This window comes from Escherichia sp. KTE114, assembly GCF_000407765.1.
GTDB classification, from domain to species: Bacteria; Pseudomonadota; Gammaproteobacteria; order Enterobacterales; family Enterobacteriaceae; genus Escherichia; species Escherichia ruysiae.
Genome location: NZ_KE136626.1, coordinates 1,861,165 through 1,976,507 on the forward strand (window position 1 = coordinate 1,861,165; position 115,343 = coordinate 1,976,507).

The 115,343-nt window shown below is 52.5% G+C and carries 104 protein-coding genes, 1 tRNA gene, 1 pseudogene, 1 riboswitch and 1 other annotated feature (1 of these 108 running past the window's edge); of the genes and pseudogenes, 60 read left to right on the top strand and 46 right to left on the bottom strand.

From position 1 onward, the window contains the following. Nucleotide 1 precedes the first annotated feature (1 nt). Both WC5_RS11985 and rsmC read right to left on the bottom strand, forming a co-directional pair. Nucleotides 2–88: transfer RNA gene (locus tag WC5_RS11985), tRNA-Leu, on the bottom strand. Between the two features lie 300 nt (nucleotides 89–388). Further along, nucleotides 389–1,420, bottom strand: coding sequence for a 16S rRNA (guanine(1207)-N(2))-methyltransferase RsmC (gene rsmC, locus WC5_RS11980; RefSeq protein ID WP_001272354.1), 1,032 nt, complete (start codon nucleotides 1,418–1,420; stop codon nucleotides 389–391). Nucleotides 1,421–1,522: 102 nt separating this feature from the next. Here rsmC and holD point away from each other — a divergent pair, with 102 nt between their 5' ends. From holD to WC5_RS11940, 8 genes are all read left to right on the top strand, one after another. Further along, nucleotides 1,523–1,936 carry a DNA polymerase III subunit psi gene (gene holD, locus WC5_RS11975; RefSeq protein WP_000204035.1) on the top strand — a complete coding sequence of 138 codons (414 nt, stop codon included), beginning with the start codon at nucleotides 1,523–1,525 and terminating at the stop codon, nucleotides 1,934–1,936. Continuing rightward, entirely contained in the window at nucleotides 1,905–2,351 is a 447-nt protein-coding gene (gene rimI, locus WC5_RS11970; protein WP_001092450.1) for a ribosomal protein S18-alanine N-acetyltransferase, read from the top strand. The genes holD and rimI overlap by 32 nt, the downstream gene beginning before the upstream one ends. Nucleotides 2,352–2,365: 14 nt before the next feature. Next, nucleotides 2,366–3,043: a pyrimidine 5'-nucleotidase gene (gene yjjG, locus WC5_RS11965; protein WP_000870713.1), complete on the top strand. Its 678-nt coding sequence runs from the start codon at nucleotides 2,366–2,368 to the stop codon at nucleotides 3,041–3,043. A gap of 90 nt (nucleotides 3,044–3,133) precedes the next feature. Then, nucleotides 3,134–4,723 (top strand): peptide chain release factor 3, encoded by a 1,590-nt coding sequence (gene prfC / locus WC5_RS11960; protein ID WP_000175939.1) that lies wholly within the window; start codon nucleotides 3,134–3,136, stop codon nucleotides 4,721–4,723. 402 nt (nucleotides 4,724–5,125) lie between these two features. Continuing rightward, nucleotides 5,126–5,731, top strand: coding sequence for a molecular chaperone OsmY (gene osmY / locus WC5_RS11955; RefSeq protein ID WP_010352664.1), 606 nt, complete (start codon nucleotides 5,126–5,128; stop codon nucleotides 5,729–5,731). Between the two features lie 115 nt (nucleotides 5,732–5,846). Then, complete coding sequence (locus WC5_RS11950) at nucleotides 5,847–6,008, top strand: DUF1328 domain-containing protein (protein WP_000490275.1); 162 nt, start codon at nucleotides 5,847–5,849, stop codon at nucleotides 6,006–6,008. 121 nt (nucleotides 6,009–6,129) lie between these two features. After that, nucleotides 6,130–7,203: a patatin-like phospholipase family protein gene (locus tag WC5_RS11945; RefSeq protein ID WP_010352666.1), complete on the top strand. Its 1,074-nt coding sequence runs from the start codon at nucleotides 6,130–6,132 to the stop codon at nucleotides 7,201–7,203. Then, a complete protein-coding gene (locus tag WC5_RS11940; protein ID WP_000563039.1) occupies nucleotides 7,200–7,988 on the top strand; it encodes a metal-dependent hydrolase in 789 nt (262 codons plus the stop codon). The genes WC5_RS11945 and WC5_RS11940 overlap by 4 nt, the downstream gene beginning before the upstream one ends. Nucleotides 7,989–8,102: 114 nt before the next feature. On the opposite strand, the gene WC5_RS11935 is transcribed toward WC5_RS11940, so the two are convergent. Both WC5_RS11935 and WC5_RS11930 read right to left on the bottom strand, forming a co-directional pair. Further along, nucleotides 8,103–8,966, bottom strand: a complete 864-nt coding sequence (locus WC5_RS11935) for a YjjW family glycine radical enzyme activase (protein ID WP_001088360.1) — start codon at nucleotides 8,964–8,966, stop codon at nucleotides 8,103–8,105. Next, complete coding sequence (locus WC5_RS11930) at nucleotides 8,938–10,488, bottom strand: YjjI family glycine radical enzyme (protein ID WP_001143198.1); 1,551 nt, start codon at nucleotides 10,486–10,488, stop codon at nucleotides 8,938–8,940. Before WC5_RS11930 ends, WC5_RS11935 begins: the two co-directional genes overlap by 29 nt. A 257-nt stretch (nucleotides 10,489–10,745) precedes the next feature. Here WC5_RS11930 and deoC point away from each other — a divergent pair, with 257 nt between their 5' ends. From deoC to deoD, 4 genes are all read left to right on the top strand, one after another. Then, nucleotides 10,746–11,525, top strand: a complete 780-nt coding sequence (deoC, locus tag WC5_RS11925) for a deoxyribose-phosphate aldolase (protein WP_001298497.1) — start codon at nucleotides 10,746–10,748, stop codon at nucleotides 11,523–11,525. A 126-nt stretch (nucleotides 11,526–11,651) separates the two neighbouring features. After that, nucleotides 11,652–12,974, top strand: coding sequence for a thymidine phosphorylase (deoA, locus tag WC5_RS11920; RefSeq protein WP_000477829.1), 1,323 nt, complete (start codon nucleotides 11,652–11,654; stop codon nucleotides 12,972–12,974). A gap of 51 nt (nucleotides 12,975–13,025) precedes the next feature. After that, nucleotides 13,026–14,249 (top strand): phosphopentomutase, encoded by a 1,224-nt coding sequence (gene deoB / locus WC5_RS11915; RefSeq protein ID WP_000816471.1) that lies wholly within the window; start codon nucleotides 13,026–13,028, stop codon nucleotides 14,247–14,249. Between the two features lie 79 nt (nucleotides 14,250–14,328). Beyond that, entirely contained in the window at nucleotides 14,329–15,048 is a 720-nt protein-coding gene (deoD, locus tag WC5_RS11910) for a purine-nucleoside phosphorylase (protein ID WP_000224882.1), read from the top strand. Nucleotides 15,049–15,196: 148 nt separating this feature from the next. On the opposite strand, the gene WC5_RS11905 is transcribed toward deoD, so the two are convergent. Genes WC5_RS11905 through WC5_RS25280 form a run of 3 tightly spaced genes read right to left on the bottom strand, consistent with a single transcriptional unit; the run spans nucleotide 15,197 to nucleotide 17,180 of the window. Continuing rightward, nucleotides 15,197–15,460, bottom strand: a complete 264-nt coding sequence (locus tag WC5_RS11905; protein ID WP_000566148.1) for a helix-turn-helix domain-containing protein — start codon at nucleotides 15,458–15,460, stop codon at nucleotides 15,197–15,199. 31 nt (nucleotides 15,461–15,491) lie between these two features. After that, nucleotides 15,492–16,508, bottom strand: coding sequence for a lipoate--protein ligase (gene lplA / locus WC5_RS25275; RefSeq protein ID WP_000105892.1), 1,017 nt, complete (start codon nucleotides 16,506–16,508; stop codon nucleotides 15,492–15,494). A gap of 27 nt (nucleotides 16,509–16,535) precedes the next feature. Next, nucleotides 16,536–17,180, bottom strand: coding sequence for a YtjB family periplasmic protein (locus tag WC5_RS25280; RefSeq protein WP_000124619.1), 645 nt, complete (start codon nucleotides 17,178–17,180; stop codon nucleotides 16,536–16,538). 105 nt (nucleotides 17,181–17,285) lie between these two features. On the opposite strand from WC5_RS25280, the gene serB reads away from it, so the two are divergent. Genes serB through nadR form a run of 3 tightly spaced genes read left to right on the top strand, consistent with a single transcriptional unit; the run spans nucleotide 17,286 to nucleotide 20,938 of the window. Beyond that, nucleotides 17,286–18,254: a phosphoserine phosphatase gene (gene serB / locus WC5_RS11890; RefSeq protein WP_001132951.1), complete on the top strand. Its 969-nt coding sequence runs from the start codon at nucleotides 17,286–17,288 to the stop codon at nucleotides 18,252–18,254. Nucleotides 18,255–18,302: 48 nt separating this feature from the next. Continuing rightward, complete coding sequence (gene radA, locus WC5_RS11885; RefSeq protein ID WP_001029698.1) at nucleotides 18,303–19,685, top strand: DNA repair protein RadA; 1,383 nt, start codon at nucleotides 18,303–18,305, stop codon at nucleotides 19,683–19,685. 20 nt (nucleotides 19,686–19,705) lie between these two features. Further along, nucleotides 19,706–20,938, top strand: coding sequence for a multifunctional transcriptional regulator/nicotinamide-nucleotide adenylyltransferase/ribosylnicotinamide kinase NadR (gene nadR / locus WC5_RS11880; RefSeq protein ID WP_000093822.1), 1,233 nt, complete (start codon nucleotides 19,706–19,708; stop codon nucleotides 20,936–20,938). Nucleotides 20,939–21,172: 234 nt separating this feature from the next. On the opposite strand, the gene ettA is transcribed toward nadR, so the two are convergent. Continuing rightward, on the bottom strand, nucleotides 21,173–22,840 hold the full coding sequence (gene ettA / locus WC5_RS11875; protein ID WP_000046760.1) for an energy-dependent translational throttle protein EttA: 1,668 nt from the start codon (nucleotides 22,838–22,840) through the stop codon (nucleotides 21,173–21,175). A 210-nt stretch (nucleotides 22,841–23,050) separates the two neighbouring features. Between ettA and sltY the strand changes: the two genes are divergently transcribed. Together sltY and trpR are read left to right on the top strand one after the other, a co-directional pair. Further along, the gene (gene sltY, locus WC5_RS11870) at nucleotides 23,051–24,988 is read left to right on the top strand and encodes a murein transglycosylase (protein WP_000409476.1); all 1,938 of its coding nucleotides are present in this window, start codon (nucleotides 23,051–23,053) and stop codon (nucleotides 24,986–24,988) included. An 89-nt stretch (nucleotides 24,989–25,077) separates the two neighbouring features. Beyond that, a complete protein-coding gene (gene trpR, locus WC5_RS11865; RefSeq protein ID WP_000068684.1) occupies nucleotides 25,078–25,404 on the top strand; it encodes a trp operon repressor in 327 nt (108 codons plus the stop codon). Nucleotides 25,405–25,488: 84 nt separating this feature from the next. On the opposite strand, the gene yjjX is transcribed toward trpR, so the two are convergent. After that, nucleotides 25,489–26,010: an inosine/xanthosine triphosphatase gene (gene yjjX, locus WC5_RS11860; protein ID WP_000546620.1), complete on the bottom strand. Its 522-nt coding sequence runs from the start codon at nucleotides 26,008–26,010 to the stop codon at nucleotides 25,489–25,491. A 51-nt stretch (nucleotides 26,011–26,061) separates the two neighbouring features. Here yjjX and gpmB point away from each other — a divergent pair, with 51 nt between their 5' ends. After that, nucleotides 26,062–26,709: a 2,3-diphosphoglycerate-dependent phosphoglycerate mutase GpmB gene (gene gpmB / locus WC5_RS11855; RefSeq protein WP_000942335.1), complete on the top strand. Its 648-nt coding sequence runs from the start codon at nucleotides 26,062–26,064 to the stop codon at nucleotides 26,707–26,709. Here the strand turns inward: gpmB and robA are convergent. Continuing rightward, nucleotides 26,706–27,575 carry an MDR efflux pump AcrAB transcriptional activator RobA gene (robA, locus tag WC5_RS11850; RefSeq protein ID WP_000371672.1) on the bottom strand — a complete coding sequence of 290 codons (870 nt, stop codon included), beginning with the start codon at nucleotides 27,573–27,575 and terminating at the stop codon, nucleotides 26,706–26,708. The genes gpmB and robA overlap by 4 nt on opposite strands. A 211-nt stretch (nucleotides 27,576–27,786) precedes the next feature. On the opposite strand from robA, the gene creA reads away from it, so the two are divergent. Genes creA through creD form a run of 4 tightly spaced genes read left to right on the top strand, consistent with a single transcriptional unit; the run spans nucleotide 27,787 to nucleotide 31,796 of the window. Continuing rightward, on the top strand, nucleotides 27,787–28,260 hold the full coding sequence (creA, locus tag WC5_RS11845) for a protein CreA (protein WP_000875485.1): 474 nt from the start codon (nucleotides 27,787–27,789) through the stop codon (nucleotides 28,258–28,260). A 12-nt stretch (nucleotides 28,261–28,272) separates the two neighbouring features. Then, on the top strand, nucleotides 28,273–28,962 hold the full coding sequence (gene creB / locus WC5_RS11840; RefSeq protein WP_001188653.1) for a two-component system response regulator CreB: 690 nt from the start codon (nucleotides 28,273–28,275) through the stop codon (nucleotides 28,960–28,962). Next, a complete protein-coding gene (gene creC / locus WC5_RS11835) occupies nucleotides 28,962–30,386 on the top strand; it encodes a two-component system sensor histidine kinase CreC (RefSeq protein ID WP_001219557.1) in 1,425 nt (474 codons plus the stop codon). The genes creB and creC overlap by 1 nt, the downstream gene beginning before the upstream one ends. A 57-nt stretch (nucleotides 30,387–30,443) precedes the next feature. Next, nucleotides 30,444–31,796: a cell envelope integrity protein CreD gene (gene creD / locus WC5_RS11830; RefSeq protein WP_000920367.1), complete on the top strand. Its 1,353-nt coding sequence runs from the start codon at nucleotides 30,444–30,446 to the stop codon at nucleotides 31,794–31,796. Between the two features lie 57 nt (nucleotides 31,797–31,853). Here creD and arcA read toward each other — a convergent pair whose 3' ends face one another. Continuing rightward, nucleotides 31,854–32,570 (bottom strand): two-component system response regulator ArcA, encoded by a 717-nt coding sequence (gene arcA, locus WC5_RS11825; RefSeq protein ID WP_001194358.1) that lies wholly within the window; start codon nucleotides 32,568–32,570, stop codon nucleotides 31,854–31,856. Nucleotides 32,571–32,665: 95 nt separating this feature from the next. Between arcA and yjjY the strand changes: the two genes are divergently transcribed. The 7 genes from yjjY (at nucleotide 32,666) to WC5_RS11800 (ending at nucleotide 39,472) form a co-directional block, all read left to right on the top strand. Beyond that, on the top strand, nucleotides 32,666–32,806 hold the full coding sequence (gene yjjY / locus WC5_RS0122200) for a YjjY family protein (protein WP_001303782.1): 141 nt from the start codon (nucleotides 32,666–32,668) through the stop codon (nucleotides 32,804–32,806). Nucleotides 32,807–33,205: 399 nt separating this feature from the next. Continuing rightward, nucleotides 33,206–33,892, top strand: a complete 687-nt coding sequence (locus tag WC5_RS11820) for a tRNA/rRNA methyltransferase (protein WP_001241210.1) — start codon at nucleotides 33,206–33,208, stop codon at nucleotides 33,890–33,892. A gap of 213 nt (nucleotides 33,893–34,105) precedes the next feature. After that, on the top strand, nucleotides 34,106–34,171 hold the full coding sequence (gene thrL / locus WC5_RS0122205) for a thr operon leader peptide (protein ID WP_001386572.1): 66 nt from the start codon (nucleotides 34,106–34,108) through the stop codon (nucleotides 34,169–34,171). After that, nucleotides 34,107–34,226 (top strand) — a sequence feature (Thr leader region). It overlaps the preceding gene by 65 nt. A gap of 25 nt (nucleotides 34,227–34,251) precedes the next feature. Then, entirely contained in the window at nucleotides 34,252–36,714 is a 2,463-nt protein-coding gene (thrA, locus tag WC5_RS11815; protein ID WP_001264717.1) for a bifunctional aspartate kinase/homoserine dehydrogenase I, read from the top strand. A 1-nt stretch (nucleotide 36,715) separates the two neighbouring features. Then, complete coding sequence (gene thrB, locus WC5_RS11810; protein WP_016231571.1) at nucleotides 36,716–37,648, top strand: homoserine kinase; 933 nt, start codon at nucleotides 36,716–36,718, stop codon at nucleotides 37,646–37,648. Next, nucleotides 37,649–38,935: a threonine synthase gene (thrC, locus tag WC5_RS11805; protein WP_000781036.1), complete on the top strand. Its 1,287-nt coding sequence runs from the start codon at nucleotides 37,649–37,651 to the stop codon at nucleotides 38,933–38,935. Nucleotides 38,936–39,157: 222 nt separating this feature from the next. After that, on the top strand, nucleotides 39,158–39,472 hold the full coding sequence (locus tag WC5_RS11800) for a DUF2502 domain-containing protein (RefSeq protein ID WP_194309646.1): 315 nt from the start codon (nucleotides 39,158–39,160) through the stop codon (nucleotides 39,470–39,472). 163 nt (nucleotides 39,473–39,635) lie between these two features. On the opposite strand, the gene yaaA is transcribed toward WC5_RS11800, so the two are convergent. Next, nucleotides 39,636–40,412: a peroxide stress protein YaaA gene (gene yaaA, locus WC5_RS11795; RefSeq protein ID WP_000906165.1), complete on the bottom strand. Its 777-nt coding sequence runs from the start codon at nucleotides 40,410–40,412 to the stop codon at nucleotides 39,636–39,638. Between the two features lie 69 nt (nucleotides 40,413–40,481). Beyond that, nucleotides 40,482–41,912 carry an alanine/glycine:cation symporter family protein gene (locus WC5_RS11790; RefSeq protein ID WP_001112544.1) on the bottom strand — a complete coding sequence of 477 codons (1,431 nt, stop codon included), beginning with the start codon at nucleotides 41,910–41,912 and terminating at the stop codon, nucleotides 40,482–40,484. Nucleotides 41,913–42,191: 279 nt separating this feature from the next. On the opposite strand from WC5_RS11790, the gene tal reads away from it, so the two are divergent. Next, complete coding sequence (gene tal / locus WC5_RS11785) at nucleotides 42,192–43,145, top strand: transaldolase (protein WP_000130187.1); 954 nt, start codon at nucleotides 42,192–42,194, stop codon at nucleotides 43,143–43,145. A 114-nt stretch (nucleotides 43,146–43,259) separates the two neighbouring features. Further along, complete coding sequence (gene mog, locus WC5_RS11780) at nucleotides 43,260–43,847, top strand: molybdopterin adenylyltransferase (protein WP_001094685.1); 588 nt, start codon at nucleotides 43,260–43,262, stop codon at nucleotides 43,845–43,847. A gap of 33 nt (nucleotides 43,848–43,880) precedes the next feature. Here mog and satP read toward each other — a convergent pair whose 3' ends face one another. The 3 genes from satP to WC5_RS11765 all read right to left on the bottom strand — a co-directional run bounded on the left by satP (nucleotide 43,881) and on the right by WC5_RS11765 (nucleotide 45,740). Continuing rightward, nucleotides 43,881–44,447 (bottom strand): acetate uptake transporter, encoded by a 567-nt coding sequence (satP, locus tag WC5_RS11775; protein WP_000528538.1) that lies wholly within the window; start codon nucleotides 44,445–44,447, stop codon nucleotides 43,881–43,883. Between the two features lie 148 nt (nucleotides 44,448–44,595). After that, entirely contained in the window at nucleotides 44,596–45,309 is a 714-nt protein-coding gene (gene msyB / locus WC5_RS11770) for an acidic protein MsyB (RefSeq protein WP_001102346.1), read from the bottom strand. A 26-nt stretch (nucleotides 45,310–45,335) separates the two neighbouring features. After that, a complete protein-coding gene (locus tag WC5_RS11765; protein ID WP_000835565.1) occupies nucleotides 45,336–45,740 on the bottom strand; it encodes a DUF2541 family protein in 405 nt (134 codons plus the stop codon). Between the two features lie 375 nt (nucleotides 45,741–46,115). On the opposite strand from WC5_RS11765, the gene dnaK reads away from it, so the two are divergent. Continuing rightward, nucleotides 46,116–48,032 (top strand): molecular chaperone DnaK, encoded by a 1,917-nt coding sequence (gene dnaK, locus WC5_RS11760; RefSeq protein WP_000516135.1) that lies wholly within the window; start codon nucleotides 46,116–46,118, stop codon nucleotides 48,030–48,032. A gap of 88 nt (nucleotides 48,033–48,120) precedes the next feature. Continuing rightward, entirely contained in the window at nucleotides 48,121–49,251 is a 1,131-nt protein-coding gene (gene dnaJ / locus WC5_RS11755) for a molecular chaperone DnaJ (RefSeq protein WP_001118464.1), read from the top strand. A gap of 104 nt (nucleotides 49,252–49,355) precedes the next feature. Here dnaJ and mokC read toward each other — a convergent pair whose 3' ends face one another. After that, nucleotides 49,356–49,508 (bottom strand): type I toxin-antitoxin system toxin MokC, encoded by a 153-nt coding sequence (gene mokC / locus WC5_RS0122215; protein WP_000809168.1) that lies wholly within the window; start codon nucleotides 49,506–49,508, stop codon nucleotides 49,356–49,358. Nucleotides 49,509–50,092: 584 nt separating this feature from the next. Between mokC and nhaA the strand changes: the two genes are divergently transcribed. Continuing rightward, entirely contained in the window at nucleotides 50,093–51,259 is a 1,167-nt protein-coding gene (nhaA, locus tag WC5_RS11750) for a Na+/H+ antiporter NhaA (RefSeq protein WP_000681376.1), read from the top strand. Nucleotides 51,260–51,318: 59 nt separating this feature from the next. Beyond that, nucleotides 51,319–52,224 carry a transcriptional activator NhaR gene (nhaR, locus tag WC5_RS11745; protein WP_000062880.1) on the top strand — a complete coding sequence of 302 codons (906 nt, stop codon included), beginning with the start codon at nucleotides 51,319–51,321 and terminating at the stop codon, nucleotides 52,222–52,224. Between the two features lie 95 nt (nucleotides 52,225–52,319). Here the strand turns inward: nhaR and rpsT are convergent, their stop codons facing one another. Beyond that, nucleotides 52,320–52,583, bottom strand: a complete 264-nt coding sequence (gene rpsT, locus WC5_RS11740; protein WP_001274019.1) for a 30S ribosomal protein S20 — start codon at nucleotides 52,581–52,583, stop codon at nucleotides 52,320–52,322. A 102-nt stretch (nucleotides 52,584–52,685) separates the two neighbouring features. Here rpsT and WC5_RS25285 point away from each other — a divergent pair. From WC5_RS25285 to caiF, 11 genes and pseudogenes are all read left to right on the top strand, one after another. Continuing rightward, nucleotides 52,686–52,903 (top strand): annotated as a pseudogene (locus WC5_RS25285) (DUF2575 domain-containing protein). A 7-nt stretch (nucleotides 52,904–52,910) separates the two neighbouring features. Further along, on the top strand, nucleotides 52,911–53,852 hold the full coding sequence (gene ribF / locus WC5_RS11735; RefSeq protein ID WP_000767340.1) for a bifunctional riboflavin kinase/FAD synthetase: 942 nt from the start codon (nucleotides 52,911–52,913) through the stop codon (nucleotides 53,850–53,852). Nucleotides 53,853–53,894: 42 nt separating this feature from the next. Then, nucleotides 53,895–56,711 carry an isoleucine--tRNA ligase gene (gene ileS, locus WC5_RS11730; RefSeq protein WP_001286817.1) on the top strand — a complete coding sequence of 939 codons (2,817 nt, stop codon included), beginning with the start codon at nucleotides 53,895–53,897 and terminating at the stop codon, nucleotides 56,709–56,711. Beyond that, nucleotides 56,711–57,205, top strand: coding sequence for a signal peptidase II (gene lspA / locus WC5_RS11725; RefSeq protein WP_000083369.1), 495 nt, complete (start codon nucleotides 56,711–56,713; stop codon nucleotides 57,203–57,205). Before ileS ends, lspA begins: the two co-directional genes overlap by 1 nt. A gap of 86 nt (nucleotides 57,206–57,291) precedes the next feature. Then, complete coding sequence (gene fkpB, locus WC5_RS11720) at nucleotides 57,292–57,741, top strand: FKBP-type peptidyl-prolyl cis-trans isomerase (RefSeq protein ID WP_000004655.1); 450 nt, start codon at nucleotides 57,292–57,294, stop codon at nucleotides 57,739–57,741. Nucleotide 57,742: 1 nt separating this feature from the next. Next, nucleotides 57,743–58,693 (top strand): 4-hydroxy-3-methylbut-2-enyl diphosphate reductase, encoded by a 951-nt coding sequence (gene ispH, locus WC5_RS11715; protein ID WP_001166391.1) that lies wholly within the window; start codon nucleotides 57,743–57,745, stop codon nucleotides 58,691–58,693. Between the two features lie 65 nt (nucleotides 58,694–58,758). Further along, complete coding sequence (gene rihC, locus WC5_RS11710) at nucleotides 58,759–59,673, top strand: ribonucleoside hydrolase RihC (RefSeq protein WP_001239106.1); 915 nt, start codon at nucleotides 58,759–58,761, stop codon at nucleotides 59,671–59,673. A gap of 166 nt (nucleotides 59,674–59,839) precedes the next feature. Next, nucleotides 59,840–60,661 carry a 4-hydroxy-tetrahydrodipicolinate reductase gene (dapB, locus tag WC5_RS11705; RefSeq protein ID WP_000543576.1) on the top strand — a complete coding sequence of 274 codons (822 nt, stop codon included), beginning with the start codon at nucleotides 59,840–59,842 and terminating at the stop codon, nucleotides 60,659–60,661. A gap of 456 nt (nucleotides 60,662–61,117) precedes the next feature. Further along, nucleotides 61,118–62,266 (top strand): glutamine-hydrolyzing carbamoyl-phosphate synthase small subunit, encoded by a 1,149-nt coding sequence (gene carA, locus WC5_RS11700; RefSeq protein ID WP_010352392.1) that lies wholly within the window; start codon nucleotides 61,118–61,120, stop codon nucleotides 62,264–62,266. A gap of 17 nt (nucleotides 62,267–62,283) precedes the next feature. Next, nucleotides 62,284–65,505, top strand: a complete 3,222-nt coding sequence (carB, locus tag WC5_RS11695; protein ID WP_001126396.1) for a carbamoyl-phosphate synthase large subunit — start codon at nucleotides 62,284–62,286, stop codon at nucleotides 65,503–65,505. Between the two features lie 261 nt (nucleotides 65,506–65,766). Then, complete coding sequence (gene caiF / locus WC5_RS11690) at nucleotides 65,767–66,162, top strand: carnitine metabolism transcriptional regulator CaiF (protein ID WP_000333116.1); 396 nt, start codon at nucleotides 65,767–65,769, stop codon at nucleotides 66,160–66,162. 118 nt (nucleotides 66,163–66,280) lie between these two features. Here caiF and caiE read toward each other — a convergent pair whose 3' ends face one another. From caiE to caiT, 6 genes are all read right to left on the bottom strand, one after another. Next, nucleotides 66,281–66,871 (bottom strand): carnitine operon protein CaiE, encoded by a 591-nt coding sequence (gene caiE / locus WC5_RS11685; RefSeq protein ID WP_000122891.1) that lies wholly within the window; start codon nucleotides 66,869–66,871, stop codon nucleotides 66,281–66,283. A gap of 5 nt (nucleotides 66,872–66,876) precedes the next feature. After that, nucleotides 66,877–67,662: a crotonobetainyl-CoA hydratase gene (caiD, locus tag WC5_RS11680; protein WP_000004402.1), complete on the bottom strand. Its 786-nt coding sequence runs from the start codon at nucleotides 67,660–67,662 to the stop codon at nucleotides 66,877–66,879. Nucleotides 67,663–67,771: 109 nt separating this feature from the next. Then, nucleotides 67,772–69,325, bottom strand: coding sequence for a crotonobetaine/carnitine-CoA ligase (gene caiC, locus WC5_RS11675; RefSeq protein ID WP_016231572.1), 1,554 nt, complete (start codon nucleotides 69,323–69,325; stop codon nucleotides 67,772–67,774). Between the two features lie 73 nt (nucleotides 69,326–69,398). Further along, complete coding sequence (caiB, locus tag WC5_RS11670) at nucleotides 69,399–70,616, bottom strand: L-carnitine CoA-transferase (RefSeq protein ID WP_000349920.1); 1,218 nt, start codon at nucleotides 70,614–70,616, stop codon at nucleotides 69,399–69,401. A gap of 129 nt (nucleotides 70,617–70,745) precedes the next feature. Continuing rightward, nucleotides 70,746–71,888 carry a crotonobetainyl-CoA dehydrogenase gene (gene caiA, locus WC5_RS11665; RefSeq protein WP_000347117.1) on the bottom strand — a complete coding sequence of 381 codons (1,143 nt, stop codon included), beginning with the start codon at nucleotides 71,886–71,888 and terminating at the stop codon, nucleotides 70,746–70,748. Nucleotides 71,889–71,918: 30 nt separating this feature from the next. Beyond that, nucleotides 71,919–73,433 (bottom strand): L-carnitine/gamma-butyrobetaine antiporter, encoded by a 1,515-nt coding sequence (gene caiT / locus WC5_RS11660; protein ID WP_000650972.1) that lies wholly within the window; start codon nucleotides 73,431–73,433, stop codon nucleotides 71,919–71,921. Between the two features lie 472 nt (nucleotides 73,434–73,905). Between caiT and WC5_RS11655 the strand changes: the two genes are divergently transcribed. The 9 genes from WC5_RS11655 (at nucleotide 73,906) to WC5_RS11620 (ending at nucleotide 82,465) form a co-directional block, all read left to right on the top strand. Further along, entirely contained in the window at nucleotides 73,906–74,676 is a 771-nt protein-coding gene (locus WC5_RS11655) for an electron transfer flavoprotein (protein ID WP_000692177.1), read from the top strand. A gap of 14 nt (nucleotides 74,677–74,690) precedes the next feature. After that, nucleotides 74,691–75,632, top strand: coding sequence for an electron transfer flavoprotein subunit alpha/FixB family protein (locus tag WC5_RS11650; RefSeq protein WP_001091502.1), 942 nt, complete (start codon nucleotides 74,691–74,693; stop codon nucleotides 75,630–75,632). A gap of 50 nt (nucleotides 75,633–75,682) precedes the next feature. Further along, nucleotides 75,683–76,969, top strand: a complete 1,287-nt coding sequence (locus WC5_RS11645; protein WP_001287713.1) for an FAD-dependent oxidoreductase — start codon at nucleotides 75,683–75,685, stop codon at nucleotides 76,967–76,969. Then, complete coding sequence (fixX, locus tag WC5_RS11640; RefSeq protein WP_000203741.1) at nucleotides 76,966–77,253, top strand: ferredoxin-like protein FixX; 288 nt, start codon at nucleotides 76,966–76,968, stop codon at nucleotides 77,251–77,253. The genes WC5_RS11645 and fixX overlap by 4 nt, the downstream gene beginning before the upstream one ends. A 58-nt stretch (nucleotides 77,254–77,311) precedes the next feature. Then, entirely contained in the window at nucleotides 77,312–78,643 is a 1,332-nt protein-coding gene (locus WC5_RS11635) for an MFS transporter (protein WP_001183199.1), read from the top strand. Between the two features lie 107 nt (nucleotides 78,644–78,750). Continuing rightward, nucleotides 78,751–79,281 carry a glutathione-regulated potassium-efflux system oxidoreductase KefF gene (gene kefF, locus WC5_RS11630; RefSeq protein WP_000600737.1) on the top strand — a complete coding sequence of 177 codons (531 nt, stop codon included), beginning with the start codon at nucleotides 78,751–78,753 and terminating at the stop codon, nucleotides 79,279–79,281. Then, nucleotides 79,274–81,133 (top strand): glutathione-regulated potassium-efflux system protein KefC, encoded by a 1,860-nt coding sequence (gene kefC / locus WC5_RS11625; protein ID WP_000377118.1) that lies wholly within the window; start codon nucleotides 79,274–79,276, stop codon nucleotides 81,131–81,133. The genes kefF and kefC overlap by 8 nt, the downstream gene beginning before the upstream one ends. A gap of 194 nt (nucleotides 81,134–81,327) precedes the next feature. Next, on the top strand, nucleotides 81,328–81,807 hold the full coding sequence (folA, locus tag WC5_RS0122235) for a type 3 dihydrofolate reductase (protein WP_024192202.1): 480 nt from the start codon (nucleotides 81,328–81,330) through the stop codon (nucleotides 81,805–81,807). A gap of 43 nt (nucleotides 81,808–81,850) precedes the next feature. Beyond that, nucleotides 81,851–82,465, top strand: coding sequence for a plasmid pRiA4b ORF-3 family protein (locus tag WC5_RS11620; protein ID WP_001058975.1), 615 nt, complete (start codon nucleotides 81,851–81,853; stop codon nucleotides 82,463–82,465). On the opposite strand, the gene WC5_RS25880 is transcribed toward WC5_RS11620, so the two are convergent. From WC5_RS25880 to lptD, 7 genes are read right to left on the bottom strand one after another with little or no spacing between them, the layout of a single operon-like run. Further along, nucleotides 82,442–82,570: a hypothetical protein gene (locus WC5_RS25880; protein WP_016231573.1), complete on the bottom strand. Its 129-nt coding sequence runs from the start codon at nucleotides 82,568–82,570 to the stop codon at nucleotides 82,442–82,444. The two genes, WC5_RS11620 and WC5_RS25880, sit on opposite strands and share 24 nt — an antisense overlap. Before the next feature lie 30 nt (nucleotides 82,571–82,600). Further along, nucleotides 82,601–83,443: a bis(5'-nucleosyl)-tetraphosphatase (symmetrical) ApaH gene (apaH, locus tag WC5_RS11615; RefSeq protein WP_000257177.1), complete on the bottom strand. Its 843-nt coding sequence runs from the start codon at nucleotides 83,441–83,443 to the stop codon at nucleotides 82,601–82,603. Between the two features lie 6 nt (nucleotides 83,444–83,449). Continuing rightward, the gene (gene apaG / locus WC5_RS11610; protein WP_000610905.1) at nucleotides 83,450–83,827 is read right to left on the bottom strand and encodes a Co2+/Mg2+ efflux facilitator ApaG/CorD; all 378 of its coding nucleotides are present in this window, start codon (nucleotides 83,825–83,827) and stop codon (nucleotides 83,450–83,452) included. 2 nt (nucleotides 83,828–83,829) lie between these two features. Next, nucleotides 83,830–84,651: a 16S rRNA (adenine(1518)-N(6)/adenine(1519)-N(6))-dimethyltransferase RsmA gene (gene rsmA, locus WC5_RS11605; protein ID WP_001042780.1), complete on the bottom strand. Its 822-nt coding sequence runs from the start codon at nucleotides 84,649–84,651 to the stop codon at nucleotides 83,830–83,832. Beyond that, on the bottom strand, nucleotides 84,648–85,637 hold the full coding sequence (gene pdxA / locus WC5_RS11600; RefSeq protein WP_000241275.1) for a 4-hydroxythreonine-4-phosphate dehydrogenase PdxA: 990 nt from the start codon (nucleotides 85,635–85,637) through the stop codon (nucleotides 84,648–84,650). The genes rsmA and pdxA overlap by 4 nt, the downstream gene beginning before the upstream one ends. After that, entirely contained in the window at nucleotides 85,637–86,923 is a 1,287-nt protein-coding gene (gene surA / locus WC5_RS11595; RefSeq protein ID WP_000800488.1) for a peptidylprolyl isomerase SurA, read from the bottom strand. The genes pdxA and surA overlap by 1 nt, the downstream gene beginning before the upstream one ends. Nucleotides 86,924–86,975: 52 nt before the next feature. Next, entirely contained in the window at nucleotides 86,976–89,333 is a 2,358-nt protein-coding gene (gene lptD, locus WC5_RS11590) for an LPS assembly protein LptD (protein WP_000746179.1), read from the bottom strand. 254 nt (nucleotides 89,334–89,587) lie between these two features. Between lptD and djlA the strand changes: the two genes are divergently transcribed. Then, the gene (djlA, locus tag WC5_RS11585; protein WP_001200584.1) at nucleotides 89,588–90,403 is read left to right on the top strand and encodes a co-chaperone DjlA; all 816 of its coding nucleotides are present in this window, start codon (nucleotides 89,588–89,590) and stop codon (nucleotides 90,401–90,403) included. An 81-nt stretch (nucleotides 90,404–90,484) separates the two neighbouring features. Here the strand turns inward: djlA and rluA are convergent, their stop codons facing one another. The 6 genes from rluA to araB all read right to left on the bottom strand — a co-directional run bounded on the left by rluA (nucleotide 90,485) and on the right by araB (nucleotide 100,730). Further along, a complete protein-coding gene (rluA, locus tag WC5_RS11580; protein WP_000525168.1) occupies nucleotides 90,485–91,144 on the bottom strand; it encodes a bifunctional tRNA pseudouridine(32) synthase/23S rRNA pseudouridine(746) synthase RluA in 660 nt (219 codons plus the stop codon). An 11-nt stretch (nucleotides 91,145–91,155) separates the two neighbouring features. Then, nucleotides 91,156–94,062 (bottom strand): RNA polymerase-associated protein RapA, encoded by a 2,907-nt coding sequence (gene rapA / locus WC5_RS11575; RefSeq protein WP_001116984.1) that lies wholly within the window; start codon nucleotides 94,060–94,062, stop codon nucleotides 91,156–91,158. Nucleotides 94,063–94,226: 164 nt separating this feature from the next. Further along, complete coding sequence (gene polB / locus WC5_RS11570; RefSeq protein WP_016231574.1) at nucleotides 94,227–96,578, bottom strand: DNA polymerase II; 2,352 nt, start codon at nucleotides 96,576–96,578, stop codon at nucleotides 94,227–94,229. A 74-nt stretch (nucleotides 96,579–96,652) separates the two neighbouring features. Beyond that, nucleotides 96,653–97,348: an L-ribulose-5-phosphate 4-epimerase gene (gene araD / locus WC5_RS11565; RefSeq protein WP_000888660.1), complete on the bottom strand. Its 696-nt coding sequence runs from the start codon at nucleotides 97,346–97,348 to the stop codon at nucleotides 96,653–96,655. Between the two features lie 168 nt (nucleotides 97,349–97,516). Continuing rightward, on the bottom strand, nucleotides 97,517–99,019 hold the full coding sequence (araA, locus tag WC5_RS11560; protein ID WP_000151753.1) for an L-arabinose isomerase: 1,503 nt from the start codon (nucleotides 99,017–99,019) through the stop codon (nucleotides 97,517–97,519). 10 nt (nucleotides 99,020–99,029) lie between these two features. Then, nucleotides 99,030–100,730, bottom strand: a complete 1,701-nt coding sequence (gene araB, locus WC5_RS11555; RefSeq protein WP_000951879.1) for a ribulokinase — start codon at nucleotides 100,728–100,730, stop codon at nucleotides 99,030–99,032. Nucleotides 100,731–101,068: 338 nt separating this feature from the next. On the opposite strand from araB, the gene araC reads away from it, so the two are divergent. After that, nucleotides 101,069–101,947 (top strand): arabinose operon transcriptional regulator AraC, encoded by an 879-nt coding sequence (gene araC, locus WC5_RS11550; protein ID WP_016159393.1) that lies wholly within the window; start codon nucleotides 101,069–101,071, stop codon nucleotides 101,945–101,947. Between the two features lie 85 nt (nucleotides 101,948–102,032). Continuing rightward, a complete protein-coding gene (locus WC5_RS11545) occupies nucleotides 102,033–102,797 on the top strand; it encodes a DedA family protein (protein ID WP_001148380.1) in 765 nt (254 codons plus the stop codon). 80 nt (nucleotides 102,798–102,877) lie between these two features. Here the strand turns inward: WC5_RS11545 and thiQ are convergent, their stop codons facing one another. The 9 genes from thiQ to leuL form a co-directional block, all read right to left on the bottom strand. Continuing rightward, the gene (gene thiQ, locus WC5_RS11540; RefSeq protein ID WP_000916314.1) at nucleotides 102,878–103,576 is read right to left on the bottom strand and encodes a thiamine ABC transporter ATP-binding protein ThiQ; all 699 of its coding nucleotides are present in this window, start codon (nucleotides 103,574–103,576) and stop codon (nucleotides 102,878–102,880) included. After that, nucleotides 103,560–105,170 carry a thiamine/thiamine pyrophosphate ABC transporter permease ThiP gene (gene thiP / locus WC5_RS11535; RefSeq protein WP_000235649.1) on the bottom strand — a complete coding sequence of 537 codons (1,611 nt, stop codon included), beginning with the start codon at nucleotides 105,168–105,170 and terminating at the stop codon, nucleotides 103,560–103,562. Before thiP ends, thiQ begins: the two co-directional genes overlap by 17 nt. Then, nucleotides 105,146–106,129 (bottom strand): thiamine ABC transporter substrate binding subunit, encoded by a 984-nt coding sequence (gene thiB / locus WC5_RS11530; RefSeq protein ID WP_010350060.1) that lies wholly within the window; start codon nucleotides 106,127–106,129, stop codon nucleotides 105,146–105,148. Before thiB ends, thiP begins: the two co-directional genes overlap by 25 nt. 30 nt (nucleotides 106,130–106,159) lie before the next feature. Next, a riboswitch (TPP riboswitch) is annotated at nucleotides 106,160–106,259 on the bottom strand. A gap of 33 nt (nucleotides 106,260–106,292) precedes the next feature. After that, on the bottom strand, nucleotides 106,293–107,948 hold the full coding sequence (gene sgrR / locus WC5_RS11525; protein WP_010350058.1) for a DNA-binding transcriptional regulator SgrR: 1,656 nt from the start codon (nucleotides 107,946–107,948) through the stop codon (nucleotides 106,293–106,295). A 326-nt stretch (nucleotides 107,949–108,274) separates the two neighbouring features. Continuing rightward, nucleotides 108,275–108,880, bottom strand: a complete 606-nt coding sequence (leuD, locus tag WC5_RS11515) for a 3-isopropylmalate dehydratase small subunit (protein ID WP_000818245.1) — start codon at nucleotides 108,878–108,880, stop codon at nucleotides 108,275–108,277. A 10-nt stretch (nucleotides 108,881–108,890) separates the two neighbouring features. Next, nucleotides 108,891–110,291, bottom strand: a complete 1,401-nt coding sequence (gene leuC / locus WC5_RS11510; RefSeq protein ID WP_001140671.1) for a 3-isopropylmalate dehydratase large subunit — start codon at nucleotides 110,289–110,291, stop codon at nucleotides 108,891–108,893. A gap of 2 nt (nucleotides 110,292–110,293) precedes the next feature. Further along, on the bottom strand, nucleotides 110,294–111,385 hold the full coding sequence (gene leuB / locus WC5_RS11505; RefSeq protein ID WP_000042350.1) for a 3-isopropylmalate dehydrogenase: 1,092 nt from the start codon (nucleotides 111,383–111,385) through the stop codon (nucleotides 110,294–110,296). After that, nucleotides 111,385–112,956 carry a 2-isopropylmalate synthase gene (gene leuA / locus WC5_RS11500; RefSeq protein WP_000082870.1) on the bottom strand — a complete coding sequence of 524 codons (1,572 nt, stop codon included), beginning with the start codon at nucleotides 112,954–112,956 and terminating at the stop codon, nucleotides 111,385–111,387. The genes leuB and leuA overlap by 1 nt, the downstream gene beginning before the upstream one ends. Nucleotides 112,957–113,048: 92 nt before the next feature. Beyond that, nucleotides 113,049–113,135 carry a leu operon leader peptide gene (gene leuL / locus WC5_RS0122240; RefSeq protein WP_001300467.1) on the bottom strand — a complete coding sequence of 29 codons (87 nt, stop codon included), beginning with the start codon at nucleotides 113,133–113,135 and terminating at the stop codon, nucleotides 113,049–113,051. 657 nt (nucleotides 113,136–113,792) lie between these two features. Here leuL and leuO point away from each other — a divergent pair. Together leuO and ilvI are read left to right on the top strand one after the other, a co-directional pair. Continuing rightward, on the top strand, nucleotides 113,793–114,737 hold the full coding sequence (leuO, locus tag WC5_RS11495) for a transcriptional regulator LeuO (protein ID WP_010345415.1): 945 nt from the start codon (nucleotides 113,793–113,795) through the stop codon (nucleotides 114,735–114,737). A gap of 317 nt (nucleotides 114,738–115,054) precedes the next feature. Then, nucleotides 115,055–115,343, top strand: the 5' end (the start) of a protein-coding gene (ilvI, locus tag WC5_RS11490; protein ID WP_000425627.1) for an acetolactate synthase 3 large subunit. The gene runs 1,436 nt beyond the window's last position; the window shows 289 of its 1,725 coding nt (coding positions 1–289); the start codon lies at nucleotides 115,055–115,057; the stop codon falls past the right edge of the window.

Genomic DNA, 115,343 nt, shown 5'->3' on the forward strand with positions numbered 1-115,343 from the left:
TTGGTGCGAGGGGGGGGACTTGAACCCCCACGTCCGTAAGGACACTAACACCTGAAGCTAGCGCGTCTACCAATTCCGCCACCTTCGCATACCATCAATTCTTAAAAAGAATTGCTACCACGGAGGCGCATTCTAGTGGTTTTCAGCTTTTCGTCAATAGTTAATTATCGCCTGATGCGTAATTGTTGGAAAAATGGTCATCAGGAGGCTAACGTGCAGGTTTTGTATGTCGGATAAGGCGTTCACGCCGCATCCGACATGGCATGTGGCAATGGATGCCAGATGCGACGCTGGTGCGTCTTATCTGGCCTACAAAGGGCTAACGAGCAGGTTTGGTAGGTTGGATAAGGCGTTCACGCCGCATCCAACAAGGCTTGCGGCGAGAGACTTAACCTTTCTTCGCCTGGCGGGTCATAATGGCGCGATACACCTTGAAGCGTCCGGTTTGCGCGATCACTTCGTGGAAGCCAAATGTCTCATCCAGCACGTCCGGATAAGGCAGGAAGGCGTTCGCTACAATTCGCAACTCGCCGCCGCTATTAAGATGACGCACCGCACCGCGAATCAGCGTTTGTGCTGCATCCAGGCTGGTTTGCATCCCATCGTGGAACGGTGGGTTGGAGATGATCATATCAAAACGACCTTTCACCTCGGAAAAGACGTTGCTGGCAAAGACTTCACCTTCAACACCGTTAGCAGCAAGCGTCGCGCGGCTGGCTTCTACCGCCGGTGCAGAGACATCGCACAAGGTGAGACGAATCTTCGGCGAATGGCGTGCAAAGGCAACTGAAAGCACACCCGCACCGCAGCCGACATCCAGCACTTTGCCTTTTGTGTGCGGGGTTAACGTCGAGAGCAGCAACTGGCTGCCGACATCCAGACCGTCGCGGCTAAACACACCAGGCAGCGTTTTGACCGTCAGGCCATCGACGCTGTATTCGCCCCAGAATTTATCCGCATCAAACACCGGCTGTTTTTCCAGACGACCAAAATAGAGGCCACAGCGACGGGCGCTGTCTACCTTATTCAACGGCGCATAATCTGCCAGCATCTGCTCGGCGCTGCGCACGCCGCTGCGGTTCTCGCCAACGACGAAAATATCTGTCCCCACCGGCAGCAGAGAAAGTAAATTCATCAACTGGAACTGGGCTTCCGGTTTGTTCTTCGGCCAGTAGTAAATCAGCGTATCGCAATCTGCGACGTCATCTGCCGTGGCGACCAGACTAAAACGGGCATTATCTCCCATCTGGCGGCTTAATACCTGCCAGTGGTGGAATTGCTGGGTATGAGCACGACTGGTCGCGGTATCTAAACGCGCGGGCAGGTCATCCTGTAAGTCACCGGCAAACAGAATACGGCTTTGTTCGAAATCATCACTGTGGCGCAGCAAGACTTCACTTGCCGGGGTAAATGCAGACATGGAATGCTCCTCAATTGATACTGGCGGCGATTATAGCCATATGTTGGCGCGGTATCGACGAATTTGCTATATTTGCGCCCCTGACAACAGGAGCGATTCGCTATGACATCCCGACGAGACTGGCAGTTACAGCAGCTGGGCATTACCCAGTGGTCGCTGCGTCGCCCTGGCGCGTTGCAGGGAGAGGTCGCCATTGCGATCCCCGCACACGTTCGTCTGGTGATGGTGGCAAACGATCTTCCCGCCCTGACTGATCCTTTAGTGAGCGATGTTCTGCGCGCATTAACCGTCAGCCCCGATCAAGTGCTGCAACTGACGCCAGAAAAAATCGCGATGCTGCCGCAAGGCAGTCGCTGCAACAGCTGGCGGTTGGGTACTGACGAACCGCTGTCACTGGAAGGCGCTCAGGTGGCATCACCGGCGCTCACCGAATTACGGGCAAACCCAACGGCACGCGCCGCGTTATGGCAACAAATTTGCACATATGAACACGATTTCTTCCCTCGAAACGACTGATTTACCAGCGGCTTTCCACATTGAACAACGCGCCCACGCCTTTCCGTGGAGTGAGAAAACCTTTGCCAGCAACCAGGGCGAGCGTTATCTCAACTTTCAGTTAACGCAAAACGGCAAAATGGCGGCGTTTGCGATTACGCAAGTGGTGCTGGATGAAGCTACATTGTTCAATATTGCGGTCGATCCTGACTATCAGCGTCAGGGACTGGGAAGGGCGCTGCTTGAACATCTGATCGACGAACTGGAAAAACGCGGCGTGGCGACGCTATGGCTGGAAGTCCGTGCTTCAAATGCTGCCGCCATTGCCCTGTACGAAAGTTTAGGCTTTAACGAGGCGACTATTCGCCGCAATTACTACCCCACCACGGACGGTCGCGAAGACGCCATCATCATGGCGTTGCCAATCAGTATGTAAGACAAGGTGGAATAATGAAGTGGGACTGGATTTTCTTTGATGCCGATGAAACGCTGTTTACTTTTGACTCGTTCACCGGCCTGCAGCGGATGTTTCTTGATTACAGCGTCACCTTTACCGCTGAAGATTTTCAGGACTATCAGGCCGTTAACAAGCCACTGTGGGTGGATTATCAAAACGGCGCGATCACTTCATTACAGCTCCAGCACGGGCGTTTTGAGAGCTGGGCCGAACGGCTGAACGTCGAGCCGGGTAAACTCAACGAGGCCTTCATTAATGCGATGGCGGAAATCTGTACGCCGCTGCCGGGGGCGGTTTCCCTGCTTAACGCCATTCGTGGCAACGCCAAAATCGGCATCATCACCAACGGCTTTAGCGCCTTGCAACAGGTGCGTCTGGAACGCACGGGGCTGCGTGATTATTTCGATTTGCTGGTGATTTCCGAAGAAGTTGGCGTTGCCAAACCGAATAAGAAAATTTTCGATTATGCGCTGGAACAGGCGGGCAATCCTGACCGTTCACGTGTGCTGATGGTTGGTGACACCGCTGAGTCCGATATTCTCGGTGGCATCAATGCCGGGCTTGCGACCTGCTGGCTGAATGCGCACAATCGCGAGCAACCAGAAGGCATCGTGCCCACCTGGACCGTTTCTTCGTTGCACGAACTGGAGCAGCTCCTGTGTAAACACTGATTGCCTCCCCCCCGTTGATGGGTAAAATAGCCGCAATTTTTCGTTTTCAACAAGCGCGGCGCGATGCCGCTTACTCAAGAAGAAAGAATTATGACGTTGTCTCCTTATTTGCAAGAGGTGGCGAAGCGCCGCACTTTTGCCATTATTTCTCACCCGGACGCCGGTAAAACTACCATCACCGAGAAGGTGCTGCTGTTCGGACAGGCTATTCAGACCGCCGGTACAGTAAAAGGCCGTGGTTCCAACCAGCACGCTAAGTCGGACTGGATGGAGATGGAAAAGCAGCGTGGGATCTCCATTACTACGTCTGTGATGCAGTTTCCGTATCACGACTGCCTGGTTAACTTGCTCGACACCCCGGGGCACGAAGACTTCTCGGAAGATACCTACCGTACCCTGACGGCGGTGGACTGCTGCCTGATGGTTATCGACGCCGCAAAAGGTGTAGAAGATCGTACCCGTAAGCTGATGGAAGTTACCCGTCTGCGCGATACGCCGATCCTCACCTTTATGAACAAACTTGACCGTGATATCCGCGACCCGATGGAACTGCTCGATGAAGTTGAAAACGAGCTGAAAATCGGTTGTGCGCCGATTACCTGGCCGATTGGCTGCGGCAAGCTGTTTAAAGGCGTTTACCACCTATATAAAGATGAAACCTATCTCTATCAGAGCGGTAAAGGCCACACCATTCAGGAAGTACGCATTGTTAAAGGGCTGAACAACCCGGATCTCGACGCTGCGGTCGGTGAAGATCTGGCACAGCAGCTGCGTGACGAACTGGAACTGGTGAAAGGCGCGTCTAACGAGTTCGACAAAGAGCTGTTCCTTGCAGGTGAAATCACCCCGGTATTCTTCGGTACTGCGTTGGGTAACTTCGGTGTTGATCATATGCTGGATGGTCTGGTGGAGTGGGCGCCTGCGCCGATGCCGCGTCAGACCGATACCCGTACCGTAGAGGCGAGCGAAGATAAATTTACCGGCTTCGTATTTAAAATTCAGGCCAACATGGACCCGAAACACCGCGACCGCGTGGCGTTTATGCGTGTGGTATCCGGTAAATATGAAAAAGGCATGAAGCTGCGCCAGGTGCGTACCGCGAAAGATGTGGTGATCTCCGACGCGCTGACCTTTATGGCGGGCGACCGTTCGCACGTTGAGGAAGCGTATCCGGGCGACATCCTTGGTCTGCACAACCATGGCACTATTCAGATCGGCGACACCTTTACCCAGGGTGAGATGATGAAGTTTACCGGTATTCCGAACTTCGCACCAGAACTGTTCCGTCGTATCCGCCTGAAAGATCCGCTGAAGCAAAAACAGCTGCTCAAAGGGCTGGTACAGCTTTCCGAAGAGGGCGCGGTGCAGGTGTTCCGTCCCATCTCCAACAACGATTTGATCGTCGGTGCGGTTGGTATACTGCAGTTTGATGTGGTGGTGTCGCGCCTGAAGAGCGAATACAACGTCGAAGCGGTGTATGAGTCAGTCAACGTCACCACCGCCCGCTGGGTAGAATGCGCGGACGCGAAGAAATTCGAAGAGTTCAAGCGTAAGAACGAAAGCCAACTGGCGCTCGATGGCGGCGATAACCTTGCTTACATCGCCACCAGCATGGTTAACCTGCGCTTAGCGCAAGAGCGTTATCCGGACGTTCAATTCCACCAGACCCGCGAGCATTAATTCTTGCCTCCAGGGCGCGGCAGCCGCTGCGCCCTGTCAATTTCCCTTCCTTATTAGCCGCTTGCGGAATGTTCTTAAAACATTCGCTTTCGCTTATGTTTGCTCGCTTTTTAGCCGATACGGCGAGCGGTTTCAAAATTGTGATCTATATTTAACAAAGCAATGACATTTGTGTCGGCGTTAAATACCGTTATGTACGTAGGTAACAGTATTTAAAACCGTTAACTGTCATTCGATTGATATTAATAACTGATTCAGAAGCTGTAACGGTCGTTATTCATCACCCATCGCTTTTGTGATGGCGACCATTGACTTCTGTCGAGGGTGAAGTCTCTCCCTATTCAGCAATGCAACCTCGTGTTGCCTGGCTCAAATTACGAGCAAACATACAGGAATAAATCGATGACTATGACAAGACTGAAGATTTCGAAAACTCTGCTGGCTGTGATGTTGACCTCTGCCGTCGCGACCGGTTCTGCCTATGCGGAAAACAACGCGCAGACCACCAATGAAAGCGCAGGGCAAAAAGTCGATAGCTCTATGAATAAAGTCGGTAATTTCATGGATGACAGCGCCATCACTGCGAAAGTGAAGGCAGCTTTGGTGGATCATGAAAATATCAAGAGCACTGATATCTCTGTCAAAACCGATCAAAAAGTCGTGACGTTAAGCGGATTTGTTGAAAGCCAGGCACAGGCCGAAGAGGCAGTGAAAGTGGCGAAAGGCGTTGAAGGCGTGACCTCCGTCAGCGACAAACTGCACGTTCGCGACGCTAAAGAAGGCTCTGTGAAGGGCTACGCGGGTGACACCGCCACCACCAGTGAAATCAAAGCCAAACTGCTGGCGGATGACATTGTTCCTTCACGTAAAGTGAAAGTTGAAACCACCGATGGCGTGGTTCAGCTCTCCGGAACCGTAGATTCTCAGGCACAAAGCGACCGTGCTGAAAGTATCGCCAAAGCGGTAGATGGTGTGAAAAGCGTTAAAAATGATCTGAAAACTAAGTAATTCGTCGTAATTCGTCCTCCCGAACTTTGTCGGGAGGCGCGATGTGCACCACACTAAAAATATCGCATTGAGTGAATATCAAGCGGTGACATTAACTATGGTAAAGGAGAGGCTTATGTTTCGTTGGGGCATCATATTTCTGGTTATCGCGTTAATCGCCGCCGCACTTGGGTTTGGTGGTCTGGCCGGTACTGCAGCGGGTGCTGCGAAAATTGTCTTTGTCGTCGGGATTATTCTGTTCCTGGTGAGTTTGTTCATGGGCCGAAAACGACCCTAGATTTCAGACGATTAAGAAAATTTTATCCAAAGCCAGTCCAGCGGACTGGCTTTTGCGGTTTTAGCGAATAATAAATTGCGTTACTTTGTCATTCTTTCACTACAAAAACAGGAAGGCAGAGGTGGGGCAGCGAATACCTGTAACGCTTGGTAATATTGCGCCGTTGTCGCTAAGGCCGTTCCAGCCTGGACGAATTGCGCTGGTGTGTGAAGGCGGCGGGCAGCGTGGAATTTTCACGGCTGGTGTGCTGGATGAGTTTATGCGCGCGCAGTTTAATCCTTTCGATCTCTATTTTGGCACGTCCGCCGGGGCGCAAAATCTTTCGGCCTATATCTGCAACCAGCCTGGTTACGCGCGTAAAGTCATCATGCGCTACACCACAAAACGTGAATTTTTCGATCCAGTGCGTTTTGTCCGTGGAGGAAATCTTATCGATCTCGACTGGCTGGTGGAGGCGACTGCAAGCCAGATGCCGTTGCAGATGGATACCGCCGCGCGGTTGTTTGATAGCGGCAAATCGTTTTATATGTGCGCCTGCCGCCAGGACGATTACACGCCGAACTACTTTTTGCCAACCAAACAAAACTGGCTGGATTTGATTCGCGCCTCCAGTGCTATTCCCGGTTTTTATCGCACCGGAGTTTCACTTGATGGGATTAACTATTTTGATGGTGGCGTCAGCGATGCGATCCCGGTTAAAGAAGCGGCAAGACAGGGGGCGAAAACGCTGGTGGTGATCCGCACCGTGCCGTCGCAAATGTACTATACGCCGCAGTGGTTTAAACGTATGGAACGTTGGCTGGGTGACAGTAGCCTACAGCCGCTGGTCAATCTGGTGCAGCATCATGAAACCAGTTATCGCGCCATCCAACAATTTATTGAGAAACCGCCCGGCAAGTTACGCATTTTCGAAATTTATCCGCCGAAACCGTTGCATAGCATCGCGCTTGGCAGCCGGCTTCCGGCGCTACGCGATGACTATAAACTTGGGCGTTTATGCGGTCGCTATTTCCTGGCCACAGTCGGTAAAATGCTAACCGAAAAAGCACCGTTCACTCGCCATCTGGTGCCTGTGGCGACGCCGGAACCAATCGTCATTCCGCCTGCGCCAGTCGCCAACGATACGCTGGTTACCGAGGTGATAGACGCCCCGCAGGCGAATGACCCGACATTTAACAATGAGGATCTGGCTTGATTTGCCGTTTTATCGACACCCACTGCCATTTTGATTTTCCGCCGTTTAGCGGTGATGAAGAGGCCAGCCTGCAACGCGCGGCACAAGCGGGCGTAGGCAAGATCATTGTTCCGGCAACCGAGGCGGCAAATTTTGCCCGCGTGCAGGCGTTAGCGGAAAATTATCAGCCGCTGTATGCCGCATTGGGCTTGCATCCTGGTATGTTGGAAAAACATAGCGATGCGTCGCTGGAGCAGTTACAGCAGGCACTGGAAAGGCGCCCGCCGAAGGTGGTGGCAGTAGGGGAGGTAGGCCTGGATCTCTTTGGCGACGATCCACAATTTGATCGCCAACAGCGGTTGCTCGACGAACAACTGAAGCTGGCGAAACGCTACGATCTGCCGGTGATCCTTCATTCACGGCGCACGCATGACAAACTGGCGATGCATCTTAAACGCCACGATTTGCCGCGTGCTGGCGTGGTTCACGGATTTTCTGGCAGCCTGCAACAGGCCGAACGGTTTGTGCAACTGGGCTACAAAATCGGCGTAGGCGGCACTATCACTTATCCGCGAGCCAGTAAAACCCGCGATGTCATCGCAAAATTACCGCTGGTGTCATTGCTGCTGGAAACCGATGCGCCGGATATGCCGCTAAATGGTTTTCAGGGTCAGCCTAACCGCCCGGAGCAGGTCGCCCGTGTGTTTGCCGTGCTTTGTGAGTTACGCCCGGAACCAGCGGATGAAATTGCCGACGTGTTGCTTAATAACACGTATGCGGTGTTTAACGTGCCCGATGGCTGGTAAGGCCGTCCGTAAGTGAACACTGGTGCTGCTTGTTCCCCTCACCCTAACCCTCTCCCCAGAGGGGGTAGGGGACTGATTGTGCTTGATGTTGAGTTTTGCGACATCTCTGGCTTATCACAAATACAGCGCCGGAAATATCAATCGACTTACCCCGCGCTCCTTTAACGCGCCAGCCAACTGCTCAACATCTTCCGGCGTGGCGCTCGGCCAGCTTTGCGCCTCGCCATACACGCCGTGGGCATGAAACGCGTTCAGGCGTACCGGAACATCGCCAAGTCCCTTGATAAACGCCGCCAGCTCATCGATGTGTTGCAAATAATCCACCTGATTGGGGATTACCAATAAACGCAGTTCCGCCAGCTTGCCGCGCTCTGCAAGCAAACTGATGCTGCGCTTAATCTGTTGATTATCTCGTCCGGTTAACTGTTGATGACACGCGCTACCCCACGCTTTGAGATCGAGCATTGCGCCGTCGCATACCGGAAGCAATTTTTCCCAGCCGGTTTCGCTCAACATGCCGTTACTGTCCACAAGACAGGTGAGATGGCGCAATTGTGGATCATTTTTGATAGCAGTAAACAGCGCCACCACAAACGGCAGCTGCGTCGTGGCTTCACCACCGCTCACCGTTATCCCTTCAATAAACAACACCGCTTTGCGGATATGACTAAGCACCTCGTCCACGCCCATGGTTTGTGCCATCGGCGTGGCATTCTGCGGGCACATCTTCAGGCAGGTGTCGCACTGCTCGCAGACTGCAACGTTCCACATTACTTTGCCGTCGGCAATCTGCAACGCCTGATGTGGACACTGCGGCACACATTCCCCGCAATCATTGCAGCGTCCCATCGTCCACGGATTGTGACAATTTTTGCAGCGCAGATTGCAGCCCTGCAAAAACAGAGCCAGACGACTGCCTGGCCCGTCAACGCAGGAGAAGGGGATGATCTTACTGACTAAAGCGCATCTGCTGTTCATGGCTTATCACGCGCGGCTGGCGTTCCAGAATACGAGTGTTACGTGCAGCTTCTTCGCCCAGCCAGGTGGTATTGGTACGTGAACCTTCGGCACGATATTTTTCTAAATCCGACAAACGCACCATATAACCGGTAACGCGAACCAGATCGTTACCGCTGACGTTGGCGGTAAATTCGCGCATTCCGGCTTTAAAGGCACCGAGGCAAAGCTGTACCAGCGCCTGCGGATTACGTTTGATGGTTTCGTCGAGCGTCAAAATGTCGCTGATCCCGGAGTAATAATATGCATGATGCGGGGCGACGGTTTGCAGATGGGTGATTGGATCTGGCTCATCGCCATACGGCAGGCGCGCCCCCGGCGTGGTGCCGATATCGGAACTGATCCCCGACTGTGCGTGTAACATGGCGCGTTTTTGCCAGCCATATTTCACTGGCGTGCTGGCGACAAACTCCGCCAGTTGCGCGCTGATGCGATAACCCACTTCATTTGCGGCAGCTTCTTTACCGTAGCGCGCGGCAATCCCTTCTTTCTCGCACAGCAAGTTAACCGCTTCCGCCAGCCCGTACATGCCAAACATCGGCACAAAACGTTCAGGATCAATCAACCCTTCTTTGACCAGGAAGCTATTCTCAAAGAAGTGTGATTGTTGATAGAGAAATTCACATCGCGCATCGATGATGGCGATCTGCTGCTGGCAGTAGTGCGGTAGAGTGCGCGTAAAGAAGTCATCCAGCGATTCACTGCGCTCGGCAATGGCTTTCAGGTTAAGGCGTACCAGCGTACTGCCACCGCCAGCCAGCGGCAGCGAGTTGTAACAGCTTACGATCCCGTAACCCCCTTTTGTGAAAATTTTATCATGTACCGGACCGTTGGCGATGTGCGGTTTGCTACATTCACAAATGTTTTTTGCCACTTCCAGCAGCAGATCATCAGGAGTGATCTCAGGATCGTAGATAAAGGTCAGATTTGGTGAAACCTGCTTCAGCTCTGCATCTGCGCGTAAAATTGCACGGGTGATGGGGGAATCGGACGGGCCGATATTGGCATGCATAAAAGCGTCTGGCAGGGTTCTGTCGAGATAACGCCAGAAACGTTTTATTCGAATATCGATTTCGTATTGTGTTAGAATTTTAACATACGGTTGCAACAACGCATCCAGTTGCCCCAGGTAGACCGGCATTGATGTGACTGATGGGACATGGTGATAAATAATGGTCAGCAGGGAGAGCGCATCATCAAGATCTTTCGCGCCTTCCAGCTCCAGCCATTCAGAACCGTTCGCCAGAAAACGGGCGTAATCGGGTAAGACATAGCGCGGTTTATACGGCGCATGACCTTCAAACATATCGCAGATTACGCCTTCATCCAGCGCGCGGCGGGCTTCGGCAGGAAGCTGTGGGTAAGGCAGATTGTTTTCTGCTTCCAGCGCCAGAAAATGGCGCTTCTGCTCTGGGCTAAGTACCGGACTGGTGACAATTTGCTGGCAACGTTGTTGCAGCGCAATTTCATGAGAAGTGGGCATCTTCTTTTCCTTTTATGCCGAAGGTGATGCGCCATTGTAAGAAGTTTCGTGATGTTCACTTTGATCCTGATGCGTTTGCCACCACTGGCGCATTCATTTGAAAGTGAATTATTTGAACCAGATCGCATTACCGTAATGCAAATTTGTAAGTAGATTTTCTTAATTGTGATGTATATCGAAGTGTGTTGCGGAGTCGATGTTAGAATACTAACAAACTCGCAAGGTGAATTTTATTGGCGACAAGCCAGGAGAATGAAATGACTGATCTGAAAGCAAGCAGCCTGCGTGCACTGAAATTGATGGACCTGACCACTCTGAATGACGACGACACCGACGAGAAAGTGATCGCCCTGTGTCATCAGGCTAAAACTCCGGTCGGCAATACCGCCGCTATCTGTATCTATCCTCGCTTTATCCCGATTGCTCGCAAGACTCTGAAAGAGCAGGGCACCCCGGAAATCCGTATTGCTACGGTAACTAACTTCCCACATGGTAACGACGACATCGACATCGCGCTGGCAGAAACCCGTGCGGCAATCGCCTACGGTGCCGATGAAGTTGACGTGGTGTTCCCGTACCGTGCGCTGATGGCGGGCAACGAGCAGGTTGGTTTTGACCTTGTGAAAGCCTGTAAAGAGGCTTGCGCGGCAGCGAATGTACTGCTGAAAGTGATCATCGAAACCGGCGAACTGAAAGACGAAGCGCTGATCCGTAAAGCGTCTGAAATCTCCATCAAAGCGGGCGCTGACTTTATCAAAACCTCCACCGGTAAAGTCGCGGTGAATGCGACGCCTGAAAGCGCGCGCATCATGATGGAAGTCATCCGCGACATGGGCGTAGAAAAAACCGTTGGTTTCAAACCGGCGGGTGGCGTGCGTACTGCGGAAGATGCACAGAAATATCTCGCGATTGCAGATGAACTGTTCGGTGCTGACTGGGCAGATGCACGTCACTATCGCTTTGGCGCTTCCAGCCTGCTGGCAAGCCTGCTGAAAGCTCTGGGCCACGGCGACGGTAAGAGCGCCAGCAGCTACTAAGTAAGATGCTTTACGCCTGATGCGCTGCGCTTATCAGGCCTACGAGACGTATCTACCCGTAGGCCGGATAAGGCGTAGACGCATCCGGCAAAAGCCGCCTCATACTCTTTTCCACGGGAGGTTACCTTGTTTCTCGCACAAGAAATTATTCGTAAAAAACGTGATGGTCATGCGCTGAGCGATGAAGAAATTCGTTTCTTTATCAACGGCATTCGCGACAACACTATCTCCGAAGGGCAAATTGCCGCCCTCGCGATGACCATTTTCTTCCACGATATGACAATGCCGGAGCGTGTCTCGCTGACGATGGCGATGCGAGATTCAGGAACCGTTCTCGACTGGAAAAGCCTGCATCTGAATGGCCCGATTGTTGATAAACACTCCACCGGCGGCGTCGGCGATGTGACTTCGCTGATGTTGGGGCCAATGGTCGCGGCCTGCGGCGGCTATATTCCGATGATCTCTGGTCGTGGCCTCGGCCATACTGGCGGTACGCTCGACAAACTGGAATCAATCCCTGGCTTCGATATCTTCCCGGATGACAACCGTTTCCGCGAAATCATTAAAGATGTTGGCGTGGCAATTATCGGCCAGACCAGCTCACTGGCTCCGGCGGATAAACGTTTCTACGCAACCCGCGATATTACCGCAACCGTGGACTCCATTCCGCTGATCACCGCCTCTATTCTGGCGAAGAAACTTGCGGAAGGTCTGGACGCGCTGGTGATGGACGTGAAAGTGGGTAGCGGCGCGTTTATGCCGACCTACGAACTCTCTGAAGCCCTCGCCGAAGCGATTGTTGGCGTGGCTAACGGCGCTGGCGTGCGCACCACTGCGCTGCTCACCGATATGAATCAGGTCTTGGCATCCAGTGCCGGTAACGCGGTTGAAGTGCGTGAAGCGGTGCAGTTCTTGACGGGTGAGTATCGTAACCCGCGTCTGTTTGATGTCACGATGGCGCTGTGCGTGGAGATGCTTACCTCCGGCAAACTGGCGAAAGATGACGCCGAAGCGCGCGCGAAATTGCAGGCGGTGCTGGACAACGGTAAAGCGGCAGAAGTCTTTGGTCGTATGGTCGCGGCACAAAAAGGCCCGACTGACTTCGTTGAGAACTACGCGAAGTATCTGCCGACAGCCATGCTGACGAAAGCAGTCTATGCTGATACCGAAGGTTTTGTCAGTGAAATGGATACCCGCGCGCTGGGGATGGCAGTGGTTGCAATGGGCGGCGGTCGCCGTCAGGCATCTGACACCATCGATTATAGCGTCGGCTTTACTGATATGGCGCGTCTGGGCGACCAGGTAGACGGTCAGCGTCCGCTGGCGGTTATCCACGCGAAAGACGAAAACAGCTGGCAGGAAGCGGCGAAAGCGGTGAAAGCGGCAATTAAACTTGCCGATAAAGCCCCAGAAAGCACACCAACTGTCTATCGTCGTATCAGTGAATAATTGTATACTGATCTGATCATTTAAATTTGAAGCACTGAGTACGGAGAACATATGAAACGTGCATTTATTATGGTGCTGGACTCATTCGGCATCGGCGCTACAGAAGATGCAGAACGCTTTGGTGACGTCGGGGCTGACACCCTGGGTCATATCGCAGAAGCTTGTGCTAAAGGCGAAGCTGATAATGGTCGTAAAGGGCCACTGAATCTGCCAAATCTGACCCGTCTGGGGCTGGCGAAAGCACACGAAGGTTCTACCGGTTTCATTCCGGCAGGAATGGACGGCAACGCTGAAGTTATCGGCGCGTACGCATGGGCGCACGAAATGTCATCCGGTAAAGATACCCCGTCTGGTCACTGGGAAATCGCCGGTGTACCGGTTCTGTTTGAGTGGGGATACTTCTCCGATCACGAAAACAGCTTCCCGCAAGAATTGCTGGATAAACTGGTCGAACGCGCTAATCTGCCGGGTTACCTTGGTAACTGCCACTCTTCCGGTACGGTCATCCTGGATCAACTGGGCGAAGAGCACATGAAAACCGGCAAGCCGATTTTCTATACCTCCGCTGACTCAGTGTTCCAGATTGCCTGCCATGAAGAAACCTTTGGCCTGGATAAACTCTACGAACTGTGCGAAATCGCCCGTGAAGAGCTGACCAACGGCGGCTACAACATCGGTCGCGTTATCGCCCGTCCGTTTATCGGCGACAAAGCCGGTAACTTCCAGCGTACTGGTAACCGTCACGACCTGGCTGTTGAACCGCCAGCACCGACCGTGCTGCAAAAACTGGTTGATGAAAAACACGGCCAGGTGGTTTCTGTCGGTAAAATTGCGGACATCTACGCTAACTGCGGTATCACCAAAAAAGTGAAAGCGACCGGTCTGGACGCGCTGTTTGACGCCACCATTAAAGAGATGAAGGAAGCGGGTGATAACACCATCGTCTTCACCAACTTCGTTGACTTCGACTCTTCCTGGGGCCACCGTCGCGACGTCGCGGGTTATGCTGCGGGTCTGGAACTGTTTGACCGCCGTCTGCCGGAGCTGATGTCACTGCTGCGCGATGACGATATCCTGATCCTCACCGCTGACCACGGTTGTGACCCGACCTGGACTGGTACTGACCACACCCGTGAACACATTCCGGTACTGGTGTATGGCCCGAAAGTAAAACCGGGTTCGCTGGGTCACCGTGAAACCTTCGCGGATATCGGTCAGACTCTGGCAAAATATTTTGGTACTTCTGATATGGAATATGGCAAAGCCATGTTCTGATAATGGGTGCGGCTTGATGCCCTCACCCCGGCCCTCTCCCACAGGGAGAGGGTGAAAACATGTTGATAAGGATAAAACAATGGCTACCCCACACATTAATGCAGAAATGGGCGATTTCGCTGACGTAGTTTTGATGCCAGGCGACCCGCTGCGTGCGAAGTATATTGCTGAAACTTTCCTTGAAGATGTCCGTGAAGTGAACAACGTTCGCGGTATGCTGGGCTTCACCGGTACTTACAAAGGCCGCAAAATTTCCGTAATGGGTCACGGTATGGGTATCCCGTCCTGCTCCATCTACACCAAAGAGCTGATCACCGATTTCGGCGTGAAGAAAATCATCCGCGTGGGTTCCTGTGGTGCTGTTCTGCCGCACGTAAAACTGCGTGACGTGGTGATTGGTATGGGTGCCTGCACCGACTCCAAAGTTAACCGCATCCGTTTTAAAGACCATGACTTTGCCGCTATCGCTGACTTTGACATGGTGCGTAACGCGGTAGACGCGGCTAAAGCTCTGGGCGTTGATGCTCGCGTTGGTAACCTGTTCTCCGCTGACCTGTTCTACTCTCCGGACGGCGAAATGTTCGACGTGATGGAAAAATACGGCATCCTTGGCGTGGAAATGGAAGCCGCTGGCATTTACGGCGTAGCAGCAGAATTTGGTGCGAAAGCCCTGGCTATCTGCACCGTATCTGACCACATCCGCACTCACGAGCAGACCACTGCTGAAGAGCGTCAGACCACCTTCAACGACATGATCAAAATCGCACTGGAATCCGTTCTGCTGGGCGATAAAGAGTAATTGTTTTTCGCTGAAAGGCGATTGTCGTGTTCAGCCGGAGCGGGAGACTGCTCCGGCTTTTTAGTATCTATTCATCAATAGCAACTGATTTATAGATTTACTATTATTTTTCATGTGGATAGAAAATAAAATCCATTCAAGTATCTATTCATGTATGTTCAGCCGTCATCCAGGAAGGGCATATCAGCAACTCTGGCGGACAACCATAAATTCCTGCCATTTTGCTTTTGATGTTTGAGCTAAGCCGCTCCGTCTTTTCGATCCGTTTTAGAGAATTAATCGAGATACCTAACATTTTACTTAATTCAGCAAGCGATAATTTATGCCTGATACGCACAGCGGCTAGCCAGGAAATACGCTGGCTGAACATTAAGTTGATAATCTCCCGCTCCTGGTTTTCCAGATCGATCATATTTCCTTCCTTTGGTATTTTAATCAGCGAGTTACCGCACTGCCCCAGCCATCCACGCCGACAATTCCCGTAGCTCTTTTTCCTGTTCCGGGAAGTCAACCAACAGAGCTTCGCACTCTTGTTGCAGCATATCCGCGCGGTACAGACAGCCTTGCAGTCGCCCGGCGAGAGCTTCCAGCGGTGCGGGGTTGAGGCTATCGGTAAACACCTGAGCGCGGGTGATATGGCCTTTTTCAACGTCGAAGTGCAGTTCCACGCCGCCCCATGTGAAGCGTTCATCCAGCAGATGCGAAAATGCCGGAGCCTGACCGAAGTTCCACTCCCAGCTACTCTGGCGGGCAAAGGTTTCGGCGAAGTTTGGCAGGTCTGGCGTTTTGTCCGGGGAGATAATTTCCGCTTCTGTGCGTTCGCCATAATGGGCGAAAAAAGCCTCGGTTATGGCCTCGCAAATTTGCTCATGGGTAATTCCCGGTAGCAATTCGGTCAGATTGGTCACGCGGGAACGTACCGAGGTAATGCCTTTCGCCGCCAGTTTCTTTTTATCCGGATTGAGATAGTTTGCCAGGCGGCTAAGGTCGGCATTGAGCAGTAAAGTACCGTGGTGGAAGCCACGATCTTTGGTTTCGCGATAGGCCGAGCCTGAGACTTTGCGGTCGCCTTCGGCGGTTTTCACCACCAGATCGTTGCGCCCGGAGGCTTCGGCGGTGACGCCGAGTGCGTTCAGTGCATTGAGCACAATCGACGTGGAGATGGTTTTATCGTACTCCGGCTTGCCAGCCATAAAGGTAAAGCAGGTATTGCCGAGATCGTGGAACACCGCGCCACCGCCGCTACTGCGCCGCGCCAGTCGGACGTTATCTTCTTCCATCCGCCGGGTATTACACTCTTTCCACGGGTTCTGCGCGCGACCAATCACTACGGTGTCGGCATTGCGCCAGAGAAACAGAACGCGCTGCGTGGCGGGCATCTGGCGAAAAATACATTCCTCAACCGCCAGGTTAAACCACGGGTCGTAAGAGTCAGAAATAAGCAGGCGTAATGTGGACATAACGATTTCCTTTCTTGTAGTAATGGGTCACTCTTTTTTCTCGCTTTCTTCCTCTTCCGGCACCGGTTTGCTGGCGGTTAACAGGAAGGGGGATTGCTGCCAGCGGGTGCGCTTACCCTGCAACAACGTGCGGGTAAGCACCACACCGATTGCCAGCGAGAGCAGCAACATCAGGCGTAAAATGTTAGTGGTGTTATCCACCTGTTTGGCTTCGGTGGCGAGCGTATGGGTGTCGAGCGTCAGGCGCAGGTAGCCGAGCGGACCATTTCTCCCGGCAATCGGTTCGACAATCTGCTGGTTAAAATAGCCGCCCGCTTTTTTACCGTCGAGCGCCAGCCGATCGCGCACTTCGACGCTTTCGCCTGCGCGGGCGATAAGATCTCCTTGTTCGTCATACACGCCCGCGTCGAGGATGCGGCTTTCGTCTGTTAACTGGCTGAGGATTGCCTGAATGCGTTTTTCATCCGGAGAGTCGGTACGCATTAGCGGCGCAACGTTCAGCGTCACCTGACGCGCCAGGGTGCGGGCCAGTTCTTCAAGTTGCGGATTACGCTGTCGCTGGTGGTTTTGACTAAACCATGACGCCCCCTGCATCAGCGCCACTAACAAGGCGAGGCAGAACAGGACAATCACTGCCCGATGCAGCCGGAATTTCAGTTTTGTGCGAGCCATCTTCCACCCTTTGAAAATTTGAGACTTAATGTTGCCAGAAGCAATGGATACAAGGTAGCCTCATGCGTTATTTTCCCTGCTTCGAACGATTTTACAGGAGCCTTAATGCCTAACATTACCTGGTGCGACCTGCCTGAAGATGTCTCTTTATGGCCTGGTCTGCCTCTTTCATTAAGTGGTGATGAAGTGATGCCACTGGATTACCACGCAGGTCGTAGCGGCTGGCTGCTGTATGGTCGTGGGCTGGATAAACAACGTCTGACCCAGTACCAGAGCAAACTGGGCGCGGCGATGGTGATTGTTGCCGCCTGGTGCGTGGAAGATTATCAGGTGATTCGTCTGGCTGGTTCGCTCACCGCGCGGGCTACGCGCCTGGCTCATGAAGCACAGCTGGATGTCGCGCCGTTGGGGAAAATTCCGCATCTGCGCACCCCTGGTTTGCTGGTGATGGACATGGACTCCACCGCCATCCAGATTGAATGTATTGATGAAATTGCCAAACTGGCCGGAACGGGCGAGATGGTGGCGGAAGTAACCGAACGGGCGATGCGCGGCGAACTTGATTTTACCGCCAGCCTGCGCAGCCGCGTGGCGACGCTGAAAGGCGCTGATGCGAACATTTTGCTTCAGGTACGTGAAAATCTGCCGCTGATGCCAGGCTTAACGCAGCTGGTACTCAAGCTGGAAACGCTGGGCTGGAAAGTGGCGATTGCCTCCGGCGGCTTTACCTTCTTTGCTGAATACCTGCGCGACAAGCTGCGCCTGACCGCCGTAGTAGCCAATGAACTGGAGATCATGGACGGTAAATTTACCGGCAATGTGATCGGCGACATCGTTGACGCGCAATATAAAGCGAAAACCCTGACCCGCCTCGCGCAGGAGTATGAAATCCCGCAGGCGCAGACCGTGGCGATTGGCGATGGTGCCAACGACCTGCCGATGATCAAAGCAGCAGGGCTGGGGATTGCCTACCATGCCAAGCCAAAAGTGAATGAAAAGACGGAAGTCACCATCCGTCACGCTGACCTGATGGGCGTGTTCTGCATCCTCTCCGGCAGCCTGAATCAGAAGTAATTGCACGCCCGCCATCCTGCGGGCAGCACAGCATTAACGAGGTACACCGTGGCAAAAGCTCCAAAACGCGCCTTTGTTTGTAATGAATGCGGGGCAGATTATCCGCGCTGGCAGGGGCAGTGCAGCGCCTGCCATGCCTGGAACACCATCACCGAGGTGCGTCTTGCTGCGTCGCCAACGGTGGCGCGTAACGAGCGTCTCAGTGGCTATGCCGGTAGTGCCGGAGTGGCAAAAGTCCAGAAACTCTCCGATATCAGCCTTGAAGAGCTGCCGCGTTTTTCCACCGGATTTAAAGAGTTCGACCGCGTATTAGGCGGCGGGGTAGTGCCGGGAAGCGCCATTCTGATTGGCGGTAACCCAGGTGCGGGGAAATCCACGCTGCTACTGCAAACGCTGTGCAAACTGGCCCAGCAGATGAAAACGCTGTATGTCACTGGCGAAGAGTCGCTGCAACAGGTGGCAATGCGCGCTCATCGTCTCGGCCTACCGACTGACAATCTCAATATGTTGTCGGAAACCAGCATTGAGCAGATCTGCCTGATTGCCGAAGAAGAGCAACCGAAGCTGATGGTAATTGACTCCATCCAGGTGATGCATATGGCGGATGTTCAGTCTTCGCCTGGCAGCGTGGCGCAGGTGCGTGAAACAGCGGCTTATCTGACACGATTCGCTAAAACGCGCGGCGTGGCGATTGTCATGGTCGGGCACGTAACCAAAGATGGCTCGCTGGCTGGTCCGAAAGTGCTGGAACACTGTATCGATTGTTCGGTGCTGCTGGACGGCGACGCCGACTCCCGTTTCCGCACCTTACGCAGCCATAAAAACCGCTTCGGCGCGGTGAATGAGCTGGGCGTCTTCGCGATGACCGAACAGGGGCTGCGTGAAGTCAGCAATCCTTCGGCAATCTTCTTAAGCCGTGGCGATGAAGTGACCTCTGGCAGTTCAGTGATGGTGGTATGGGAAGGGACGCGCCCGCTGCTGGTGGAGATTCAGGCGCTGGTCGATCATTCGATGATGGCGAACCCACGCCGCGTGGCGGTCGGGCTGGAACAAAACCGTCTGGCGATCCTGCTGGCGGTGCTGCACCGTCACGGCGGTCTGCAAATGGCTGATCAGGATGTCTTTGTGAACGTGGTCGGCGGCGTGAAGGTAACGGAAACCAGCGCCGACTTAGCGTTACTGCTGGCGATGGTTTCCAGCCTGCGCGACAGGCCGCTGCCGCAGGATCTGGTGGTGTTTGGCGAAGTGGGGCTGGCAGGGGAGATCCGCCCGGTGCCCAGCGGTCAGGAACGAATCTCTGAAGCGGCGAAACACGGTTTTCGCCGGGCGATTGTTCCTGCGGCCAACGTGCCGAAAAAAGCGCCGGAAGGGATGCAGATTTTTGGCGTTAAGAAACTCTCCGACGCGCTTAGCGTGTTCGACGACTTATAATGAGAGATACGGAGGGAGATATGTCGTCATTTGATTACCTGAAAACCGCTATTAAGCAACAAGGCTGCACGTTACAGCAGGTTGCTGATGCCAGCGGTATGACCAAAGGGTATTTAAGCCAGTTACTGAATGCCAAAATCAAAAGCCCCAGCGCACAAAAGCTGGAGGCGTTGCACCGTTTTTTGGGGCTTGAATTTCCCCGGCAGAAGAAAACCATTGGTGTCGTATTCGGTAAGTTCTACCCGCTGCATACCGGACATATCTACCTTATCCAGCGCGCCTGTAGCCAGGTTGACGAGCTGCATATCATTATGGGCTTTGACGATACTCGCGACCGCGCGTTGTTTGAAGACAGCGCCATGTCGCAGCAGCCCACGGTGCCGGATCGTCTGCGCTGGTTATTGCAAACCTTTAAATATCAGAAAAATATCCGCATTCATGCTTTCAACGAAGAGGGCATGGAGCCGTATCCGCACGGCTGGGACGTGTGGAGCAACGGCATCAAAAATTTTATGGCCGAAAAAGGCATTCAGCCGGATTTGATCTACACCTCGGAAGAGACCGACGCACCACAGTACCTGGAACATCTGGGGATCGAAACGGTGCTTGTCGATCCGAAACGCACCTTTATGAGTATCAGCGGAGCGCAGATCCGTGAAAACCCGTTCCGCTACTGGGAATATATTCCTACGGAAGTGAAACCGTTCTTTGTGCGTACCGTGGCGATCCTCGGCGGCGAGTCGAGCGGTAAATCCACCCTGGTAAACAAACTCGCCAATATCTTCAACACCACCAGTGCGTGGGAGTTTGGTCGTGATTATGTCTTTTCGCACCTCGGTGGCGATGAGATTGCGTTGCAGTATTCCGACTACGATAAAATTGCGCTGGGTCACGCGCAATATATTGATTTTGCGGTGAAATATGCCAATAAAGTGGCGTTTATCGACACTGATTTTGTGACAACTCAGGCGTTCTGCAAAAAGTACGAAGGGCGTGAGCATCCGTTCGTGCAGGCGCTGATCGATGAATACCGTTTTGATCTGGTGATCTTGCTGGAGAACAACACGCCGTGGGTGGCAGATGGTTTACGCAGCCTCGGCAGTTCGGTGGATCGTAAAGAGTTCCAGAATTTGCTGGTGGAGATGCTGGAAGAGAACAATATCGAATTTGTGCGGGTTGAAGAAGACGATTACGACAGCCGTTTCCTGCGCTGCGTGGAGTTGGTGCGGGAGATGATGGGGGAGCAGGGTTAAGACCCAATGCCTGATGCGACGCTGACGCGTCTTATCAGGCCTGCTGTTTTGCAACCTATTGAAATAACTGGGCTTGTAGGCCGGATAAGGCGTTCACGCCGCATCCGGCATTCGGAGTCCAATGCCTGATGCGACGCTGACGCGTCTTATCAGGCCTACTGTTTCGCAACGTATTGAAATCGCTGAGCTTGTAGGCCGGATAAGGCGTTCACGCCGCATCCGGCATCTTACAAATTACTTCGCAATACGCTTGTACTTGATACGCTTCGGCTCCAGCGCGTCTGCGCCCAGCGTGCGTTTCTTATACTCTTCGTACTCGGTAAAGTTACCTTCGAAGAACTCAACTTTACCTTCATCCTGATAATCCAGAATGTGCGTCGCGATACGGTCGAGGAACCAACGGTCGTGCGAGATAACCATCGCGCAGCCCGGGAACTCCAGCAGGGCGTTTTCCAGCGCGCGCAGGGTTTCGATATCCAGGTCGTTGGTCGGTTCGTCGAGCAGCAGCATGTTGCCGCCAACCTGCAGCAGCTTCGCCAGATGCAGACGACCGCGCTCACCACCGGAAAGTTCGCCAACGCGTTTACCTTGATCAACCCCTTTAAAGTTAAAGCGGCCTACGTAGGCACGGCTCGGCATCTCGGTGTTACCGATCTTCATGATATCCAGTCCGCCGGAAACTTCTTCCCAAACGGTTTTGCTGTTATCCATTGAGTCACGGAACTGATCAACAGATGCCAGTTTCACCGTTTCACCTAAAGTGATGGTGCCGCTGTCCGGCTGTTCCTGACCAGAGATCATACGGAACAGGGTCGATTTACCCGCACCGTTCGGCCCGATGATCCCGACGATTGCCCCTTTCGGGATCGAGAAGCTCAGGGAGTCAATCAGCAGGCGATCGCCGTAGGATTTACGCAGGTTGCTGACTTCCAACACTTTATCGCCCAGACGCGGTCCAGGTGGAATAAACAGTTCGTTGGTTTCGTTACGTTTCTGGTATTCGGTGTTGTTCAGCTCTTCAAAGCGCGCCAGACGTGCTTTACCTTTCGACTGACGGCCTTTAGTCCCCTGACGTACCCACTCCAGCTCTTTTTCAATCGACTTACGACGTGCTGCTTCTTGCGAAGCTTCCTGCGCCAGACGCTGATCTTTCTGCTCCAGCCAGGAGGAGTAGTTACCTTCCCACGGAATACCTTCGCCACGGTCAAGTTCGAGGATCCAGCCCGCAACGTTATCGAGGAAGTAACGGTCGTGGGTAATCGCCACAACGGTGCCTTCGAAGTCGTGCAGGAAGCGTTCCAGCCACGCTACGGATTCGGCATCCAGGTGGTTAGTTGGTTCGTCGAGCAGCAGCATGTCTGGTTTTTCCAGCAGCAGGCGGCACAACGCCACGCGACGACGCTCACCACCGGAGAGGTTAGCGATTTTCGCCTCCCAGTCCGGCAGACGCAGCGCATCTGCTGCACGTTCCAGTTGCACGTTCAGGTTATGACCGTCGTGAGCCTGAATGATCTCTTCCAGACGGCCTTGTTCAGCGGCCAGCTTGTCGAAATCGGCATCCGGATCGGCGTATAACGCATACACTTCATCCAGACGTTTCAGGGCGTTAACCACTTCAGAGACCGCTTCTTCAATGGACTCACGCACGGTGTGTTCCGGGTTCAGCTGCGGTTCCTGCGGCAGATAACCAATCTTGATATCCGGCTGCGGACGCGCTTCACCTTCGATATCTTTATCGATGCCCGCCATAATGCGCAGCAGGGTGGACTTACCGGCGCCGTTCAGACCCAGGACGCCGATTTTTGCCCCAGGGAAGAAACTCAGAGAGATGTTTTTCAAAATATGACGTTTCGGCGGAACAACTTTGCCGACACGATGCATGGTATAAACGAATTGAGCCACGTTGGACTTCGCCTCTATGTTTATCGTGATGATGAGTTTTCAAAGGCGAAGTGTAGCCTGTTTCCTTATCTAATCCCAGCCGGTCGATCACCCTCCCGATAAAAGTAAAAAAGTGTCCATAACGTGGCGCAAACGGCAATGACTGGTTAGCATAAATCTATTAGGCGGCATGACGCTGCATTGATGTATTTACACTTAGAGGATGCGCTTGTGGAAAAAGCCAAACAAGTTACCTGGCGGCTGTTGGCTGCCGGTGTCTGTCTGCTGACGGTCAGCAGCGTGGCGCGAGCCGACTCACTGGATGAGCAGCGTAGCCGTTACGCGCAAATCAAGCAGGCCTGGGATAATCGACAAATGGACGTGGTCGAACAAATGATGCCATCCCTGAAGGATTATCCACTTTACCCCTACCTGGAATACCGCCAGATCACCGATGATCTGATGAATCAACCGGCGGTCACGGTCACTAACTTTGTTCGTGCTAACCCAACGCTTCCTCCGGCTCGCGCACTACAATCTCGTTTCGTCAATGAACTGGCGCGGCGTGAAGACTGGCGTGGCTTGTTAGCTTTTAGCCCGGAAAAACCAGGGACTACCGAAGCGCAATGTAATTACTACTATGCAAAATGGAACACCGGGCAGAGTGAAGAAACCTGGCAAGGGGCGAAAGAGCTGTGGCTAACCGGCAAGAGCCAGCCTAACGCTTGCGATAAGTTGTTTAGCGTCTGGCGCGCGTCCGGTAAGCAAGAGCCACTGGCTTATTTAGAGCGCATCCGCCTGGCGATGAAAGCGGGCAATACCGGGTTGGTGACGGTACTCGCAGGTCAGATGCCTGCCGATTATCAAACTATCGCCTCGGCGATTATTTCACTGGCGAACAACCCTAATACGGTACTGACCTTCGCGCGTACTACCGGAGCGACTGATTTTACCCGCCAGATGGCAGCGGTGGCGTTTGCCAGCGTGGCGCGCCAGGATGCAGAAAACGCACGGCTGCTGATCCCGTCGCTTGCTCAGGCGCAGCAGCTTAATGAAGATCAGATTCAGGAGCTACGCGATATCGTCGCCTGGCGTCTGATGGGCAATGACGTCACCGACGAGCAGGCGAAATGGCGCGATGACGCAATTATGCGTTCGCAATCCACGTCGTTAATTGAACGACGCGTGCGGATGGCGCTTGGCACTGGCGACCGTTCTGGCCTGAATACCTGGCTGGCACGCTTGCCGATGGAAGCGAAAGAAAAAGATGAATGGCGCTACTGGCAAGCGGATTTACTGCTGGAACGCGGTCGTGAAGCGGAAGCAAAAGAGATTTTGCATCAACTCATGCAACAGCGTGGTTTCTACCCGATGGTTGCTGCACAGCGCATCGGCGAAGAGTATGAGCTGAAGATTGATAAAGCGCCGCAGAATGTCGACACTGCCCTGACTCAGGGGCCGGAGATGGCGCGCGTGCGCGAGTTGATGTACTGGAATCTCGATAATACCGCGCGTAGCGAGTGGGCCAATCTGGTGAAGAGCAAGTCAAAAACAGAGCAGGCACAGTTGGCGCGGTATGCTTTCAACAACCAATGGTGGGATCTTAGCGTTCAGGCGACGATCGCCGGGAAACTGTGGGATCATCTGGAAGAGCGATTCCCGCTGGCCTACAACGATCTTTTCAAACGCTACACCAGTGGCAAAGATATCCCGCAAAGCTATGCAATGGCGATTGCTCGCCAGGAGAGCGCCTGGAATCCGAAAGTGAAGTCGCCGGTAGGCGCCAGCGGTCTGATGCAGATTATGCCGGGCACAGCGACCCATACGGTGAAAATGTTCTCAATTCCAGGTTACAGCAGCCCAGGACAATTGCTGGATCCGGAAACGAACATCAACATTGGCACCAGTTACCTGCAATATGTTTATCAGCAGTTTGGTAATAACCGCATTTTCTCATCGGCAGCCTATAACGCTGGACCAGGACGGGTACGCACCTGGCTTGGCAACAGCGCCGGACGTATCGACGCTGTGGCGTTTGTCGAGAGTATCCCGTTCTCCGAGACGCGCGGTTATGTGAAGAACGTGCTGGCTTATGACGCGTATTATCGCTATTTCATGGGCGATAAACCGACGCTTTTAAGCGCCACAGAATGGGGGCGTCGTTACTGAAGCGCCCGTTTATGATATGCTATCGTACTCTTTTGCGAGTACAACCGGGGGAGGCATTTTGTTTCCCCCGCTAACAATGGCGACACACTATGGCTCAACAATCACCCTATTCAGCAGCGATGGCAGAACAGCGTCACCAGGAGTGGTTACGTTTTGTTGACCTGCTTAAGAGTGCCTACGAAAACGATCTCCATTTACCGCTGTTAAACCTGATGCTGACGCCGGATGAGCGCGAAGCGTTGGGGACTCGCGTGCGTATCGTAGAAGAGTTGTTGCGCGGTGAAATGAGCCAGCGTGAGTTAAAAAACGAACTCGGCGCGGGCATTGCGACCATTACTCGTGGATCGAACAGCCTGAAAGCCGCACCCGTCGAGTTGCGCCAGTGGCTGGAAGAAGTGCTGCTGAAAAGCGATTGATTTTGTAGGCCTGATAAGACGCGCCAGCGTCTTATCAGGCATCGTGCACCGAATGCCGGATGCGGCGTGAACGCCTTCTCCGTCCTACAATGGCTGATACACCGCATTATGAAACGGACTCAGCGCCAGGATCACCGCCTGGTGATAGACGCTGGTGCGGGTGAGTTTCCCGGCGGTAAACACGCCGATTGCTCCTTCTTTACGACCAATCTCATCAATGCCGGTATAGCGCGACATCACGGGGCCAAGCGCCTCACCTTCACGCACTTTCTCCAGAATCACCGCAGGCAACGGCAAAGTTGCTGAACGCGCTTCACCACGCTGGCTGGCGTTTTCAATCACCACCCAACTGAAGGTGCTGTCACCATCAATACCCGCTTCAATCGCTACCCAAAAATCAGCCTCTGGGCGTAAATGACGGGAATTTGCTACCCGATTTCGTGCGCCAGCGCGCGTTTCCTCACTGCCAAAGGGCTGTTCCGGTACGCCGCTCTCGACGGCAACGGACTCAATGTGGCAGGATCCTTCGCCGAAGATCTCGTGAAATGCCTGCAGAATGGCCTGAATTTTAGCGGGATTGGTGGTCGCACAGACAACATGGTGCATAATCAGGATTACTCACAAAATTAACGTTAAAGCAGTATACGGAAAAAAAGCATGTTACAGGTATACCTTGTCCGCCACGGTGAAACCCAGTGGAACGCCGAGCGACGTATTCAGGGCCAGTCTGACAGCCCGCTGACTGCAAAAGGTGAGCAACAGGCAATGCAGGTGGCGAACCGTGCCAAAGAGCTTGGCATTACGCATATCATCAGTAGTGATTTAGGCCGCACCCGGCGTACGGCGGAAATCATCGCCCAGGCTTGTGGTTGTGACATCATCTTTGATTCCCGCTTGCGTGAGTTAAATATGGGCGTGCTGGAGAAAAGACACATTGACTCTCTGACTGAAGAAGAAGAGAACTGGCGTCGTCAGCTCGTCAATGGCACCGTTGACGGGCGTATTCCTGAAGGCGAGTCGATGCAGGAACTTAGCGATCGCGTTAACGCAGCACTGGAATCTTGTCGGGATTTACCACCGGGAAGTCGACCGCTGCTGGTGAGCCACGGTATTGCGCTGGGATGCCTGGTGAGTACCATTCTGGGCTTACCGGCATGGGCAGAACGACGCTTACGTCTGCGTAACTGTTCTATTTCGCGCGTGGATTATCAGGAAAGCCTGTGGCTGGCATCTGGCTGGGTAGTTGAAACTGCAGGGGACATCTCTCATCTGGACGCCCCTGCATTAGACGAACTACAGCGTTAACGACGTATCGGAATAAGCAGCTCGCAGCGCAGATTAATTGGGCGATCTCCCGCTTTGGCATCTTCTGCCGGGTAGTATCGCTCAATATCCTGACCTTTACGGCGAGTCAGGTTGAGCATCGGCATACAGGTTCCGTATACCGTCAGAATAAACTCCTGCACGCCGGTTCCCAGACCTTCGTAGGTAAACATCACATAGTCGCCGCCCTGCAACAGCACCGGATGCCCGGTCAGTACATAGCCGTCGGCTTGATCCCGAGCCAGAGCCGTGGTGTAAAACACTTCTTGCTCGTCGTCTTTATCCTGGCTTGGACGCGTTTCGTTCAAACCGTAAAGCACTGGCGGAATGGTTGGCGAGTTACCGAGAAAATCGTGCCAGAACTGGTAGCGCATTTCGTGGCGGAAATCAGAGATTTGCTCCAGCGAGCAGGAGTAGCTCTGGGTAACACCAATCAGCGGCGTATCTTCCAGGGTGACAAATTTGTGCTCTGGCATGGTAAATTCACCCAGACGTAGCGGCGGGCGAATACCAAAGGCGCTCCATTCAGGAGAACGGCGGTAAAGTGCGGGAGTCTGGGCAAACTGCTTCTTGAATGCGCGGGTAAATGTCTGTTGAGAGTCGAAGCGGTATTGCAGCGCGATATCCAGAATCGGACGCGCAGTCAGGCGTAGTGCGACCGCCGATTTCGACAAACGACGAGCACGAATATACGCGCCAATAGCATGGCCAGTGACATCTTTAAACATTCTCTGTAAGTGCCACTTGGAATAACCTGCTTTCGCCGCTACATTGTCGAGCGACAGGGGCTGATCCAGATGACCTTCCAGCCAGATTAAAAGGTCGCGAATAATGCCGGCCTGATCCATAAAATATCCTCATCCTTTCAACAACGAGCACCTGACATCAGGTAATTGGATAATAGCATTTTTTGCTGTTTTAGCATTCAGTGTTTTTTTCTTAGCAGAGTATGTTTTAGGTCTTGACGGAGATAAAAGAATTGAGATTTTGTTCTTAATCAATATGTTATTTATCGTGACGAACTAATTGCTCAGTGTAACTTATAAAAATGGTAACAATATGAAATACAAGCATTTGATCTTGTCCTTAAGCCTGATAATGCTGGGGCCATTGGCTCATGCGGAAGAAATTGGTTCGGTCGACACCGTATTTAAAATGATCGGCCCGGATCACAAAATTGTCGTAGAAGCCTTTGACGATCCCGATGTGAAAAACGTCACCTGTTATGTGAGTCGGGCGAAAACCGGCGGTATTAAAGGAGGATTAGGTCTGGCGGAAGATACTTCCGATGCGGCCATTTCCTGCCAGCAGGTAGGGCCGATTGAACTGTCGGATCGCATTAAAAACGGCAAAGCTCAGGGTGAAGTCGTGTTCAAAAAACGGACTTCTCTGGTCTTTAAGTCGTTACAGGTCGTGCGTTTCTATGACGCCAAACGCAACGCGCTCGCTTACCTGGCTTACTCCGACAAAGTTGTTGATGGTTCACCGAAAAATGCCATCAGCGCCGTTCCTGTCATGCCGTGGCGACAATAACAGAGGCGATTTATGCAACGGGAAACGGTCTGGTTAGTGGAAGACGAGCAAGGGATAGCCGACACGCTGGTCTACATGTTGCAGCAGGAAGGTTTTGCCGTCGAGTTCTTTGAACGGGGCTTACCGGCGCTGGATAAAGCGCGCCTGCAGGTTCCTGACGTTATCATTCTCGATGTCGGCCTGCCCGATATTAGCGGTTTCGAACTGTGTCGCCAGTTGCTGGCGCTGCATCCTGCGTTGCCCGTACTATTTCTGACCGCCCGTAGTGAAGAGGTGGATCGCCTGCTTGGGCTGGAGATTGGCGCTGACGACTACGTGGCTAAACCATTTTCACCCCGCGAAGTGTGCGCCAGAGTGCGCACCTTACTGCGTCGGGTGAAGAAGTTTTCTACGCCGTCTCCCGTCATCCGTATTGGTCATTTTGAACTGAATGAACCTGCGGCGCAGATAAGCTGGTTTGACACGCCATTAACGCTGACGCGGTACGAATTTTTGTTGTTGAAAACGTTACTCAAGTCGCCAGGCCGTGTCTGGTCACGCCAGCAATTGATGGATAGCGTCTGGGAAGATGCACAGGACACTTACGATCGCACCGTCGATACTCACATCAAAACGCTGCGCGCCAAACTGCGCGCTATAAATCCCGACCTTTCGCCGATTAATACTCATCGCGGAATGGGATACAGTCTGAGGAGCCTGTAATGCGCATCGGGATGCGCCTGTTGCTGGGCTATTTTTTACTGGTGGCGGTGGCGGCCTGGTTCGTACTGGCAATTTTTGTCAAAGAAGTTAAACCGGGCGTGCGAAGGGCGACGGAAGGGACGCTGATCGACACCGCAACGTTGCTGGCGGAGCTGGCGCGTCCCGATTTGCTCTCTGGTGACCCCGAGCATGGACAACTGGCACAGGCGTTTAACCAGCTACAAAATCGCCCGTTTCGCGCCAATATCGGCGGCATTAACAAAGTGCGCAATGAATACCATGTCTATATGACCGATGCGCAGGGCAAAGTATTGTTCGATTCGGCAAATAAAGCCGTGGGGCAGGATTATTCCCGCTGGAATGATGTCTGGTTAACGTTGCGTGGTCAGTATGGCGCGCGTAGCACGTTGCAAAATCCTGCCGATCCCGAAAGTTCTGTAATGTATGTTGCCGCGCCGATTATGGACGGTTCGCGGCTAATTGGTGTTTTGAGCGTAGGCAAACCGAACGCAGCGATGGCGCCGGTCATTAAACGCAGTGAGCGGCGAATTTTATGGGCGAGTACCATTTTGTTGGGGATTGCGCTGGTGATTGGCGCGGGAATGGTTTGGTGGATCAACCGCTCCATTGCCCGGCTCACCCGCTATGCTGATTCCGTTACCGACAATAAGCCCGTTCCTCTCCCTGAACTCGGCAGTAGCGAGCTGCGTAAGTTAGCGCAGGCGCTGGAAAGTATGCGCGTGAAGCTGGAAGGGAAAAACTATATAGAGCAGTATGTTTACGCATTAACCCATGAGCTAAAAAGCCCACTGGCGGCGATTCGTGGCGCGGCGGAAATTTTACGTGAAGGCCCACCACCGGAAGTAGTGGCTCGCTTTACCGATAATATTTTGACGCAAAATGCGCGAATGCAGGCGCTGGTTGAAACGTTATTACGCCAGGCAAGACTGGAGAATCGCCAGGAAGTGGTTCTTTCTGCGGTTGATGTAGCGGCATTATTTAACCGCATCAGCGAAGCGCGCACCGTGCAGCTGGCAGAAAAAAATATCACTCTGCATGTTATGCCCATTGAGGTTAACGTTGCTGCTGAACCTGCGTTACTGGAGCAGGCGCTGGGGAATTTACTGGATAACGCCATCGATTTCACTCCCGATCATGGCTGCATAACGCTTAGTGCGGTGGTAGATCAGGAGCAAGTCACGCTTAAGGTGCAGGATACCGGCAGTGGCATTCCTGACTACGCGCTGCCGCGCATTTTTGAACGCTTTTACTCTTTGCCGCGTGCAAATGGGCAAAAAAGTAGTGGGCTGGGGCTGGCGTTTGTCAGCGAAGTTGCCCGTTTGCTCAATGGCGAAGTCACGCTGCACAACATGCCGGAAGGCGGTGTGCTGGCCTCGCTTCGGCTTCACCGTCACTTCACATAACTTCAAATTCTTCCCACATAGCCTTCATACACTGCCGCCATTGCAAAGGAGAAGACTATGTTGAAATCCCCCCTGTTCTGGAAAATGACCACTTTGTTTGGCGCGGTGTTGCTGTTGTTAATTCCATTAATGTTGATTCGGCAGGTGATTGTCGAACGTGCCGATTACCGTAGCGATGTTGAAGATGCAATTCGTCAAAGCACCAGCGGGCCACAAAAGTTGGTTGGGCCGCTTATCGCTATTCCTGTGACCGAGCTTTATACGGTGCAGGAAGAGGATAAAACTGTGGAGCGCAAGCGGAGTTTTATCCGTTTCTGGTTACCGGAGTCGTTGATGGTTGATGGCAATCAGAATGTGGAAGAACGGAAGATCGGTATTTATTCCGGCCAGGTCTGGCACAGTGATTTAACGCTGAAAGCCGATTTTGACGTTTCGCGTCTTAGCGAACTTAATGCGCCAAATATCACCTTAGGCAAGCCGTTTATCGTGATTAGCGTTGGTGACGCGCGTGGCATTGGCGTGGTGAAAGCGCCTGAACTTAACGGAACGGCGTTGGCTATTGAACCCGGCACCGGGTTAGAGCGAGGCGGGCAGGGCGTGCATATCCCTTTACCCGAAGGAGACTGGCTGAAGCAGAACCTGAAGCTGAATATGGCGCTGAATTTAAGCGGTACTGGTGATTTTTCTGTGGTTCCGACGGGACGTAATAGCGAGATGACCTTAACCAGCAACTGGCCGCACCCCAGTTTTTTAGGCGATTTTTTGCCAGCGAAACGGGAAATAAGTGCATCCGGTTTTCAGGCGCAATGGCAAAGTAGCTGGTTTGCTAATAATCTCGGTGAGCGTTTTGCTTCAGGCAATGATAGCGGCTGGGAAAATTTCCCGGCGTTTAGCGTCGCAGTCACTACGCCAGCCGATCAGTATCAATTAACGGATCGGGCGACCAAGTACGCTATTTTGCTGATCTCACTAACTTTTATGGCCTTCTTTGTCTTTGAAACATTAACGGCAAAGCGTTTACACCCGATGCAATATTTGCTGGTAGGGCTGTCATTGGTGATGTTTTATTTGCTCCTGCTGGCGCTTTCTGAACATACCGGTTTTACCGTGGCCTGGATAATCGCCAGTCTGATTGGGGCGTTAATGAACGGTATTTACTTGCAGGCAGTATTAAAAGGCTGGCGCAACAGCATGTTGTTTACCTTCGCGCTGTTGTTGCTGGATGGCGTGATGTGGGGACTGCTGAATTCTGCCGATAGCGCGCTGTTGTTGGGAACCAGTGTGCTGGTGGTGGCGCTGGCAGGCATGATGTTTGTGACACGTAATATCGACTGGTATGCGTTTTCACTGCCGAAAATGAAAACCAGCAAAGAAGCCACAATGGACGATGAGTTACGTATCTGGAAATAATGTTGAAAAATAAAAACGGCGCTAAAAAGCGCCGTTTTTTTGACGGTGGTAAGCCGATTAATCTTCCAGATCACCGCAGAAGCGATAACCTTCACCGTGAATGGTGGCGATGATTTCCGGCGTATCCGGCGTAGATTCGAAATGCTTACGAATACGACGGATTGTCACGTCTACAGTACGGTCGTGCGGCTTCAGCTCACGGCCGGTCATTTTCTTCAGCAGTTCAGCACGAGACTGAATTTTGCCTGGGTTTTCACAGAAGTGAAGCATGGCGCGGAACTCGCTGCGCGGCAGTTTGTACTGCTCGCCATCAGGGCCGATCAACGAACGGCTGTTGATGTCCAGTTCCCAACCATTGAACTTGTAGCTTTCAACGCTACGACGTTCTTCGCTGACAGTACCCAGATTCATGGTACGAGACAGCAAGTTGCGTGCACGGATAGTCAGTTCACGCGGGTTGAACGGTTTGGTGATGTAATCGTCTGCACCGATTTCGAGGCCGAGAATTTTATCGACTTCGTTGTCACGGCCAGTCAGGAACATCAACGCAACATTCGCCTGCTCGCGCAGTTCACGCGCTAACAGAAGACCGTTCTTACCCGGCAGATTGATATCCATGATCACCAGGTTGATGTCATATTCAGAGAGGATCTGATGCATTTCCGCGCCATCTGTCGCTTCGAAAACATCATAGCCTTCCGCTTCGAAAATACTTTTCAACGTGTTGCGTGTTACCAACTCGTCTTCAACGATAAGAATGTGCGGGGTCTGCATGTTTGCTACCTAAATTGCCAACTAAATCGAAACAGGAAGTACAAAAGTCCCTGACCTGCCTGATACATGCTGCAAATTAACATGATCGGCGTAACATGACTAAAGTACGTAATTGCGTTCTTGATGCACTTTCCATCAACGTCAACAACATCATTAGCTTGGTCGTGGGTACTTTCCCTCAGGACCCGACAGTGTCAAAAACGGCTGTCATCCTAACCATTTTAACAGCGACATAACAGGCTAAGACGTGCCGGACACCCAATAAAACTACGCTTCGTTGACATATATCAAGTTCAATTGTAGCACGTTAACAGTTTGATGAAATCATCGTATCTAAATGCTAGCTTTCGTCACATTATTTTAATAATCCAACTAGTTGCATCCTACAACTAATAAACGTGGTGAATCCAATTGTCGAGATTTATTTTTTATAAAATTATCCTAAGTAAACAGAAAGATATGTAGCGTTTTTTAACAATTGAACGGTTAGTACAGTCAAGAAATAGTTTAGCTTTTTTTAAGTTAAGTAAAGGGCTTTTTCTGCGACTTGCGTTAATATTTTGTAAATTCTCTCCGCGCAGTAAGTTGACATTCATCACTCTATTCGCGGTTATTTGGTCAAGAAGAGTAGCAACATGCGTTTGACGATTATTCTGGTCGCACCCGCCAGAGCAGAAAATATTGGGGCAGCAGCGCGGGCAATGAAAACGATGGGTTTTAGCGAACTGAGGATTGTCGATAGTCAGGCACACCTGGAGCCAGCCACCCGATGGGTTGCACATGGCTCCGGTGATATTATTGATAATATTAAAGTTTTTCCGACGCTGGCTGAATCGTTACATGACGTTGATTTCACTGTTGCCACCACAGCGCGTAGTCGGGCGAAATATCATTACTACGCGACACCGGTGGAACTGGTGCCATTGTTGGAAGAAAAATCGGCGTGGATGAATCACGTGGCGCTGGTCTTTGGTCGTGAAGATTCCGGGCTGACCAACGAGGAACTGGCACTGGCTGATATTCTTACCGGTGTGCCAATGGTGGCAGATTACCCTTCGCTCAATCTGGGGCAGGCGGTGATGGTCTATTGCTATCAATTAGCAACATTAATACAACAACCGACGAAAAGTAACGCAACGGCAGACCAACATCAACTGCGCGCTTTACGCGAACGTGCCATGTCGTTGTTAACGACGTTAGCGGTGGCAGATGACACAAAACTGGTCAACTGGTTACAGCAACGTCTGGGGCTTTTAGAGCAACGGGATACCGCAATGTTGCATCGTTTGTTGCATGATATTGAAAAAAATATCACCAAATAAAAAACGCCACGTCATGTTGTTTTTAGGTTTTCATTCTGACTGCAACGGGAAATCTGTCTCTGAATGGATTAAAAAAAGAGCACCTGCCAGCAGCTTATGAACTGGTTGCCTTCCGTGAGTAAATTAAAATTTTATTGACTTAGGTCACTAAATACTTTAACCAATATAGGCATAGCGCACAGACAGATAAAAATTACAGAGTACACAACATCCATGAAACGCATCAGCACCACCATTACCACCACCATCACCATTACCACAGGTAACGGTGCGGGCTGACGCGTACAGGAAACACAGAAAAAAGCCCGCACCTGACAGTGCGGGCTTTTTTTTCGACCAAAGGTAACGAGGTAACAACCATGCGAGTGTTGAAGTTCGGCGGTACATCAGTGGCAAATGCAGAACGTTTTCTGCGGGTTGCCGATATTCTGGAAAGCAATGCCAGGCAGGGGCAGGTGGCTACAGTCCTCTCTGCTCCCGCCAAAATAACCAACCATCTGGTGGCGATGATTGAAAAAACGATTAGCGGCCAGGATGCTTTGCCTAATATCAGCGATGCCGAACGTATTTTTGCCGAACTTCTGACGGGACTCGCCGCCGCCCAGCCGGGTTTTCCGCTGGCGCAACTGAAAACTTTCGTCGATCAAGAATTTGCCCAAATCAAACATGTTCTGCATGGTATCAGCCTGTTGGGACAGTGCCCGGACAGCATCAACGCTGCGTTGATCTGCCGTGGTGAAAAAATGTCGATCGCCATTATGGCCGGTGTACTGGAAGCGCGCGGTCACAACGTTACCGTTATCGATCCAGTCGAAAAACTGCTGGCTGTCGGTCACTACCTCGAATCTACCGTCGATATTGCTGAATCCACCCGCCGTATTGCTGCAAGCCGCATTCCGGCTGACCACATGGTGCTGATGGCAGGCTTCACCGCCGGTAATGAAAAAGGCGAACTGGTGGTGCTGGGACGCAATGGTTCCGACTACTCCGCTGCGGTGCTGGCTGCCTGTTTACGTGCCGATTGTTGCGAAATCTGGACGGACGTCGATGGGGTCTATACCTGCGACCCGCGTCAGGTGCCCGATGCGAGGTTGTTAAAGTCGATGTCCTATCAGGAAGCGATGGAGCTTTCCTATTTCGGCGCTAAAGTTCTTCACCCCCGCACCATTACCCCCATCGCTCAGTTCCAGATCCCTTGCCTGATTAAAAACACCGGAAATCCACAAGCGCCAGGGACGCTCATTGGTGCCAGCCGTGATGAAGATGAATTACCGGTCAAGGGTATTTCCAATCTGAATAACATGGCGATGTTCAGCGTTTCTGGTCCCGGAATGAAAGGGATGGTCGGCATGGCGGCGCGCGTCTTTGCAGCAATGTCACGCGCCCGCATTTCAGTGGTGCTGATTACGCAATCGTCTTCCGAATACAGCATCAGTTTCTGCGTTCCACAAAGCGACTGTGTGCGAGCTGAACGGGCAATGCAGGAAGAGTTCTATCTTGAACTGAAAGAAGGCTTACTGGAGCCGCTGGCAGTGACAGAACGGCTGGCTATTATCTCGGTGGTGGGCGATGGTATGCGCACGCTGCGTGGGATCTCGGCGAAATTCTTTGCCGCGCTGGCTCGCGCTAATATCAACATTGTCGCCATTGCCCAAGGGTCTTCTGAACGTTCAATCTCCGTGGTGGTAAATAACGATGATGCGACCACTGGTGTGCGCGTTACCCACCAGATGCTGTTCAATACCGATCAGGTTATCGAAGTGTTTGTGATTGGTGTCGGTGGCGTTGGAGGTGCGCTGCTGGAGCAACTGAAGCGTCAGCAAAGCTGGCTGAAGAGTAAACATATTGATTTACGAGTCTGTGGCGTTGCCAACTCGAAGGCGTTGCTGACCAATGTGCATGGTCTTAACCTGGAAAACTGGCAGGAAGAACTGGCGCAAGCTAAAGAGCCGTTCAACCTTGGGCGCTTAATTCGCCTGGTGAAAGAATATCATCTGCTGAATCCGGTTATTGTTGACTGCACCTCCAGCCAGGCGGTGGCGGATCAATATGCCGACTTCCTCCGCGAAGGTTTCCACGTGGTGACTCCGAACAAAAAGGCCAACACCTCGTCGATGGATTATTACCACCAGTTGCGTTACGCGGCGGAAAAGTCGCGGCGTAAATTCCTCTATGACACCAACGTCGGTGCGGGATTACCGGTCATTGAGAATCTGCAAAACCTGCTCAACGCAGGTGATGAGTTGATGAAGTTCTCCGGCATTCTTTCAGGTTCGCTTTCTTATATCTTCGGCAAGTTAGACGAAGGCATGAGTTTCTCCGAGGCGACCACGCTGGCGCGGGAAATGGGCTATACCGAGCCGGATCCGCGTGATGATCTTTCTGGTATGGATGTGGCGCGCAAACTGTTGATTCTCGCCCGTGAAACTGGACGTGAACTGGAATTAGCGGATATTGAGATCGAACCTGTGCTGCCCGCAGAGTTTAACGCAGAGGGTGATGTTGCAGCTTTTATGGCGAATCTGTCACAGCTCGACGATCTCTTTGCCGCACGCGTGGCGAAGGCTCGTGATGAGGGCAAAGTTTTGCGTTATGTTGGCAATATTGATGACGATGGCGTCTGCCGCGTGAAAATTGCTGAAGTGGATGGTAACGATCCGCTGTTCAAAGTGAAAAATGGCGAAAATGCCCTGGCCTTCTATAGCCACTATTATCAGCCGCTGCCGTTGGTTCTGCGCGGATATGGGGCGGGCAATGACGTTACGGCTGCCGGTGTCTTTGCCGATTTGCTACGCACCCTCTCATGGAAGTTAGGAGTCTGACATGGTTAAAGTTTATGCTCCGGCTTCCAGTGCCAATATGAGCGTTGGGTTTGATGTGCTCGGCGCGGCGGTAACGCCTGTTGATGGCGAGTTGCTTGGGGATGTGGTGACGGTTGATGCGGCAGAGACATTCAGTCTCAACAACCTTGGGCGGTTTGCCGACAAGCTACCGTCAGAGCCACGAGAAAATATCGTTTATCAGTGCTGGGAGCGTTTTTGCCAGGAATTGGGCAAGCAAATTCCAGTGGCGATGACCCTGGAAAAGAATATGCCGATCGGTTCTGGCTTAGGTTCCAGCGCCTGTTCGGTGGTCGCGGCACTGGTAGCGATGAATGAACACTGCGGCAAGCCGCTCAATGATACCCGCTTACTGGCCTTGATGGGCGAGCTGGAAGGGCGTATCTCTGGCAGCATTCATTACGACAACGTGGCACCATGCTTTCTTGGTGGTATGCAGTTGATGATCGAAGAAAACGGCATCATCAGTCAGCAGGTGCCGGGGTTTGATGAATGGCTGTGGGTGCTGGCATATCCGGGGATTAAAGTCTCGACAGCAGAAGCACGAGCGATATTACCGGCGCAGTATCGCCGCCAGGATTGCATTGCGCACGGGCGACATCTGGCAGGCTTCATTCACGCCTGCTATTCCCGTCAGCCTGAGCTTGCCGCGAAGCTGATGAAAGATGTTATCGCTGAACCCTACCGTGAACGGTTACTGCCTGGCTTCCGGCAGGCGCGGCAGGCGGTTGCGGAAATCGGCGCGGTAGCGAGCGGTATCTCTGGCTCCGGTCCGACCTTGTTCGCTTTGTGTGACAAGCCGGATACCGCCCAGCGCGTTGCCGACTGGTTGGGTAAGAACTATCTGCAAAATCAGGAAGGTTTTGTTCATATTTGCCGGCTGGATACGGCGGGCGCACGAGTACTGGAAAAATAAATGAAACTCTACAATCTGAAAGATCACAACGAGCAGGTCAGCTTTGCGCAAGCCGTAACGCAGGGGTTGGGCAAAAATCAGGGGCTGTTTTTTCCGCACGACCTACCGGAATTTAGTCTGACCGAAATTGATGAGATGCTGAAGCTGGATTTTGTCACTCGCAGCGCGAAGATCCTCTCAGCGTTTATTGGTGATGAGATCCCGCAGGACGTACTGGAAGAGCGCGTGCGCGCGGCGTTTGCCTTTCCGGCTCCGGTTGCCAAAGTTGAAAGCGATGTCGGTTGTCTGGAACTGTTCCACGGGCCAACGCTGGCATTTAAAGATTTCGGCGGTCGCTTTATGGCGCAAATGCTGACCCACATAGCGGGCGATAAGCCAGTGACCATTCTGACTGCAACCTCCGGCGATACCGGGGCGGCAGTGGCTCACGCTTTCTACGGTTTACCGAATGTAAAAGTGGTTATCCTCTATCCACGCGGCAAAATCAGTCCCCTGCAAGAAAAGCTGTTCTGTACGCTGGGTGGCAATATTGAAACCGTTGCCATCGACGGCGATTTCGATGCCTGTCAGGCTCTGGTGAAGCAGGCGTTTGATGATGAAGAACTGAAAGTGGCGCTGGGGTTAAACTCCGCTAACTCCATTAACATCAGCCGATTGCTGGCACAAATTTGCTACTACTTTGAAGCTGTGGCGCAGTTGCCGCAGGAAGCGCGCAACCAGCTGGTTGTCTCGGTGCCGAGCGGTAACTTCGGCGATTTGACGGCAGGCCTGCTGGCGAAATCTCTCGGTCTGCCGGTGAAGCGTTTTATCGCTGCCACTAACGTGAACGATACAGTGCCGCGTTTCCTGCACGACGGGCAGTGGTCGCCAAAAGCCACCCAGGCGACGTTATCCAATGCGATGGATGTTAGCCAGCCGAATAACTGGCCGCGTGTGGAAGAGTTGTTCCGCCGGAAAGTCTGGCAACTGAAAGAGCTGGGTTATGCAGCGGTGGATGATGAAACCACGCAACAGACGATGCGCGAGTTAAAAGAGCTGGGCTATACCTCAGAACCGCACGCTGCTGTGGCTTACCGTGCGCTGCGTGACCAGTTGCATCCAGGCGAATATGGTCTGTTCCTCGGCACCGCACATCCGGCGAAGTTTAAAGAGAGTGTGGAAGCGATTCTCGGTGAATCGCTGGCGCTGCCAAAAGAGCTGGCAGAACGAGCTGAATTACCGCTGCTTTCTCATAATCTGCCCGCCGATTTCGCCGCGTTGCGCAAGCTGATGATGAATCATAAGTAGTATCCATTAATTTCCTGAAAATGGCCGGACTTGCGTTTATGCAGTTCGGCTTTTTTATGGAGAAAACATGAGAAAAATCGACAGAAAAAAAGGAGAAATTTTCAATAAATGCGGTAACTTAGCTCTTTCAATTGTAGAGAATGACAACGGGGATTCTTTTACCGTAAGCTCCTGATATCGGCCCATAACTGGCAATGATAAAAGGAGTCACCTGTGAAAAAGATGCAACCTATCCTACTCGCACTTTCCCTGATTCTGGTCGCTCCTATGGCAGCGCAGGCTGGGGAAATAATGCTAGTACCATCAGTGACATTACAGATTGGCGATCGCGACCACCGTGGTTACTACTGGGATGGCGGTTACTGGCGTGACCGTGACTGGTGGTATCGAAATTATGAATGGCGAGACAATCGCTGGCACCCACACGGATCGCCGCGTCATAATTGGTATAATGATCATCGAAATGATCACCGTGGAGATCATCGACACGATCACGGCGGCGATCATCGTCCAGGTCCGGACAGTCACCATCGGTAAATATAAATGCCGGATGACCTCCGGCATTTGAGACTGATGACAAACGCCAAATTGCCTGATGCGCTACGCTTATCAGGCCTACGTGATCTCTACAATATATTGAATCTACATGTTTTGTAGACCGGATAAGGCGTTTACGCCGCATCCGGCATTTACCACAAACTTAACGCAGTTCGTAGCGTTTAAACACCAGTTCGCCATTGCTGGAGCTGGCTTCATCGAAGAAGTAACCTTCACTATTAAAACCAGTCAGTTGCTCTGGTTTGGTCAGGCGATTTTCAATAATAAAACGACTCATCAGGCCACGCGCTTTCTTAGCGTAGAAGCTAATAACCTTAAACTTACCGTTCTTCTCATCGAGGAACACCGGCTTGATAATCTCAGCATTCAGTTTCTTCGGTTTCACTGATTTAAAATACTCATCTGACGCCAGATTAATCACTACCTGATCGCCTTGCGCTTCGAGCGCCTCGTTCAGCTTGTTGGTGATCACATCACCCCAGAATTGGTACAGATCTTTGCCTCGGGCGTTTTCAAGACGGATACCCATCTCCAGACGATATGGCTGCATTAAATCGAGCGGGCGCAATACGCCATACAAACCGGAAAGCATACGCAAATGCTGCTGGGCAAAAGCGAAATCGTCTTCACTGAAGGTTTCGGCCTGTAAACCGGTGTAGACATCGCCTTTGAACGCCAGAATCGCCTGTCGGGCATTTTCTGGCGTGAAATCTGGCTGCCAGTCATGAAAGCGAGCGGCGTTGATACCCGCCAGTTTGTCGCTGATGCGCATCAGCGTGCTAATCTGCGGGGGCGTCAGCTTCCGCGCTTCGTGAATAAGCTGCTGTGATTGATCTAACAGCTCCGGCAACGTATAGCGCGTGGTAGCCAACGGGCTTTGATAATCAAGCGTTTTCGCAGGTGAAATCAGAATCAGCATATCCAGTCCTTGCAGGAAATTTACAGCGACTGTAGCAAAAAAAGCGGATGAATTGATCGATAGTTGTGATTAGTCCCGCGAAACATCATCCCACGTATCAGGCGCGAGTTGCTGGTCGATATCCGGGTAGCGCAGTGGATCAAACACCGGACGCACACCAAGTTTACGCTGGCGAAGATAATCACTGGCAATGGTATGCACTACCGGAGAGAGCAGCAAAATAGCGGTCAGATTAGTGATCGCCATACATGCCATAATAATATCAGCCAGTTGCCACATCATGGGTAGGCTAAGTAGCGTGCCACCAATCACGGTGGTAAAGATGCAGATACGCAGGCACCAGATCGCTTTGGGGCTGTTCAGGCGTAAAAAGAAAAGATTATTTTCTGCATAAATGTAATTGGCGACGATGGAGCTGAAGGCAAACAGAATTACCACTATTGTGACAAACTCTGCCCCCCAGGAACCCATTAGTGCTCGCATCGCTTTCTGGAGAAGTTGTATACCCTCCAGCGGCATATAGGTTGTACCGTTTCCGGCCAGTAATATCAGCATGGCGCTCGCCGTGCAGATGACCAGGGTGTCGATGAAAATGCCAATCATCTGGACAATGCCTTGCGCAGCCGGATGCGGCGGCCAGGATGCCGCTGCCGCCGCTGCGTTTGGTGTCGAACCCATTCCCGCCTCATTAGAAAACATACTGCGCTGAAAGCCGTTTGTAACCGCCTGACTCAGGGTGTAGCCCGCCGCGCCGCCTGCCGCTTCCTGCCAGCCAAAGGCGCTTTCAAAAATAGACCAAATGACGTGAGGAAGTTGCTCGATATTCATCGCACAAATGACCAGACTGGCGAGTACCCAGATTAATGCCATCGCGGGGACAAACCATTGCATCAGTCGGGCTACGCCATGAATACCGTGGGTTATCGCCAACAGGGTAAAGACGGCGAGAATGATGCCAGTTACTAATGGTGGAACATCAAACGCAAAATTCATCGCGCGGGCAACGGCGTTTGCCTGAACACCGCTGAAAATCAATCCGTAGGCAATGAGCAAAAAGATAGCGAATAGCACGCCCATCCAGCGCATCCCCAATCCACGCGCCATATACCATGCTGGACCACCGCGAAACTGCCCATTAGCGTCACGTTCTTTATAAAGCTGGGCAAGGGAACATTCTGCAAAAGAGGTCGCCATGCCGATAAACGCGGCAATCCACATCCAGAAGATGGCACCTGGCCCTCCGGCAGTAATGGCCAACGCAACGCCTGCGAGGTTACCGCTGCCGACGCGCGCGGCAAGACTGGTGCACAGTGACTGAAAAGAGGTTAAGCCACCCGGTTGGGGATGAACGCTATTTTTGAGACTTTTGCCAAACTGGCGAATATAGCGAAACTGAACGAATCCGGTGCGAAAAGTGAACCAGCAACCTGCGCCGAAGAGCAGGTAAATCATCACTGATCCCCATAGAACATTGTTAATAAAAGAGAAAAAATCAGGCATTCGTATCCCTCTTGTCGCCGGCACGCGGTTACATTCCTGTGTAAACGTTACCAATTGATTAAGAATTATATACGATGTGCATTGGTAGATAACGCTTGGGTAGCATACTCGAGTTTTTGTTTAAAAATGGCGAGCGATATCAACGCAGTGTCAGAAAACCTAAACAGTCTCGCCTGGCTATAACCCTCTCGTCTGCGGTTGCGCTGTCGTTGCGTCGTGATATCATCAGGGCAGACCGGTTACATCCCCCTAACAAGCTGTTTAAAGAGAAATACTATCATGACGGACAAATTGACCTCCCTTCGTCAGTACACCACTGTAGTGGCCGACACTGGGGACATCGCGGCAATGAAGCTGTATCAACCGCAGGATGCCACAACCAACCCTTCTCTCATTCTTAATGCAGCGCAGATTCCGGAATACCGCAAGTTGATTGATGATGCTGTCGCATGGGCGAAACAGCAGAGCAACGATCGCGCACAGCAAATCGTGGACGCGACTGACAAACTGGCCGTAAACATTGGTCTGGAAATCCTGAAACTGGTTCCTGGCCGTATCTCCACTGAAGTTGATGCGCGTCTTTCTTATGACACTGAAGCGTCAATTGCGAAAGCAAAACGCCTGATCAAACTCTACAACGATGCGGGCATCAGCAACGATCGTATTCTGATCAAACTGGCGTCTACCTGGCAGGGTATCCGTGCTGCTGAACAGCTGGAAAAAGAAGGTATCAACTGTAACCTGACTCTGCTGTTCTCCTTCGCTCAGGCGCGTGCTTGTGCGGAAGCGGGTGTGTTCCTGATCTCTCCGTTCGTTGGTCGTATTCTGGATTGGTACAAAGCCAATACCGATAAGAAAGAGTACGCTCCGGCAGAAGATCCGGGCGTGGTATCTGTATCGGAAATCTACCAGTACTACAAAGAGCACGGTTATGAAACCGTGGTTATGGGCGCAAGCTTCCGTAACATCGGCGAAATTCTGGAACTGGCAGGCTGCGACCGTCTGACCATTGCACCGGCACTGCTGAAAGAGCTGGCTGAGAGCGAAGGGGCTATCGAACGTAAACTGTCTTACACCGGCGAAGTGAAAGCGCGTCCGGCGCGTATCACCGAGTCCGAGTTCCTGTGGCAGCACAACCAGGATCCAATGGCAGTAGATAAACTGGCGGAAGGTATCCGTAAGTTTGCTGTTGACCAGGAAAAACTGGAAAAAATGATCGGCGATCTGCTGTAATCATTCTTAGCGTGACCGGGAAGTCGGTCACGCTACCTCTTCTGAAGCCTGTCTGTCACTCCCTTCGCAGTGTATCATTCTGTTTAACGAGACTGTTTAAACGGAAAAATCTTGATGAATACTTTACGTATCGGCTTAGTTTCCATCTCTGATCGCGCGTCCAGCGGCGTTTATCAGGATAAAGGCATCCCTGCACTGGAAGAATGGCTGACATCAGCACTGACAACGCCATTTGAGCTGGAAACCCGCTTAATCCCTGATGAGCAGGCGATCATTGAACAAACCCTGTGTGAGCTGGTGGATGAAATGAGTTGCCATCTGGTACTCACTACGGGAGGGACTGGGCCGGCGCGCCGTGACGTGACGCCTGATGCAACGCTGGCAGTAGCTGACCGCGAGATGCCGGGCTTTGGTGAACAGATGCGCCAGATTAGCCTGCATTTTGTGCCGACGGCGATCCTTTCGCGCCAGGTGGGCGTGATTCGTAAACAGGCACTGATCCTTAACTTACCCGGTCAGCCGAAGTCTATTAAAGAGACGCTGGAAGGTGTGAAGGACGCTGAGGGTAACGTTGTGGTGCACGGTATTTTTGCCAGCGTACCGTACTGCATTCAGTTGCTGGAAGGGCCATACGTTGAAACGGCACCAGAAGTGGTTGCTGCATTCAGACCGAAGAGTGCAAGACGCGAAGTGAGCGAATAAAAAAATCCCCCCGAACGGGGGGATCTCAAACAATTAGTGGGATTCACCAATCGGCAGAACGGTGCGACCAAACTGCTCGTTCAGCACTTCACCCATCGCCAGATAGATTGCGCTGGCACCGCAAATCAGGCCAATCCAGCCTGCGAAATGGATGATTGCAGCGTTACCGGCAATATTACCGATAGCCAGCAGGGCAAACAGCACGGTCAGGCTGAAGAAAACGAATTGCAGAACGCGTGCGCCTTTCAGCGTGCCGAAGAACATAAACAGCGTAAACACGCCCCACAGACCCAGGTAGACACCAAGGAACTGCGCATTTGGCGCATCGGTCAGACCCAGTTTCGGCATCAGCAGAATCGCAACCAGCGTCAGCCAGAAAGAACCGTAAGAGGTAAAGGCGGTTAAACCGAAAGTATTGCCTTTTTTGTACTCCAGCAGACCGGCAAAAATTTGCGCGATGCCGCCGTAGAAGATGCCCATAGCAAGAATAATACCGTCCAGGGCGAAATAACCCACGTTGTGCAGGTTAAGCAGAATGGTGGTCATGCCGAAGCCCATCAGGCCCAGCGGTGCCGGATTAGCCAACTTAGTGTTGCCCATAATTCCTCAAAAATCATCATCGAATGAATGGTGAAATAATTTCCCTGAATAACTGTAGTGTTTTCAGGGCGCGGCATAATAATCAGCCAGTGGGGCAGTGTCTATGATCTTTTGAGGGGAAAATGAAAATTTTCCCCTGTGTCACGTATCAGACCTGAGTGGCGCTAACCATTCGCCGCAGACAGGCGATTTGTAACACTGCTGGAATTGTCACCCGAAAGGCAGTGCCGCTAACGGCTTTAACCCCATTTAATGCTGCACCCACCGGCCCTCCCAGACCCGCGCCGCGTAGCAGACCATGCCCAAGCACGCTCATCGCAGCGTGGGTACGCAAAATGCGGGTCAGCTGGCTGGAAAGCAGATGCGACACGCCTTTGGCCAGTTGTTTGTCTTTCATCAATAACGGCAGCAGCTCTTCCAGTTCGTTAACCTTTGCGTTGACGGCCTGCAAAAACTCCTTTTTATGCGTCTCGTCCATTTTCTTCCAGGTATTGCGCAGAAAATGTTCGAGTAACTGTTGCTCAATTGCAAAGGTAGACATCTCTTTATCGGCTTTCAGTTTCAGCCGTTTGGAGACATCGAGTAAAATAGCGCGATACCGTTTGCCGTGTCCGCGCAGTTTGTTAGCGATGCTATCGCCGCCAAAATGTTGTAATTCCCCAGCAATTAGCTGCCAGTTGCGGCGATGCTGCTCGGGATGCCCTTCCATCGATTTAAACAGTTCGTTGCGCATTAATACGCTGGACAGGCGGGTTTTGCCTTTTTCATTATGAGTGAGTAAGCGGGTAAAGTTTGCCAGCTGTTCTTCGCTGCAATGCTGTAGAAAATCTAAGTCTGAATCATGTAGATAGTTGACGTTCATGTCATTGTGGCTTCTGTATTAAAAGGTTAGTCGTCGCCGATAATTTTCAGCGTGGCCATATCCGATGAGTTCACCGTATGACCGGAAAAGGTGATTTTTGACACGCAGCGTTTGTTGTCGTTATCGCTGTTAATGTTGATCCAGCCGGTGGTTTGCCCTTCTTTGATTTCAGCCGGAATGTTCAGGCTTTGGCTGGCGCTACGGGCTGCTTTGAAATAAACCGACGCGGCACTTAACTGTAAATCGCCATGATCGGCAGTGAGTTGTATGCGTTTTACAATGCGGCAAACGGGGAGTTTCAACGTCAGATCGTTGGTCTCGTTACGCGGCATGGCAATGACGCCGAGGATTTTATGGTCGTTGGCCTGCGCGGTGCAGCACAGCATCAGGCCGAGCACGAGGCTGGCGGAAATCATAAAAATGGATTTCATTAAGATTCTCTTAGCGGGAAGAGGTAGGGGGATGAATACCCACTAGTTTACTGCTGATAAAGAGAAGATTCAGGCACGTAATATTTTCTTTTTATTACAATTTTTTGATGAATGTCTTGGCTGCGATTCATTCTTTATATGAATAAATTGCTGTCAGTTTCACGTCTTGTCCTGCCATATCGCGAAATTTCTGCGCAAAAGCACAAAAAATTTTTGCATCTCCCCCTTGATGACGTGGGTTACGACCCCATTTAGTAGTCAACCGCAGTGAGTGAGTCTGCAAAAAAATGAAATTGGGCAGTTGAAACCAGACGTTTCGCCCCTATTACAGACTCACAACCACATGATGACCGAATATATAGTGGAGACGTTTAGATGGGTAAAATAATTGGTATCGACCTGGGTACTACCAACTCTTGTGTAGCGATTATGGATGGCACCACTCCTCGCGTGCTGGAGAACGCCGAAGGCGATCGCACCACGCCTTCTATCATTGCCTATACCCAGGATGGTGAAACTCTGGTTGGTCAGCCGGCTAAACGTCAGGCAGTGACGAACCCGCAAAACACCCTGTTTGCGATTAAACGCCTGATTGGCCGCCGCTTCCAGGACGAAGAAGTACAGCGTGATGTTTCCATCATGCCGTTCAAAATTATTGCTGCTGATAACGGCGACGCATGGGTCGAAGTTAAAGGCCAGAAAATGGCACCGCCGCAGATTTCTGCTGAAGTGCTGAAAAAAATGAAGAAAACCGCTGAAGATTACCTGGGTGAACCGGTAACTGAAGCTGTTATCACCGTACCGGCATACTTTAACGATGCTCAGCGTCAGGCAACCAAAGACGCGGGCCGTATCGCTGGTCTGGAAGTAAAACGTATCATCAACGAACCGACCGCAGCTGCGCTGGCTTACGGTCTGGACAAAGGTACTGGCAACCGTACTATCGCGGTTTATGACCTGGGTGGTGGTACTTTCGATATTTCCATTATCGAAATCGACGAAGTTGACGGCGAAAAAACCTTCGAAGTTCTGGCAACCAACGGTGATACTCACCTGGGTGGTGAAGACTTCGACAGCCGTCTGATCAACTACCTGGTTGAAGAATTCAAGAAAGATCAGGGCATTGACCTGCGCAACGATCCGCTGGCAATGCAGCGCCTGAAAGAAGCGGCAGAAAAAGCGAAAATCGAACTGTCTTCCGCTCAGCAGACCGACGTTAACCTGCCGTACATCACTGCAGACGCGACCGGTCCGAAACACATGAACATCAAAGTGACTCGTGCGAAACTGGAAAGCCTGGTCGAAGACCTGGTGAACCGTTCCATTGAGCCGCTGAAAGTTGCTCTGCAGGACGCTGGCCTGTCCGTATCTGATATCGACGATGTTATCCTCGTTGGTGGTCAGACTCGTATGCCAATGGTTCAGAAGAAAGTTGCTGAGTTCTTTGGTAAAGAGCCGCGTAAAGACGTTAACCCGGACGAAGCTGTGGCAATCGGTGCTGCCGTTCAGGGTGGTGTACTGACTGGCGACGTGAAAGACGTACTGCTGCTGGACGTTACCCCGCTGTCTCTGGGTATCGAAACCATGGGTGGTGTGATGACGACGCTGATCGCGAAAAACACCACTATCCCGACCAAGCACAGTCAGGTGTTCTCTACCGCTGAAGACAACCAGTCTGCGGTAACCATCCACGTGCTGCAGGGTGAACGTAAACGTGCGGCTGATAACAAATCTCTGGGTCAGTTCAACCTGGATGGTATCAACCCGGCTCCGCGCGGTATGCCGCAGATCGAAGTTACCTTCGATATCGATGCTGACGGTATCCTGCACGTTTCCGCAAAAGACAAAAACAGCGGTAAAGAGCAGAAGATCACCATCAAGGCTTCTTCTGGTCTGAACGAAGATGAAATCCAGAAAATGGTACGCGACGCGGAAGCTAACGCCGAAGCAGACCGTAAGTTTGAAGAGCTGGTACAGACTCGCAACCAGGGCGACCATCTGCTGCACAGCACCCGTAAGCAGGTTGAAGAAGCTGGCGACAAACTGCCGGCTGACGACAAAACTGCTATCGAGTCTGCGCTGACTGCACTGGAAACTGCTCTGAAAGGTGAAGACAAAGCCGCTATCGAAGCGAAAATGCAGGAACTGGCACAGGTTTCCCAGAAACTGATGGAAATCGCCCAGCAGCAACATGCACAGCAGCAGACTGCCGGTGCTGATGCTTCTGCAAACAACGCGAAAGATGACGATGTTGTCGACGCCGAGTTTGAAGAAGTCAAAGACAAAAAATAATCGCCCTATAAACGGGTAATTATACTGACACGGGCGAAGGGGATTTTCCTCTCCGCCCGTGCATTCATCTAGGGGCAAATCAAAAAAAATGGCTAAGCAAGATTATTACGAGATTTTAGGCGTTTCCAAAACAGCGGAAGAGCGTGAAATCAAAAAGGCCTATAAACGCCTGGCCATGAAATATCACCCGGACCGTAACCAGGGTGACAAAGAGGCCGAGGCGAAATTTAAAGAGATCAAGGAAGCTTATGAAGTTCTGACCGACTCGCAAAAACGCGCGGCATATGATCAGTACGGTCATGCGGCGTTTGAGCAAGGCGGCATGGGCGGCGGCGGTTTTGGCGGCGGCGCAGACTTCAGCGATATTTTTGGTGACGTTTTCGGCGATATTTTTGGCGGCGGACGTGGTCGTCAACGTGCGGCGCGTGGTGCTGATTTACGCTATAACATGGAGCTCACCCTCGAAGAAGCTGTACGTGGCGTGACCAAAGAGATCCGCATTCCGACTCTGGAAGAGTGTGACGTTTGCCACGGTAGCGGTGCAAAACCAGGTACGCAGCCGCAGACCTGTCCGACCTGTCATGGTTCTGGTCAGGTGCAGATGCGCCAGGGCTTCTTCGCTGTACAGCAGACCTGTCCGCACTGTCAGGGGCGCGGTACGCTTATCAAAGATCCGTGCAACAAATGCCATGGTCATGGTCGTGTTGAGCGTAGCAAAACGCTGTCCGTTAAAATCCCGGCAGGGGTGGATACTGGAGACCGCATCCGTCTTGCGGGCGAAGGTGAAGCAGGCGAACATGGCGCACCGGCAGGCGATCTGTACGTTCAGGTTCAGGTTAAACAGCACCCGATTTTCGAACGTGAAGGCAACAACCTGTATTGCGAAGTACCGATCAACTTCGCAATGGCGGCGTTGGGCGGTGAAATCGAAGTGCCGACCCTTGATGGTCGCGTAAAACTGAAAGTGCCAGGCGAAACGCAGACCGGTAAGTTGTTCCGTATGCGCGGTAAAGGCGTCAAGTCTGTTCGCGGCGGTGCACAGGGCGATTTGCTGTGCCGTGTTGTCGTCGAAACACCGGTAGGTCTGAACGAGAAGCAGAAACAGCTGCTGCAAGAGCTGCAAGAAAGCTTCGGTGGCCCAACCGGCGAACACAATAGCCCGCGCTCAAAGAGCTTCTTTGATGGCGTGAAGAAGTTTTTTGACGACCTGACTCGCTAATTTACCCTGGCCTGCCCGTGGGCAGGCCAGGGTAAAAAAAATAGGGTGCGTTGAAGATATGCGGGCACCTGTAAAGTAGCGGGGATCGCTCCCCGCCGTTGCTCTTACTCGGATTCGTAAGCCGTGAAAACAGCAACCTCCGTCTGGCCAGTTCGGATGTGAACCTCACAGAGGTCTTTTCTCGTTACCAGCGCCGCCACTACGGCGGTGATACAGATGACGATCAGGGCGACTATCATCGCCTTATGCTGCTTCATTGCTCTCTTCTCCTTGACCTTACGGTCAGTAAGAGGCACTCTACATGTGTTCTGCATATAGGGGGCCTCGGGTTGATGGTAAAATATCACTCGGGGCTTTTCTCTATCTGCCATCTAGCTAATGCCTGAGACAGACAGCCTCAAGCACCCGCCGCTATTATACTGCTCTCTTTAATCCATTCTGTTTTATCGATTCTAATCCTGAAGACGCCTCGCATTTTTATGGCGTAATTTTTAAATGATTCAATTATTTAACGTTGATTTAGCTTTTTATTGCGATTATTGACGATAAATTGGAGATATTTGAAATATCGCCTTAACAAACAGCTCCGGTTTATTGCAAATTAATTATTACTTATTCCGAATAAACCCCTCAGAAATCTTGACATTAAGCTATGATTATCAGGGCTTGAGGTCATCAGCCACCGCTTTCGGGCGCCAAAAACACTCCCTCTGCTGGTGATGCAATCTTCTTTATAGATCGTTAAAAGCGAATTATTCCTACACTATAATCTGATTTTAACGATGATTCGTGCAGAGTAAAATAGTAAAAACGATCTATTCACCTGAAAGAGAAATAAAAAGTGAAACATCTGCATCGATTCTTTAGCAGTGATGCCTCGGGAGGCATTATTCTCATCATTGCCGCTGTTCTGGCGATGATTATGGCCAACAGCGGTGCAACCAGTGGATGGTATCACGACTTTCTTGAGACGCCGGTTCAGCTGCGGGTAGGTTCTCTTGAAATCAATAAAAACATGCTGTTATGGATAAATGACGCGCTAATGGCGATATTTTTCCTGTTAGTTGGTCTGGAAGTTAAACGCGAGCTGATGCAAGGATCGCTGGCCAGTTTACGCCAGGCTGCGTTTCCGGTTATTGCCGCAATCGGCGGGATGATTGTCCCGGCATTGCTCTATTTGGCCTTTAACTACGCCGATCCTATCACTCGTGAAGGGTGGGCAATCCCGGCGGCGACTGATATTGCCTTTGCCCTCGGTGTCCTGGCGTTATTGGGAAGCCGTGTACCGTTAGCACTGAAGATCTTTTTGATGGCACTGGCTATTATCGACGATCTTGGAGCCATCATTATCATCGCCTTGTTTTACACTAATGACTTGTCGATGGCCTCTCTTGGCGTTGCAGCGGTAGCAATTGCGGTGCTCGCGGTGCTGAACATTTGTGGTGTTCGCCGCACGGGCGTTTATATTCTGGTCGGCGTGGTGTTGTGGACTGCAGTGTTGAAATCAGGCGTCCACGCAACGCTGGCAGGCGTCATTGTCGGTTTCTTTATTCCATTGAAAGAGAAGCATGGACGTTCTCCGGCGAAGCGCCTGGAGCATGTATTGCATCCGTGGGTGGCTTATCTGATTTTGCCGCTGTTTGCTTTTGCCAATGCCGGCGTTTCTCTGCAAGGCGTGACGCTGGATGGCCTGACCTCCATCCTGCCATTAGGGATCATCGCCGGTTTGCTGATTGGCAAGCCGTTGGGTATTAGTTTGTTCTGCTGGCTGGCGCTGCGTTTGAAACTGGCGCATTTGCCGGAGGGAACCACTTATCAGCAAATTATGGCGGTTGGTATCCTGTGTGGTATCGGTTTTACTATGTCTATCTTTATCGCCAGCCTGGCCTTTGGTAGCGTAGATCCAGAACTGATTAACTGGGCGAAATTGGGCATTCTGGTTGGCTCAATCTCTTCGGCGGTAATTGGATATAGCTGGTTACGCATTCGCTTACGTCCATCAGTTTGACTGGACGATGTTCCGGGGAGCCATAAATGGCTCCCTTTTCATTCTTATCAGGGAGAGAAATGAGCATGTCTCATATCAATTACAACCACTTGTATTACTTCTGGCATGTCTACAAAGAAGGCTCTGTGGTTGGCGCAGCGGAGGCGCTTTATTTAACACCACAAACCATTACCGGACAGATCCGGGCGCTGGAAGAGCGCCTGCAAGGGAAATTATTTAAGCGTAAAGGACGCGGTCTGGAACCCAGTGAACTGGGGGAACTGGTCTATCGCTATGCCGATAAAATGTTCACGCTAAGCCAGGAAATGCTGGATATCGTCAACTATCGCAAAGAGTCCAACTTATTGTTTGATGTTGGTGTGGCAGATGCCCTTTCCAAACGCCTGGTCAGCAGTGTTCTGGATGCCGCAGTCGTAGAAGACGAGCAGATCCATCTACGCTGTTTCGAATCGACGCACGAGATGCTGTTAGAGCAGTTGAGTCAGCATAAGCTGGATATGATCATCTCTGACTGTCCGATCGACTCCACCCAACAAGAAGGGCTGTTTTCCATGAAAATTGGCGAGTGTGGCGTCAGTTTCTGGTGCACTAACCCGCTGCCGGAAAAGCCGTTTCCTGCCTGTCTGGAAGAGCGTCGTTTACTTATTCCGGGGCGTCGCTCAATGTTGGGACGCAAGCTATTAAACTGGTTTAACTCTCAGGGCTTAAACGTGGAAATTCTGGGGGAGTTTGATGATGCGGCGTTGATGAAAGCCTTTGGGGCGACGCATAACGCTATTTTCGTTGCGCCTTCGCTGTATGCCAATGATTTTTATAATGATAATTCGGTTGTGGAGATAGGGCGAGTTGAGAACGTCATGGAAGAATACCATGCGATTTTTGCCGAAAGGATGATTCAACACCCTGCGGTACAGCGTATTTGCAATGCTGATTACTCTGCGCTGTTTACGCCAGCCGCGAAATAACCATTCGTACTTTGCAGGCTGCAGTTTTGGCCTGCTGGAGACATAAAAAAACCCGCTTACGCGGGTTTTTTTACAAAGCTGACAACAAAAGGCGATTAAGCCAGTTTGTTGATCTGCGCAGTCAGGTTAGCCTTATGACGTGCAGCTTTGTTTTTGTGGATCAGACCTTTAGCAGCCTGACGGTCCACGATCGGTTGCATTTCGTTAAATGCTTTCAGTGCAGCAGCTTTGTCGCCAGCTTCGATAGCTGCGTATACTTTCTTGATGAAAGTACGCATCATAGAGCGACGGCTTGCGTTGTGCTTACGAGCCTTTTCAGACTGAATGGCGCGCTTCTTAGCTGATTTGATATTAGCCAAGGTCCAACTCCCAAATGTGTTCTATATGGACAATTCAAAGGCCGAGGAATATGCCCTTTTAGCCTTCTTTTGTCAATGGATTTGTGCAAATAAGCGCCGTTAATATGGCGGCGCTCGTTACGTAGTGATGGCGCAGGATTCTACCAGCTTGCGTGGTGTGAATACAGCTTTTCCGCGATAAAATTGCAGCAGGTCGTTAGTTTCTTACCGTGATTTGCGCCATGGCAATGAAAAGCCACTTCTTTCTGATTTCAGTACTCAATCGCCGGTTAACCTTGACCGCTGTACAAGGTATACTCGGACGATTTTCACTGTTTTGAGCCAGACATGAAGCTGATACGCGGCATACATAATCTCAGCCAGGCCCCGCAAGAAGGGTGTGTGCTGACTATTGGTAATTTCGACGGCGTGCATCGCGGTCATCGCGCGCTGTTGCAGGGGTTGCAGGAAGAAGGGCGCAAGCGCAACTTACCGGTGATGGTGATGCTTTTTGAGCCTCAACCGCTGGAACTGTTTGCTACCGATAAAGCCCCGGCACGTCTGACCCGACTGCGGGAAAAACTGCGTTACCTCGCAGAGTGCGGCGTGGAGTATGTGCTGTGCGTGCGTTTCGACAGGCGTTTTGCGGCGCTGACGGCGCAAAACTTTATCAGCGATCTACTGGTAAAGCATTTGCGGGTAAAATTTCTGGCTGTTGGTGATGATTTCCGCTTTGGCGCTGGTCGTGAAGGTGATTTCTTGTTATTACAGAAAGCTGGCGCGGAATACGGCTTCGACATCACCAGTACGCAAACTTTTTGCGAAGGCGGCGTGCGTATCAGCAGTACCGCTGTGCGTCAGGCATTGGCAGATGACAACCTTGCTCTGGCGGAAAGTTTATTGGGGCACCCGTTTGCCATCTCCGGGCGCGTTGTCCACGGTGATGAGTTAGGGCGCACCATTGGTTTCCCGACGGCGAATGTACCGCTACGCCGTCAGGTCTCCCCGGTGAAAGGGGTTTATGCGGTGGAAGTGCTGGGCCTCGGTGAAAAGCCGTTACCCGGCGTTGCAAACATCGGCACGCGCCCAACGGTTGCAGGTATCCGCCAGCAGCTGGAAGTGCATTTGTTAGATGTTGTAATGGACCTGTACGGTCGCCATATACAAGTAGTGCTGCGTAAAAAAATACGCAGTGAGCAGCGATTTGCGTCGCTGGACGAACTGAAGGCGCAGATTGCGCGTGATGAATTAACCGCCCGCGAATTTTTTGGGCTAACAAAACCGGCTTAAGCCTGTTATGTAATCAAACCGAAATACGGAACCGAGAATCTGATGAGTGACTATAAATCAACCCTGAATTTGCCGGAAACAGGGTTCCCGATGCGTGGCGATCTCGCCAAGCGCGAACCGGGAATGCTGGCGCGTTGGACTGATGATGATCTGTACGGCATCATTCGTGCGGCTAAAAAAGGCAAAAAAACCTTCATTCTGCATGATGGCCCTCCATATGCGAATGGCAGCATTCATATTGGTCACTCGGTTAACAAGATTCTGAAAGACATAATCATCAAGTCCAAAGGGCTTTCCGGTTATGACTCGCCATATGTGCCTGGCTGGGACTGTCACGGTCTGCCGATCGAGCTGAAAGTAGAGCAAGAATACGGTAAGCCGGGTGAGAAATTCACCGCCGCCGAGTTCCGCGCCAAGTGCCGCGAATACGCTGCGACCCAGGTTGACGGTCAGCGCAAAGACTTTATCCGTCTGGGCGTGCTGGGCGACTGGTCGCACCCGTACCTGACCATGGACTTCAAAACTGAAGCCAATATCATCCGCGCGCTGGGCAAAATCATCGGCAACGGTCACCTGCACAAAGGTGCGAAGCCGGTACACTGGTGCGTTGACTGCCGTTCTGCGCTGGCTGAAGCGGAAGTTGAGTATTACGACAAAACCTCTCCGTCCATCGACGTTGCTTTCCAGGCAGTCGATCAGGATGCGCTGAAAGCGAAATTTGCCGTCAGCAACGTTAACGGCCCAATCTCGCTGGTTATCTGGACTACTACGCCGTGGACTCTGCCTGCAAACCGCGCAATCTCCATTGCACCTGATTTCGACTATGCGCTGGTGCAGATCGACGGTCAGGCCGTGATTCTGGCGAAAGATCTGGTTGAAAGCGTAATGCAGCGTATCGGCGTGACCGATTACACCATTCTCGGCACGGTAAAAGGTGCGGAGCTGGAACTGCTGCGCTTTACCCATCCGTTTATGGGCTTCGACGTTCCGGCAATCCTCGGCGATCACGTTACGCTGGATGCCGGTACGGGGGCTGTTCACACCGCGCCTGGCCACGGCCCGGACGACTATGTGATTGGGCAGAAATATGGCCTGGAAACCGCTAACCCGGTTGGCCCGGACGGCACTTATCTGCCGGGTACTTACCCGACTCTGGATGGTGTGAACGTCTTTAAAGCGAACGATATCGTCGTTGCGCTGCTACAGGAAAAAGGCGCGCTGCTGCACGTTGAGAAAATGCAGCACAGCTATCCGTGCTGCTGGCGTCACAAAACGCCGATCATCTTCCGCGCAACCCCGCAGTGGTTCGTCAGCATGGATCAGAAAGGTCTGCGTGCACAGTCACTGAAAGAGATCAAAGGCGTGCAGTGGATCCCGGACTGGGGCCAGGCGCGTATCGAGTCGATGGTTGCTAACCGTCCTGACTGGTGTATCTCCCGTCAGCGTACCTGGGGCGTACCGATGTCGCTGTTCGTGCACAAAGACACTGAAGAGCTGCATCCGCGTACCCTCGAACTGATGGAAGAAGTCGCTAAACGCGTTGAAGTTGACGGCATCCAGGCGTGGTGGGATCTCGATGCGAAAGAGATCCTCGGCGACGAAGCTGACCAGTACGTGAAAGTGCCGGATACGCTGGACGTGTGGTTTGACTCCGGATCTACCCACTCTTCCGTTGTTGACGTGCGTCCGGAATTTGCCGGTCACGCAGCGGATATGTATCTGGAAGGTTCAGACCAGCACCGTGGCTGGTTCATGTCTTCCCTGATGATCTCCACCGCGATGAAGGGCAAAGCGCCGTATCGTCAGGTACTGACTCACGGCTTTACCGTGGATGGTCAGGGTCGCAAGATGTCTAAATCCATCGGCAACACCGTTTCGCCGCAGGATGTGATGAACAAACTGGGCGCGGATATTCTGCGTCTGTGGGTGGCATCAACCGACTACACCGGCGAAATGGCCGTTTCTGACGAGATCCTGAAACGTGCTGCTGACAGCTATCGTCGTATCCGTAACACCGCACGCTTCCTGCTGGCAAACCTCAATGGTTTCGATCCGGCAAAAGATATGGTGAAACCGGAAGAGATGGTGGTACTGGACAGATGGGCCGTGGGTTGTGCGAAAGCGGCTCAGGAAGACATCATCAAGGCGTACGAAGCATACGATTTCCACGAAGTGGTACAACGTTTGATGCGCTTCTGTTCCGTTGAGATGGGGTCCTTCTACCTCGACATCATCAAAGACCGTCAGTACACCGCGAAAGCGGATAGCGTTGCGCGTCGTAGCTGCCAGACTGCGCTGTATCACATCGCAGAAGCGCTGGTTCGCTGGATGGCGCCGATCCTCTCCTTCACCGCTGATGAAGTGTGGGGCTACCTGCCGGGCGAACGTGAAAAATACGTCTTCACCGGTGAGTGGTACGAAGGCCTGTTTGGTCTGGCAGACAGTGAAGCGATGAACGATGCGTTCTGGGACGAGCTGTTGAAAGTGCGTGGCGAAGTGAACAAAGTCATTGAGCAAGCGCGTGCCGACAAGAAAGTGGGTGGCTCGCTGGAAGCGGCAGTAACCTTGTATGCAGAACCGGAACTGGCGGCGAAACTGACCGCGCTGGGCGATGAATTACGATTTGTCCTGTTGACCTCCGGCGCTACCGTTGCAGACTATAACGACGCACCTGCTGATGCTCAGCAGAGCGAAGTACTCAAAGGGCTGAAAGTCGCGTTGAGTAAAGCCGAAGGTGAGAAGTGCCCACGCTGCTGGCACTACACCCAGGATGTCGGCAAGGTGGCGGAACACGCAGAAATCTGCGGCCGCTGTGTCAGCAACGTCGCCGGTGACGGTGAAAAACGTAAGTTTGCCTGATGAGTCAATCGATCTGTTCAACAGGGCTGCGCTGGCTGTGGCTGGTGGTAGTCGTGCTGATTATCGATCTGGGCAGCAAATACCTGATCCTCCAGAACTTTGCTCTGGGGGATACGGTCCCGCTGTTCCCGTCGCTTAATCTGCATTATGCGCGTAACTATGGCGCGGCGTTTAGTTTCCTTGCCGATAGCGGCGGCTGGCAGCGTTGGTTCTTTGCCGGTATTGCGATTGGTATTAGCGTGATCCTTGCAGTGATGATGTATCGCTCGAAGGCCACGCAGAAGCTAAACAATATCGCTTACGCGCTGATTATTGGCGGCGCGCTGGGCAACCTGTTCGACCGCCTGTGGCACGGCTTTGTGGTCGATATGATCGACTTCTACGTCGGCGACTGGCATTTCGCCACCTTCAACCTCGCCGATACTGCAATCTGTGTCGGTGCGGCATTGATTGTGCTGGAAGGTTTTTTGCCTTCGAAAGCGAAAAAACAATAATAAAACCTGCCGGATGCAGCCTACCGATTGCTGCGAAATCGTAGGCCGCATCCGGCAAAAATCCTCAAATACAAGAGCAAACCTGCATGTCTGAATCTGTACAGAGCAATAGCGCCGTCCTGGTGCACTTCACGCTAAAACTCGACGATGGCACCACCGCCGAGTCTACCCGCAACAACGGTAAACCGGCGCTGTTCCGCCTGGGTGATGCTTCTCTTTCTGAAGGGCTGGAGCAACATCTGCTGGGGCTGAAAGTGGGCGATAAAACCACCTTCTCGCTGGAGCCAGATGCGGCGTTTGGCGTGCCGTCACCGGACCTGATTCAGTACTTCTCCCGCCGTGAGTTTATGGATGCAGGCGAGCCAGAAATTGGCGCAATTATGCTTTTTACCGCAATGGATGGCAGTGAGATGCCTGGTGTGATCCGCGAAATTAACGGCGACTCCATTACCGTTGATTTCAACCATCCGCTGGCCGGGCAGACCGTTCATTTTGATATTGAAGTGCTGGAAATCGATCCGGCACTGGAGGCGTAACATGCAGATCCTGTTGGCCAACCCGCGTGGTTTTTGTGCCGGGGTAGACCGCGCTATCAGCATTGTTGAAAACGCGCTGGCCATTTACGGCGCACCGATTTATGTCCGTCACGAAGTGGTACACAACCGCTACGTGGTTGATAGCCTGCGCGAGCGTGGGGCTATTTTTATTGAGCAGATTAGCGAAGTACCGGACGGCGCGATCCTGATTTTCTCTGCGCATGGCGTTTCCCAGGCCGTACGTAACGAAGCGAAAAGCCGTGATTTGACGGTATTCGACGCCACCTGTCCGCTGGTGACCAAAGTGCATATGGAAGTCGCCCGCGCCAGCCGCCGTGGCGAAGAATCTATTCTCATCGGTCACGCAGGGCACCCGGAAGTGGAAGGGACGATGGGCCAGTACAGTAACCCGGAAGGGGGGATGTATCTGGTTGAATCGCCGGACGATGTGTGGAAACTGACGGTCAAAAACGAAGAGAAGCTCTCCTTTATGACCCAAACCACGCTGTCGGTGGATGACACGTCTGATGTGATCGACGCGCTGCGTAAACGCTTCCCGAAAATTGTCGGTCCCCGCAAAGATGACATCTGCTACGCCACTACTAACCGTCAGGAAGCGGTACGCGCCCTGGCAGAGCAGGCGGAAGTTGTGTTGGTGGTCGGTTCGAAAAACTCCTCTAACTCCAACCGTCTGGCGGAGCTGGCACAGCGTATGGGCAAACGCGCGTTTTTAATTGACGATGCGGCAGATATCCAGGAAGAGTGGGTGAAAGAAGCGAAATGCGTCGGTGTGACCGCTGGCGCATCAGCTCCGGATATTCTGGTACAGAACGTAGTCGCACGTTTACAGCAGCTTGGCGGTGGCGAAGCCATCCCGCTGGAAGGCCGTGAAGAAAACATTGTTTTCGAAGTACCGAAAGAGCTGCGTGTCGATATTCGTGAAGTTGATTAAGTCATTAGCAGCCTAAGTTATGCGAAAATGCCGGTCTCGTTACCGGCATTTTTTATGGAGAAAACATGCGCTTGCCGATTTTTTTGGATACCGATCCAGGTATCGACGATGCCGCAGCGATTGCTGCCGCGATCTTTGCTCCACAACTCGATCTCCAACTGATGACGACTGTCGGAGGCAATGTCTCGGTGCATAAAACTACCCGAAATGCGCTGCAATTGCTGCATTTCTGGAATGCGGATATCCCACTCGCCCAGGGGGCGGCAACACCGCTGGTTCGCGCACCGCGTGATGCGTCTTATGTTCATGGCGAATCCGGCATGGAAGGTTATGACTTCGTTGAGCACAATCGGAAACCACTGGAGAAACCGGCGTTTCTGGCGATTCGTGATGCGCTAATGTGCGCGCCAGAACCGATTACGTTGGTGGCGATCGGCCCGTTGACGAATATCGCGCTATTGCTTTCACAGTGCCCGGAATGCAAACCACATATTCGTCGTCTGGTCATCATGGGTGGTTCTGCCGGTCGTGGAAATTTCACGCCAAATGCCGAGTTTAATATTGCTATTGATCCCGAAGCGGCAGCCCAGGTCTTCCAGAGCGGGCTGGAGATTGTGATGTGTGGCCTGGACGTTACCAATCAGGCGATGCTAACTCCCGAATACCTCACCACACTGCCGGAATTGAATCGCACCGGAAAAATGCTTCATGCACTGTTTAGCCACTACCGCAGCGGCAGTATGCAAAGTGGCTTGCGAATGCACGATCTCTGTGCCATCGCGTGGCTGGTGCGCCCGGACTTGTTCACTCTCAAGCCGTGTTTTGTGGCGGTAGAAACGCAGGGTGAATTTACTGCGGGTACGACAGTCGTCGATATTGACGGTCGGCTGGATAAACCGGCAAATGTTCAGGTTGCGCTGGATCTGGATGTGAAAGGTTTCCAGCAGTGGGTGGCGGAGGTGCTGGCGCTGGCGCCGTAACCTGTCACATGTTATCGGCATGTAGTCATTCACTGACTCATGCCTTTCACTGATATCCCTCCCTGTTTATCATTAATTTCTAATTATCAGCGTTTTTGGCTGGCGGCGTAGCGATGCGCTGGTTACTCTGAAAACGGTCTATACAAATTAACAAAAGAGAATAGCTATGCATGATGCAAACATCCGCGTTGCCATCGCGGGAGCCGGGGGGCGAATGGGCCGCCAGTTGATTCAGGCGGCGTTGGCATTAGAGGGCGTGCAGCTTGGCGCGGCGCTGGAACGCGAAGGATCTTCTTTACTGGGCAGCGATGCTGGCGAACTGGCCGGTGCCGGGAAAACCGGCGTTATCGTACAAAGCAGCCTTGATGCTGTAAAAGATGATTTTGATGTATTTATCGATTTTACTCGTCCGGAAGGCACGCTGAATCATCTGGCCTTTTGTCGCCAACACGGCAAAGGAATGGTGATCGGCACTACGGGTTTTGACGAAGCAGGCAAACAGGCGATTCGTAATGCCGCCGAAGATATTGCGATTGTCTTTGCCGCCAACTTTAGCGTCGGTGTCAACGTCATGCTTAAGTTGCTGGAGAAAGCGACTCAGGTAATGGGTGACTACACTGATATCGAAATTATCGAGGCACATCATCGACATAAAGTCGATGCGCCGTCAGGCACCGCGCTGGCGATGGGGGAAGCGATTGCCCATGCGTTGGATAAAGATCTGAAAGATTGTGCCGTTTACAGCCGCGAAGGGCATACCGGTGAACGCGTTCCCGGAACGATAGGTTTTGCCACCGTCCGCGCCGGAGACATTGTGGGCGAGCATACTGCGATGTTTGCCGATATTGGTGAGCGTCTGGAGATTACCCATAAGGCTTCCAGCCGTATGACTTTTGCCAACGGTGCGGTAAGATCGGCTTTGTGGCTTAATAGCAAGAAAAATGGTCTTTTTGATATGCGAGATGTGCTTAATCTCAACAGTTTATAGTTATAAAATACTGTCGATGATGAAAAAATAACTTATTTAATCTTATGATTTTACAGGTCTTTATTTTTAAGGCCTGTTATTTTTGTTGTTTTGTGATGGTTTTTTACTAATGAAGGAAAAATTAAGTGTTTTGTGGCTGATAATTGTTGTTTTAATGTAAATTTTGACCGTCTGGTCTACTTTTCTTCTCCGGTTTTTGCATTTACATATTCTTCTCGCTGCGCAAGCGTTTTCCAGACCTTGTTAGATGGTGTTTTTGTCGGTTAGTGCCCGTAAAACAGGCATGAGGCATAAAATTATATAATAAATCCCGCTGTTGAGTTGACTTTTAGCTCCCATATCTCCAGAATGCCGCCGTTTGCCAGAAATTCGTCGGTAAGCAGATTTGCATTGATTCATCGCATCATTGTGAATTAATATGCAAATAAAGTGAGTGAATATTCTCTGGAGGGTGTTTTGATTAAGTCAGCGCTATTGGTTCTGGAAGACGGAACCCAGTTTCACGGTCGGGCCATAGGGGCAACAGGTTCGGCGGTTGGGGAAGTCGTTTTCAATACTTCAATGACCGGTTATCAAGAAATCCTCACTGATCCTTCCTATTCTCGTCAAATCGTTACTCTTACTTATCCCCATATTGGCAATGTCGGCACTAATGACGCCGATGAAGAATCTTCTCAGGTACATGCTCAAGGTCTGGTGATTCGTGACCTGCCGCTGATTGCCAGCAACTTCCGTAATACCGAAGACCTCTCTTCTTACCTGAAGCGCCATAACATCGTAGCGATTGCCGATATCGATACCCGTAAGCTGACGCGTTTACTGCGCGAGAAAGGCGCACAGAACGGCTGCATCATCGCGGGCGACAACCCGGATGCGGCGCTGGCGTTAGAAAAAGCCCGCGCGTTCCCAGGCCTCAATGGTATGGATCTGGCAAAAGAAGTGACTACCGCAGAAGCCTATAGCTGGACACAAGGGAGCTGGACGCTGACCGGCGGCCTGCCAGAAGCGAAAAAAGAAAACGAGCTGCCGTTCCACGTCGTGGCTTACGATTTTGGTGCCAAGCGCAACATCCTGCGGATGCTGGTGGACAGAGGCTGCCGCCTGACCATCGTTCCGGCGCAAACTTCTGCGGAAGATGTGCTGAAAATGAATCCAGACGGCATCTTCCTCTCCAACGGTCCTGGCGACCCGGCCCCGTGCGATTACGCCATTACCGCCATCCAGAAATTCCTCGAAACAGATATTCCGGTATTCGGCATCTGCCTCGGTCATCAGCTGCTGGCGCTGGCGAGCGGAGCGAAGACCATCAAAATGAAATTTGGTCACCACGGCGGCAACCATCCGGTTAAAGATGTGGAGAAAAACGTGGTGATGATCACCGCCCAGAACCACGGTTTTGCGGTGGATGAAGCAACATTACCTGCAAACCTGCGTGTCACGCATAAATCCCTGTTCGACGGTACGTTACAAGGGATTCATCGCACCGATAAACCGGCGTTCAGCTTCCAGGGACACCCTGAAGCCAGTCCTGGGCCGCACGACGCAGCGCCGTTGTTCGACCACTTTATCGAGTTAATTGAGCAGTACCGTAAAACCGCTAAGTAATCAGGAGTAAAAGAGCCATGCCAAAACGTACAGATATAAAAAGTATCCTGATTCTGGGTGCGGGCCCGATTGTTATCGGTCAGGCGTGTGAGTTTGATTACTCTGGCGCGCAAGCATGTAAAGCCCTGCGTGAAGAGGGTTATCGCGTCATTCTGGTGAACTCCAACCCGGCGACCATCATGACCGACCCGGAAATGGCTGATGCGACCTACATCGAGCCGATTCACTGGGAAGTGGTACGCAAGATTATTGAAAAAGAGCGCCCGGACGCGGTGCTGCCAACGATGGGCGGTCAGACGGCGCTGAACTGCGCGCTGGAGCTTGAGCGTCAGGGCGTGCTGGAAGAGTTCGGTGTGACCATGATTGGTGCTACCGCCGACGCGATTGATAAAGCAGAAGACCGCCGCCGTTTCGACGTGGCGATGAAGAAAATCGGCCTCGAAACCGCGCGTTCTGGTATCGCACATACTATGGAAGAGGCGCTGGCGGTTGCCGCTGAAGTTGGCTTCCCGTGCATCATTCGACCTAGCTTTACTATGGGCGGCAGCGGTGGCGGTATCGCCTATAACCGCGAAGAGTTTGAAGAGATTTGCGCCCGTGGTCTGGATCTCTCCCCGACCAAAGAGCTGCTGATTGATGAGTCGCTGATCGGCTGGAAAGAGTACGAGATGGAAGTGGTGCGTGATAAAAACGACAACTGCATCATCGTCTGCTCTATCGAAAACTTCGATGCGATGGGCATCCACACCGGTGACTCCATTACCGTGGCGCCAGCCCAGACGCTGACCGACAAAGAATATCAAATCATGCGTAACGCCTCGATGGCGGTACTGCGTGAAATTGGCGTTGAAACTGGCGGTTCCAACGTTCAGTTTGCGGTTAACCCGAAAAACGGTCGCCTGATTGTTATCGAAATGAACCCGCGTGTGTCGCGTTCTTCGGCGCTGGCATCGAAAGCCACCGGCTTCCCGATTGCCAAAGTGGCGGCGAAGCTGGCGGTGGGTTACACCCTTGACGAGCTGATGAACGACATCACCGGCGGGCGTACACCGGCCTCCTTCGAACCGTCCATCGACTACGTGGTCACCAAAATTCCTCGCTTTAACTTCGAGAAATTCGCTGGCGCTAACGACCGTCTGACCACTCAGATGAAATCGGTTGGCGAAGTGATGGCGATTGGTCGCACGCAGCAGGAGTCTTTGCAAAAAGCCCTGCGCGGCCTGGAAGTGGGCGCGACTGGCTTCGACCCGAAAGTGAGCCTCGACGACCCGGAAGCCCTGACCAAAATCCGTCGCGAACTGAAAGATGCAGGCGCTGAGCGTATCTGGTACATCGCCGATGCTTTCCGCGCGGGTCTGTCTGTAGACGGCGTTTTCAACCTGACCAACATTGACCGCTGGTTCCTGGTGCAAATCGAAGAGCTGGTGCGTCTGGAAGAGAAAGTGGCGGAAGTGGGCATCACTGGCCTGAACGCTGACTTCCTGCGCCAGTTGAAACGCAAAGGCTTTGCCGATGCGCGTCTGGCAAAACTGGCGGGTGTGCGCGAAGCGGAAATCCGTAAGCTGCGCGACCAGTATGACCTGCATCCGGTCTACAAACGTGTGGATACCTGTGCGGCAGAGTTCGCCACCGACACCGCTTACATGTACTCCACTTATGAAGAAGAGTGCGAAGCGAATCCGTCTACTGACCGTGAAAAAATCATGGTGCTCGGCGGCGGCCCGAACCGTATCGGCCAGGGTATCGAATTCGACTACTGCTGCGTACACGCCTCGCTGGCGCTGCGCGAAGACGGTTACGAAACCATTATGGTTAACTGTAACCCGGAAACCGTCTCCACCGACTACGACACTTCCGACCGCCTCTACTTCGAGCCGGTAACCCTGGAAGATGTGCTGGAAATCGTGCGTATTGAGAAGCCGAAAGGCGTTATTGTCCAGTATGGCGGTCAGACCCCGCTGAAACTGGCGCGTGCACTGGAAGCCGCTGGCGTGCCGGTTATCGGCACCAGCCCGGATGCCATCGACCGCGCGGAAGACCGTGAACGCTTCCAGCACGCGGTTGACCGTCTGAAACTGAAACAACCGGCTAACGCCACCGTTACGGCTATTGAAATGGCGGTTGAGAAGGCGAAAGAGATTGGCTACCCGCTGGTGGTGCGCCCATCTTACGTTCTCGGCGGTCGGGCGATGGAAATCGTCTACGATGAAGCCGACCTGCGCCGTTACTTCCAGACGGCGGTGAGTGTCTCTAACGATGCGCCGGTGCTGCTGGATCACTTCCTCGACGACGCGGTAGAAGTGGATGTTGACGCCATCTGCGACGGCGAAATGGTGCTGATTGGCGGCATCATGGAGCACATCGAGCAGGCGGGCGTGCACTCCGGCGACTCCGCATGTTCGCTGCCGGCGTACACCTTAAGTCAGGAAATTCAGGATGTAATGCGCCAGCAGGTGCAGAAACTGGCCTTCGAATTGCAGGTGCGCGGTCTGATGAACGTGCAGTTTGCAGTGAAAAACAACGAAGTTTACCTGATTGAAGTTAACCCGCGTGCGGCGCGTACCGTTCCGTTCGTCTCCAAAGCCACCGGTGTTCCGCTGGCGAAAGTGGCGGCGCGTGTGATGGCTGGCAAATCGCTGGCTGAGCAGGGCGTAACCAAAGAGGTTATTCCGCCGTACTACTCGGTAAAAGAAGTGGTGCTGCCGTTCAACAAATTCCCCGGCGTTGACCCGCTGTTAGGGCCAGAAATGCGCTCCACCGGGGAAGTGATGGGCGTCGGTCGCACCTTCGCTGAAGCGTTTGCTAAAGCGCAACTGGGCAGTAACTCCACCATGAAGAAACAGGGCCGTGCGCTGCTCTCCGTGCGTGAAGGCGATAAAGAACGCGTGGTTGATCTGGCGGCAAAACTGCTGAAACAGGGCTTCGAGCTGGATGCGACCCACGGCACGGCGATTGTGCTGGGTGAAGCGGGTATTAATCCGCGTCTAGTGAACAAGGTGCATGAAGGTCGTCCGCACATTCAGGATCGTATCAAGAATGGCGAATATACCTACATCATCAACACCACGTCAGGTCGTCGCGCGATTGAAGACTCCCGCGTGATCCGTCGCAGCGCGCTGCAATATAAAGTGCATTACGACACCACCCTGAACGGCGGTTTTGCTACTGCGATGGCACTGAATGCCGATGCGACCGAAAAAGTTATTTCGGTACAGGAAATGCACGCGCAGATCAAATAATAGCGTGTCATGGCAGATATTTTTTATCCGCCAATTTGATCGAATAACTAATACGGTTCTCTGATGAGAACCGTTTTTTTTTACCAGTAAGGACAATCTTTCCTGGAAACTCTATTTTTGATGATGTAAGCAGGATTTAGCTCACACTTATTGCCAAGGAAGTTGCATACTATCGATATATCCACAATTTTAATATGGCCTTGTTTGATTGCTTCAAAACGAGTCATAGCCAGACTTTTAATTTGTGAAACTGGAGTTCGTATGTGTGAAGGATATGTTGAAAAACCACTCTATTTGTTAATCGCCGAATGGATGATGGCTGAAAATCGTTGGGTGATAGCAAGAGAGATCTCTATTCATTTCGATATTGAACACAGCAAGGCGATTAATACCCTGACTTATATTCTGTCGGAAGTCGCAGAAATAAGCTGCGAAGTTAAGATGATCCCTAATAAGCTGGAAGGGCGGGGATGTCAGTGTCAGCGACTGGTTAAAGTGGTCGATATCGATGAGCAAATTTACGCGCGCCTGCGTAATAACAGTCGGGAAAAATTAGTCGGCGTAAGAAAGACGCCACGTATTCCTGCCGTTCCGCTCACGGAACTTAACCGAGAGCAGAAGTGGCAGATGATGTTGTCGAAGAGTATGCGTCGTTAATTTAATTTCGTTGATACCGCGCGGCCTGGTTGCCGGATGCGATGCTGGCGCATCTTATCCGGCCTACGGTTGCTCTCCAGCCAGGTCGGATAAGGCGTTTACGCCGCATCCGACGATGTTACCGTTTTGGCGTCACATCCGTCGTCCCCTGCAAACGGGGACGATTTTCCTCCATTTGCCTCAACGGTTGCGTTTCATGTAACGCTGCATGGCAACGCCCGACAAGATCCTGATACTCTTTGGTATTCAATTGCTTCCAGTGCAACTCGTCATCGCTGACGCTGCGCACCGCACGGGCTGGCGTGCCCATCAACAACTGGCGTTTCTCGCCGCAAAAACCTGCTTTGACAAAGCTCATGGCGGCAACAATGCTCTCATCGCCAATGACCGCACCATCCATGATCACGCTGTTCATCCCGACCAATGCATCACGACCGATCACACAGCCATGCAGGATAGCGCCATGACCGATATGACCGTTTTCCCCGACAATGGTGTCAGTATCGCTGTAGCCGTGCATGATGCAGCCATCCTGAATATTGGCTCCCGCTTGCACAATCAGTCGTCCGTAATCACCGCGCAGCGAGGCGAGGGGGCCGATGTAGACACCGGCTCCCACAATCACATCGCCAATCAGTACTGCACTGGGATGGACAAACGCCGTCGGGTGAACCACCGGAATTAATCCCTCAAAGGCGTAATAGCTCACGGTTGTTAACGCCCTTTCCACACCGGATCGCGCTTCTCGGCAAACGCCAGCGGCCCTTCAATGGCATCTTCCGAATGCAGAACTGATGGATAGTGTTTCAACACGCCGCTGCGAATATAGCGATATGCCTCTTCTACTGGCATTTCGCTGGTGGTGCGGTAGATCTCTTTCAGCGCCGCAATCGCCAGCGGGGCGCTGTCAACCAGTTGCTGCGCCAGTTCGCGGGCGTTATCCATCAGTTCCGCCTGGCTAACCACGCGGTTGACTACTCCCCAACGCTGCGCCTCTTCTGCGCCCATTCTTCTGCCAGTCATTACCATTTCATTGACGATGGCAGGCGGCAGGATCTTCGGCAGACGCAGCACGCCGCCGCTGTCCGGGACAATACCCAGTTTGGCTTCCGGCAGGGCGAAGCTGGCGTTATCGGCACAAACAATAAAATCTGCCGCCAGCGCCAGTTCAAAGCCGCCGCCAAAGGCGTAGCCGTTCACGGCTGCGATAACCGGTTTATCGAGATTGAAAATTTCGGTTAACCCAGCAAATCCGCCTGGCCCGAAATCAGCATCCGGTGCTTCGCCTTCTGCTGCCGCTTTTAAATCCCAGCCAGCAGAGAAGAATTTCTCTCCGGCTCCGGTAATAATAGCGACGCGCAATTGCGGATCGTCACGGAAATTAAGAAATACTTCGCCCATCTCAAAGCTGGTTTTTGCATCAATAGCATTTGCTTTTGGACGATCAAGGGTAATTTCCAGAATTGATCCATTGCGGGTCAGATGTAATGATTCACTCATTCCTTTTCTCCATTTTTATTTTTTTCAGGGACGACAACATCCCTGCAAAGAATGCATTTATTTTTAGAACGTGATTATTAGCTGGCAGGATAATTCCCTGCCATTATGTTTATTTCAGATTCTTTCTGATTATTTTCCCCGAGCAATTACGCGGCAGATCTTTTCTGATCTCCAGATAAGAGGGCACTTTAAATTTCGCCATATTTTGTTCGCAGAAGCGGAAAAATTCCTCTTCGCTCAATGTTTCACCTTCATTCAGTACCACGAACGCTTTAATGGCTTCATCGCGAATAGAATCTTTAATACCAACAACCACGATATCCTGAATTTTCGGATGGGCGGAGATAATATTTTCCAGCTCCACGCAGGAGACATTTTCTCCGCCGCGTTTGATCATGTTGCAGCGACGATCGACGAAATAAAAAAAGCCCTCTTCGTCGCGGTATCCGGTATCGCCAGTATGCAGCCAGCCGTCGGCTTCCAGCACTTTCGCAGTGGCTTTCGGGTTGAGAAAATACTCTTTGAAGATGGTTTTCCCTGGTACGCCTTTAATACAGATTTCACCGATCTCACCTGCCGGGAGCGGACGATTGTGATCGTCGCGGATTTCCGCTTCGTAGCAAAACCCCGCCCGACCAATCGACGGCCAGCGCCGTTTATCGCCGGGGCGATCGCCGATAATGCCGACGATGGTTTCCGTCATCCCATAAGACGTCAGCAAGCGAACGCCGAAGCGTTCACAAAAAGCGTCTTTTTCCTGCTCCGACAGGTTGAGATAAAACATCACTTCCCGCAGGCAGTGTTGTCGATCGTTCGCAGAAGGCGGTTGCACCATCAAGGTGCGGATCATCATCGGAATACATTCGGTGACGGTGGCACGATACTTCTGTACCTGTCCCCAGAAGGCGCGGGCGCTGTATTTCTCGACCAGCACAAAGGTGGCTCCGGCAGAAAACGCCGCCATCGCCGCAGTACACTGGCAATCGATATGAAACGCAGGCATCACCGTCAGGTAGACGTCATCGTCACGCAGGGCGCACTGCCAGGCGGAGTAATATCCGGCGAAGCGCAGATTGTAATGGGTAATCACCACCCCTTTCGGTCGGGAAGTGGTGCCGGAGGTAAAGAGAATTTCCGCCGTATCGTCGGTCGATAGCGGCGGCACATAGCACAAGGTGGCAGGTTGTTGATTTTTCAGTTGAGTAAACGAGCTCACGCCATCATCAGCGGGAAGTGCCACATCTGTCAGGCAAATGTGCCGCAATTGAGTGGCATCTTCCTGCTGAATCTGTTGATACATAGGATAAAATTGCGCACTGGTCACCAGCAGGCACGCCTGGCTGTTTTGCAGGATCCACGCACTCTCTTCGCGTAGCAGGCGGGCGTTAATCGGCACCATAATCGCGCCAATTTTTGCCAGCCCGAACCAGCAAAAGATAAATTCCGGGCAGTTGTCCAGATGCAGCGCGACCTTATCGCCTTTGCGGATCCCCTGCGTATAAAACAGGTTTGCCGTGCGGTTAATCTCCTGATTTAACTCAAGATAACTATACCGGTTAACGACTCCGCCGCTGGACTCACAAATCAGCGCCGTTTTATGACCGTAAACGTCCGCCAGATCGTCCCACATTTGACGTAGATGTTGTCCGCCAATGATATCCATTGCACCTCTATCCATTTTTGTTCGTTTGTTATTGGGCGGGCGCTAGTCAGGCAAGCCGACTGACGCCACGCGTTTAGTCCTCAACTTTGGCCAGACCTTTGCTGACCAACTCCTGAATGTCGTTTTCGCTGTAGCCGATATTTTTCAAAATGGCAGCCGTGTCCATGCCATGTGAGGGCATTCCGCGCCAGATTTGTCCGGGGTTATTTTTGAATTTCGGCATGATGTTCGGCCCTTTGCAGGTGCGACCATCCATCGTTTGCCACTGAGTGATTGATTCACGAGCCACATACTGTGGATTGCTTTCCAGTTCCGGTACGGTCAGTACTTTGGCACAGGCGATATTCAGTTCGGCAAAGCGTTCTTTAACTTCTGCGATGGTATGTGCTGCCAGCCAGGCATCGAGTTTCTCTTCTACCAGTGGTCCGTAAGGGCATTCGATACGGTGGATAAGCTGAGTGCCTTCCGGGATTTCCGGCGTACCGAGTAGATGTGCGAGGCCAATATCTTTAAAGCACTCTTCAATTTGGGTAATGCCCACCAGTTCCATCACGATGTAGCCGTCGGCGCATTTATACAGACCGCAACCGGCGTAGTAGGGATCTTTACCTTTGCTCATGCGCGGGCACATTTCGCCGCCGTTGAAGTAATCCATCATGAAGTACTGACCCATGCGCAGCATCACTTCATACATGGCGATGTCGATACTTTCGCCTTTACCGGTTTCACGCACTTTGTGCAGTGCCGCCAGCGCCGCCGTGGTGGCGGTCAGGCCGGAGAAGTAATCGGCGGTATACGGGAAGGCAGGCATTGGCTGGTCAAGATCACCGTTCTGAATCAGGTAACCACTGAAGGCCTGGGCGATGGTGTTATAGGCCGGAAGATTGGTGTACTCCTCGGTGCCGTACTGCCCAAAACCGGACAAGTGAGCGATAACCAGTTTCGGGTTGTGCTGCCACAGGACTTCATCAGTAATACCACGGCGGGCAAAGGCCGGGCCTTTACTGGCTTCGATGAAGATATCGGTGGTTTCCATTAATTTCAGAAACGCTTCGCGGCCTTCATCTTTGAAAATATTTAACGACAGCGCGTGCAAATTGCGGCGGGAGAGCTGCGGGTAGTTCGGTTGAACGCGAATGGTGTCGGCCCAGGCGACGTTCTCGATCCAGATAACTTCCGCACCCCATTCTGCGAACATTTGCCCGGCAAACGGTCCGGCGATTTCGATACCGGAGAAGACAACGCGCAATCCGGCCAGCGGTCCGAATTTCGGCATGGGTAGATGATCCATTATTTGCTCCTGAAAAATTTATGTAGCGCATGACTGCCGGATGCGGCGTAAACGCTTTATCCGGCCTACATTCGTGCTCCCGTAGGTCTGATAAGACGCGGCAAGCGTCGCATCAGGCAGCGCACGGACTTAGCGGTATTGCTTCAGCACCGCGCGACCCAGCGTCAGGATCTGCATTTCGTCAGATCCCCCGGAAACGCGGTCTACACGCAGGTCACGCCAGAAGCGGCTGATGCGGTGGTTGCCCGCAATCCCGACACCGCCCAGCACCTGCATTGCGCTATCCACCACTTCAAACGCTGCATTGGCGCAGAAGTATTTACACATCGCCGCATCGCCAGAGGTGATGGTGCCGTTGTCTGCTTTCCATGCTGCTTCATACAGCATGTTTTTCATGGAGTTTAATTTGATCGCCATGTGGGCGAATTTTTCCTGAATCAACTGGAAACGACCAATTGCCTCGCCAAACTGCACGCGCTGATTGGCGTAGCGCGCTGCATCTTCAAAGGCGCACATTGCCGTACCGTAGTTGGTCAGGGCTACCAAGAAACGTTCGTGGTCGAACTCTTCTTTGACGCGGTTAAAGCCGTTACCTTCCCGACCGAACATGTCTTTCTCGTCCAGTTCTACATCGTCAAAGGTGATTTCACAGCAGCTATCCATACGCAGACCGAGCTTCTCAAGTTTGGTCACTTTGATGCCCGGTTTGCTCATATCAACAAACCATTCGGTGTAGACAGGTTTGTCCGGAGAAGCCCCGTCGCGCGCCATCACCACGATGTACGGGGTGTAGGCGCTGCTGGTAATAAAACACTTACTACCATTAAGATAAATCTTACCATTTCTACGGGTATAAGTCGTTTTCAGGCTACCCACGTCGGAGCCAGCGCCCGGTTCAGTAATCGCCGAGTTCCACATCTGCTTACCCGTGCCACGGAACGCCATAATCTTGTCGATCTGCTCTTGTGTGCCTTCGCGCAGGAAGGTGTTAAACCCGCCCGGCAACTGGTACAGCACGTAGGTTGGCGCCCCCAGACGCCCCAGTTCCATCCACACAGCGGCAAGCGTGACGAATCCCGCGTCCAGACCACCGTGCTCTTCCGGGATCAGCAGGCTATCGATACCCATATCCGCCAGTGCTTTGACAAAACGTTCCGGGTAGACGCTGTCACGGTCACACTCGGCAAAATAGGCCTCCCAGTTTTCGCTGGCCATCAGTTCACGTATACCGGCGACAAACAGTTCCTGCTCATCATTTAAATTAAAATCCATCTTTCAACCTCTTGATATTTTGGGGGTTAATTAATCTTTCCAGTTCTGTTTCGCGTCTTTAATAAAGGAGAGCGTCACCATAATGTTGACGAAGAACAGCGGGCATCCTCCGGCGATAATGGCGGTTTGAATCGGTTTCAGGCCGCCGAGCGCCAACAGAACGATGCCGATAATGCCAACCAGGATTGACCAGCCGATACGTACCAGCAGTGGCGGTTCTTCGCCGTCGCGTACTTCGCGGCAGGTGGACATCGCCAGGGTATAAGAGCAGGCGTTAACCAGCGTAACGGTGGCAATAAAGCAGAGAATGAAGAAGCCCCACATGGTGGCGGTGCTGAGCGGCAGAGCGGCCCAGGTTTCGATGATGGCGCGCGCCACACCGTACTGTTCGATCAGGTTCGGAATGTTGATGATGTTTTTATCCATCAACAGCAGAGTGTTACTGCCGAGTACGGTCCACAGGATCCAGGTGGACGCTGTTAGTCCCAGCACCATGCCGAAGCACAGTTCACGCACGGTACGACCACGGGAGATACGGGCGAGGAAGATACTCATCTGGATGGCGTAAATCACCCACCATGCCCAGTAGAACACGGTCCAGCCCTGCGGAAAGCCGCCTTTGGCGATAGGGTCGGTATAGAACAACATGCGCGGCAGATACATCAGCAACATCCCCACCGAGTCGGTGAAGTAGTTCATGATGAAGCTGGCACCGCTGACAATGAACACCCAACCCAGCATCAGGAAGCTCAGGTAACTACGCACGTCACTGGCGATACGTACCCCTTTTTGCAGACCGCAGGCGACGCAAATGGCGTTGAGGATAATCCAGCAGGTAATGATGATAGCGTCCAGTTGCAGGGTATGCGGAATGCCAAACAACCATTGCATACACTCGGTCACCAGCGGCGTGGCAAGGCCCAGACTGGTGCCCATCGCGAAGATCAAGGCGACGAGATAGAAGTTATCGACAATAGTACCGAACAGCCCTTTGGCGTGTTTTTCACCTACCAGCGGCACCAGGGTGGAGCTGGGGCGAATCACTTCCATTTTGCGGACAAAGAAGAAGTAAGCGAAGGCGACGGAAAGGAAGCTGTAAGTGGCCCACGGCAACGGCCCCCAGTGGAACAAGCTGTAGGCCAGTCCCAGCTCTTTCGCGCCGGTTGAGTTCGGTTCTAAGCCAAACGGCGGGGTAGAGATGTAGTAGTAGATCTCAATAGAGCCCCAGAACAGTACGGCAGCAGACGTACAGGAGGCGAACATCATAAAGATCCAACTGGCGGTGCTAAATTCCGGTGGTTCGTTACCTAAACGCTTTTTGGCATATGGGCCAAACACCAGCCAGAACCAACCGAAAAGCATCACCACCATATACCATTCAAATGCCCATCCCCATACATTGGTGACGTAACTGAATACAGCATTAATAACGACATTCGCCGCATCCAGATCTCTGACTGTAAGCCAACAAAGTATGCCGACGATTATTAACGGCGGAAAGAAAACCTTCGGTTCTATTCCCGTTTTTCTCTTTTCATCTTTCATGAGTTAATTCCACTGTGAAAACGAATATTTATTTTGCGTTCCCGTTTGTTTTATTTTTGTTAACATTTAATATAATTATTATTAACCTCGTGAACGCGTTGATGGCTAACTCATAATGGGTATTCAGTTAGCCGTATTCTGTGATGGTAGTCACGTTTTTCTATCGGGTGAAAGCAGGGTGTTTTGATGTAAATATTCCTTGTTAATCAATTTATTATGTTTGATTATGAGTAAAAAAATAGCATCTGACTTTCAATATTGGTGATCCATAAAACAATATTGAAAATTTCTTTTTTCTACGCCGTGTTTTCAATATTGGTGAGGAACTTAACAATATTGAAAGTTGGATTTATCTGCGTGTGACATTTTCAATATTGGTGATTAAAGTTTTATTCCGGAATTAAATGGCGTGATATCTGTAATTAACACCACCGATATGAACGACGTTTCCTTCATGATTTCTGGAGATGCAATGAAGATTATTACTTGCTATAAGTGCGTGCCTGATGAACAGGATATTGCGATCAATAATGCTGATGGTTCATTAGACTTCAGTAAAGCCGATGCCAAAATAAGCCAATACGATCTGAACGCTATTGAAGCGGCTTGCCAGCTAAAGCAACAGGCAGCAGAGGCGCAGGTGACGGCCTTAAGTGTGGGCGGTAAAGCCCTGACCAACGCCAAAGGGCGTAAAGATGTGCTATCGCGCGGCCCGGATGAACTGATTGTGGTGATTGATGACCAGTTCGAGCAGGCACTGCCGCAACAAACGGCGAGCGCACTGGCTGCCGCCGCCCAGAAAGTAGGCTTTGATTTGATCCTCTGTGGCGATGGTTCTTCCGACCTTTATGCCCAGCAGGTTGGTTTGCTGGTAGGCGAAATCCTCAATATTCCTGCAGTTAACGGCGTCAGCAAAATTATCTCCCTGACGGCAGATACCCTCACCGTTGAGCGCGAACTGGAAGATGAAACCGAAACCTTAAGCATTCCGCTGCCTGCGGTTGTTGCTGTTTCCACTGATATCAACTCCCCACAAATTCCTTCGATGAAAGCCATTCTCGGCGCGGCGAAAAAGCCAGTCCAGGTATGGTCGGCGGCGGATATCGGTTTTAACGCAGAGGCAGCCTGGTCAGAACAACAGGTTGCCGCGCCGAAACAGCGCGAGCGTCAGCGCATCGTGATTGAAGGCGACGGCGAAGAACAGATCGCCGCATTTGCTGAAAATCTTCGCAAAGTCATTTAATTACAGGGGATGCTATGAACACGTTTTCTCAAGTCTGGGTATTCAGCGATACCCCTTCTCGTCTGCCGGAACTGATGAACGGTGCGCAGGCTTTAGCTAATCAAATCAACACCTTTGTCCTCAATGATGCCGACGGCGCACAGGCAATCCAGCTCGGCGCTAATCATGTCTGGAAATTAAACGGCAAACCGGACGATCGGATGATCGAAGATTACGCCGGTGTCATGGCTGACACTATTCGCCAGCACGGCGCAGACGGTCTGGTGCTGTTGCCAAACACCCGTCGCGGCAAATTACTGGCGGCAAAACTGGGTTATCGCCTTAAAGCGGCGGTGTCTAACGATGCTAGCACCGTCAGCGTACAGGACGGTAAAGCGACAGTGAAACACATGGTTTACGGTGGTCTGGCGATTGGCGAAGAACGCATTGTCACGCCGTATGCGGTACTGACCATCAGCAGCGGCACGTTCGATGCGGCTCAGCCAGACGCGTCACGTACTGGCGAAACGCACACCGTGGAGTGGCAGGCTCCGGCTGTGGCGATTACCCGCACGGCAACCCAGGCGCGCCAGAGCAACAACGTCGATCTCGACAAAGCCCGCCTGGTGGTCAGCGTCGGTCGCGGTATTGGCAGCAAAGAGAACATTGCGCTGGCAGAACAGCTTTGCAAGGCGATAGGTGCGGAGTTGGCTTGTTCTCGTCCGGTGGCAGAAAACGAAAAATGGATGGAGCACGAACGCTATGTCGGTATCTCCAACCTGATGCTGAAACCTGAACTGTACCTGGCTGTGGGGATCTCCGGGCAGATCCAGCACATGGTTGGCGCTAACGCGTCGCAAACCATTTTCGCCATCAATAAAGATAAAAATGCGCCGATCTTCCAGTACGCGGATTACGGCATTGTTGGCGACGCCGTGAAGATCCTTCCGGCGCTGACCGCAGCTTTAGCGCGTTGATCCACTCAGGCAGGGCTGTATTTCGGCTCTGCCGCTGACAGGGAGTTCTTATGTCCGAAGATATCTTTGACGCCATCATCGTCGGTGCAGGGCTTGCCGGTTCGGTTGCCGCACTGGTGCTCGCCCGCGAAGGGGCGCAAGTGTTAGTTATCGAGCGTGGCAATTCCGCAGGTGCCAAGAACGTCACCGGTGGGCGTCTCTATGCCCACAGTCTGGAACACATTATTCCTGGTTTCGCCGACTCCGCCCCCGTAGAACGCCTGATCACCCATGAAAAACTCGCGTTTATGACGGAAAAGTCAGCGATGACCATGGACTACTGCAATGGCGACGAAACCTCGCCATCCCAGCGTTCTTACTCCGTTTTGCGCAGTAAATTTGATGCCTGGCTGATGGAGCAGGCTGAAGAAGCGGGCGCGCAGTTAATTACCGGGATCCGCGTCGATAACCTCGTACAGCGCGATGGCAAAGTTGTCGGCGTAGAAGCCGATGGTGATGTGATTGAAGCGAAAACGGTGATCCTTGCTGATGGGGTGAACTCCATCCTTGCCGAAAAGCTGGGGATGGCAAAACGCGTTAAACCGACGGATGTGGCGGTTGGCGTGAAGGAACTGATCGAGTTACCGAAGTCGGTTATCGAAGACCGTTTTCAGTTGCAGGGTAATCAGGGCGCGGCTTGCCTGTTTGCGGGTTCCCCCACTGATGGCCTGATGGGCGGCGGCTTCCTTTATACCAATGAAAACACCCTGTCGCTGGGGCTGGTTTGTGGTCTGCATCATCTGCATGACGCGAAAAAATCGGTGCCGCAAATGCTGGAAGATTTCAAACAGCATCCGGCAGTTGCACCGCTGATTGCGGGCGGCAAGCTGGTGGAATATTCCGCTCACGTAGTGCCGGAAGCAGGCATCAACATGCTGCCGGAGTTGGTTGGTGACGGCGTATTGATTGCGGGTGATGCCGCCGGAATGTGTATGAACCTCGGTTTTACCATTCGCGGTATGGATCTGGCGATTGCCGCCGGGGAAGCCGCAGCAAAAACCGTGCTTTCAGCGATGAAAAGCGACGATTTCAGTAAGCAGAAACTGGCGGAATATCGTCAACATCTTGAGAGTGGCCCGCTGCGCGATATGCGCATGTACCAAAAACTACCGGCGTTCCTTGATAACCCACGCATGTTTAGCTGCTACCCGGAACTGGCGGTGGGCGTGGCGCGTGACCTGTTCACCATTGACGGCAGCGCGCCGGAACTGATGCGCAAGAAAATCCTCCGCCACGGTAAGAAAGTGGGCTTCATCAATCTAATCAAGGATGGCATGAAAGGAGTGACCGTTTTATGACTTCTCCCGTCAATGTGGACGTCAAACTGGGCGTCAATAAATTCAATGTCGATGAAGAGCATCCGCACATTGTTGTGAAGGCCGATGCTGATAAACAGGCGCTGGAGCTGCTGGTGAAAGCGTGCCCCGCAGGTCTGTACAAGAAGCAGGATGACGGCAGTGTGCGCTTCGATTACGCCGGATGTCTGGAGTGCGGCACCTGTCGCATTCTGGGGCTGGGGTCGGCGCTGGAACAGTGGGAATACCCGCGCGGCACCTTTGGTGTGGAGTTCCGTTACGGCTGATGTTGGTTTGATACGTAACGCCGTACTGACTCTCATTGCAAAAAAACAGGAATAACCCATGCAACCGTCCAGAAACTTTGACGATCTCAAATTCTCCTCTATTCACCGCCGCATTTTGCTGTGGGGAAGCGGTGGTCCGTTTCTGGATGGTTACGTACTGGTAATGATTGGCGTGGCGTTGGAGCAACTGACTCCGGCACTGAAACTGGACGCCGACTGGATTGGCTTGCTGGGCGCGGGAACGCTCGCCGGGCTGTTTGTCGGTACATCGCTGTTTGGCTATATCTCCGATAAAGTCGGACGGCGCAAAATGTTCCTCATTGATATCATCGCCATCGGCGTGATATCGGTGGCGACGATGTTTGTCTCATCCCCCGTAGAACTGCTGGTGATGCGGGTACTCATCGGCATTGTCATTGGCGCGGATTATCCCATCGCCACCTCAATGATCACCGAGTTCTCCAGCACCCGTCAGCGGGCGTTCTCCATCAGCTTTATCGCCGCCATGTGGTATGTCGGCGCGACCTGCGCCGATCTGGTCGGTTACTGGCTTTATGATGTGGAAGGTGGTTGGCGCTGGATGTTGGGTAGCGCGGCGATCCCGTGTTTGTTGATTTTGATTGGTCGATTCGAACTGCCTGAATCTCCCCGCTGGCTGCTACGCAAAGGGCGAGTAAAAGAGTGCGAAGAGATGATGATCAAACTGTTTGGCGAACCGGTGGCTTTCGATGAAGAGCAGCCACAGCAAACCCGTTTTCGCGATCTGTTTAACCGTCGCCATTTTCCGTTTGTTCTGTTTGTTGCTGCCATCTGGACTTGCCAGGTGATCCCAATGTTCGCCATTTACACCTTTGGTCCGCAAATCGTTGGTCTTTTGGGGCTGGGCGTCGGCAAAAATGCGGCGCTGGGAAATGTGGTGATTAGCCTGTTCTTTATGCTCGGCTGTATTCCGCCGATGCTGTGGCTAAACACTGCCGGACGGCGTCCATTGTTGATTGGCAGCTTTGCCATGATGACGCTGGCGCTGGCGGTTTTGGGGCTGATCCCGGATATGGGGATTTGGCTGGTGGTGATGGCGTTCGCGGTGTATGCCTTTTTCTCTGGCGGGCCGGGTAATTTGCAGTGGCTTTATCCTAATGAACTCTTCCCGACGGATATCCGCGCTTCTGCCGTGGGGGTGATTATGTCCTTAAGCCGGATTGGCACCATTGTTTCGACCTGGGCGCTGCCGATCTTTATCAATAATTACGGTATCAGTAACACGATGCTAATGGGGGCGGGTATCTCGCTGTTTGGCTTGTTGATTTCCGTAGCGTTTGCCCCGGAAACCCGTGGGATGTCACTGGCGCAGACCAGCAATATGACGATCCGCAGGCAGCGAGCGGGGTAATTTATTCAGAATTCTCTCTTTTCTGAATCAATATTATTGACTATAAGCCGCGTGAATATGTGACTACACTTTGTGGGAAAACAAAGGCGTAACCGCGCAGGCTAACTATGATTCTCATAATTTATGCGCATCCTTATCCGCATCATTCCCATGCGAATAAACGGATGCTTGAACAGGCAAGGACGCTGGAAGGCGTCGAAATTCGCTCTCTTTATCAACTCTATCCTGACTTCAATATCGATATTGCCGCCGAGCAAGAGGCGCTGTCTCGCGCCGATCTGATCGTCTGGCAGCACCCGATGCAGTGGTACAGCATTCCACCGCTCCTTAAACTTTGGATCGATAAAGTCCTCTCGCACGGCTGGGCTTACGGTCACGGCGGTACGGCGCTGCATGGCAAACATTTGCTGTGGGCGGTGACGACCGGCGGCGGGGAAAGCCATTTTGAGATTGGCGCGCATCCGGGCTTTGATGTGCTGTCGCAGCCGCTACAGGCGACGGCGATCTACTGTGGGCTGAACTGGCTGCCGCCGTTTGCCATGCACTGCACCTTTATTTGTGACGACGAAACCCTCGAAGGGCAGGCGCGTCACTATAAGCAACGTCTGCTGGAATGGCAGGAGGCACATCATGGATAGTCATACGCTGATTCAGGCGCTGATCTACCTCGGTTCGGCGGCGCTGATTGTACCCATTGCAGTACGCCTCGGTCTGGGATCGGTACTTGGCTACCTGATCGCAGGCTGCATTATTGGCCCGTGGGGGCTGCGGCTGGTGACCGATGCCGAATCTATCCTGCACTTTGCTGAAATCGGCGTGGTGCTGATGCTGTTTATCATTGGCCTCGAACTCGACCCACAAAGGCTGTGGAAGCTGCGTGCGGCGGTGTTCGGTGGTGGCGCGTTGCAGATGGTGATTTGTGGCGGCCTGCTGGGGCTATTCTGCATGTTACTTGGGCTGCGCTGGCAGGTAGCGGAACTGATCGGCATGACGCTGGCGCTCTCCTCTACGGCGATTGCCATGCAGGCGATGAATGAGCGTAACCTAATGGTGACGCAGATGGGACGCAGCGCCTTTGCGGTACTGCTGTTCCAGGATATTGCCGCAATCCCGCTGGTAGCGATGATCCCGCTACTGGCGGCGAGCAGCGCCTCGACGACGATGGGCGCATTTGCTCTCTCGGCATTAAAAGTGGCGGGCGCACTGGTGCTGGTAGTATTGCTGGGGCGCTATGTCACGCGTCCGGCGCTGCGTTTTGTTGCCCGCTCTGGCTTGCGGGAAGTATTCAGTGCCGTGGCGTTATTCCTCGTGTTTGGCTTTGGTTTGCTGCTGGAAGAGGTTGGCTTGTCGATGGCGATGGGCGCGTTTCTGGCGGGCGTACTGCTGGCAAGCTCGGAATATCGTCATGCGCTGGAAAGCGATATCGAACCGTTCAAAGGTTTGCTGCTGGGGCTGTTTTTCATTGGCGTTGGCATGTCGATAGACTTTGGCACGCTGCTTGAAAATCCATTACGCATTGTCATTTTGCTGCTTGGTTTCCTCATCATCAAAATCGCCATGCTGTGGCTAATTGCCCGGCCGTTACAGGTGCCGAATAAGCAGCGTCGCTGGTTTGCGGTGCTGTTAGGGCAGGGTAGTGAGTTTGCCTTTGTGGTGTTTGGTGCAGCGCAAATGGCAAATGTGCTGGAGCCGGAGTGGGCGAAATCGCTGACCCTGGCGGTGGCGCTGTCGATGGCGGCAACGCCGATTCTGCTGGTGATCCTCAATCGCCTTGAGCAATCTTCTACTGAAGAAGCGCGTGAAGCCGATGAGATTGACGAAGAACAGCCACGGGTCATTGTTGCTGGATTTGGACGTTTTGGGCAGATCACCGGACGTTTACTGCTCTCCAGCGGGGTAAAAATGGTGGTGCTCGATCACGATCCTGACCATATCGAAACGTTGCGCAAATTCGGCATGAAAGTGTTTTACGGCGATGCCACGCGGATGGATTTACTGGAATCTGCCGGAGCGGCGAAAGCAGAAGTGCTGATTAACGCCATCGACGATCCGCAAACCAATCTGCAACTGACGGAGATGGTGAAGGAGCATTTCCCACATTTGCAGATTATTGCCCGTGCCCGCGATGTTGATCACTATATCCGCCTGCGCCAGGCAGGCGTTGAAAAGCCGGAGCGTGAAACTTTCGAAGGCGCGTTGAAAACCGGGCGGCTGGCGCTGGAAAGTTTAGGTCTTGGGCCATATGAAGCGCGAGAACGCGCGGATGTGTTCCGCCGCTTTAATATTCAGATGGTGGAAGAGATGGCAATGGGCGAAAACGACACCAAAGCCCGCGCGGCAGTCTATAAACGCACCAGCGCGATGTTAAGCGAGATTATTACTGAGGATCGCGAACATCTGTCATTAATTCAACGGCATGGCTGGCAGGGAACCGAAGAAGGCAAACATACCGGCAACATGGCGGATGAGCCAGAAACTAAGCCATCGTAATCAGAAAGTGTGATGTAGCACACGCTTTACAACTAACTGTTTGTTTTTGCGCAACTGTAATGAGGCGAGTCCAGGGGCATAGCGTGGACTCGCCAGCAGAATATAAAATTTTCCTCAACATCATCCTCACGCCAGTCGACGAAGGTTTACGCTTTACGTATAGTGGCGACAATTTTTTTTATCGGGAAATCTCAATGATCAGTCTGATTGCGGCGTTAGCGGTAGATCGCGTTATCGGCATGGAAAACGCCATGCCGTGGAACCTGCCTGCCGATCTCGCCTGGTTTAAACGTAACACCTTAAATAAACCCGTGATTATGGGGCGCCATACCTGGGAATCCATCGGTCGCCCGCTGCCTGGGCGCAAGAATATTATCCTCAGCAGCAAGCCAGGTACGGACGATCGCGTAACGTGGGTTAAATCGTTGGATGAAGCCATCGCCGCGTGTGGTGACGTACCGGAGATTATGGTGATTGGCGGTGGACGCGTTTATGAGCAGTTCCTGCCCAAAGCGCAAAAACTGTATCTGACGCATATCGACGCAGAAGTGGAAGGCGACACCCATTTCCCGGATTACGAGCCGGATGACTGGGAATCGGTATTCAGCGAATTCCACGACGCCGATGCGCAGAACTCTCACAGCTATTGCTTTGAGATTCTGGAGCGGCGGTAATTTTTCTCCAGATAAAGGGTTTACATGGCATAAGGAGACCGATGTGAATAACTTTTATCAGCTTAAAATTACGCTTAAAGATGTCGAACCGGCAGTCTGGCGCCGGTTTGTTGTTCCCGCCAATCTGACGCTTGATCGATTACACGATGTTGTGCAGATCGTCATGGGTTGGGATGACTGTCATTTGCATAATTTTAAATTTAAAAAGCAAATTTATACGGAATTCCCCGAAGCGGTAAATGAGGCTGATGAAGCTGAAATTCGGCTTAACGAACTGCTTAAGAGTAAGGGGAATAAATTAACCTACACCTATGATTTTGGTGATGGCTGGGAGCATGAAATCGTCCTTGAAGATAAAAACTACTTTTGGGATGAAATGCAGACTCCCTTTGAGTGCGTGGAAGGCTTGATGATGTGCCCTCCTGAAGATAGCGGTGGGCCTGAAAGTTATATGCATTTTCTGAAGGTGATTTTTGATCCGCAGAATAACGAAGAAGAGTATGAAGAGTATCTTGAGATACTGGGCCTGCAAGAAGAGAGTGAAATTGATATTAAGGAATTCATTTTCAGCTATGACTGTGATGGCGTGAATGCCGCCCTGCGATTATATGCCCGCTGGTCGCGAGATCGCGCGTTACCCTTCGATGACGATTATTAAGCCATACAAAGAAGCGCGGCGTTTTTTTGCCGCGCTGCGTTGTTTGAAAATACCGATGCCATTTGTTATTTCATGGACTTGCAGAATATCAAAATAGTCAGCCATTATTCCTCCCTGAATGGTAACGGTATTGTATTAAGACGCCGCCGCTTCGCCCATATCTTTGTGCCGGTTCGACGGCTGGACGAAATACTGCTTATCTTCCCAGCGCAGGCAGGTTAATGTCCCGCCCCAGCAGCATCCTGTATCCAGCGCGTAAATACCTTCTGGCGTACCTTTGCCCTCCAGCGATGCCCAGTGACCAAAGGCGATGCTGTATTCTTCAGCGACAGGGCCAGGAATCGCAAACCACGGTTTCAGTGGGGCAGGGGCCTCTTCCGGCGATTCTTTGCTGTACATATCCAGTTGACCGTTCGGGAAGCAAAAACGCATACGGGTAAAGGCGTTGGTGATAAAACGCAGTCTTCCCAGCCCCCGCAATTCCGGTGACCAGTTATTTGGCATATCGCCGTACATAGCGTCGAGAAAGAAGGGATAGGAGTCACTCGACAATACTGCTTCTACGTCGTGAGCACACTCTTTGGCTGTCTCTAAGTCCCACTGCGGCGTGATCCCCGCGTGAGCCATCACCAGTTTTTTCTCTTCGTCGATTTGCAGCAGAGGCTGGCGACGCAGCCAGTTAAGCAGCTCGTCGGCGTCCGGCGCTTCCAGCAGCGGTGTCAGGCGATCTTTGGGTTTATTACGGCTGATCCCGGCGAATACCGCCAGCAGATGCAGATCGTGATTACCCAGAACCAGACGCACGCTGTCGCCTAAGGATTTTACATAGCGCAGAACATCAAGCGAACCAGGCCCGCGCGCGACCAGGTCGCCCGTCAGCCAGAGGGTATCTTTCCCAGGGGTAAATTCCACTTTATGCAGCAATGCGATCAGTTCATCGTAACAACCATGAACGTCGCCAATAAGGTATGTCGCCATATTATTTTAATGAATGAGTATTGGAACGGAGAGTCGGAATACAGGAATGTCGATGCTGAATGGAACGCCATTTTCATCGATCATTTCGTAGTGACCCTGCATGGTGCCCATCGGTGTTTCAATAATCGCACCGCTGGTGTACTGGTACTCTTCGCCAGGGGCGATATGCGGCTGAACGCCCACCACACCTTCGCCCTGGACTTCGGTTTCACGGCCATTGCCGTTGGTGATCAGCCAGTAACGCCCCAACAACTGCACTGGCGCTCGCCCCAGGTTGCGTATGGTTACGGTATAAGAAAAAACGTAACGTTCATTATCAGGTGAAGATTGCGCTTCAATGTAAACACTTTGAACCTGAATACACACTCGGGGCGAATTGATCATCGTTAACTCTCCTGCAAAGACGCGTTCTCCGCCAGATAGTTCGCCATCTGGCAATATTGCGCGACAGAGATATTTTCCGCTCGCATCGCCGGGTCGATGCCCATTCCCGTTAACACCTCGACGCTAAACAGGTTGCCGAGGCTGTTACGAATGGTTTTACGACGCTGGTTAAAGGCTTCGGTGGTGATACGGCTTAACACGCGAACATCTTTAACCGGGTAAGGCATCGTTGCATGAGGAACCAGGCGCACGACGGCGGAATCCACTTTTGGTGGTGGTGTAAAGGCTGATGGCGGTACTTCCAGCACCGGGATCACGTTGCAATAATATTGCGCCATGACGCTTAATCGACCATACGCTTTGCTGTTCGGTCCTGCAACCAGACGATTCACCACCTCTTTTTGCAACATAAAGTGCATGTCGGCAATGGCATCAGTATAGCTAAACAGATGGAACATCAACGGCGTGGAGATGTTATACGGCAGGTTACCGAAAACTCGTAGCGGCTGCCCCATTTTCTCGGACAGCTCACCGAAGTTAAAGGTCATCGCATCCTGCTGATAAATCGTCAGTTTCGGGCCTAAGAACGGATGCGTTTGCAGACGTGCCGCCAGATCGCGGTCAAGTTCGATGACCGTCAGCTGGTCCAGACGTTCGCCGACCGGTTCGGTCAATGCCGCCAGACCGGGGCCGATTTCGACCATCGCCTGACCCTTCTGCGGGTTAATGGCAGAAACAATGCTGTCGATCACGAACTGATCGTTGAGAAAGTTTTGCCCGAAGCGTTTACGGGCTAAGTGGCCCTGGTGGACTCGTTTATTCATTGGGTATTAACAATCATTTTGATGGCGAGATTAAGCGCCGTAATAAAACTGCCGACATCGGCTTTGCCACGTCCCGCCAGTTCCAGCGCGGTGCCGTGGTCAACCGATGTGCGAATAAAGGGCAGGCCCAGCGTAATGTTCACACCGCGCCCGAAGCCCTGGTATTTTAGCACGGGAAGACCCTGATCGTGGTACATCGCCAGCACCGCGTCGGCGTTGTCGAGATATTTAGGCTGAAACAGGGTATCGGCAGGCAAAGGCCCGTTGAGTTTCATCCCCTGCGCCCGTAACTCGTCGAGCACCGGAATGATGGTGTCTATCTCTTCCGTGCCCATATGACCGCCTTCACCTGCGTGCGGATTCAGTCCACAGACCAGAATGCGCGGCTCAGCAATACCAAATTTGGTTTGCAAATCGTGATGCAAAATAGAAATGACTTCATGCAGCAGTGGTGGGGTGATGGCGTCAGCGATATCACGTAGCGGTAAATGCGTCGTTGCCAGCGCCACGCGAAGTTCTTCGGTTGCCAGCATCATCACGACTTTTTTTGCCTGCGAGCGTTCTTCGAAAAACTCGGTATGACCGGTAAACGGAATACCAGCGTCGTTAATGACGCCTTTATGCACGGGGCCGGTAATCAGTGCGGCAAATTCACCGTTCAGACAGCCATCACACGCTCGCGCCAGCGTCTCTACCACGTAATGCCCATTTTCAACCGTTAATTGCCCCGCAGTCACAGGTGATCGTAGCGCGACAGGAAGTAGCGTTAATGTGCCAGCAGTTTGCGGTTGTGCAGGGGAGTCTGGGGAATAAGGGCGGAGAGTAAGCGGCAAACCGAGCATCACTGCCCGGTCGGTAAGGAGAGTAGCATCGGCACAAACAACCAGTTCGACCGGCCACTCACGCTGTGCAAGCTGGACAACTAAGTCCGGGCCAATCCCGGCGGGTTCGCCGGGAGTGATCACAACACGTTGGGTTTTAACCATTAGTTGCTCAGGATTTTAACGTAGGCGCTGGCGCGTTGTTCCTGCATCCAGCTTGCTGCTTCTTCCGAGAACTTACGGTTCATCAGCATACGATAAGCACGATCTTTCTGCGCAGCGTCGGTTTTATCGACATTACGGGTATCCAGCAGTTCGATTAAATGCCAGCCGAATGAAGAGTGAACCGGTGCACTCATTTGACCTTTATTCAGGCGGGTCAACGCGTCACGGAAGGCCGGATCGAAAATATCTGGCGTTGCCCAGCCAAGATCGCCGCCCTGGTTGGCAGAGCCAGGATCCTGAGAGAACTCTTTCGCTGCGGCAGCAAAAGTTGTTTTACCACTCTTGATGTCCGCTGCAATTTGTTCCAGTTTCACGCGGGCCTGTTCGTCAGTCATGATCGGCGACGGTTTCAGCAGAATATGGCGAGCATGAACTTCGGTCACCGAGATATTTTTGCTTTCGCCGCGCAGGTCGTTAACTTTCAGAATATGGAAGCCAACGCCAGAACGAATCGGACCAACAATATCGCCTTTCTTCGCCGTGCTTAACGCCTGGGCGAAAATTCCCGGCAGTTCCTGAATACGACCCCAGCCCATCTGACCGCCGTTCAGCGCCTGCTGATCGGCAGAGTGAGCGATCGCCAGTTTACCGAAATCAGCGCCGTTACGAGCCTGATCGACAATGGCACGCGCCTGCGTTTCCGCTTCGTTTACCTGCTCAGAAGACGGGTTTTCCGGCAGCGGGATCAGGATGTGGCTTAAGTTCAGCTCAGTGCTGGCATCGTTTTGATTACCGACTTGTTGCGCCAGAGCTTCAACTTCCTGCGGCAGGATGGTGATACGACGACGCACTTCGTTGTTACGCACTTCAGAGATAATCATCTCTTTGCGGATCTGGTTACGATAGGTGTTGTAGTTCAGACCATCGTAGGCCAGACGGCTGCGCATCTGATCCAGCGTCATATTGTTCTGTTTGGCAATATTGGCAATCGCCTGATCGAGCTGCTCATCGGAGATTTTCACTCCCATTTTCTGCCCCATCTGCAAGAGGATTTGATCCATGATCAAACGCTCCATGATTTGGTGGCGCAGCGTCGCGTCATCAGGAAGTTGCTGCCTTGCCTGGGCGGCATTCATTTTTACCGACTGCATTAATCCATCAACGTCGCTTTCCAGCACGACGCCGTTATTGACGACGGCTGCGACTTTATCGACTACCTGGGGGGCAGCGAAACTGGTATTCGCGATCATCGCGATACCGAGAAGCAGCGTTTTCCAGTTCTTCATACTTTTTCCATTTCAATTAACCGCACTGCGGATTACGTGGTAAATCAACAAATCACAAAGAGTTTTGATACGGCAGAATGTTCGAACGCAGCATCTCTTGCGTACCCAGACCGTAGTTAGAGCTCAGGCCGCGAAGTTCGATGTTAAAGCCGATTGCGTTGTCATATACCGCATGTTGTTTATCGTTATCCCAACCGTTCAGCTTCCGCTCGTAACCGACGCGAATCGCATAGCAGCAGGAGCTGTATTGCACGCCTAACATAGAGTCGGCTTGCTTGTTCGCATTGGTGTCGTAGTAGTAAGCCCCGACAATTGACCAACGATCGGCGATTGGCCAGCTGGCGACTGCACCTACCTGCGAAATACCGTTTTTAAATTGTTCATATGTGGAATAATAATTAGGCAGTGTCGCCTGTATATATTCCGGGCTGGCATAGCGATAGTTCAGCTGTACCAGACGGTCTTCATCACGACGGTATTCAATACTGGTGTTACTGGTGGCTACGTTATCCAGACGAGTATCGTACTGAATGCCGCCACGTAATCCCCAGCGTTCGGAGATGCGCCAGTAGGTATCGCCTGCCCATACCAGTGAGCCCGTTTTGTCGTCATTCTCCCATGTTATGTTGTCATCGCCGGTGCGAGACTCCGTGAAATAGTAGATTTGACCAACGGAAATATTAAAACGTTCAACGGCTGCATCATCATATACGCGAGTTGTGATACCGGTCGTCACTTGGTTTGCGGAAGCAACACGGTCAAGACCGCCATAACTCCGGTCCCGGAACAGGCCTGAGTAGTCGGATTGCAACAGTGCGGAGTCATAGTTATAGATTTTGCTCTGATCGCGATACGGCACATACAGGTATTGAGCGCGCGGCTCCAGCGTCTGGGTGTAACCTGGCGCCAGCATTTCCATATCACGTTCGAAGACCATTTTGCCGTCAACTTTAAATTGCGGCATTACGCGGTTAACAGAATCTGCCAACTTATTGTTTTGTGGGTTGCTGTTATACCAGTCGAGATTGGTCTGCTGATAATGGGTAGCCAGTAGCTTCGCTTCGGTATTGATACTGCCCCAGGTGTTAGATAACGGCAGATTGATCGTCGGCTCCAGATGAACGCGAGTAGCCTCTGGCATATTGCTGTTTGTATTAACAAAATGCACTGCCTGACCATAAACTCGGGTATCAAAAGGGCCGAGATCGTTATGGTAGTAGTTGACGTCTAACTGCGGTTCAGCGGCATAGCTGTTGCCACTGGTATCATCAAAAACCTGGAATTGTTTATGCGAAAGCGTAGCGTCAAAGTTCTGCACCGCATAGCCAACGCTGAATTTTTGCGTTGCGTAACCATCGGTACTGGAACCATATTTATTATCAAAATCGTTGAAATAGGTCGGGTCGCTGACTTTGGTGTAGTCGATGTTAAAGCGCCAAACCTGGTCCATCACTCCGGAGTGTTGCCAGTAGAACAACCAACGGCGTGAATTGCTATCTTCTGGATGTTCATCTTCATAGACTTTATCCGAAGGCAGATAATCCAGTTCCATCAAGCCTGCGCCTGCCTGGGTGAGATAACGGAATTCGTTCTCCCACATGATGTTGCCACGACGATGCATATAATGCGGCGTGATGGTGGCATCCATATTTGGCGCGATGTTCCAGTAATATGGCAGATAGAATTCAAAGTAGTTGGTGGTGGTGTATTTGGCGTTCGGAATCAAGAAACCAGAACGGCGTTTATCACCCACCGGCAACTGCAAATACGGGCTGTAAAAGATCGGAACCGGACCCACCTTAAAGCGGGCGTTCCAGATCTCCGCAACTTGTTCTTCGCGGTCATGAATAATTTCGCTACCTACCACGCTCCAGGTATCAGAACCTGGCAAACAGGAAGTAAAGCTACCGTTATCCAGAATGGTGTAGCGGTTTTCGCCACGCTGTTTCATCAGGTCCGCTTTACCACGACCCTGGCGACCCACCATCTGGTAATCACCTTCCCAGACGTTGGTATCTTTGGTGTTCAGATTCGCCCAGCCTTTCGGCCCTTTGAGGATCACCTGGTTATCGTCGTAATGGACATTACCGAGCGCATCAACAGTACGTATCGGCTCCGGTTGTCCTGGTGCCTCTTTTTGATGGAGCTGCACTTCGTCGGCCTGCAGACGGCTGTTACCCTGCATGATATCTACGCTGCCAGTAAACACGGCGTCATCGGGGTAATTCCCCTTTGCGTGGTCAGCATTAATCGTCACGGGTAAGTCGTTAGTATCGCCCTGTACCAGAGGACGGTCATAGCTTGGCACGCCCAACATACACTGTGAGGCGAGGTCGGCTGCCAGTCCCTGTTGACTGTAAAGGGCGGTGGCAATCATGGTGGCCAGGAGAGTGGGGATACGTTTTTTCATACGTTGATTTTATTGTTCCATCATCGGTAACGTTGCGCGTGACAAACGGTCAGAGACTAACGTACTCGTCATCTCTACGCTAGTGTTAATCCTGTCCGAATAGCGTCAGTGGTGTTAGGCACGGCATTGAATGACAGGTATGATAATGCAAATTATAGGCGATGTCCCACAATTGACCGCAGCCGGAAAACGGTAAAAGCACCTTTATATTGTGGGAGATAGCCCTGATATCCGTGTGTCGATTTGGGGAATATATGCAGTATTGGGGAAAAATCATTGGCGTGGCCGTGGCCTTACTGATGGGCGGCGGCTTTTGGGGCGTTGTATTAGGTCTGTTAATCGGCCATATGTTTGATAAAGCCCGCAGCCGCAAAATGGCGTGGTTCGCCAACCAACGCGAGCGTCAGGCGCTGTTTTTTGCCACCACTTTTGAAGTGATGGGGCATTTAACCAAATCTAAAGGGCGTGTTACTGAGGCTGATATTCATATCGCCACATTGCTCATGGATCGGATGAATTTACACGGAGCTTCCCGTACTGCGGCGCAAAATGCATTCCGGGTGGGAAAATCAGACAATTACCCGCTGCGCGAAAAGATGCGTCAGTTTCGCAGTGTCTGCTTTGGTCGTTTTGACTTAATTCGTATGTTTCTTGAGATCCAGATTCAGGCCGCATTTGCCGATGGTTCACTGCATCCAAACGAACGGGCGGTGTTGTATGTGATTGCTGAAGAGTTGGGGATCTCCCGCGCCCAGTTTGACCAGTTTCTGCGCATGATGCAGGGTGGGGCGCAATTTGGCGGCGGTTATCAGCAGCAGTCTGGCGGTGGTAACTGGCAGCAAGCGCAGCGTGGCCCGACGCTGGAAGATGCCTGTAACGTGCTGGGCGTGAAGCCGACGGATGATGCAACCACCATTAAACGTGCCTACCGTAAGCTGATGAGCGAACACCATCCCGATAAGCTGGTAGCGAAAGGTTTACCGCCAGAGATGATGGAGATGGCGAAGCAAAAAGCGCAGGAAATTCAGCAGGCGTATGAGCTGATAAAGCAGCAGAAAGGATTTAAATAAGTTTTAGGGCGAGTCAGACATTGTAGGCCGGATGCGGCGTGAACGCCTTATCCGGCCTACCGAACTGCACCAGCGTGACTATTAAAAATCCGCAGGCGCCTTAAACGTCATACTATTGCCATATGCCGGATGGGTAATCGTCAACATCTCTGCATGTAGCAGCAAACGCGGTGCCATCGCCCTGGCTTCTGGTGAAGCATAAAAACGATCGCCGAGAATCGGATGACCCAGCGCCAGCATATGCACACGTAGCTGATGCGAACGTCCGGTAACCGGCTTTAACACCACTCTTGCCGTGTTATCCGCCGCATAATCCACCACTTCATATTCCGTCTGCGCAGGCTTACCCGTTTCGTAACAGACTTTCTGTTTCGGGCGGTTTGGCCAGTCGCAAATCAATGGCAGATCTATCAGACCTTCGGCAGGGGATGGATGCCCCCAGACGCGAGCCACATACTGCTTTTTCGGCTCGCGCTCGCGGAACTGGCGTTTTAATTCCCGTTCCGCCGCTTTGGTCAGCGCCACTACAATCACGCCGCTGGTGGCCATATCCAGACGATGCACCGATTCTGCCTGCGGATAATCACGCTGAATGCGCGTCATCACGCTGTCTTTGTGCTCTTCCAGACGCCCCGGCACAGACAACAAACCGCTCGGCTTGTTGACCACCATAATGTGGTCATCCTGATACAGGATAACCAGCCAGGGTTCCTGCGGTGGATTGTAGTTTTCCATCCCCATTTTCGACTCCGTTACTGATGCGTCACAACGATCAAACGCAGGGCATCCAGACGCCAGCCTGCCTGATCCAGGCTTTCCATCACCTGCTGACGGTTGCTCTCAATGGCGGTCAGTTCGTCGTCACGAATGTTCGGGTTCACTGCACGCAGAGCTTCCAGACGAGACAGCTCGGCAGACAGTTTTTCGTCAGCTTCGTTACGCGCAGCATCGATCAGTGCACGGGCAGACTTCTCAATCTGCGCTTCACCCAGTTGCAGGATAGCGTGAACCTCTTGCTGTACGGCGTTAACCAGCTTGCTACCGGTGTGGCGATTCACTGCGTTAAGCTGACGGTTAAAGGTTTCAAACTCCACCTGCGCCGCCAGGTTGTTGCCGTTTTTATCCAACAGCATACGTACCGGCGTCGGCGGCAGGAAGCGGTTAAGCTGCAACTGCTTCGGCGCTTGTGCTTCAACCACGTAAATCAGCTCCACCAACAGCGTACCTACCGGCAACGCTTTATTTTTCAACAGTGAAATCGTGCTGCTACCAGTATCGCCAGAAAGGATCAGATCCAGCCCGTTGCGGATCAGCGGATGTTCCCAGGTAATAAACTGCGCATCTTCACGCGCCAGCGCCACTTCACGATCAAAGGTGATGGTGATGCCATCTTCCGACAGACCCGGGAAGTCCGGCACCAGCATGTGATCGGACGGTGTCAGCACGATCATGTTGTCGCCGCGATCGTCCTGATTGATACCAATAATATCGAACAGATTCATGGCGAAGGCGATCAGGTTGGTATCGTCATCCTGCTCTTCAATGCTTTCTGCCAGTGCCTGGGCTTTTTCGCCACCGTTGGAGTGGATCTCCAGCAGGCGGTCACGCCCCTGCTCCAGCTGTGCTTTCAGGGCTTCATGCTGCTCGCGGCAGTTTTTGATCAGCTCATCAAAGCCTTCGGTTTGATCGGGTGAAGCCAGGTAGTTAATCAGATCGTTGTACACGCTATCGTAAATAGTGCGTCCGGTCGGGCAGGTGTGCTCGAAGGCATCCAGACCCTCGTGGTACCAGCGCACCAGCACTGACTGAGCGGTTTTTTCCAGATAAGGTACGTGGATCTGAATATCGTGCGCCTGACCGATACGATCCAGACGACCAATACGCTGCTCCAGCAGGTCTGGGTTGAACGGCAGATCGAACATTACCATGTGGCTGGCGAACTGGAAGTTACGCCCTTCAGAACCGATTTCCGAGCACAGCAGCACTTGTGCGCCGGTATCTTCTTCGGCGAACCATGCGGCTGCGCGGTCACGTTCGATAATCGACATGCCTTCGTGGAACACCGCTGCGCGAATACCTTCACGCTCGCGCAGCACCTGCTCCAGTTGCAGCGCGGTGGCGGCTTTAGCGCAGATCACCAGCACTTTCTGAGAGCGATGGCTGGTCAGGTAGCCCATCAGCCACTCAACGCGCGGATCGAAGTTCCACCAGGTGGCGTTATCACCTTCAAATTCCTGATAAATACGCTCCGGGTAGAGCATATCGCGGGCGCGGTCTTCCGCACTTTTACGTGCGCCCATGATGCCGGAGACTTTAATAGCCGTCTGATATTGCGTCGGCAGCGGCAGTTTAATAGTGTGTAGCTCGCGTTTCGGGAAGCCTTTCACACCGTTACGGGTGTTACGGAACAGCACGCGGCTGGTGCCGTGGCGATCCATCAGCATCGAAACCAGCTCCTGACGGGCGCTCTGGGCATCTTCGCTGTCGCTGTTTGCTGCTTGCAACAGCGGCTCGATATCCTGCTCGCCGATCATCTCGCCAAGCATGTTCAGTTCGTCATTGCTCAGTTTGTTACCTGCCAGCAGCATGGCAACGGCGTCCGCAACCGGACGATAATTTTTCTGCTCTTCAACGAATTGCGCGAAATCGTGGAAACGGTTCGGATCCAGCAGACGCAGACGGGCGAAGTGGCTTTCCATCCCCAGTTGTTCCGGGGTCGCAGTCAGCAGCAGAACGCCCGGCACATGCTCTGCCAGTTGTTCAATGGCCTGATATTCACGGCTTGGTGCATCTTCGCTCCACACCAGGTGGTGCGCTTCGTCGACTACCAGTAGATCCCACTCAGCTTCACAGAGATGTTCCAGACGCTGTTTGCTGCGACGGGCAAAATCCAGCGAGCAAATCACCAGCTGTTCGGTATCGAACGGGTTGTAAGCATCGTGCTGAGCTTCGGCATAACGCTCATCATCAAACAGAGCAAAACGTAGGTTGAAACGGCGCAGCATTTCTACCAGCCACTGATGCTGTAAGGTTTCCGGGACGATAATCAGCACACGTTCAGCAGCGCCAGAGAGCAACTGCTGATGCAGGATCATCCCAGCTTCAATGGTTTTCCCTAAACCCACTTCGTCAGCCAGCAGAACGCGCGGCGCGTGGCGGCGACCAACATCATGAGCGATGTTGAGCTGGTGCGGGATCAGACTGGTACGCTGACCGCGCAGGCCGCTGTACGGCATACGGAACTGTTCGCTGGAATACTTACGTGCGCGATAACGCAGCGCAAAGCGATCCATACGGTCGATCTGCCCGGCAAACAGGCGGTCTTGCGGTTTGCTGAACACCAGTTTGCTATCAAGGAAAACTTCGCGCAGGGGCACGCCGGCTTCTTCAGTATCCAGGCGAGTACCGATATAGGTCAGCAAGCCATTTTCTTCTTTTACTTCTTCGACTTGCATCTGCCAGCCGTCGTGGCTGGTAATGGTATCACCAGGGTTGAACATCACGCGGGTCACGGGGGAATCACTGCGTGCGTACAGACGGTTTTCACCAGTAGATGGGAAAAGCAGAGTGACAGTTCGCGCATCCACCGCGACAACGGTTCCAAGTCCCAATTCGCTTTCTGTATCGCTGATCCAGCGTTGACCAAGTGTAAAAGGCATATGTGTTCGGCTCTATATCTTTAATTGCAGGCAATAACTACCCGCTACCGGGCTTATGTGGTAGTGGCGTTATTCAGGTCCAGGAATGGAAAGGGCGCTATGGTACTGGATGGCAAAGGATTCGTCACGCATCAAAATGGTATCTGGCGAACTCTTTTTTTTGCTCAAAATAGCCCAAGTTGCCCGGTCATAAGTGTAGCAAAATTATCCTCAATAAAGGGGAGTATTCCTTCCGCCACCGGTTGAAGCTGGCGAGTCAGATAGTGTTCGTAATCCAGCGGTGAACGTTGATAGTCCAGCGGCTCCGGGCCGTTAGTGGTCCAGACATATTTAATGGTGCCTCGGTTCTGATATTGCAAGGGGCGTCCGCGCTTTTGGTTTTCTTCATCGGCAAGGCGAGCGGCGCGTACATGAGGCGGCACATTACGCTGATATTCGCTCAGTGGGCGGCGTAGCCGTTTGCGGTAAACCAGCCGTGCATCCAGTTCACCTGCCATCAGTTTGTCGATGGTTTCGCGGATATAATCCTGATATGGCTCGTTGCGAAAGATGCGCAAATACAGCTCCTGCTGAAACTGCTGAGCCAGTGGTGTCCAGTCGGTACGCACGGTTTCCAGCCCTTTAAACACCATCCGCTGCTTGTCGCCTTCCTGAATCAGTCCGGCGTATCGCTTCTTACTGCCGGTATCGGCTCCGCGAATAGTTGGCATCAGAAAACGGCAGAAATGAGTTTCATACTCCAGTTCCAGCGCACTGGTCAGCCGTTGTTTTTGCAGCGTTTCCGCCCACCAGGCGTTAACGTGCTGCACCAGTGCACGACCGATTTTCGCCGCCTCTTCTTCGCAATGTGCGCCTTTCAGCCAGACAAACGTTGAATCGGTATCGCCATAGATCACGTCATAGCCTTGCGCTTCAATTAACGCTTTGGTTTGTCGCATGATCTGATGACCGCGCATGGTGATCGATGACGCCAGGCGCGGATCGAAGAACCGGCAGGCGGTCGTACCAAGCACGCCATAAAAGGCATTCATAATGATTTTCAGTGCCTGCGACAGCGGCTTATTGCCCTGACGTTTGGCTTCATCGCGGCCGTGCCAGATGTTAGTTACGATCTCTGGCAGGCAATGTTTTTCCCGCGAGAACCAGGCTTCGAGAAAACCTTCGGTGCTGTGCTCTGGATCAGGCTGCGCCATGCCTTCCACCAGCCCGACGGGATCAATCAGAAAGGTGCGGATGATCGATGGGTACAGGCTTTTGTAGTCCAGCACCAGCACCGAATCATACAGCCCTGGTCGCGAATCCATCACGTAGCCGCCAGGGCTGGCGTGCGGTGGAACTTCGCCGAGATTGGGCGCGACATATCCGGCGCGATGCATTCGCGGGAAATAGAGATGACCAAACGCCGCCACCGAACCACCGTGCCGATCCACCGGCAGGCCGTTAACCGTCGCCCGTTCGAGCAAAAATGGCATGATTTCAGTTTTATGGAAGATCTGCGTTACCAGTTCGCAATCTTTCAGGTTATAAGTCGCCAGTGCGGGCTTATCTTCGGCGAAACGGCGGTCAATTTCGTCCATCCGATCCCACGGGTTATCGATAGATTTTCCTTCGCCTAACAATTCCTGGGCGACGGTTTCCAGCGAGAATGAAGAGAAATTCCAGAACGCGGATTTCAGCGCCTCGATACCGTCGATAATTAGCCGGCCTTTGGCCTGGGCAAAAAAAACACCGTTTTTAAAACCGTGCTCGCGCCACTCCAGCTCGCTGTTATCGCGCCCCAGACGCAGCGGAATGCGGTAACGCTCGGCATGTTTTTGCAGCATTCGCAGATCAAACTGCACCACGTTCCAGCCGATGATCACATCGGGATCGTGGTTTGCAAACCAGGCGTTAAGTTTTTCCAGCAGTTGCGGACGGCTGGCGACGTACTCCAGTTCGAAATCAAGTGAGGAAGCGTCGCCATTCTCTGGCCCCAGCATATAAACGATGCGCTGCCCACAGCCTTCCAGGCCGATGCAGTACAGCTCACCGTGGCGGGTAGTTTCAATATCTATAGAGACCCACTTGAGCGGCGGGCGGTAGTCGGGATGCGGTTTCAGACGGGCATTAACGATAGCGCCATCACGCAAATCACCCTCGACCCACACCGGAGCGGTAATAAACTGCTCCATCAGATAGCGTTCTGGCGGGCGCACATCGGCCTCGTAGACGGTAACGCCACTTTCACGCAGGCGCTTCTCGTAATTCATCAACTGGCGATGGGCGCGACAGTAAAGGCCATACACCGGCTGGCGGTGAAAATCCTTTAACGCCAGCGACGTCAGGCGAAATCCTTGCTCACCCTGCAAAATATGTTGAGCGCGGGGAACGTGATCGGCGGGAATAAACGCCACGGACTCTTGCGGCGCAAGCGTAACCTGCAACGGCCCGTTGTCCGTCGCTAACCAAAAGGAAACTTCGGTTCCTTGCGGGGTATCCCGCCAGTGTCGGGTTAAGATAAAACCTGCCTGCGCCACGTTGAAAATCCAATAAAAAACCAGGCTTGAGTATAGCCTGGTTTTGGTTGACTGGCTGTGGTTTTATACAGTCATTACTGCCCGTAATATGCCTTCGCGCCATGCTTACGCAGATAGTGCTTATCCAGCAACGTTTGTTGCATATCCGGTAACTGCGGCGCTAACTGGCGGCAGAAAATCCCCATATAAGCGACTTCTTCCAGCACGATGGCGTTGTGCACCGCATCTTCGGCATTTTTACCCCACGCAAATGGACCGTGAGAATGCACCAGTACGCCTGGCATTTGCGCCGCGTCGATCCCCTGTTTTTTGAAAGTTTCAACGATGACGTTACCGGTTTCCCACTCATATTCACCGTTGATTTCCGCATCGGTCATTTTACGCGTACAGGGAATGGTGCCGTAGAAATAGTCGGCGTGGGTGGTGCCGGTTGCCGGAATCGACTGACCTGCCTGCGCCCAGATGGTGGCGTGGCGGGAGTGCGTATGCACAATGCCGCCAATGGACGGGAATGCCTGATAGAGCAACCGGTGAGTTGGCGTGTCGGAGGAGGGCTTTTTCTTGCCTTCAACCACTTCACCGGTTGCGATACTGACCACGACCATATCGTCGGCGGCCATGGTACTGTAATCGACGCCGGAAGGTTTGATCACAAAGACGCCGCGCTCGCGATCAACGGCGCTGACGTTGCCCCAGGTCAGCGTGACCAGGTTGTGTTTTGGCAGCGCCAGATTGGCTTCTAATACCTGACGTTTGAGATCTTCTAACATGTTGACTCCAGAGAGGTCATTTCCCCTCACCCCGACCCTCTCCCCAAAGGGGCGAGGGGGAAAAGAATGCCAGATGCGCTTTGCTTATCCGGCCTACAAAATCGCAGCGTGTAGGCCTGATAAGACGCGTTAGCGTCGCATCAGGCGTTGAAAGCCCGATGCGGCTAATTAGCGACGAAATCCGTAATACACTTCGTTCCAGCGCAGCGCGTCTTTAAACGCTGGCAGGCGGGTGTCGTTATCAATCACCGTGATTTCAATGTCGTGCATCTCGGCGAACTGGCGCATATCGTTGAGGTTCAGCGCATGGCTGAAGACGGTATGGTGCGCGCCACCAGCGACAATCCACGCTTCGGAAGCAGTTGGCAGATCCGGCTGCGCTTTCCACAACGCATTCGCTACCGGCAGTTTCGGCAGGGAGTGCGGCGTTTTCACCGTGTCGATGCAGTTAACCAGCAGACGATAACGATCGCCGAGATCAATCAGGCTGGCGACAATGGCCGGACCGGTTTGGGTGTTGAAGATCAGGCGGGCAGGATCGTCTTTACCGCCAATGCCAAGGTGCTGAACGTCGAGGATCGGTTTCTCTTCTGCGGCGATCGACGGGCAGACTTCCAGCATATGGGAGCCGAGCACCAGGTCATTACCTTTCTCGAAGTGATAGGTGTAATCCTCCATAAAGGAGGTGCCGCCCTGCAGACCGGTTGACATTACCTTCATGATGCGAAGCAGGGCGGCAGTTTTCCAGTCGCCTTCGCCCGCAAAGCCGTAACCCTGCTGCATCAGACGCTGTACGGCCAGACCAGGAAGCTGTTTCAGACCGTGCAAATCTTCAAAGGTGGTGGTGAACGCGTGGAAGCCACCTTGTTCCAGGAAACGCTTCATCCCCAGCTCAATACGTGCCGCTTCCAGCACGTTCTGCCGTTTTTCGCCGTGGATTTGTGTGGCAGGCGTCATGATGTAGCTGCTTTCATACTCATCGACCAGCGCGTTAACATCGCCATCGCTGATGGAGTTCACCACCTGCACCAGATCGCCAACCGCCCAGGTATTCACCGAGAAACCGAACTTGATCTGTGCGGCAACTTTATCGCCATCGGTGACCGCCACTTCACGCATATTGTCGCCAAAACGGCAGACTTTCAGATGACGGGTATCCTGTTTAGAGACCACCTGGCGCATCCAGGAGCCGATACGCTCATGGGCTTGTTTATCCTGCCAGTGACCGGTAACCACGGCATGTTGCTGACGCATACGCGCGCCAATGAAGCCGAACTCGCGACCGCCGTGCGCGGTCTGGTTCAGGTTCATAAAGTCCATATCGATACTGTCCCACGGCAGCGCCGCGTTAAACTGGGTGTGGAATTGCAGCAACGGTTTGTTGAGCATGGTCAGGCCGTTGATCCACATTTTTGCCGGGGAGAAAGTGTGCAGCCACACCACCAGACCGGCGCAACGATCGTCGTAATTGGCGTCGCGGCAAATAGCAGTGATTTCATCCGGCGTGGTGCCCAGCGGTTTCAGCACCAGTTTGCAGGGCAGTTTCGCTTCTGTATTCAGCGCATTAACAACGTGCTCGGCATGTTGGGTGACCTGACGCAGGGTTTCCGGGCCATACAGATGCTGGCTACCAATGACAAACCACACTTCATAATTATCAAAAATCGTCATTTTCGTGTCCTTATAGAGTCGGAACGGCCTGGGCAGCCTGTGCCGGGGCGGAAGTTGGAAGATAGTGTTGTTCGGCGCTCATCGCCCATTGCTGATAGCGGCGATAAAGCTGTTCAAAGCGTTGTGCCTGTTCGCTGCGCGGTTGTAGGGTTTTCTCTACCGCACTGGCCATTTTTTGCTGTGCTGATGGGATGTCTGCGTGTACTTTCGCGGCGACGGCAGCGAAAATTGCCGCACCGAGCGCACAGCACTGGTCAGAGGCTACAATTTGCAGCGGGCGATTCAGCACGTCGCAGCAGGCCTGCATAATGACCTGGTTTTTCCGCGCGATGCCGCCCAGCGCCATCACGTTATTGACGGCGATTCCCTGATCGGTGAAGCACTCCATGATTGCGCGTGCGCCAAAGGCGGTGGCGGCAATCAAACCGCCGAACAGCAGCGGAGCGTCGGTAGCGAGGTTCAGATCTGTAATTACCCCTTTCAGGCGTTGGTTCGCGTTCGGTGTGCGACGACCGTTAAACCAGTCGAGCACCACCGGCAGGTGATCCAGAGAAGGGTTTTTGGCCCACGCCTCGGTCAGCGCCGGAAGCAGGTGTTTTTGGCTGGCGTTGATTTGCTCTTTCAGTTCCGGATATTGGGCGGCGAGTTGTTCCAGAGGCCAGCCGAGTACGCGACCAAACCAGGCGTAGATATCACCAAATGCCGACTGACCGGCTTCCAGACCGATAAATCCAGGCACCACGCTGCCATCAACCTGGCCGCAAATGCCTTTCACCGCGCGTTCGCCGACGCTGTGTTTGTCGGCAATCAGAATGTCGCAGGTGGACGTGCCGATAACTTTTACCAGCGTGTTAGGCTGTGCACCCGCGCCGACCGCGCCCATATGGCAGTCAAACGCGCCGCCGGAAATCACAACGCTTTCAGGCAAACCGAGACGCTGCGCCCATTCCGGGCATAAGGTGCCCACCGGAATATCGGCAGTCCAGGTGTCAGTGAACAACGGGGAAGGTAAATGACGGTTGAGGATCGGATCCAGCTCATCAAAGAAACTGGCTGGTGGCAGGCCACCCCAGCTTTCATGCCACAGTGATTTATGCCCGGCGCTGCAACGTCCGCGACGAATATCCTGCGGGCGCGTGGTGCCGGAAAGCAGGGCAGGAACCCAGTCGCACAGCTCAATCCACGATGCGGCAGATTGCGCAACGGCGCTGTCCTGACGGGTAACGTGGAGAATTTTCGCCCAGAACCATTCGCTGGAATAAATACCGCCAATATAGCGGGAGTAGTCAACTTTGCCCGGTGTGTGACATAAGCGGGTGATCTCTTCTGCTTCTTCAACCGCTGTGTGGTCTTTCCACAATACGAACATCGCGTTCGGGTTTTCGGCAAACTCCGGGCGCAGCGCCAGCACGTTGCCGTCGGCGTCGATTGGCGCAGGCGTGGAGCCGGTGCTGTCCACGCCAATACCGACCACTTCAGCCCGTTGTTCGGCGCTAAGCTCTGCAAGCACGGTTTTCAGCGCCGCTTCCATTGACTCAATGTAGTCACGCGGATGATGACGGAACTGGTTATTCGGGGCATCACAAAATTGCCCTTTCTGCCAGCGGGGATACCACTCTACGCTGGTGGCGATCTCTTCACCGGTGGCGCATTCCACCGCCAAAGCTCGCACAGAATCACTGCCAAAATCGAGGCCAATTGCAATCGCCATCGTTTCACTCCATCCAAAAAAACGGGTATGGAGAAACAGTAGAGAGTTGCGATAAAAACAGTCAGGCAGTATTCGCTAATCTTATGGATAAAAATGCTATTGCATAGCAAAGTGTGACGCCGTGCAAATAATCAATGTGGACTTTTCTGCCGCGATTATAGACACTTTTGTTACGCGTTTTTGTCATGGCTTTCGTCCCTCCTTGTTACAAAATGCTTTTCACAAGCGGGGTTGTCGGTTGGATTAGTGAAGATAGCCCACCAGAGACGCAATGCTGATGATGTTTAATGCAATATGGACAATTGGTTTCTTCTCTGATTGGCGGGAGTATGAAAAGTATGGCTGAAGCGCAAAATGATCCCCTGCTGCCGGGTTACTCGTTTAACGCCCATCTGGTGGCGGGTTTAACGCCGATTGAGGCCAACGGTTATCTCGATTTTTTTATCGACCGACCGCTGGGAATGAAAGGCTATATTCTCAACCTCACCATTCGTGGACAGGGTGTGGTGAAAAATCAGGGACGAGAATTTGTCTGCCGGCCGGGCGATATTTTGCTGTTCCCGCCGGGCGAAATTCATCATTACGGTCGTCATCCGGAGGCTCGTGAATGGTATCACCAGTGGGTTTACTTTCGTCCGCGCGCCTACTGGCACGAATGGCTTAACTGGCCGTCGATATTTGCCAATACCGGTTTCTTTCGCCCGGACGAAGCGCACCAGCCGCATTTCAGCGACTTGTTCGGGCAAATCATTAATGCCGGGCAAGGGGAAGGGCGCTATTCGGAGTTGCTGGCGATAAATCTTCTTGAGCAATTATTACTGCGGCGCATGGAAGCGATAAATGAGTCGCTCCATCCGCCAATGGATAATCGGGTACGCGAGGCTTGTCAGTACATTAGCGATCACCTGGCGGACAGCAATTTTGATATCGCCAGCGTCGCGCAGCATGTTTGCCTGTCGCCGTCGCGTCTGTCGCATTTGTTCCGCCAGCAGTTAGGGATTAGCGTCTTAAGCTGGCGCGAGGACCAACGCATTAGTCAGGCGAAGCTGCTTTTGAGCACCACCCGGATGCCTATCGCCACAGTCGGGCGCAATGTTGGCTTTGATGATCAACTCTATTTCTCGCGGGTATTTAAAAAATGTACCGGGGCGAGTCCGAGTGAGTTCCGTGCCGGTTGTGAAGAAAAAGTGAATGATGTAGCTGTCAGGTTGTCATAACTGGTAACGAATCAGACAATTGATGGCTTGACGGAGTGGCAATGGGTTTGCAGAATCCCTGCTTCGTCCCTTTGACAGGCACATTATGCAAGCATTGCTGGAACACTTTATTACCCAATCCACCGTGTACTCATTGATGGCGGTGTTATTGGTGGCTTTTCTGGAGTCGCTGGCGCTGGTCGGGTTGATTCTACCCGGTACGGTGCTGATGGCGGGGCTGGGGGCGCTGATTGGCAGTGGCGAGTTAAGTTTCTGGCACGCCTGGCTGGCAGGGATTATTGGCTGCCTGATGGGCGACTGGATCTCCTTCTGGCTGGGCTGGCGTTTTAAAAAGCCGTTGCATCGCTGGTCATTTCTGAAGAAAAACAAAGCACTACTCGACAAAACCGAACATGCGCTGCATCAGCACAGCATGTTCACCATTCTGGTCGGTCGTTTTGTCGGCCCGACGCGTCCGCTGGTGCCAATGGTGGCGGGGATGCTGGATCTGCCGGTGGCGAAATTTATCACGCCAAATATTATCGGCTGTTTGTTGTGGCCGCCGTTTTACTTCCTGCCGGGGATTCTGGCGGGCGCGGCGATTGATATTCCTGCCGGGATGCAGAGCGGTGAGTTTAAGTGGCTGTTGCTGGCGACGGCGGTGTTTTTGTGGGTTGGTGGCTGGCTGTGTTGGCGGTTATGGCGCAGCGGCAAAGCAACTGACCGTTTAAGTCATTATTTGTCGCGTGGTCATTTGTTGTGGCTGACACCGTTGATATCTGCCACTGGCGTGGTGGCGCTGGTGGTGTTAATTCGCCATCCGTTGATGCCGGTGTATATCGATATTTTGCGGAAAGTGGTTGGGGTTTAGGGGATAGTTTGCACCGGCGCTGGTTTGTTCCCCTCGCCCTAACCCTCAGCCCAGAGGGGCGAGGGGACTGTCCGGCGCTTTTAACCCATAATCCCCAACAGCGCCGAAGCACTCGCCTTACCGCTCAACAACTCATCGGTCTTACCCTGCCAGGCGATGCGCCCGTCGGCGACCACCACCGAGCGCGTGGCGATCCGCGCCGCATCTTCCACACTGTGCGACACCATCAATAGCGTCATTTTTTGCTGCTGGCAGCTCGTGCTCACCAGTGTCAGCATCTCCTGACGCAGCGCCGGATCGAGCGCGGAGAAGGGTTCATCGAGCAATAAAATGGGCTGTTCACGCACCAGACAACGCGCTAACGCGACGCGCTGCCGTTGACCGCCGGAAAGCTCACCTGGTAACCGTGCCATTAAATTATCAATCCCCATTTGACGGGCGATAGCGTGCATTTTCTCCTCCTGTACCGCGTTCAGCTTCAATCCCGGATTCAACCCCAGCCCGATGTTCTGCGCCACCGTCAGGTGACTGAACAGGTTGTTCTCCTGAAACAGCATCGACACCGGACGGCGTGACGGCGGCGTCGTGGTGTGATTAACGCCGTTGATAGTCAGCGAGCCACTGGCAGGCGTCAGAAAACCGGCGATCAAATTCAGCAGGGTACTTTTACCTGCGCCGCTTGGCCCGAGGATCGCCACCTGCTCGCCGCGTTCCACCGTTAGGCTAAAACGCATCGGTAAATGGTGGTAAAGCCAGGTGATATCAGTCAGTTTTAACATTTCGCCCCGGTAGTTTTTCAATCACGGTAAACAGCATAAAACAGAGCAGCAGCAGAATTAACGCGGTGACCGCGCCGTCCTGGCTGCGGTATGAGCCAATTTGCTGGTAGAGATAAAACGGCAGGGTGCGGAAATCATCGTTACCGAACAACGCCACTACGCCAAAATCACCGATCGACAGCACGCATGCAAAGGCCAGCGCCTGCGCCAGTGGACGTTTCAGGGCGCGCAGCTCCACCACTTTTAAGCGTGACCAGCCTTCAATCCCCAGCGACTGACATAACATGCTGTAGCGGGCGGTGATATCGCGCATCGGGTTTTCCAGCACTTTCAGCGCGTAAGGGATCGCCATTAACGCATTGGTGAAAATCACAATGCCGTCAGCAGATTGTGGCAGGCCAATGGTGTTGTTGAGCAGCAAAAAGAAGCCCGTTGCCAGCACAATCCCCGGCATGGCGAGGATCAACATACCGCTCATCTCCAGCGCCTGACCCGCCAGCATTTTTTGCCGCGCCCGCAGTTCGCGACTGCTCCATAGCAGCATCATGGTCAGCACCACGCACAATACGCCTGCCGCCAGCGCAATACGCAACGAGGTCCACAGCGCCTGCCACAGCACCGGTTGTGCCAGCACTTCCGGCAACTGGCGATTTACCCCATCGACGATCACCGCCAGTAACGGTGGCAGCAACAGCAGCAGCGCCAGCACAATTAACACCGTGTCGCAAATGCGGCTATGCAGACGATCGTCCGGGTCGCGCCAGCCTTGCAGCAGCGTGGTGCCGGGCGCAATGGCCTTACTCAATCGCTGACTCAGCAGCACCAGCCCAAGGCAACACACCATCTGGATCAGCGCCAGCATCGCCGCGCGGGCAGGATCGTAGTCGTAACTCAGCGCCTGATAAATAGCCAGCTCGATAGTGGTCGCCTGCGGACCGCCCCCCAGCGACAACACGGTGGCGAAGCTGGCGAAACAGAGCATAAAGATCAGCGCAGCAACCGGCGGGATTTGTCGCCGTAACCACGGCCATTCGACGAAGCGGAAAAAATGCCAGCCGCGCATCCCAAGCTGGGCAGCAAGCTGGCGTTGTTCGCCGGGAATGTTTTCCAGTGCCTGGAGTAATAAACGGCTCGCCATCGGCAGATTAAAAAATACGTGCGCCAGCAAAATACCTTGCAGGCCGTAGGGCGAAAAGGTCCATTCCAGACCGAGCGTTTGCCAGAGCGATGCCAGCCAGCCCTGACGACCATAGACGCTAAGAATACCAAAAACGGCGACCAGCACCGGCAGGATCAAGGTCATGGCGCACAGACGCAGCAGCGCCAGGCGTCCAGGAAAGCGTCTGCGATAGAGGGCGCGGGCAAGGAATATCGCGGGTACGACAGAAAGCAGCGCCGAGAGAAACGCCTGCCAGAAGGAGAAGCGCACCACGTGCCACAGGTAACTGTCCTGCCAGACTGCCACCCAGTCACCCTGCGGCGCGTTCCACCACAGGGCGAGAAACGCCGCCAGTGCAACCGCCATCATAAGCGTAGCGGCGCTTACACCTGGAATTAACCAGCCGGGAATTAACGGCTGACGGCGCGTTGCCATTCGCTAATCCATGCCTGACGTTGTGCCGCCACTTCGGCTGGCGTGAACTCCAGCGTGGTTGCTGGTTTGGTCAATTGTTCAAAACCGGCAGGCAGCGTGACGTTTGCCACCGGATACATCCAGTTGCCGGTTGGGATCGCATTCTGAAAAGCCGGAGAAACCATAAACTGGAGGAATTTTTGCGCCAGCTCCGGATGCTTGCTGGCAGCGGTGCGGGCGGCAACTTCCACCTGCAGATAGTGACCTTCGCTGAAGTTCGCGGCGGCGTAGTTATCTTTCTTCTCTTCGAGAATGTGATAAGCCGGAGAGGTGGTATAACTCAGTACCAGATCGCTTTCGCCTTTTAAAAACAGGCCGTAGGCTTCGCTCCAGCCTTTGGTGACCGTGACGGTTTTCTTCGCCAGTTTCTGCCAGGCCTGCGGGGCGTCATTGCCGTAGACTTTTTGCATCCACAGCAGCAGGCCCAGCCCCGGCGTACTGGTGCGCGGATCTTCATAAATCACCCGCCAGTTTTGATCGCTCTCAACCAGCTCTTTCAGGCTTTGTGGCGGATTTTTCAGTTTGTTTTTGTCATAGACGAAGGCGAAGTAGCCGTAATCAAACGGTACGAAAGTGTCATTATTCCAGCCGCCGGGAACGTTAACGGCATCGGCTGCCACGCCGCTTTTGGCAAACAGTCCGGTTTTGCTGGCGGCGTCTAACAGATTGTTATCCAGCCCCAGCACCACATCGGCTTTACTGTTTTTGCCTTCCATCCGCAGGCGGTTGAGCAGTGAGACACCATCTTCCAGTGCCACCAGTTTCAGTTCGCAATTACAGTCGGCTTCAAAGGCTTTTTTGACCACCGGACCAGGCCCCCAGTCGGCGGCAAAGGAGTCGTAGGTATAAACAGTCAGAACGGGTTTAGCGAAAACGGGCGCTGTGCACAGCAACAGCAGGGGAAGACATTTTTTTAACACTTTGCACCTCAAAAAAGAGTGGCAAAGGACTTGAGAAGGAGCCTCAAATCCCTTCGCCGGCGTTATCCGGATCAGGTTCGACGGGTATTTTCTCAGCGCACGCGTCTGCGTGGCACCCCGTTGAGAACGGCGTTAGTGTAGTGATTTTGTTATCAACCAGCAATCATGGATCCGGTGGCGCAAACCACGCTGATTTAAAATCGAACCAGCCGAGGGTATTCATGCGCAGACCGCGCATACTGCGTTGCCCCTGAATAATCAACCAGTGGTGGATCAGCGGCACCATCGCTTTGCTGGCGACCAGTTGCTGGCACCAGTTCGCCAGATTCATCTCGCCATTACGCCAGCGGGCGGCGTCGGCTTGCCAGTCGATCGGAATACAGTGTTGTAGCAGCGGCACCTCGCACAAGTGCGCGAACAGCGAAAAATCCAGCGGCAGCGTAAAGTTGGCGCTGTTAAGCCAGATGTCGCTTTCGATCTCACCTTCGTGCCATTGATCGTAGCTGATCTCATTGATGTTAAGCGTCACCTGATGACTTGCCAGAATTTGCTGCATGATCCTGGCAATTACCCGATGTTCAATATGATCCTGGTAAAAGGTCAGGGTGAGATGTTCCAGTCCGGCGGGTTTTTCGCAATGCGTGGGGCGGGCATGGTGCCAACGGGGAAGCAACCCATAGGCCGGGAACCAGAGTTGTTGGTACTGTTCCTCGGCGAAATAAACCAGATTGGTCGGCGAAAGCACATAGCTTACCCAGTCTCTGACTTGCTGATTCGCCCCGCGATGGGTGCGGCTGTCGAACAGTAAATAATAGCAACCTTCCTCCAGGCGGCTTTCAATCTCTTTTTCCTCGCCCTGCGGCCCTTTCAGCATCAGCCCTCCGGCTGGCTCGTCGGCAATTTCCGGCAAGACCCAGACGTTAACCTCGTCGATTAGCGCGCGATAACCGAAGAAGTCATCGAATGCCTGAATTTTCAACTGATTGGCGCTGTTACGCATTACCGCATACGGACCAGTGCCGATGGGATGGCTGGCAAAGTTGCTGAGGGTTTCCCATTCACGCGGCAGGATCATCGCCGGAACTTGCCCCAGCAGTAACGGCAACCAGCGGTCTGGTTGTGTGAGATGGATATCCAGCGTCCAGGGCGTCGGCGATACAATTTCAGCAATGTGGGAGTAGAGCGGCAGCGTATTGATCCGTTTCAAAGAGGCAATTACGTCGTCCATTTCCAGTTCACGCCCATGATGAAAATGAACTCCCGGACGTAAAAAGAAACGCCAGTGAAGCGGAGAAATTTGTTGCCAGTGGTGGGCGATGTCCGCTTCCAGTTCCCCATTTTCCTCATTTATGCGGGTTAACGCGCTGAAGATTTGCCGGGCGATATGCGTTTCGGAACGGCGTAATGCGCTGCCAGGCATCAGGTTGCGCAACGGACGATAGTAGAGGACGCGCAGGATGTGCCGCCCCTGGCGGAAGCTACGCCCCAGATGAGAAACCAGCATTTGCCGCACAGCGGTTTTATCACCAACGAGTTGCACCAGTTGGTCGATACGATCCTGTTCCAGTAAGTCCTCTGCCCGCTGTTGTTGTAGCGCCAGCCCGGTATAGAGAAACGTTAAACGCGAGCGTTTGCCGCGCCCGACTTCCGCTTCCCACGTCAGCCAGCCGCGATCCTGCATGGTGTTGAGCAGGGTGCGCATATGACGGCGGGAGCAGCTCAATAACTCCGCCAGTTCGTTCAGCGTTGTCTCCTGCGATTTACCCTCGCAGCATTGCCACAGGCGGATGAACTGTTGTTGCAGACGAGCAGATGGCATAAAAGGGGAACTCCTGCGCAAAAGTCAGCAATTTTATTTTCCCTATATTAAGTCAATAATTCTTAACGATGAAGCAATGAGGTATCCCATGCGTCAGTTTTATTGGCACTATTTTATCGTGACAGAGAAGATGTGCTGGCTTCGCGGGTTAATCGTTCTACAACGTTTAGTCATGCCTGAAGAACGGATACCGTGGGAGGGGAGTTACTTTGACTACTGATTTGCAGACATCATGTGTGACTGAGTATTGGTGTTAATCGCCACGCCAGCAGTGAATACCTGCTGGCTTTTTTCTTTTTGGCGATTGAGTGCGGACGGAGTACAAACTAACGCATAAACGCTGGTTGCTTCTCTTCATAAGACGCGATGGCGTCGCCGTGCTGCAGTGTCAGACCGATGCTGTCCAGACCATTCATCATGCAGTGGCGGCGGAAGGCATCAATAGCAAAGCGATAAGTTTTATCACCCGCTTTCACTTCTTGAGCTTCCAGATCCACATCGAAATGAATTCCCGGATTGGCTTGCACCAACGCAAACAGCTCATCCACTTCGGCATCGCTTAATTTCACCGGCAGCAACTGGTTGTTAAAGCTGTTACCGTAAAAGATATCGGCGAAACTCGGCGCAATCACCACTTTAAAACCGTAATCAGTCAACGCCCACGGCGCGTGCTCACGCGAGGAACCGCAGCCGAAGTTTTCCCGCGTCAGTAAAATGGATGCGCCCTGATATTGCGGGAAGTTCAGCACGAAATCCGGGTTTGGCTGTTGGCCTTTTTCATCGAGAAAACGCCAGTCGTTAAACAGATGCGCGCCAAAACCAGTGCGCGTCACTTTCTGCAAAAACTGTTTCGGGATGATTGCATCTGTGTCGACATTGGCGGCATCCAGCGGAACCACCAGGCCTGTGTGTTTGATAAATTTCTCTGCCATGGTGTGCTCCTTATTTAATGTTGCGGATATCGGCAAAATGACCAGTAACAGCAGCGGCGGCAGCCATTGCCGGGCTGACCAGATGCGTACGCCCGCCGCGCCCCTGGCGGCCTTCAAAGTTACGGTTGCTGGTGGAGGCACAACGTTCGCCCGGATTCAGACGATCGTTGTTCATCGCCAGACACATTGAGCAGCCAGGCAAGCGCCATTCAAAACCGGCTTCAATAAAGATTTTGTCCAGACCTTCTGCTTCTGCCTGGGCTTTTACCGGACCGGAGCCGGGAACCACCAGCGCCTGTACGCCTGGCGCGACTTTCCGACCTTTGGCGATTTCCGCTGCCGCGCGTAAATCTTCAATGCGCGAGTTGGTGCAGGAACCGATAAACACTTTGTCGATAGCGACTTCAGTCAGCGGAATACCCGGTTTCAGCCCCATATAGGCCAGTGCTTTTTCTGCCGACGCGCGTTCAACCGGATCGGAAAATGAAGCGGGATCAGGGATATTCTCGTTAACGGAGATCACCTGTCCTGGGTTAGTTCCCCAGGTCACCTGCGGGGCGATCTCTTCTGCCTGTAAAGTAACAACGGTATCGAAAGTTGCACCTTCGTCGGTTTGCAGGGTTTTCCAGTAGGCAACGGCGTCGTCGAAATCTTTGCCCTTCGGCGCATGAAGACGGCCTTTGACATAGTTAAAGGTGGTTTCGTCTGGTGCAACCAGACCGGCTTTCGCGCCCATTTCGATTGCCATATTACACAGGGTCATACGACCTTCCATGCTCAAATTGCGGATCGCTTCGCCGCAAAATTCCACCACATGCCCGGTGCCGCCTGCGCTGCCAGTTTTACCGATAATCGCCAGTACGATATCTTTTGCGGTAATACCTGGTGCGGCTTTGCCCTGAACTTCAATTTTCATGGTCTTTGCGCGTCCCTGTTTCAGGGTTTGCGTTGCCAGCACGTGTTCAACTTCGGAAGTGCCGATACCAAAGGCCAGTGCGCCAAACGCACCGTGAGTGGCGGTATGAGAGTCACCGCAAACAATGGTCATTCCTGGTAACGTCACGCCCTGTTCTGGTCCCATCACGTGGACGATCCCTTGATACGGGTGATTCAGGTCATACAGCTCGACGCCAAATTCTTTGCAGTTTTTGATCAGCTCCTGCATCTGGATGCGCGCCATTTCTCCGCAGGCATTAATGTCTTTGGTCTGGGTAGAGACGTTGTGATCCATGGTGGCGAAGGTTTTACCCGGCTGACGCACCGGGCGACCGTGGGCGCGCAGACCATCGAACGCCTGCGGTGAGGTCACTTCGTGTACCAGATGGCGGTCGATATATAACAGCGGGGTTTCGTTTTCGGCTTCGTAGACTACGTGAGCGTCGAACAATTTTTCGTATAACGTCTTAGCCATGATTACACCCCTTCAGCCACATAGCGGGCAATGATATCGCCCATTTCATCGGTACTAACGGCGGCAGCGCCACGGGCTAAATCTCCGGTGCGAATGCCTTCTTCTAATGCGCGGTTAATGGCGCGTTCAATGGCGGAAGCCGCATCATCGGCATCCAGGCTGTAGCGCAGCAGCAGCGCCAGCGACAGAATTTGCGCAATCGGGTTGGCGATATTTTTGCCTGCGATATCTGGTGCCGAGCCGCCCGCCGGTTCATACAGTCCAAAACCTTGCTCGTTCAGGCTGGCGGAAGGCAACATGCCCATCGAGCCAGTGATCATTGCGCATTCATCAGAAAGAATGTCGCCAAACAGGTTGGAGCACAGCAGAACGTCAAACTGCGATGGATCTTTAATCAGCTGCATGGTGGCGTTGTCGATGTACATATGCGCCAGTTTGACATCCGGGTATTCAATGGCGATCTCGTTAACGATCTCCCGCCATAAAATAGAGGATTGCAGCACGTTGGCTTTATCGATTGAGGTAACTTTGTGGCGACGCTTGCGGGCAGATTCAAACGCGATGCGGGCAATACGCTCGATCTCAAAACGGTGGTACACCTCGGTATCAAACGCTTTTTCATATTGTCCGCTACCTTCGCGGCCTTTGGGCTGACCGAAATAGATGCCGCCAGTCAGTTCGCGCACACACAGGATGTCGAAGCCGTTAGCGGCAATGTCTGCGCGCAGCGGGCAGAACGCTTCCAGCCCCTGATACAGTTTTGCCGGACGCAGGTTGCTGAATAATTTGAAGTGCTTACGCAAAGGCAACAGCGCGCCGCGTTCTGGTTGCTGGTCTGGTGGTAAATGTTCCCACTTCGGGCCACCAACTGAGCCAAACAGCACAGCATCGGCTTGCTCACAACCTTCAACCGTCGCAGGTGGCAGTGGCTGCCCGTGGTTATCAATGGCTGCGCCGCCTACATCGTAATGGCTGGTGGTGATGCGCATCGCAAAGCGGTTACGCACGGCGTCCAGCACTTTCAGCGCCTGGGTCATCACTTCCGGCCCGATCCCATCTCCGGGCAATACGGCAATATGGTAATTCTTCGACATCACACGGTTTCCTTGTTGTTTTCGTTGTGTTGAGCTTTGCGTTGCAACTCTTTTTCGACTTCTGCGGCGCGCCAGATATTGTTCAGCACGTGTACCATCGCTTTAGCGGAGGACTCGACAATATCGGTAGCCAGGCCGACGCCATGGAAGCGGCGACCATTGTAGTTGGCAACAATATCCACCTGACCCAGCGCATCTTTACCGTGACCTTTGGCGGTCAGGCTGTATTTCACCAGTTCGACGTTATAGTCAGTGATGCGGTTAATTGCCTGGTAGACGGCATCGACCGGACCGTTACCATTGGCGGCTTCCGCTTTTACTTCCTCGCCACAGACCAGTTTGACGGCAGCGGTGGCGATATCGTTAGAACCAGACTGCACGCTGAAGTAATCCAGACGGAAATGCTCCGGTTCTTCTTGCTGTTTACCGATGAAGGCCAGCGCCTCCAGGTCGTAATCAAACACCTGACCTTTCTTATCTGCCAGTTTCAGAAACGCGTCGTACAGGTTGTCTAAATTATATTCACTTTCTTTATATCCCATCTCATCCATGCGGTGTTTCACCGCCGCACGACCGGAACGAGAGGTCAAATTCAACTGGATTTGGTTCAGACCAATAGATTCTGGTGTCATGATTTCGTAATTTTCGCGATTTTTCAGCACGCCATCCTGGTGAATGCCGGAGGAGTGCGCGAACGCACCGCTGCCGACAATGGCTTTGTTTGCCGGAATCGGCATATTACAAATCTGGCTAACTAACTGGCTGGTGCGCCATATTTCCTGGTGATTAATGGCGGTGTGGACGTTGAGAATATCCTTACGTACCTTGATCGCCATGATCACTTCTTCCAGCGAACAGTTACCGGCACGCTCGCCGATCCCGTTCATCGCGCCTTCTACCTGCCGCGCGCCGGCATGTACCGCCGCCAGTGAGTTGCCGACCGCCAGACCCAAATCATCGTGGGTATGTACGGAAATAATGGCTTTATCGATGTTGGGTACGCGTTCATACAGGCCGCTGATGATTCCGGCGAACTCAAACGGCATGGTGTAGCCCACGGTATCCGGAATGTTGATGGTGGTGGCACCGGCGTTAATCGCCGCTTCGACCACTCGCGCCAGGTCGGCAATCGGTGTGCGTCCGGCATCTTCGCAAGAAAATTCAACATCATCGGTGTAATTGCGTGCGCGTTTCACCATATAGATGGCGCGTTCGATCACCTCATCCAGCGTGCTGCGCAGCTTGGTGGCGATGTGCATTGGGGAGGTGGCAATAAAGGTATGAATACGGAAGGCTTCGGCGACTTTCAGAGATTCGGCCGCTACGTCGATATCTTTTTCCACGCAGCGGGCTAACGCACATACGCGGCTGTTTTTAACCTGGCGGGCGATGGTTTGCACTGATTCAAAATCGCCCGGCGAAGAGACGGGAAAACCGACTTCCATCACGTCGACCCCCATACGCTCAAGACCCAGCGCAATTTGCAGTTTTTCTTTCACACTCAAGCTTGCCTGTAACGCCTGTTCACCGTCGCGCAATGTGGTATCGAAAATAATGACTTGCTGGCTCATGGTTTGGGTCCTTGTCTCTTTTAGAGCGCCTCGCTTCGGGCATAAAAAAACCCGCGCAATGGCGCGGGTTTTTTGTTTGACTGCGTGCTGGCTTAATGCTGAATGCCGCTCACTCGTCTACCGCGCAAAGAAGATGCGTTTAGTAGTAGTAGACCGATAAAGCGAACGATGTGAGTCATTAAATCAGCTCCAGATGAATGCGATATGCTTTTAGAGTTACTGGATACAAAAACGGATGTCAACCCTGACGCAACAAAAACGTCCCGCCAGCATGAGTTCTGCATGAGTTGAATTAGCTAATTGTGCTGCGCGGGTTCAAACAGTCGATATTAATTTCTGCTTAACCACACATTCCTTTCATTGGTGGACATACTTCAGAATAATTTATGGCATTTAATCAATGAGGTAAAAGGAGGGAAATTTATTCTTTACCCTGTCTATCCTGATGATTTTTATTGAATTATATTTTGAGTGAATGTTTTGATATTGATTTTATGAATATTATTGATCGATTAATGTTAAGAATTAATGCATCAAATATATAAATTAATTATTAAATGCGCACGTTTAATCCATTTTTGGGATGATTGAGTATTCGCGGAACTTATGATTAGATTGTTTTCGCAACAAAAACATTATGGATTATTATGCTGTGGTGAATGACTCTTCGCACGGCAATGGATTCTGTTTTTATCAGAACCCGTATCTTTATTTTTTCCTAATTTTACGCATTTTTCTTTTTCTTATTTTATATGCATGGTAAATCATATTTTTCAGGATTATTTCTCTGCATTCCAATAAGGGAAAGGGAGTTAAGTGTGACAGTGGAGTTAACTATGTCAGAGGTAAAAACAGATCATCCAGAAATTGCGGAGTTAAGCAAGCCACAGCTACGCATGGTCGATCTAAACTTATTAACCGTTTTCGATGCCGTGATGCAGGAGCAGAACATTACCCGTGCCGCGCATGTTCTGGGCATGTCGCAACCTGCGGTCAGTAACGCTGTTGCACGCCTGAAGGTGATGTTTAATGACGAGCTTTTTGTTCGTTATGGGCGTGGTATCCAACCGACTGCCCGCGCTTTTCAACTTTTTGGCTCTGTGCGTCAGGCGCTGCAATTAGTGCAAAACGAATTACCAGGTTCAGGTTTTGAGCCGGCCAGCAGCGAACGTGTATTCCATCTTTGCGTTTGCAGCCCGTTAGATAGCATTCTTACCTCGCAGATTTATAATCACATTGAGCAAATCGCGCCAAATATTCATGTGATATTCAAGTCTTCATTAAATCAGAACACCGAACATCAGCTACGTTATCAGGAAACGGAGTTTGTTATTAGTTATGAAGACTTCCATCGTCCTGAATTTACCAGTGTGCCATTATTTAAAGATGAAATGGTGCTGGTAGCCAGCAAGAACCATCCGACTATTAAAGGCCCATTACTGAAACATGACGTTTATAACGAACAACATGCGGCGGTTTCGCTTGATCGTTTCGCGTCATTTAGTCAACCGTGGTATGACACGGTAGATAAGCAAGCCAGTATCGCGTATCAGGGCATGGCAATGATGAGCGTCCTTAGCGTGGTGTCGCAAACCCATCTGGTTGCTATTGCGCCGCGTTGGTTGGCTGAAGAGTTCGCTGAATCCTTAGAGTTACAGGTGTTACCGCTGCCGTTAAAACAAAACAGCAGAACCTGTTATCTCTCCTGGCATGAAGCTGCCGGGCGTGATAAAGGCCATCAATGGATGGAAGAGCAATTAGTCTCTATTTGTAAACGTTAAGCAAAGGCAGAATAAATCAGGCGCGTAATTCTGGTTTATTCTGCATTTTTTATTAAATGTAGAATTTTATTCTGAATACATGTTTGCCCTGATTTTAGAAATAATGAAAAAATAGAGAAATTGCTGTAACTGGTCGAATTTGACCGATTTATTATCAATTCTGTCCGCCATTCTGGATTATTTTATCGTTTATTTTCTCCTTTCCTCCTGTTTATTCTTATTTCTTCACGCTTGTGGCTCTGCTTGTCAATTGCTTAAGCAAGATCGGACGGTTAATGTGTTTTACACATTTTTTCCGCCAAACAGTGAGGCAAGCCATGGAGATGTTGTCTGGAGCCGAGATGGTCGTCCGATCGCTTATCGATCAGGGCGTTAAACAAGTATTCGGTTATCCCGGAGGCGCAGTCCTTGATATTTACGATGCATTGCATACCGTGGGCGGTATTGATCACGTATTAGTTCGTCATGAGCAGGCAGCGGTACATATGGCCGATGGCCTGGCGCGCGCGACCGGAGAAGTGGGCGTTGTGCTGGTGACATCGGGTCCTGGAGCCACCAACGCAATTACCGGTATCGCCACCGCCTATATGGACTCCATTCCGCTGG

Coding starts and splice junctions, on each gene's coding strand:
- rsmC (WP_001272354.1), bottom strand. CDS start 1,420: ATGTCTGCATTTACCCCGGCAAGTGAAGTCTTGCTGCGCCACAGTGAT.
- holD (WP_000204035.1), top strand. CDS start 1,523: ATGACATCCCGACGAGACTGGCAGTTACAGCAGCTGGGCATTACCCAG.
- rimI (WP_001092450.1), top strand. CDS start 1,905: ATGAACACGATTTCTTCCCTCGAAACGACTGATTTACCAGCGGCTTTC.
- yjjG (WP_000870713.1), top strand. CDS start 2,366: ATGAAGTGGGACTGGATTTTCTTTGATGCCGATGAAACGCTGTTTACT.
- prfC (WP_000175939.1), top strand. CDS start 3,134: ATGACGTTGTCTCCTTATTTGCAAGAGGTGGCGAAGCGCCGCACTTTT.
- osmY (WP_010352664.1), top strand. CDS start 5,126: ATGACTATGACAAGACTGAAGATTTCGAAAACTCTGCTGGCTGTGATG.
- WC5_RS11950 (WP_000490275.1), top strand. CDS start 5,847: ATGTTTCGTTGGGGCATCATATTTCTGGTTATCGCGTTAATCGCCGCC.
- WC5_RS11935 (WP_001088360.1), bottom strand. CDS start 8,966: ATGAACAGCAGATGCGCTTTAGTCAGTAAGATCATCCCCTTCTCCTGC.
- WC5_RS11930 (WP_001143198.1), bottom strand. CDS start 10,488: ATGCCCACTTCTCATGAAATTGCGCTGCAACAACGTTGCCAGCAAATT.
- deoC (WP_001298497.1), top strand. CDS start 10,746: ATGACTGATCTGAAAGCAAGCAGCCTGCGTGCACTGAAATTGATGGAC.
- deoB (WP_000816471.1), top strand. CDS start 13,026: ATGAAACGTGCATTTATTATGGTGCTGGACTCATTCGGCATCGGCGCT.
- deoD (WP_000224882.1), top strand. CDS start 14,329: ATGGCTACCCCACACATTAATGCAGAAATGGGCGATTTCGCTGACGTA.
- WC5_RS11905 (WP_000566148.1), bottom strand. CDS start 15,460: ATGATCGATCTGGAAAACCAGGAGCGGGAGATTATCAACTTAATGTTC.
- lplA (WP_000105892.1), bottom strand. CDS start 16,508: ATGTCCACATTACGCCTGCTTATTTCTGACTCTTACGACCCGTGGTTT.
- WC5_RS25280 (WP_000124619.1), bottom strand. CDS start 17,180: ATGGCTCGCACAAAACTGAAATTCCGGCTGCATCGGGCAGTGATTGTC.
- serB (WP_001132951.1), top strand. CDS start 17,286: ATGCCTAACATTACCTGGTGCGACCTGCCTGAAGATGTCTCTTTATGG.
- nadR (WP_000093822.1), top strand. CDS start 19,706: ATGTCGTCATTTGATTACCTGAAAACCGCTATTAAGCAACAAGGCTGC.
- trpR (WP_000068684.1), top strand. CDS start 25,078: ATGGCTCAACAATCACCCTATTCAGCAGCGATGGCAGAACAGCGTCAC.
- yjjX (WP_000546620.1), bottom strand. CDS start 26,010: ATGCACCATGTTGTCTGTGCGACCACCAATCCCGCTAAAATTCAGGCC.
- gpmB (WP_000942335.1), top strand. CDS start 26,062: ATGTTACAGGTATACCTTGTCCGCCACGGTGAAACCCAGTGGAACGCC.
- robA (WP_000371672.1), bottom strand. CDS start 27,575: ATGGATCAGGCCGGCATTATTCGCGACCTTTTAATCTGGCTGGAAGGT.
- creA (WP_000875485.1), top strand. CDS start 27,787: ATGAAATACAAGCATTTGATCTTGTCCTTAAGCCTGATAATGCTGGGG.
- creB (WP_001188653.1), top strand. CDS start 28,273: ATGCAACGGGAAACGGTCTGGTTAGTGGAAGACGAGCAAGGGATAGCC.
- creC (WP_001219557.1), top strand. CDS start 28,962: ATGCGCATCGGGATGCGCCTGTTGCTGGGCTATTTTTTACTGGTGGCG.
- creD (WP_000920367.1), top strand. CDS start 30,444: ATGTTGAAATCCCCCCTGTTCTGGAAAATGACCACTTTGTTTGGCGCG.
- arcA (WP_001194358.1), bottom strand. CDS start 32,570: ATGCAGACCCCGCACATTCTTATCGTTGAAGACGAGTTGGTAACACGC.
- yjjY (WP_001303782.1), top strand. CDS start 32,666: ATGACTAAAGTACGTAATTGCGTTCTTGATGCACTTTCCATCAACGTC.
- WC5_RS11820 (WP_001241210.1), top strand. CDS start 33,206: ATGCGTTTGACGATTATTCTGGTCGCACCCGCCAGAGCAGAAAATATT.
- thrA (WP_001264717.1), top strand. CDS start 34,252: ATGCGAGTGTTGAAGTTCGGCGGTACATCAGTGGCAAATGCAGAACGT.
- thrB (WP_016231571.1), top strand. CDS start 36,716: ATGGTTAAAGTTTATGCTCCGGCTTCCAGTGCCAATATGAGCGTTGGG.
- thrC (WP_000781036.1), top strand. CDS start 37,649: ATGAAACTCTACAATCTGAAAGATCACAACGAGCAGGTCAGCTTTGCG.
- WC5_RS11800 (WP_194309646.1), top strand. CDS start 39,158: ATGCAACCTATCCTACTCGCACTTTCCCTGATTCTGGTCGCTCCTATG.
- yaaA (WP_000906165.1), bottom strand. CDS start 40,412: ATGCTGATTCTGATTTCACCTGCGAAAACGCTTGATTATCAAAGCCCG.
- WC5_RS11790 (WP_001112544.1), bottom strand. CDS start 41,912: ATGCCTGATTTTTTCTCTTTTATTAACAATGTTCTATGGGGATCAGTG.
- tal (WP_000130187.1), top strand. CDS start 42,192: ATGACGGACAAATTGACCTCCCTTCGTCAGTACACCACTGTAGTGGCC.
- mog (WP_001094685.1), top strand. CDS start 43,260: ATGAATACTTTACGTATCGGCTTAGTTTCCATCTCTGATCGCGCGTCC.
- satP (WP_000528538.1), bottom strand. CDS start 44,447: ATGGGCAACACTAAGTTGGCTAATCCGGCACCGCTGGGCCTGATGGGC.
- msyB (WP_001102346.1), bottom strand. CDS start 45,309: ATGAACGTCAACTATCTACATGATTCAGACTTAGATTTTCTACAGCAT.
- WC5_RS11765 (WP_000835565.1), bottom strand. CDS start 45,740: ATGAAATCCATTTTTATGATTTCCGCCAGCCTCGTGCTCGGCCTGATG.
- dnaK (WP_000516135.1), top strand. CDS start 46,116: ATGGGTAAAATAATTGGTATCGACCTGGGTACTACCAACTCTTGTGTA.
- dnaJ (WP_001118464.1), top strand. CDS start 48,121: ATGGCTAAGCAAGATTATTACGAGATTTTAGGCGTTTCCAAAACAGCG.
- mokC (WP_000809168.1), bottom strand. CDS start 49,508: ATGAAGCAGCATAAGGCGATGATAGTCGCCCTGATCGTCATCTGTATC.
- nhaR (WP_000062880.1), top strand. CDS start 51,319: ATGAGCATGTCTCATATCAATTACAACCACTTGTATTACTTCTGGCAT.
- ribF (WP_000767340.1), top strand. CDS start 52,911: ATGAAGCTGATACGCGGCATACATAATCTCAGCCAGGCCCCGCAAGAA.
- ileS (WP_001286817.1), top strand. CDS start 53,895: ATGAGTGACTATAAATCAACCCTGAATTTGCCGGAAACAGGGTTCCCG.
- lspA (WP_000083369.1), top strand. CDS start 56,711: ATGAGTCAATCGATCTGTTCAACAGGGCTGCGCTGGCTGTGGCTGGTG.
- fkpB (WP_000004655.1), top strand. CDS start 57,292: ATGTCTGAATCTGTACAGAGCAATAGCGCCGTCCTGGTGCACTTCACG.
- ispH (WP_001166391.1), top strand. CDS start 57,743: ATGCAGATCCTGTTGGCCAACCCGCGTGGTTTTTGTGCCGGGGTAGAC.
- rihC (WP_001239106.1), top strand. CDS start 58,759: ATGCGCTTGCCGATTTTTTTGGATACCGATCCAGGTATCGACGATGCC.
- dapB (WP_000543576.1), top strand. CDS start 59,840: ATGCATGATGCAAACATCCGCGTTGCCATCGCGGGAGCCGGGGGGCGA.
- carB (WP_001126396.1), top strand. CDS start 62,284: ATGCCAAAACGTACAGATATAAAAAGTATCCTGATTCTGGGTGCGGGC.
- caiF (WP_000333116.1), top strand. CDS start 65,767: ATGTGTGAAGGATATGTTGAAAAACCACTCTATTTGTTAATCGCCGAA.
- caiD (WP_000004402.1), bottom strand. CDS start 67,662: ATGAGTGAATCATTACATCTGACCCGCAATGGATCAATTCTGGAAATT.
- caiC (WP_016231572.1), bottom strand. CDS start 69,325: ATGGATATCATTGGCGGACAACATCTACGTCAAATGTGGGACGATCTG.
- caiB (WP_000349920.1), bottom strand. CDS start 70,616: ATGGATCATCTACCCATGCCGAAATTCGGACCGCTGGCCGGATTGCGC.
- caiA (WP_000347117.1), bottom strand. CDS start 71,888: ATGGATTTTAATTTAAATGATGAGCAGGAACTGTTTGTCGCCGGTATA.
- caiT (WP_000650972.1), bottom strand. CDS start 73,433: ATGAAAGATGAAAAGAGAAAAACGGGAATAGAACCGAAGGTTTTCTTT.
- WC5_RS11655 (WP_000692177.1), top strand. CDS start 73,906: ATGAAGATTATTACTTGCTATAAGTGCGTGCCTGATGAACAGGATATT.
- WC5_RS11650 (WP_001091502.1), top strand. CDS start 74,691: ATGAACACGTTTTCTCAAGTCTGGGTATTCAGCGATACCCCTTCTCGT.
- WC5_RS11645 (WP_001287713.1), top strand. CDS start 75,683: ATGTCCGAAGATATCTTTGACGCCATCATCGTCGGTGCAGGGCTTGCC.
- fixX (WP_000203741.1), top strand. CDS start 76,966: ATGACTTCTCCCGTCAATGTGGACGTCAAACTGGGCGTCAATAAATTC.
- WC5_RS11635 (WP_001183199.1), top strand. CDS start 77,312: ATGCAACCGTCCAGAAACTTTGACGATCTCAAATTCTCCTCTATTCAC.
- kefF (WP_000600737.1), top strand. CDS start 78,751: ATGATTCTCATAATTTATGCGCATCCTTATCCGCATCATTCCCATGCG.
- kefC (WP_000377118.1), top strand. CDS start 79,274: ATGGATAGTCATACGCTGATTCAGGCGCTGATCTACCTCGGTTCGGCG.
- folA (WP_024192202.1), top strand. CDS start 81,328: ATGATCAGTCTGATTGCGGCGTTAGCGGTAGATCGCGTTATCGGCATG.
- WC5_RS25880 (WP_016231573.1), bottom strand. CDS start 82,570: ATGGCTGACTATTTTGATATTCTGCAAGTCCATGAAATAACAAATGGC.
- apaH (WP_000257177.1), bottom strand. CDS start 83,443: ATGGCGACATACCTTATTGGCGACGTTCATGGTTGTTACGATGAACTG.
- apaG (WP_000610905.1), bottom strand. CDS start 83,827: ATGATCAATTCGCCCCGAGTGTGTATTCAGGTTCAAAGTGTTTACATT.
- rsmA (WP_001042780.1), bottom strand. CDS start 84,651: ATGAATAAACGAGTCCACCAGGGCCACTTAGCCCGTAAACGCTTCGGG.
- pdxA (WP_000241275.1), bottom strand. CDS start 85,637: ATGGTTAAAACCCAACGTGTTGTGATCACTCCCGGCGAACCCGCCGGG.
- surA (WP_000800488.1), bottom strand. CDS start 86,923: ATGAAGAACTGGAAAACGCTGCTTCTCGGTATCGCGATGATCGCGAAT.
- lptD (WP_000746179.1), bottom strand. CDS start 89,333: ATGAAAAAACGTATCCCCACTCTCCTGGCCACCATGATTGCCACCGCC.
- djlA (WP_001200584.1), top strand. CDS start 89,588: ATGCAGTATTGGGGAAAAATCATTGGCGTGGCCGTGGCCTTACTGATG.
- rluA (WP_000525168.1), bottom strand. CDS start 91,144: ATGGGGATGGAAAACTACAATCCACCGCAGGAACCCTGGCTGGTTATC.
- rapA (WP_001116984.1), bottom strand. CDS start 94,062: ATGCCTTTTACACTTGGTCAACGCTGGATCAGCGATACAGAAAGCGAA.
- araD (WP_000888660.1), bottom strand. CDS start 97,348: ATGTTAGAAGATCTCAAACGTCAGGTATTAGAAGCCAATCTGGCGCTG.
- araA (WP_000151753.1), bottom strand. CDS start 99,019: ATGACGATTTTTGATAATTATGAAGTGTGGTTTGTCATTGGTAGCCAG.
- araB (WP_000951879.1), bottom strand. CDS start 100,730: ATGGCGATTGCAATTGGCCTCGATTTTGGCAGTGATTCTGTGCGAGCT.
- araC (WP_016159393.1), top strand. CDS start 101,069: ATGGCTGAAGCGCAAAATGATCCCCTGCTGCCGGGTTACTCGTTTAAC.
- WC5_RS11545 (WP_001148380.1), top strand. CDS start 102,033: ATGCAAGCATTGCTGGAACACTTTATTACCCAATCCACCGTGTACTCA.
- thiQ (WP_000916314.1), bottom strand. CDS start 103,576: ATGTTAAAACTGACTGATATCACCTGGCTTTACCACCATTTACCGATG.
- thiP (WP_000235649.1), bottom strand. CDS start 105,170: ATGGCAACGCGCCGTCAGCCGTTAATTCCCGGCTGGTTAATTCCAGGT.
- sgrR (WP_010350058.1), bottom strand. CDS start 107,948: ATGCCATCTGCTCGTCTGCAACAACAGTTCATCCGCCTGTGGCAATGC.
- leuD (WP_000818245.1), bottom strand. CDS start 108,880: ATGGCAGAGAAATTTATCAAACACACAGGCCTGGTGGTTCCGCTGGAT.
- leuC (WP_001140671.1), bottom strand. CDS start 110,291: ATGGCTAAGACGTTATACGAAAAATTGTTCGACGCTCACGTAGTCTAC.
- leuB (WP_000042350.1), bottom strand. CDS start 111,385: ATGTCGAAGAATTACCATATTGCCGTATTGCCCGGAGATGGGATCGGG.
- leuA (WP_000082870.1), bottom strand. CDS start 112,956: ATGAGCCAGCAAGTCATTATTTTCGATACCACATTGCGCGACGGTGAA.
- leuL (WP_001300467.1), bottom strand. CDS start 113,135: ATGACTCACATCGTTCGCTTTATCGGTCTACTACTACTAAACGCATCT.
- leuO (WP_010345415.1), top strand. CDS start 113,793: ATGTCAGAGGTAAAAACAGATCATCCAGAAATTGCGGAGTTAAGCAAG.